We start from the raw sequence: 85,839 nt of genomic DNA, 5'->3' as shown, positions 1-85,839 counted from the left end.
TAATCTAGCTTTAAAACAATGTTTTGTTTCCGTAGAAACAACTACTTACATGGCGTTTCGTTCAGTTTTCAAAGATCAATTCGTTTCTTTCAATGTCGTTTTCAGCGACTTTATTAATGTACCACATTAACTCGGTCGACGTCAACAACTTTTTAAAAGTTTTTTTCGTTGTCGCGTTAATCTCTCGCGGCGACAAGTAATAATATACCACGGAGAAAAAATACGGTCAACCCTTTTCTTGATATTTTTTCTCCGTTTTATAAATCACCTATACAGCGCTATATTCTCGAATGAAAATACCAGAACCTTTAGTTTCGCTTCGGTGAACTTCGATAAGCCCTTTTTCAATCATATATTCTAGAAGCGCACCAAGGTCTATCCCGTATTCCTTTAGCTGTTCTTCTTCCATTAATTCTTGATATGTCCATAAACTTTCACGTTCATTCATGATGTTCCTTATATGAACGGTTGCGTTTTTTGATTTTGAAGATAAAGAAAAGTCATTAGCCAATAGCAATAACTCCAGTCGTTTATCAAGAGGATCTTCTCCAGATAAAAGCTCGGTATACAACTTGAAAATTTCAGGTTCAATATGTTTAACCTGATTCCACACAGTAATTTCAGGATGGAACCCATGCTCAATAACAGATAAGCGAGCAAGATGGTGCAAAGCATGAAGAATAAAGTTATACGCATCCATATATTGCTTAGAAGCGAAAAGTTCTTTCCCATCTGTATATCTTCGAATAAGTCTTGCAAACTCCACTCCAATTTTTTGAGTGCGCTCTTCATATGGAAAATCTCTAATTCTCTCTTTCAATCCCGCTATGTACTCGTTCCGATCAAAAATGATCTTTCCATTAACAAGCCATGCCACAAGACGACGGTGGCTACCAGAGATTAGCCATTCGTTAACCTGCTGCTCTGTTATAACGTGCATAGCAGCTTTCTTTCCTTCAAAATCATAATGTTTGACGAACCATGGTTTCTCGTTATTTTGAACGATGATTAGTAGGACAACATCAAAATTATCAGTAAGCGGGTGAAATGGCTTTGTCTTTTCAATAACTAGTACACCCAGTGTATCAGGATGACTAGCTCTCTCTTGATAAATCGGTCTTAAAAGGTTTTCCATAATTCGATCCTCCAGAAGTACTTATACTTTTGTTTCCTTACGATATTCAATTTCCCTTTTCCTACGTTAACTTAAGTATTCAACAGTCCATATTATAAATCCTGTAATGAAATAAGCAATCCCTGAATTTGAAGTTTCCACTATCTACTTGAAAATATCCAACTATATGAAATGCAGATAACGTTATTCACCTTATAAGGAAAGTGCTTACACCTCATGGTTATGCTATAATTGTGTGCAGGAGGGACTTGCAATGCAACTAAAGTATACTAATAAGATTAATAAAATTCGTACGTTCGCACTGAGTCTAGTGTTTATTGGAATCGCGATTATGTATATAGGAATATTCTTCAAGACATCTGTCTTGCTTATGACCATCTTTATGCTGATTGGATTTCTTGCAACGATCGCAAGTGCGGTTGTGTACTTCTGGATCGGAATGCTCTCCACAAGAGCAATCCAGGTAGTTTGTCCAAACTGTGAAAAGCCAACGAAAGTTCTTGGACGTGTAGATGCTTGTATGCATTGCAAACAACCACTAACGATGGACCCTAATTTGGACGGCAAAGAATTTGATGAGAAATACAATGTGAAAAGAGCCCAAAAAAGAACGCAGTAAAAGATAAGAAGGCTTCCGCCATTAATATGGCGGAAGCCTTCTTTAAATTAGTGTTTGCTTTGCTGGCAATCTGGACATTTTCCGTAAATCTCCATTCTGTGATCACCGACTCGGAAGCCTGTTACCTGTTCCGCAAGCGTTTCTACTTCGTCCAATCCCGGATAATGAAAGTCTACAATCTTACCACAATCATCACAGATAATATGATAATGATCTGTTGTGACACAATCAAATCGGCTGGAAGCATCTCCGTACGTTAATTCTTTTACCAATCCAATTTCCTTAAATACTCTCAAGTTATTATAAACTGTAGCTACACTCATATTAGGAAATTTTCCTTCAAGAGACTTATAGATCTCATCTGCTGTAGGATGTGACATGGACTGGATTAAATGCTCCAGAATGGCATGACGCTGCGGGGTAATACGCACTCCTGAATTTTTCATAGCATCAATTGCTTCATGCAGTTTTTCTTCAGCCATTCGTCATGCACCTCGCTTTCAACAAGCATTCTTACTTTGTAATGTTTATAATTAGTGTACATGGAGAAAGAGGGTTTTGTCAATAATGACAAGCTTATAGGCCTCTTTCTTATTTGTGCTCTTGATGAAGGATCGACTCATTCTCCCCCATATGGTAGTTAATGAAACGAGCTGCTACAAATAAAAAGTCAGAGAGACGGTTTAAGAAAGAAAGGACAAGAGGATTTGCGTCTTCTACCATTGTCGTAAGACGCTCCGCGCGACGGACAATCGTACGCGCCACATGTAAGCAAGCTCCTGCTGAGTGTCCACCTGGCAATACAAAGTTCCTTAGAGGTTCAAGCTGCTGCTCCCAGCTGTCGATTTGGTTTTCCATTTCATTAATATGCGATTCTTCAATAGTCCATCCTACTTTTTTCCCTTTAGGTGTAGCAAGCTCTGCTCCCACATGGAAAAGCCACGTTTGTATTTTATGAAAAATGGACCCCCATTCTTCTTTACCATCGAAGTTCGTAGCCCCAATATAACTTAGAGCAAGCCCGATCTGGGAATTGGCTTCATCACAAGTTCCGTATGCCTCGACTCGAATATCGTTTTTAGACACCCGTTGCCCATAAACGAGAGAGGTCTCTCCTTTATCGCCTGTCTTCGTATAAATTTTCACTATTAATACCCCCTATCCGGATCAATGACATTCTTAAAGTCATTCGTTCCTCTTTGATATTGAACTAAGTTATGCTCAAATATTTCAATCGCTCTAGGTTGATAATTGTCAGAGATAGCTGAATGGTGCGGCGTAACCGTTACATTTTCCATCTCCCAAAATGGGTGTGACGAATCAAGTGGTTCATCTTTAAACACATCCAATACAGCATGGGCAATTTGATGTTCATTTAGTGCGTCAATCAAACATTGCTCATCTACAGTATCTCCTCTGCCAATATTAATAAATACCCCAGATTCTTTCATGGCTGCAAATTGTTCTTTCGTAAAATAATTGGCCGTTTCACTCGTACTAGGCAGGACACTTACCACGTAGTCACATTTCGGGAGCATAGATAAAAGTTCTTCACTATTATAAATCACATCAAAATGGTCTACTTCATGCCCAGATCGATTAACTCCTAGCGTTTTCATTCGAAATGCTTTCGCTACTCTTGCAATCTCACTGCCAATAGCACCAGTACCAACAACCCCTATCGAGCTACCAGTAATTTCTCGTATAGGCGTTTTTTTCTTCCAGATCTTTGAGGATTCATTTGCTAGCACTTGTTTTGTATCCCTCGCTACTTGAAGCATAACAGATAATGTATATTCAGCCATCGGAATGCTATGGATGCCCCGTGCATTTGTTACGAGAATACCTCTTTCTTTAATAGCCTGAAATGGCATTCTTTCAAGTCCAGCCGATAGGACCATTATCCACTTAAGGTGAGAAGCTTTCTGAATTAACTCCGCGTTCAGGTCCTCTCCATATGTAAGAAGAATTTCTGCATCAGCAAGTTTAGGCTCCCCTTCTTGCATTGATGGATAAAAATGAAACGTTACGTCTGGATACGTTTCTCTAAGGCTCTCTTTAATATTTGTTTTCAGTTTCCCCGTTGATAGTACCTGCATTATTTCACCACTCTCCATTTATTTAACCTTTCTCCATGTATTAAGTATAGCTGAATGACCAATATGACTTAAACAAAATAACCTCTTCGAAACATCGCTAACAAAAAAAGAGCGCTTAATGCGCTCTCAACTGAAGATATGATCTACTATACTCTATGTTGCAAACATCTAAAGGTATAGTCTTTTGTCCCGCAAACAAAGGGTTATGATAAGTTTTCTTTAATGTAACCTAGTGCAGATTCCACATGCTCTTTAACGCGAACTTTCCGCCACTCTTTTACAAGGGTTCCTTCTTTGTCTATAACAAAGGTAGAACGAACAATCCCCATGTATTCTTTGCCGAAGTTTTTCTTTAACTGCCATACATCATATGCTTCTGCAGCAGAATGATCTTCATCTGCTAAGAGAAGGAACGGAAGGTCATACTTATCAATAAATTTTTTGTGTTTCTCGACTGGGTCTGGACTTACTCCCAAGATAACCGTATCCAGTTCTTCGAATCCTTCAATATGATCTCGAAAATCACATGCCTCTGTCGTACAGCCAGGCGTCATATCTTTTGGATAAAAATAAAGCACAACATTCTTTCCTTTATAGTCGGAAAGAGACACAATCTCACCAGTGCTTGCTTCTAACTTAAAATCAGGAGCTTTTTGACCAATTTCAACACCCATTTTTTACGCCTCCTTAAATCTTCTTAAGATAAGCGTAACGAAATTCATTCGAACTTACAACTTCGGGCTTTCACGATAGTCAACGATGGTCGTGACAAAAAATGCGGCTGGCATTAAGTAACCGATTAACGCCTCAAAAATCGCAATCCATCTTCCAACTCCAATTGGAGTAAGATCTCCATAGCCAACCGATAGAAGCGTAACCGCACTAAAATAAAGGACAGATTGAACTCTTGTAAGCGGCGTTAATGTCATATCCGCAAGATCCATTTGACCTTCTTGAAGTACAGGAATATCAAGGATAATGAGGCTTAAATACATACTCCCAAAAGCGATAATCATCGTTAAATAAACAAGAAATAGCAGAAACATCTTATAAACAGACAGAAGACTTCCAGGTACTCTCGTTCTTTTCATAAGTGCTACCATACTTCTCCCCACACTAATAAAGGCAAGAACAATTGCACAAATAATTAATAAGAGCATTAGAAAACACCTCACTATAGGTTTATGAGGTGTTTGTTTAATTTAAGACAAACTATTTTGATAGAAGTGTCGTGTAGACGACCAGACGTTCTTCGTGTGTTCCCGCATCACGATCGAAGGTCCCTGTACAAGTAATTAGATTAAGACCTGACTTAGAATTTGTTCCAAAAACTTTTTCGAGTGGCGCTTGATTCCTAGGATAAGATTCTACATTCTGTACTTCAAAATCATATGCACTTCCATTTACATCAGTAACCGTGACAATATCTCCTGGTACTAAATCATCAAGATGATAGAACACTGATGGTCCTGTTTTGTTATCTACGTGACCCGCAAGAACAGCATTTCCTATTTCACCAGGTTTTGCTCCAGGCTTATACCATCCAACGTTACGTTCATCTTTGGGCACATCCATTTGCCCATCTGGTAATTGGCCCACATGCTCCACTTTTGCGTCTACATTAATAGCTGGAATGGATAAATGGGCTGGAATGATCCCTACTAAAGCAGGTTCAACAGATTCGTTACTCTTAGATGAAGAAGATGCTGTTAAATCTGGAGCAGAGATCAGATGTGTTTCTTCATTATTAGGTAAAACTTCTTTCATTTCATCTGATTGATTAGAAGAAGAGGAGCAGCCTGCCGCTGCTCCTAAAAGTAACATACTTAATAAAAGCTTTTTAAACGGCATATGCGCTCCTCCTTCTACCTTGATTTAAGCTGTTTGCTTCTTACGAAGATAAAATCCAGTTCCTACTACTAGAATACCTCCTCCAAGAAGTGCCCATGCAACGGTATTAGACTGATCAGCTGTACCACCCATACCTGTTTGAGGCATGTCTGAAGGCATATTTGTCGCATCCACCATCGGCCATGCTTCAAGAGTTGGTTCACCTTCTACAAGACCTACCGCATAAACAGAGTAAACATAGCCTTCTTTTAATTCAACACCAGGAATTTCAAGAACAACGTCTTCAGAACCTGCTGGTCGAACTTCAAGATCAACAGTCATAGGATCAACTTCAGCGTAGTCTGACGTTGATTTAAATGCAACATCTGAGAATAGAACGTCTCCGTCTTTAACAGCTACATCTACATTAGGTGCATCTGGAGACGCATGTACAACCCTTACTTTTGCTTTTCCTTCAGAAGCTTCCATATCATCGCTTAGCGCCCAAAGCGAGATGCTATCTAGCGTACCTACTGCAGCAGCAGAATACTTCATGCCTTCTTCAAGCGTCACTGACTGACTGATAACCGGCTCGCCTTCTCCATTCTCACCAGCTGGGAATACTTCAATTTCGTGATCTCCTGCAGGAAGAGCCATGTATTCTGTCGCCTGTTTATATTCAGCACCTTCTACAACTGCCTCACCATCTACGTAAACATCAACTGCAGGTGCATCTGGGGATGCATGAATCACTCGTACCATTGCTTCATGATTATCTGCGAATGCCGTACCTCCAATAATCCCGAACATCATCACCATCGCAACTGCGGCTGTCATAAACTTCCTAAGCATTCAATCCACTCCCTTTATTTAGTTTTTGTTATACTTTTGTATAACCTTTGTTCATTTATTAATACGACAAAATATTTGTAACCGGATCACTTTTCTTACACTTTTATTGTTTTTATTTCGAATTCAAGGGAATAGAGCTACTAGAAAAGCTCGGAGGAGGAACTTATTAATGAGTAAAGGCAATTATGCGATTGCTTACTGGGATAGTGAAAACGAGGAGCCTTTTAAAGTCTTTTGTATTGAAAACCATCAAACGCTTTTACGCATCGCCCGTCGCATTGTAAATGACCAGCAAATTGCCGAAGAGATCGTTCAGGATGTTTATTTAGAAGTTTGGAATAAGCGAAGTCAATTCGAGCCTGATAAAGGAAAACTCTCCTCATGGGTTAATCAAATCACACGAAACCGAGCTATTGATCGGATTAAGAAAGAGCAGCGTAATTTTAAAGAAACAGTTGTTGAAGATCACCAATTGGTCGATAAAGAACTTTATTTTCAAGATGACTCCGGAAACAGAGATATGATTAATGGAGCCTTAAATTCTTTGAATACGGAACAAAAGGAAATTCTTAAACTCATCTACTTAGAGGGTTATAGTCAAGCTGAAGTAGCTTCCAAAAAGAAGATCCCCCTTGGAACAGTGAAAAGTCGCGTTAGGCTTGGCATGAAAAGATTAAAAGAAACGATCGATTTATCATTATTAGAACCTGTCTAATCATAATCAAAAAGTCCAGAGGGAGATCCCTCTGGACTTTTTAGTTACCTGCGCCCCTGTATTTCGTGACGCCAATATTCCACATAAAGATGGCGAATCCAAAAAACGCCATTCCCATAACAGGTGTAAGAAAAGCATAACCATACCATTCTTCACGACCTAAGAAATAAGCTGATGGATACACTCCTACAAAAGCAAATGGTAAGATCCACGTTAATACAAAGCGAATCACTTTATTATAAATATCCACTGGGTATCTCCCATAGTTCCCGATATTGTACATCATTGGCATAATACTTGTTCTGCTATCAGACCAAAAACTAATGCTTGCTAGTAGAATAAAAATACCTGCATATACAAATGCACCACCTAAAACCATAAAGAAAAATACAATAGGATCGTACCAGGACATACTTAGATCAAGTCGACTCCCCGCATACACCATCACGGCGATACCTGTGATAACCCCAAATAAAGATTCAAGCTCCATTCGTTCTAAAATAATCTGAAATAAACTATGAACGGGTCTTGTTAGAATCCGATCCATTTCACCTTTAACAATATACCGCTCGTTAAAGTCCCAAATGTTAAAAAATGCTCCGAAGATAGCAAAAGGAACGAGGAAAAATCCATAGATAAAGATGATTTCATCCTTTGACCAACCGCTAAGCATATTTGTATGCCCAAAAACAACAAGTATAAAGATCAGATTAACCGCCTGAAACAGTAAGTCAGACATAATTTCCATTAGCATATCTATACGATAAGTTAATCTCGTTTTCATATATTGCGAGACATATAGAAAGAAAATACTAGCATGCTTCATTTGTCACCCTCCCTGCACAATCAAGCGTTTTTTGGCAATTACCCATAGCGCTTGAATTGGAAGAATCAAAATAACCGCCCAGACAAGCTGGAAAAGAATCGCTTCCCATACCGCACTTCCAGTAAAACCTTCTGTGAAAATCATACTTGGAATATAGCTAATGGCTTGGAACGGTAGAAAGTCCATGACATTCTGTGCCCAACCTGGATAGAAACTAATTGGAAGTAATAACCCTGAGAACAAATCAATCACAACGCGCTTTGCTCGAATCAGTCCATCGTTGTTAAAGAAGAAAAAGGTCATAACGCCTGTCAGCAGATTAATTTGAGTATTAACAATAAAACTTAGAATAATTGCTACCATAAAAAACAACCATGTCGACAGTGCAGCCGAAAATTCAATCGGGAAAATGAGGCTAACAATAATCATCCCTGGAATTGAGAAGAAGCTTAATCTAAAAATCCCTTCTCCAAGCCCCTGCATCGTCTTCATTATTAAATAATGATAGGGGCGTATAAATTCAACTGCCACCTTACCCTCTTTAATCTCCTGAGCGATTTCTCGATCAATATTATTAAAATAGAAAGCTCTTGCCATCCATGCAACAGCAACATATGTTGTCATTTGAATAACAGATAATCCTTCAATTTCCCCTTTTCCACCGTAAATCGCATTCCATAGAAAGTAGTAAGCACCAATGTTAATGCTGTAAATTAAAATTCCGCTATAATAGTTCGTCCGATAGGCAAGCATCATTAAGAAGCGAACGCGAATCATCTCAATGTACTTACCCATTACGCATGCCCTCTTCATAGATATTTCGAATAATCTCTTCAGTCGAAATTTCATGAATCTTAATATCCGTAATCCTGTTTGATGCTACGACTCTCCCAATTACTTCGGAAATGACATGCTCTTCATTCACTACATTCGCGATCCACACATTCTCGCGATCACCTTTTGTCCATTCTGCTTCAAGTTCCTTCAATAAAGGTTGAAGTTGTTCACCACTAACCTGTTCACCAAATTGAAATTCAATTTGCTTCCCTTCTCCCCAATTAGAACGAAGCTTTGCAAGCTTGCCATCATATATAATCTGGCCTTCATCTAACATAACAACCCGATCACATAACGCTTCAATATCCGTAAGATCATGAGTCGTAAGTAAAATCGTTGTCTTGTACTTCTCATTAATTTCTTTTAAGAAGTTACGGATCTTTAATTTAACTAGCACATCAAGTCCAATTGTCGGTTCATCTAGAAATAGAAGCTTAGGGTTATGAAGAAGAGCTGCGGCTAACTCACACCTCATACGCTGGCCAAGCGATAATTTCCGAACCGGTTTATCAAGTAAAGGACCAATATCTAGAGACTCAATTACATGATTCATATGCTCGTTATAAACATCATCCGGTACGTTATAGACTTTTTTAAGCAAACGAAATGATTCTTGTACGGCAATGTCCCACCACAATTGAGATCGTTGCCCAAATACAACTCCAATGGATCGAACAAATTTCTCTCGTTCCTTATGAGGATCCATTCCATTTACACGAACAGTTCCAGAAGTGGGCGTTAGAATACCCGTTAGCATTTTGATACTCGTCGACTTCCCGGCTCCATTTTCTCCTATATAACCTACCATTTCACCTTCATTAATGGTAAAAGAAATATCTTTAACAGCCGAAATAACCTTATAATTACGCGTAAAAAGATCTCGAAACGCTCCTTTTAAACCAGAACGACTCGAGTGAGATTTAAAATCTTTACGCAGTTCTTGTACGTCAATCACTTTTTCCATACGTCTTCCTCCTTTTAACACACCAACTTAGTTTACAAGAGCAGCATGTAATAAACAATATTTGAGCTTTCACTTAAGCGGCAAGAGTGTTTCGTTACACTCTAGTCATGCTACAATGGAGTTTGATGAACAAGCATTACAAGGAGGTCAACATGAATTTCACGAAATCAGAACAACATCATAAAGAATCACTCGATATTATGCTAGGTGGAGTCAACAGTCCATCTCGCTCATACAAAGGCGTTGGAGGAGGCACTCCTGTCTTTATGGAAACAGCTAAAGGTCCTTATTTCTGGGATGTCGATGGTAACAAATACATAGACTACCTTGCAGCATACGGCCCTATCATCACTGGTCATGCGCATCCACATATTACTAAGGCCATCACAACAGCAGCTGAGAACGGTGTGTTATACGGTACACCCACCGTGTTAGAAAATCGGTTCGGTTCAATGCTTCAAGAAGCCATCCCTTCTCTAGAGCGCGTTCGATTTGTGAACTCTGGTACGGAAGCAGTAATGACAACGATACGCGTAGCTAGAGCCTACACAGGTCGCAACAAGATTGTGAAATTTGCTGGCTGCTATCATGGACACTCTGATCTTGTACTAGTTGCCGCCGGTTCTGGTCCCGCTACCCTTGGAAGTCCTGACTCAGCGGGTGTCCCAAAAAGCATCGCTAGAGAAGTTATCACCGTACCATTTAATGACATTGAAGCTTATAAAGAAGCAATGGAGAAATGGGGAGATGAAGTAGCCGGAGTTCTCGTTGAACCGATTGTTGGGAATTTCGGAATTGTTGAGCCAGAGGATGGTTTCCTTGAAAAAGTGAATGAGATCACACATCAATATGGCGCGCTCGTTATCTATGATGAAGTTATCACTGCATTCCGCTTTATGTATGGTGGTGCCCAAAACTTACTTAATGTTGAACCGGATATGACAGCGCTTGGAAAAATCATTGGCGGTGGCCTTCCAATCGGCGCATATGGTGGGAAACGCGAGATTATGGAACACGTTGCACCACTTGGTCCAGCTTATCAAGCTGGGACAATGGCAGGTAATCCAGCCTCTATCTCAGCCGGTATTGCGTGTCTTGAAGTTCTTCAAGAAGAGGGCGTCTATGATCATTTAGACAAACTAGGAGAACGTCTTGAGAAGGGAATCCTCCTTCATGCACAGGAAGCTGGTATCCAAATTACAATCAATCGTCTCCGAGGAGCTTTAACTGTCTACTTTAATAACGAGAAAGTTATTAATTACAAACAAGCTGAAGACTCCGATGGAGAGAAATTCGCCCGCTTCTTTAAACTAATGCTCAATGAAGGTATCAACCTTGCCCCTTCTAAATATGAAGCATGGTTCTTAACAACAGAGCACACAGAAAAAGATATCGATGATACGCTTGAAGCAGTAAAGCGCGTCTTTCATCAAATGGGTTAGCGAAAAGACAGAATGAAGTTCCTTCATTCTGTCTTTTCTACTATCTTTGTTATTATTGAAAATAGGGCTTGCTATCCTGACCATTCCGATGTATAACTAGAACGTCTCATATGTTTAAAAGAGGAAATAGAGGATACTCTCTATACTAAAAGTACTCGACGAAAGGACTTACAATAGAATGAAGTTTGGTGCCCGTATTTTTAAAACAGGGCTAGCGATTACTCTCGCACTTTATATTGCAACATGGCTTGGACTCGAGCCGCCGACCTTTGCTGGCGTAGCTGCATTATTTGCCATTCAGCCGTCAATTTATAGGTCTTATCAAACCGTTATCGATCAATTTCAATCCAATATTATTGGAGCCGTGCTTGCAGTTATACTCGTTCTGCTCTTTGGAAATCAGCCAATCGTAATTGGTCTAGGTGCGATCATCATTATCGCCATTAATATTAAATTAAAAATCGAAAGTACGATTCCACTCGCAATCGTAACTGTTATTTTAATCATGAATGCTCCTCAGGAGGAATTCATCACTTTTGCGACAAACCGATTCTTAGTCATTATGGTCGGTGTGATCAGTTCTTTCTTTGTGAACTTAGTTTTCGTACCACCGAGATATGAAACAAAATTATTCCACAAAATTGTAAGTAATACAGAATATATTTCACAGTGGATCAGGCTTGCTACTAGAAACGATGCCGAACATAAAGTATTGAAAGAGAACTTAATTAAGTTGAAAGAAGATACAGTTAAAAGTGATCAGTATTTTCTTCTATACAAAGAAGAGCGTACGTACTTCAAACGCAGAGATTTTGTAAAAGCACGTAAGCTCGTCCTATTTAGACAGATGATTGCTACAACAGAAAAGTCACTTGCTATACTAAAAATGCTTGATCAACTTGATGTGAAGATTTTGATCATGCCTGACGAGGTCAGAAAGATGATTCAGACTCACCTCGATGAGCTAACAAATTATCACGAACGCATCCATTTAAAATATATCGGAAAAGTGAGGAACCAGTCTCCTGAGGAAATGTTAAACAATGTTGGATCTGGGGAGTCTACCTTAACCGAACGCTATGTTGACTTATACGAAAATGGCGAATGTAATCGCGAGCTTTGGATGACAATCTTCCCCTTAATCGGAATGATTATCGATTACCACGATCACCTTGAACACCTTGATTTACTTGTCGATAGCTTTCATTCCTATCACCAGGAAGAAAATGAAGTTGATATTCAGGAGCTTCATGCCAAATAAAAAAATCAGCCGTATCGGCTGATTTTTTTATTTCTTCATTTTTGGATCAAGCGCATCTCGAAGACCATCACCAAGTAAGTTAAACCCAAGAACCGTTAGCATAATCGCAAGTCCCGGAAAGAATACAGTCCATGGTGCCTGAATAATATACGAACGCGAATCTGCAAGCATTTTCCCCCACTCAGGCTGTGGTGCCTGTGCACCAAGACCGAGAAAACTAAGGGCAGCTGCCTCTAGAATAGCCGTTGCAATTGCAAGTGTTCCTTGCACAATTATAGGTGCAAGTGAATTTGGCAATACATGATGAAAAATGATTCTTGAATCTTTCATCCCAACAGCTCTAGCCGCCATAACATACTCTTCCTGCTTCACACTTAACACCCTTGATCGAACTAGCCTTCCAAAGTTCGGAATATTAATAATCGCAATCGCGATAAGTGCATTTCTTAGCGATGGTCCTAGTACAGCAACAACAGCAATAGCAAGAAGAATACTTGGAAACGCAAGCATAATATCAAATATACGTGAAATAATCGTATCCACTAGCTTACCGTAATAACCTGCTACCATACCTAGTAAACTCCCTACCGCCGCTGAACCTAGTACAGCAAAAAAACCAACCCATAAAGAAATTCTTGCCCCATAAATTATACGTGATAAAATATCGCGACCGAAATCATCGGTTCCAAACCAATGACTGGCGGATGGAGATTGAAGTCGTTCACCTAATTTTTGTTCGTTAATCCCTTCAGGAGCGATGACCCCTGCAAAGATCGCTAGAAGAATGAAAAAAAGTACAATCCCCATGCCGACCATCGCTAGCTTATTTCTCCTGAATCCTTTCCAGGCTTCACGCCATGGCGATAATACTTCTTCATCTGGTTGCTTTTGAACATTCACTTTTTTTTGCGGAGCAATTTCAGCCATCTTAGAAGCCCCCTTTAGTTGTATTTAATTCGAGGATCAATTGCAGCGTATAACAGATCGACAATGAGATTAATAAAAACAAAGATGACAGCAACGATGAGAATACCAGATTGAATCACTGGGTAGTCTCTGAAATTAATGGCGTCGTAAATATAACGACCGATTCCTGGCCAACCAAATATAGTTTCAGTAAGAATAGCTCCACCTAGTAAGAGACCCATTTGAAGTCCAATAACAGTAAGTACAGGAATAAATGCATTTTTTAAAGAATGCTTGTACACAACCCAAAACATCTTTGTACCTTTTGCTCGAGCTGTTCGAACAAAATCAGAGCGCATAACCTCAAGCATACTTGAGCGTGTCATTCGAGCAATGATAGCCATCGGTATTGTTCCAAGAGCAATACCAGGTAGAATTAAATGCTTAACCACTTCTACAAATTGATCCATTCTTCCCTGAAGTAAGGTATCAATAAGATAAAGATGTGTGATAGCATCAACAGGGTTTCTCACATTTTCGCGACCTGTGGATGGTAGCCACCCAAGTTCAAGCGAGAATGCCCATTGTTCCATCAAACCAAGCCAGAAAACAGGCATCGACACACCGACTAGCGCAAGTACCATAGCCGTGTAATCGAACCAAGAGTTTTGAAACCATGCACTAATAATCCCTGCATTGACGCCAATAAAAATAGCTATAACCATCGCCACAAGCGACAGTTCAAGAGTAGCAGCAAGATATGGCCAAATTTCTCCACTAATATCTGAACTTGTTCGAAGAGATGTGCCTAAATCACCTGTAAACAAGTTTTTAATATAGTCGATATATTGTAGATACCACGGCTGATCGAGGCCAAGCTGTTTGGTTAAACTTTTTATCGCTTCCTCTGTTGCCTGTTGACCTAAAATGACCTGGGCAGGATCTCCAGGAATAGCTCGAATCATAAAGAACACAATAAGTGTCATTCCAAATAAAACCGGGATAAGCATTAGCAATCGTCTAACTGTATAAGCAAGCATCTACTCACCTCTTCTTCCATCTGTAAAATCACATGCCGTTCTATATGTATAAAACTAATTTATTTTGAAGAATAAAAGGGGAGTTTATCACTCCCCTTCTTTATTTCCTATTGAAGCGTTACTTTCGTTAGCTTGTCAGAACCAGTTGGATGCGGTGAGAATCCTTTAATTGTACTAGAGCCACCTAGTGCAGGCTTAGAGTGTACAAGAGGAATCCACGGTGCATCTTCATGGATGATTTCTTGAGCTTCTGCATAAATCTTATTACGCTCTTCTTCATCTGGAGTTGACTGTGCTTCGATTAGAAGATCATGAAGCTCCTGGTTTTCATAGTACGTATAGTTGTTGCTTCCAATGTTATCCTGATCAAGGAGTACATATAGGAAGTTATCAGCGTCACCATTATCCCCTGTCCAACCTAGCAAGAAGCTATCAGCTTCACCATTACGAGCTTTTTCAAGATAAGTTGCCCACTCGTACGATTTGATTTCAGCATCTACGCCAATTTCTGCGAAGCTTTTCTGAAGAACTTCTGCTACTTTTTGACCATCTGGCATATATGGACGTGGAACAGGCATTGCCCAAAGCTCCATTTCAAAACCATCTTCATAGCCAGCTTCTTTTAGAAGTTCCTTCGCTTTATCAAGATCATATTCATAACCTTCAATATCATCGTTATATCCACCAATTACCGGAGGCATTGGGTTTTTCGCTGGTTCAGCTTGTCCAGCATAGAAAGAATCGATAAGCGCTTGCTTGTCCACAGCGTGGTTTAGCGCCTGACGTACAAGCTTATCTTTTAATGGTCCGCGATTTGTCGTTAATCCAACGTATCCAACGTTCATTGAAGGACGGAAGAAAGTTTGAAGATCGCCATTGTCTTCTACCTGCTGAACATCAGAAGGGTTAAGACCATCCATCAAATCGATTTCTCCAGCCATTAAAGCATTTAGACGGGCTGAATTATCAGGAATCGCTCTAAAAATAACACTATCTAATTTTGGATAGCCATCCATCCAGAACTCTTCATTTTTATTCAGAACGATTTTGTCATTTCTGTTCCACTGATCAAATACAAACGGACCAGTACCTACAGGATTTTCACCAAACTTATCGCCCTGCTTTTCAAGTGCATCTGGACTAGCAATCGCAAATGGAGACATCGCAATATTTTTTAAGAATGGCGCTTGTGGACGCTTCAATTTAAATTCAACTGTGTAATCGTCTTTCGCCGTTACGCTTTCAATAACGTGCCCTTCATCACCTTTAAATCCACCAAACATGGATTTATAGTAATAGAAAGCTTCTTCATTCCCATTCATCCAACGTTCGAAGTTGTAAACAACGGCATCTGCATTAAAGTCTGTACCGTCATGGAACTTCACACCTTCACGAAGTGTGAACGTATACGTCTTGCCATCGTCAGAAACTTCCCACTCTGTTGCAAGTGCTTCCTGTACATCTGTGTTATCATCACCGTAATCAAGGAGCGTATCAAAAATGTTCTTTGTTACTTTAAATGATTCCCCGTCTGTAACAGATGCTGGATCAAGTGATACGGAGTCACCACCGCGACCAAAGATCAACGTTCCACCTGCTTCTTCTCCTCCGTCTCCGGAGTCTCCCCCACCATTGCCATTCGTTTCGTTAGATCCACCGCAACCGGCTAGACCAATCGAAAGAAGCAATACAAACAGTAATGAAAAAATGGTCTTCTTCATGTTCTTCCCCCTTAGTTATGTGTGTGATTTATACATGGTCTTCTTCATACAGATGACACGCTGTATGGTGACCGGGCTCTACCTCCCTGAATTCAGGAACAACGGAGCTGCACACGTCCATCGCCTTAGGACATCTTGTGTGAAAAGGACACCCTGATGGCGGATTAGAAGGACTTGGTACATCTCCAGTAAGAATGATTCTGTCTTTCCCATATTCAGGATCTGGAACCGGCACCGCTGAAAGAAGAGCCTGTGTATACGGATGTTTTGAATCCAAATAGAGCTTTTCACTATCTGCCATTTCAACAATGCGCCCAAGGTACATCACTCCGACACGATCGCTAATATGACGAACAACTCCTAAATCATGAGCTATAAACAAATATGTTAGCCCAAGCTCTTTCTGAAGATCTTCTAAAAGATTTAATACTTGAGCTTGGATCGAAACATCAAGTGCTGAAACAGGTTCATCCGCGATAATTAATTTCGGATTAACTGCAAGTGCCCGTGCTATACCTATTCTTTGACGCTGTCCACCACTGAATTGGTGAGGATAACGTTTGGCATGGTATGCACTAAGACCAACAATTTCAAGAAGTTCTCTTACCCTTTTTTTACGCTCTGCTTTATTACCAAGCTGATGAACGATAAGAGGTTCTTCGATAATTTTTTCAACTGTATGTCTCGGATTAAGCGATGCAAATGGATCCTGAAAGACCATCTGAATATCTTTTCTAAGGTGACGAAGATCCTTTTTGTTTAAACTGGTCATTTCTTTTCCATCAAAGAGAACTTCCCCTTCACTAGGCTCAAGAAGTCTCATCAACATACGACCAGTTGTAGACTTCCCACATCCACTTTCCCCAACTAACCCAAATGTTTCTCCTTTATGTAAGGTAAAGGTTACACCGTCTACAGCCTTCACTGTTCCTATCTGCTGTTTAAGTACGCCTCCCTGAATTGGGAAATGCTTCTTAAGCTGTTTTACTTCAAGTAATGCTTCTTGCAAAATAGGCGCCCCCTTTAGCTTTTCACATTCTCTAATATAGCTGCTTTTTTCTCGTCTTCATGAAGCCAGCACCTAGCCTGTTGTCCTGGTCCTGCATCTAACAACGTTGGATTCTCTTCAAAGCATTTATCGAAAGCAAAACTACAACGTGGAGCAAAATGACATCCTTTATGAATCGAACCTGGTTTTGGCACATTTCCAGGGATAGAATACAGTCTGTCTTTTCGAACTCTCACATCAGGTACTGATTCGATTAAACCAATCGTATACGGATGCTTTGGATGCTGAAAAATATCACTTGTTTTCCCTTGCTCAACGATTTTGCCAGAGTACATAACAACAATACGATCACAAATTTCTGCGACTACACCCAGATCGTGTGTAATCATAATAATCGATGTATTAGTTTCTTGGTTCAATTTCTTCATGAGCTCTAGAATCTGAGCTTGAATCGTCACATCAAGAGCTGTTGTTGGCTCATCCGCAATGAGTACTTCTGGTTCACATGCCATCGCCATCGCAATCATAACGCGCTGCCGCATCCCCCCAGATAATTGATGAGGGTAATCATTCATAAGTTCTTCAGCCCTAGGAAGCCCAACTAGTTTAAGAATTGATATAGCATGCTCCCAGGATTTTTTCTTGTTCCATTTTTTATGTATTCGAATTCCTTCAACGAGCTGGTTGCCAATTCTAAATACAGGATTAAGGGATGTCATCGGTTCCTGAAAGATCATTCCGATTTCATTTCCCCTTATTTTTCTCATCTCTTTCTCTGATTTCGTAAGAAGGTTTTCCCCTTTGTATGTAATTTCTCCTCCTACAACTTTTCCTGGGGCCTGAATAAGTTGCATAATGGATAATGAAGTCACACTCTTTCCAGAGCCAGACTCCCCAACAATCCCAAGTACTTCACCTTTATTTACATGGAAGTCAACGGAGTCTACTGCTGGAATCTCTCCATCATCAGTAAAAAAGTGCGTTTCTAATCCACTAACATTTAAGACTGGATGTTCCATACACTCACCCCTTTCCGTAAATTCTGAATTTTTTAATTAAACTAAAATCTGTTTATCATTATTACATTATTTTTGTTAGTTGGCAACGCTTATTGAGGTAATTTTCTGTCTTTTTTTGACGCTTTTACGCGATAATATGCATATTTAAACAAAAAAAGCACCTCAAAGAGATGCTTTTTGATGAATAACTATAAATTTTGTACTTGAAACAAATTATGGTAGGACCCTTTCCGTTTCATGAGCTCTTGGTGATTCCCGCTCTCTGAAATTTGGCCGTTTTCTACCACCACGATACGGTCAGCATGCGTCACTGTCGCTAGACGGTGTGCGACAATAAAGGTTGTGCGATCTTTCGCAAGTACTTCAAGCGCTTCTTGAATGAGATGTTCACTTTCAAGGTCAAGTGCTGACGTTGCTTCATCAAGAATTAAAATAGGCGGATTTTTAAGGAATACTCTTGCGATTGCAATCCGTTGTTTTTGTCCACCAGACAGCTTCACCCCTCGTTCACCAACGGGCGTATCATATCCGTCTTGAAGGTTCATGATGAATTCATGAGCGTTGGCAGCCTTTGCAGCTTGTATAACTTCTTCTTCAGAGGCATTTGGATTCCCCATCATGATATTCATTCGAACGGATTCACTAAATAGGATGTTATCCTGAAGAACCATTCCAATGTTATCTCTCAAGCTTCTTGCTTCATAATCCCGTATGTCTGTACCGTCAATTAGAATACTCCCACCCGTCACATCATAGAAACGTGGAATTAAGCTGACAAGTGAGGATTTACCCCCACCACTCATTCCTACAAGCGCAATGGTTTCTCCAGCACGTACATTAAGATCAATTCCTTTTAGAACAGGTAGATCCTCTTCATTATATTTAAATGAAACATGTTCAAATTGGATATTTCCACGAACTTCGTTTAACTTTTTTGCATCTTTTCTATCTACAATATCGTATTTTTCATCGACAAATTCAAATACACGATCCATTGATGCAATAGCTTGGGTTAATGTGGTAGACGAATTCACCAATCTTCTTAAAGGACTATAAAGCCGGTCCATATAAGTCACAAACGCAACCATTTCACCGATTTGAAGTCCACCCGAAATCACAAGATACGCAGAAAACGCGATAACAATAAGAGGAGCTACATCCGTAATCGTATTAACGACAGCAAACGTTTTGGCATTCCACCTTGTATGATCAAGTGCTCGTTCTAAAAAATTCGTATTTCTTTTGTTAAATTGCTCTTGTTCATAATCTTCTAAGGCAAAACTTCGAATCACCGACATCCCTTGTACTCGTTCATGAAGATGACCTTGAACTTCTGCAAGTGCTTGTGAGCGATCCTTTGTTAAATCACGAAGACGCTTATAGAAAAACTTAACTGACAGTCCATACAGAGGAAGAAGAACAATTGCTGCAAGTGTTAGCCAAACATTCATAAATGATAATATACCGATAATGATGACGATGGTAATGAGATCAAGCCAAACATTCATCATCCCAGTAATTACAAATGTTTTTGTTTGCTCCACATCATTTATTACTCTTGAGATGATTTCCCCTGCTTTGTTATTAGAGTAAAACTTCAAACTTAATTGTTGGATATGAGAAAATAATTTATCTCGTATATCATACAGAATCTTACTTCCAATCCACTGAGCATAATACTGACGGAAGTATTCTACCGGTGGTCTGACAACGACGAATAGAAAGAAAGCTCCTCCCATCAACCAAAGAAGCTGCTCATACTTATCCCCAGCTGGCATTTCTGCATTGATAATGTCATCAATGACGTACTTTAAAATCAATGGAAGGAGAAGAGGAATACCAAACTTTAATATTCCAATTCCAATCGTTATCCCAATTTGTTTTTTATACGGTCTTACAAAGGTCATATACCTTTTTATACTACCCAGATGGCATCATCCTTTAGTTAATCACATGCTGTTTTTATATCATGCAAAAACCTGTTGAAAAACATTCAACAGGTTTTTCTTACCTATATTGAAGGAACTGTTCATACCACTGATCTACAAATCCAGGGGCAAACGGTCCTTTTCTTTGATGAATCCAGTTCATCAGTTCTTTTACATTTTGTTGTATAATACGATCGATTGCTTCGGGATAATTCATTTCTTCGCGGTGTGCTTCATACTCATCTTCATCTAGTAACTTAAAAGTCATATCAGGATAGATCTTAATATCAAGATCATAATCAATATACTTCAACGCTTCTTCATCGTAAGTAAATGGAGTACCTAAATTACAATAATAATATAGCCCATCCGTTCTGATCATTCCAATGACATTGAACCAGTGGTTTGCACTAAAGTAGCAAATCGCAGGTTCACGCGTTCTCCATTGTCTTCCATCAGCTTCAGTCACAAGAATGCGATCGTTTCCACCGATTATTTCTTTGGAAGTGCCTTTAAGTACGATGCTTTCTTCCCAAGTACGATGTAGCGTACCGCGATGTTTATAGCTTTGAATTTGAATTCTCGTCCCGGTCGTTGGGAAACTCATCTTCTTCTCCTTTCCTAAGAAATTCCGGAAAACGATGAATGCCTTTTGCATACAGGCAGACTCACAGCATCCTTTCTTTCTTACCGTTCAATACATGACTATTATCAAAAATCTTACATCTCATCTATATTCTTCTCTATTATAACGCTTAACAAAATAAAATTAAAATAAAAGCGCCACTCAAAAAGAATGGCACCCAATTCCAGCTTAATAAATAGGGGTTTTTTCAAAGGTAGAGATGACATCCGAAATAAGTCGTTCAAACTCATCCTCCATAAGTGATAGCATCTCTTTTCTTTCTACAATTATGGCATTTCTGCTCTTTTCTTCATCCAGAATATTCTCTAAGCTTAGAATTTCTTCCTTCGTACGAATCATTTGATCGGCAAGCTTGAGCTGCTGTTGAATGAGCTCATCAAACTCCTTCATCTAACCTCTCCTTCCAAATTGTGATTCTTGACATTCCAATGGAGCAAGCTAATACCATTAGCGATTTCTAGCAAGCCTTCATCAAAAAAGAAATTCCATAAACTCATGTGAAATCCTTTGGGAACTTCTGTAGAGAAGTCAGGAGTTTTGTCATAAACTCCCTACAGGAGCAATACATTCTGGTTGTTCATTTCTAGGAGAATTCACAAGCGTCGAAACTTCATACGCATTCATTTCCTTAGAGGATATGGGCTTCATACAACTGCTTAATATTTCACTATCACTTACTGTATCATCCAGCCAAATCCTCTCATCATCTCTTGTTAAAATAACGGGCATGCGACTATGTATCTCTTTCATAAATTCATTTGCTTCTGTGGTAAGTATCGTACATGTATAATGATTTTTGTCGCCATCATTCCATTTTTCCCACAACCCCGCCATTGCAAACGGCTCACCCTTCCTTACTTGGATCCGCATCGGAATTTTCTGATCCTTCGTCTGCTTCCATTCATAAAAACCATCCGATAATATTAAACACCTTCGCTGCTTAAGAGCATGCTTAAAGCTCGCTTTCTCCTGAGCTGTTTCACTTCGCGCATTGATTAATTTATTTGAGATAGACGCATCCTTTGCCCAGAATGGAATTAGCCCCCAACGCAAGGTTCCCATTCGATTCATTTGATTTGTTCTAATCAAAGCCGGGATTTGTTGAGATGGTGCTATATTAAATCTTGGTATATATTCATCCATGCTCGTTTGATCAATTTGAAACCTTTCAAGTAACACGTCGAGTTCTGTCGTTAACGAGAATCGTCCGCACATAACCAACACCCCTTCCTATATTAGATTGTTTCTCCACTTGTCTTATAATCCCTACCAGCATTTAACTAACGAAAAACAGGGCTGACTAAGTCAGCCCTGTCCGGGAAGTTCGATTATTGTTGCTGCTGGTTCTTAGCAGATGCTTGCTGCTTATTTTGAGCAGACTTCGCGTTGCGAGCTTTCACTTGTTGTGCATCCGTTTCGCTTGCAAATTCAGCACCGTATTGTTGCTGAGCTGCTTGTCCTGCAGATGCTTGCTGCTTATTTTGAGCAGACTTCGCGTTGCGAGCTTTTACTTCTTGTGCATCTGTTTCATTTGCAAATTCAGCACCGTATTGTTGCTGACCAGCTTTACCAGCAGAAGCTTGTTGGTTCTGCTGTTTCGCTTGTTGAATGTTTGCACCAGCTTGTGTTTGTCCTGGTTTCTTTGCCATGGCTTATCACCTCCCACAAACAATAGAATATCCAGATACATGATTCTTATGTATTGTTTTTAGAAAAACTTGTTTCGGGTGCAAATAAACAAAAATATTCCTTATAGGACTGTTACTTGATAGCTTATCAGGAATGAACATTTCATCATGCTTTCCATCTCTTCCCCTTCATACTGTTCAAATCAATGATACAAACTAAGAAGAAGAAGGAGGTTAAATGATGAATAATCGAGATATGACAGAGCTTTCTATGATGTCTAAAAAGGAGTGGGTGGACGAAGAACTATCTTTTTTTCACTATAGCCTTCAACAGGTTACTCCTTACTTAAATAGCGAAGGTGTAGCTATCCATCGAGAAATAATGAAAGAAATTGAACAGCGTGGTGGGCTCTCAGCATTTATGCCCGAATAAAATCCAGTTCTTCGTCAAAAAAACAACCTTCTGAAACTCTTCAGAAGGTTGTTTAAGTAAATGTTAGAAATTTGATTTCGATTGTCCGCCATCGACGTTGATTGTCGCACCAACAATCCATGAAGCTTTTTCAGAGGCAAGGAAAACAACGGCATTCGCCACTTCGTCAGTTGTCCCAAATCTTCCTCCTGGTATTTCTTTATCTACAAATTCAGCTATTTTCTCAGGATTATCATCAAGTCGTTTCTGCCAGTTCCCTGATGGGTGCAGAATGGCTCCTGGAGCAACCCCATTCACGCGGACACCGTCTTTAATTAGCTCATCACCCATAGCTTTAGTAAAACTAATCATAGCCGATTTTGAATTATTATAAGTTGGTTTCCCACCAGATTCACGACCGAAGATAGAAGAAATATTGATGATTGCGCCACTTCCCTGTTGCTTCATGATTTCGGCAGAAAGCTGACTAAGGTGTACCGCTGAGTAGTAATTAAGCTCCATTGCTTTATGGAATTGAGATATATCCGTCTCCATAATTGTCGAACCACTGCTTCCCCCAGCGTTGTTTACTAAGATATCAAGTGAACCAAATTGCATGATGAAAGAATCAATGAGCTGGACGCGCTTCCGCTCATCCGTCACATCCGCTTCAAAAATGGCTAAGTCCTGACCAATTTCCTTCCTAGCCAATTCGAGATCATCACGATTTCTACCGCAAATCCCCACTTTCGCACCTTCTTCATAGAATACCTTCGCAATCGACTTTCCAATTCCCTTAGAGCCTCCTGTAATAAGAACGCGCTTGTTTTCAAGATTCAAATTCACTCTGTTTCATCTCCTTCTAGAATCAAATTGACAATTTTTTGGTGAGCGACAGGAAAGGCATAATCTCGCAACTCATTCTTACTAACCATTTTCGCCTTTTCATGATCGATATGGCCAATAAATGATCCTTTATAAACTGTTAATTGCCATTTTAAATGGCTAAAAATATGATTAAACGAGGATAATTCTTTCTCAATCTTAGGGTTAATTTCATAAGTATCTTGTAAATGGTGTTTGAGCTGATTTTCTTTCAAGCCACCTTCTGTTAATTCAACGTTTGGAAATTCCCACAAGCTTGCCAGAAGTCCTTTCTCCGGACGCTGTCGAATAAGAAATTTGCCTTCATTATTCTCAAGAGCTATAGCTGCAATCGGTACGGGTCTGGGGGCTTTTTTCTTTGATTTAATTGGCAGCTCTTCCTGCGACCCTTCAGCAAAGGCTCTACAATGCTCTTGTACAGGGCAAAGAAGACACGAAGGGGATCTTGGTGTACATACAATCGCACCAAGCTCCATCATCCCCTGATTGAATGAGGATGGATCCTCATCGGAAATAATTCGTCGAGTTACTTCTTCAAACGTCTTTCTTGCTGATGGTTTAGCAATATCCTCCCAAATCCCAATAATTCGCGAAAGAACACGCATCACGTTTCCATCAACAGCTGGCTGTGGTATGTCATAAGCAATGCTCAAAATTGCCCCAGCAGTGTACGGCCCTACTCCCTTAAGTTCAGATATTTGCTTGGGATCATTCGGCACTATACCGTTATAAGTCTCTGCTACTTCTCGAACAGCACTTTGAAGATTTCTCGCCCTTGAGTAATAACCAAGCCCTTCCCAGGCTTTTAATACATCTGCCTCTTCAGCATTGGCAAGTGCCTCCACAGTAGGAAAAAGGCTCATAAACCGCTCAAAATATGGGATTACAGTGTCTACTCTCGTTTGCTGTAGCATAATTTCAGATACCCATACACGATAAGGATCCTGATTCTCACGCCAAGGTAGTGTACGCTGCTCTTTTTTAAACCAGGCAATAAGGTCCTGTTGGAACTGCTTTTCCTCGAAATAATGTAAAAGGTCTGTCACTTTCTCTGTCATGGATCAACTCTCCGATATGGTATATTAAATGGTGTTAAAAGATTTATTTAAATTTACTAACAAACTTCCTCAACCTTCGTCTATCACATATAATAACGCATCATACCTTTTCATTCACCTTTTAACTTTTCACATTCGTTCAAATTGGGTATAACTAAATAAAGAATGCAAATTAGACATAAATTCATTTGGTCTATTTACGATCGTTAGCGAAACGATCGATACGTTTCATAAGGAGGATTCTTAGCCTATGGATACTGGGACACATGTGGTCATGGGACTGGGGATTGGAGCTCTTGCAACGTTAGATCCAGCTATTGCACAGGACCCCATTACCGCTCAAAGCGTTCTAATTGGAGCGCTAATAGGATCGCAGGCCCCGGACTTTGATACTGTGCTTAAACTTAAAAATAACGCTGTCTATATCCGACACCATCGTGGAATTACTCATTCCATTCCTGCAGTTCTTCTCTGGCCAATCATCATTAGCAGCGGAATAATGGTGTTTTTTCCTGAAACAAATTGGCTCCACCTTTGGTTATGGACATTTCTTGCTGTCTTCATTCACGTATTTGTCGATATTTTTAACGCATATGGAACGCAAGCCATTAGGCCATTTTCTAACAGATGGGTAGCTCTTGGCGTCATTAATATTTTTGATCCATTTATTTTTCTCAGTCATATTGGTGGATTAATTCTCTGGTATTTGGGAGTCAATCCTGGGTACACTTTCCTCACGATCTACGGCATTCTTATTCTCTATTATGTTTGGAGAATAATTGAACAGAAGAAAGTGATTCATGCTGTGAGAGAGCGAATTCCAGATGCAGTCGAAGTGATTGTCTCACCAACAATTCGTTGGAGCAGGTGGCATATCGCAGTTAAATCTGAGACACAGTTTTATGTAGCTCGCGCTGAAGGAACTACGATCCATATTCAAGACGTATTTGATCGCGTTCCTGTTCCTAAAACACCAGTACTGGAATCTGCGAAGGAAGACCCTAACTTAAGTGCATTTCTTTCATTCTCACCAGTTTATAGATGGGAGATTGAAGAAAAAGAAATTGGATATGAAGTTCGCTTTATCGATCTTCGCTATCGAAATAAAGGGCATTATCCATTTGTCGCCGTGGTACAAATGGAAGATCAGCTCGAAATAACGAGTTCTTATACTGGATGGGTTTACAGCGAAGATACGTTACGAAAGAAATTAGACCCCGCTCTTGATTAGTCGTTAACTTAATTTATAACACAGAAAACCGGCTGGGCACATAACGTGCCCAGCCGGTTTTTGTTTAATGTTTTATGCTTCTGTCATCTCCAAAATACCCTTTATATTTTGGATTATTCATCATGAAATCGTGTAAAACAGGACCATAGTAGTCAATCCATTGCTTAACAATTTTTTCAGTTACATCCTGACCTTTATACTCTCTGCCAGCCTTGGCTCTTGACGATTCAAAATCCTCCCAAAGCAACTCTACCATTGTTCTCGCTTGACCATAAGAGAGGTGATCATTTTTCTCAAGAAGGTTATGAGTAAGCCTTTGAAATAAGTCTTCCATGAGGCATTCTCCTTTCGTGGTGTAATTCAAATTCTGTCTAATAAATAACTTTGTTTGGCACATAACATTCCGACCGAATTCGCATACTAATGGTGTGCCTGATTCACAACACGATATTGGAAAGGGGCGCACGCTGATGAGAAATAAAAAAACCGGATTTCCAGATGCTAAATTTTCTGGTGAACCCCGCGCAAAAGAAGAATTCGCATCAAAACGTGCTGACGGGTCGATTAACACTCATCCACAAGAGCGGATGAATGCTTCAAATCGGACAGACCACCGTCAGGGATAATTCTCTTATACAGGAGGTAGCATCTATGGGAAAAAATAACCGAGATAGACTTCATCCGAAATATGAGGATCCATTCCAATCTCCGCGTGCAAATCCAAAACACGCTCATAATCAGGTGAATGGAGAAACGCAGCAAACTTATAACGATATCGTTCTACAGGTACAAACACGTAAACGATCGTAAAATGATGAAATAAGAGAGCAGCGTTACTGCTGCTCTTTTTGAATTAACATCGAAATAGGAAATGCTTCAATCTCATCGCTACCGTCACGGTTTCCCCATGCAAACGTTCCATTCATATAATCGATAATAAACGTAGAACCTGGATCACCGTCAATTTCATATTTATGGCCGGGTATAAAGTCATCCGGGTTTAATAAATACGATTTAGCAAGTGCAATCCTTCGTTCATGAACGGCGAATTCATTGACCATGCCCATTTGCTCCGCTCTACGTGCTTTTTCGCTTAAGAGGGCAATTTCATTTCTTAGTTCCTGCTCACTCATATCACTGAAACGCTTTTCCATCCTTGACCTCCATCATCATCAATTCTTCCCCAAGTATAGTTCATTTTCTACTTCCTGACAAAAATATGCTACGCTTACCGAAAGGAGTGATTTTATATGAAAACCATTTTAATTACGGGTGCCGGTTCTGGTCTCGGAGCTGAGCTTGCAAAACAGTGGGCAACTAAAGGACACCATGTCGTACTTGTTGGTCGAACCAAACAAAAACTTGAATCCATTGACCAGGAAATCAAAGATAATAAAGGTGTTTGTTCCATTTATGAATGCGATATAACTGATCCTGAAGAACTTAAAAAACTGAAACAAGCAATGGATCGGGATAATCTACAAATTCACATGCTTGTAAACAATGCTGGTACAGGAACGTTCGGGGCTTTAGAAGACATTACTATTTCTGATATACATAAGGTTATTGATACAAATGTGAAAGGCACCATTTTTGCAACACAAACGTTCCTCCCTACATTAAAAAGCACGGAAGGTCGCATCATGAATATTATTTCTACCGCTGGTTTAAAAGGGAAAAATCACGAAACTGTATACGTCGCTTCTAAATATGCGATAAGAGGGTTTACTGAGAGCTTATGGAAAGAACTAGAGAGCACCGGTGCCAGTGCAACTGCTGTTTATATGGGAGGGATGAATACTCCATTTTGGGCAAAATCCGATCATATTAATGATTTATCAAAACTTAAATCCCCATTTGAGAAAGCCCTCCAAATTATCGAGGAAGATGAAGGACAGAATGAGATATTTATTGATCGTTAAGTTCTTCTAGATATTTATTAATAAGCGGAAAAGGAAAACCTTTACGATATAAAAATTGTTTCATTTTATGATCGAATTCACGGCGCTCGAGTTTGCTATAGCGTCGTTCCGCTTTTTGGGCCTGAAGCACGAGCGCTTCCCATTCCTCGTCTTCTCCTTTTTCTAGATCGATTTGCTGCATCACTTCCTGAATGATGTCACGATCGAAGCCTTTGGCTCTTAGTTCCTGATTTACTTTTTGTCTTTGTTCCGTTGCTGAGGAAGTCTTTAGCTTTGATGCTTTTTTCTCAGCTAACTTAATTGCAATCTCAAGCTGTTGCTCATATGAGTATTCTTCGAGTGCTTTATCGGTCATCTTTTTATTAACTCCTTTTTGGTTGAGCTCTTGCGCGATGACAAATGGACCTTTTCCGCCTCCATTTACTTTTGTTCTTACAAAAGCAATAGCGAATTCAAGATCATTCACGTATCCATAGCGATGAAGCTTTTTGAAAATAGCTTCGAATGCCTCTTCAGGTATTTCCTTTTTAGTAAGGTATTCTTTCACCTCTTTTTCAGAGCGCATCCGGTAAGATAAATAATTTAACGCGTAATTCATGCCTTTTTTCACCTGGTCTTCAAAATGAATTCCTTCAAGCATCTCGTCGCTTAATTCGACACCTTTTCGAAGACCAAAGCTGATCAGAACATCTTGGTCAACACCGAAACCAAATTCTTCACCTGAACCTTTATCTATAAATATCGAAAATCGTTCGTTATTGTTTTTTTGCGTTGTTATACGCGTAACCTTGACCAATGCACTCACCTCCACTCACATTGTAGCACTTTCTGAATAAACGAATGAAGTTAAAGCATTTGATTAGAGGAATATGAATATGGGTAAAGAACTAGTAGAAGTATATCGCGTACGCTTAGGAGGAAGATGATATGAACATTGCGATTACCGGAGGAACTGGTTTTGTTGGAAGTGAACTAACAGACTCTTTTGTTAATGACGGGCATTCGGTATTTATTCTCACACGGAACCCTGCAAACAAACCTATAAAAAAAGGGGTTACTTATGTAAAGTGGCTTCAGGATGATGCTGAGCCAGAGAAGGACCTCCCAAAGATTCACGCCATCGTGAACCTTGCAGGCGAATCAATTAACAGCGGTCGGTGGACAGAAGAGCGTAAACAGCGTATTCTAGACAGCCGCATTTCGTCAACGAGAGAGATCATTTCCATCATTCAAAAACTTGATCATAAACCACGCGTTCTTGTAAACGCTTCTGCTATTGGATTTTATGGTTCATCACTTGATAAATCATTTACCGAAAATGATACAGAACCTGGTTCTGACTTCCTAGCAGATGTTACACGCAAATGGGAAGATGAAGCAATGAAAGCACAGAATCATGGAGTTCGTACCGTTCTTGCGCGATTTGGTGTTGTCCTTGGCGAAGAAGGAGCCCTTCCTTTGATGACCTTGCCATATAAATTATTTATGGGTGGTAAACTTGGTGATGGACGACAATGGTATTCCTGGGTACATATTATGGATGTAGTTGGGATGATTCGATTTGCTGTTGATCACGACTCTGTCCAGGGGCCATTAAACGTAACCGCACCTGAACCAAAGAGAATGAATGATTTTGGTAAAACAATTGGGGAAGTAATGAATCGACCTCACTGGATGCCTGTTCCTGAAGCACCTGTTCAAGCAGCTCTAGGAGAAAAAAGTGGGATTGTATTAAAAGGACAGTGCGTTCTTCCCCAGAAAGCTAAAGAATTAGGCTACCCTTTCCGCTACCTTAAATTAAAAGACGCATTAGAGAACCTGCTGGTCTAAACCAGCAGGTTTTTTCAAACCCTCCCTTCATTTGAATAGAAGCATTACCTATTTTCTAAGAAAAGTGAAATCGTTATGTTTATGAAAAGTTTGTATCTCAATTAAAATATCCTTCGACATCTACACATTCGATGATGTAGTACCGATGATGGATAATGGATATAATGGATTAACTAGCTGTTTTCGACGATGTGTCGTTATAAAACTAAAAGATGATAGGTGAATAATGTGACGATATTATTTAAGCAAGCTCGAGTTTATCCAGTTTCATCACCATTACTCCCATGTGCTGATGTTCTTGTAAAGGACGGCCTTATTCATGAAGTCTCCCCCTCTATATCTGAAGAAGCTGATATGACCGTAATTGATGGCAAAGGTTATCACCTTTTACCCGGTTTCATTGATGCCCATACACATGTAGGCCTTTATGACGAAGGCACTGGCTGGGCTGGCAATGATGCAAACGAAACCGTTGAAGCTCTAACTCCCCATGTAAGAGCACTTGACGGTGTAAATCCACTCGATGTTGGTTTTAAAGATGCGATTGCATTTGGCGTAACTTCTGTTCAAGTTATGCCTGGAAGTGCGAATATTATTGGCGGTATAACAACTGTTCTGAAAACGCATGGAAAGAACGTAGAGAAAATGATTGTCAGAGAAACCGCCGGTCTAAAAATTGCATTAGGTGAAAACCCGAAACGGGTTCATAGTCACTCCAATAATGATTCTATTACCCGCATGGGAATTATGGGCCTTCTTCGAGAAGCGTTCTATGATGCTGGGAGATCTAATCAGATAGAGCACCCACGAATTTCACCCATTATTGCAGCACTAAATCGTGAAATTCCTGTCAGAATTCACGCTCACCGTGCAGACGATATATTAACAGCTGTTCGATTTGCTAGGGAGTTTAATCTTGATCTCAGAATTGAGCATTGTACAGAAGGCCATCTTATTGCAGATGAACTTAGTGGACAGAACCTTAAAGTAACTGTAGGACCTTCTATGACGAGACGTTCGAAGATAGAATTAAAGAACAAAACTTGGGCGACTTATGGCATTCTGAATAGCCACGGGATTGAAGTGTCAATCACAACAGATCATCCATACGTTCCTATTCAGTACTTAAATATTTGTGCAGCGCTTGCTGTTAGAGAAGGGTTAAGCGAAGAAAAAGCGATTGAAGGAATTACACTAAATCCCGCTAAAAGTCTTGGAGTCGAACACCGTATTGGAAGTATAGAAGTTGGAAAAGATGCCGATTTAGTGCTCTGGTCTAATCATCCATTCCAGTACGATGCCCGTCCAATATTGACGATGATTAACGGAGAAATTATTCGTTAAAATGGCTTAAATTTCTTGTCACATAGACACTTACAAAAGCTTTACATTTAGAAGTGAAAAATACGCAAAAAACTAGTATCTTTTTTTAAATAAATCGAGTATGATACTTTTGTAATTACAATAAAATGAACTAACAACTTCATATCTGAATATGGGAAGGCAATTGGTGCGCCACCAGCAGTGACTGGTCCTAGTGGGTTCGATTCCCACCCCGAATAATAATTCAACATACTATTATTCGAGGGTGGGGATAAGTCTGCCCTCGACAGGAGGGAAACTCATGATTAAACATCGTGACCTGTCGGAATGTCATGTGCTATTTGACTTGATGGTTGACCCAGCTGTCTTCCCATTCGTGCGTCATAAAGCAAGCTCTTACGAAGAATATCTATTCTTAACAAAACAACTTATTGAAGCTGAGGAACAGGGAGAATTAATTTCAAGGACCATTCTTGATGAATGGGGTGCACCTATTGGTACAATTAATTTGTTTGATATTGAACATCAAACTGGCTTTCTTGGAACGTGGATTGGTACCCCTTACCACGGCAAAGGTTATAATCAAATCGCGAAAGAAGCTTTCTTCAATGAACTGTTTTTTGATAAGCAAATTAATACAATTTTCATGAGAATTAACAAGGATAACATTCGCTCTCAAAAAGCGGCAGAAAAAATCCCTTATGTTGAGAAAGCTAATGAGAAATGGCCTGAAGTTTATAAGCAAATTAATACTGGAGAGAAATCATATCATTTATATGAAATTGAACGCGATAACTATCACCTTCACGTCATGCGCGAAGGTACAGAAACAGTTGAAGTTCAATTAGAAGCATAAGTTCCTCTTAAAGGAACTTTTTTTATTGCCTTATTTCTTTTGACTTTTTGTTGTAGAGTGTCATAATCCACAGCGTTACTATCAGCCCCTGGTCATTGCTTTTATCCACATGTGCATAGAACTTTATGTGATGGCAATGCTAGTAGCATCTTAAGGAAAAGAGGGGTTATTATGGATAAACGTAAAGGCAGAGAAAATAAGGAAGCAAAAATGACGCTAACGAAGACCCAAGATGTTCTTTTTGGAAGAGAATTCAAACGTGCTGACCGAGCTGGGCATAAATAAAGACGAATAATTAAACAAAAACGAGCCATTCTAATGAGTGGAGAGATCTTCTCCAAACACATTTACAGGAGCTGATTAAGATGGCAAAACGTCCAAATTTTTCAGAAGGTAAACAAAAGCGTCAAGCTAAAAATCCAATTCCATCAGCACAAAACGAGGATGTAGAATTCGCAAATGAATTCGACACCGCTGATGCGAAAGCAGCTGAAAGATCAAGGGCAGCAAACCAGCGCGCGAAGAAAAACAAATAATCAAAAAGGGGACCATATCGGTCCCTTTTTGATTTCAGAAAAAAATAGCGATTCAGAAGTTAACAAGAAAGTTACGCACAAGCTGTTAACAATGTGGATAACAGTTACCTTTCCTTTTTTAGAGCACACTTATTATAAACAACTCTTTCTGTTGATAACCTCTTATCAACCTGTGGATATTGTTGATAAACTTGTTAGTAACGCTATAAACACCTATTCATCTTGTGTATAAGTCTGTGGAAAGTGTTAATGACTGTATTTAGCTTCCAGTCGGAAAGGTTTAACTACTGATTTTATCCATAAATAAGTTTGTAACTATTCCTTATTTCCTGTGTTTCTTTTAAAAACAGATACTACTTCGATATGAGCTGTTTGTGGGAACATATCGACTGGCTGTAAATGCTGAAGCTCATATCCCTTTTTTATTAAATAAGAAGAATCCTTTGCAAGCGTTGAAGGATTACAGGATACATAAACAATTCGATCTGGCTTTGCTTTTACCATCGTAGCTAATAACGTCTCATCACAGCCAGTTCTCGGTGGATCTACCACAATTACGTTTGGTTTGAACCCTTCTTTTATCCACTTAGGAACGACCTCTTCTGCTTTACCTACATCGTAAGTCATCTTCTCCTGATAACCGTGACTTTTAGCATTCTTTCTTGCATCATCAATCGATTCTTTAATGACATCCATCCCTCTGACTTCTCGCGCATTATCGGCAAGCCATAATCCAATCGTACCTACTCCACAATAAGCATCTATAATGTTTTCTTTACCAGTAAGCGCAGCAGCTTTTTTCACTTCATCATAGAGGTGAACAGTTTGCGTGGGATTTAGCTGGAAAAAGGCACGAGCAGATAATTCGAAATTTAGATCTCCTAATGATTCCTCTATTACTTCTTCCCCATCTAATACGAAGGTTTTATCACCGAATATTAGAGATGTTCTCTGCCCATTTACATTTTGAATAACCGACTTCACATCAGGAAGCCTTTTCTTCACTTCTTTAATAAGTAATTCTTTCCGAGGAATGTTCTCTTCTGAAGTGACAAGCACTAATTGGATTTGTCCCGTCTCAAATCCAACTCTCGTTACGATTGTACGAACGAGCCCCTTCCTCTTCTTTTCATGATATATCGAAATATTTAAATCCTCGAGGATCTTCACAACTTGACGAGTGACTCGATTTGTTTCCGGATGTTGTACTAAACAGTTTGTCAGTTCCACAAGCTCGTGTGACCCTGCTCCGTATAATCCTGCAATGACTTTTCCCTTTTGCTTTCTTACCTGAAGCTGACTTTTATTTCGATAGTTCCAGGGATCTTTCATTCCAATTACGGGCTTTATCGTTATGTCCTTTTCACCCAATTTTGCATGCCGTTCAAACGACTGAATCACAATATCTCGTTTTTCACGAAGTTGTGCCTTATAGCTTAAATGTTGGAGCTGACATCCTCCGCATTCTTCATATACCGGACATGGTGGAGTGGTTCTGTCATTCGATTTTTTTCGAAGCCTTTTTATTTTTGCTTCAGCACGATTTGAAAAAACCTTTGTGACTTCAGCTGTAATTTCTTCCCCAGGTAGTGCCCCAGGAACAAATACCACTGTCCTCTTAAAAAAACCGACCCCTTCTCCATTTATCCCCAATCGTTTAATTGTTAAAGGAATTGTTTGACCGTTCGTAAGCCCTGTCCCTTTCACATTTTTGTTATCCAAAAATATCTCTCCTTCTACTTAGCCGCTTAAGCTTTCCCATAAATACATGGACACATAGCTTGAATACGGAGACCATTTCTCTTTATACTTACCGACTTCTTCTTTTGTAGGTTTTGTTGATAATTGAAACCATTTCATAATGGCATTTTGAATCCCAACATCACCTACGGGTAATATATCTTTCCGTCTTAGTCCAAAAAGCAGTACACATTCAACTGTCCATGGACCAACACCTCTTATTGGAAGCAGTTCATCATATACTTCCTTAGTTGTTAAATTGTTGAGGTTCTCTAAATCAAGCTCTCCTGATACAATCTTTTCAGCAATTCCAATCACATATTCTGCTTTTCTTTTGCTAAATTGTAAATCGCGTAATTCTTGAACAGTTAAACGACTAACCACCTCTGGTTCAGGATAGAACCACACGCCATCCATTTCAGTTCCATAGCTTGTCACAAAACGATAGGTCAGCGTATACGCAAACTTCATATTAAGCTGCTGATGAACAATATTCTTCAGTAATGCACAATAAGCGTCAGGCTCACAAATAATTGGCATACCGAGGTAATTATTCATCAATGATCGAATATTTGTTTCTTTTAGTACTGACGAAATCCCTTCAATGTCCATATGAAAGTCAAACATTTGACTAATCTGAGTAATCGCTTGTTCCTTATTACTTACATCATTTCCGTATATCTCAAAGCAAGGGTATTTACGATTTCCAGTTGATTGAACTGTATATACGGCTTTTTCATTATTAATAATAAGAGGAATCTTAAATTGTTGATTGTGACCATCGACGTACTGAAGAGGATCCATTCTCATTCTTTGGAAAAGTCGATCTACGTCATATGGCGCTTTAAGATATAACTTCTCAATCCACATCATACCGCCTCCATTCGATAGGTCGTCTATATTATCGCAAATCCAAAACAGGATTACTAGGTACAGAAGAGCAAGTCATCCTTTCTTCTTTCTTCTTAAATCATGCAAAAGACTGCCATTTCTGGCAGCCTAGAATATTTATTAAGGAATAAGCGGTTCAGGAATTGTTTCAGTTAGGACAAGATCATCCAGACTTTTAAAGGTATACCCGTCTTCTTTTAAATCCTTAATAACTTTCTGAAGAGCTTCAGCGTTATCTTTTGAGACTGTATGAAGAAGCAGTATCGCTCCCGGGTGAACTTGTTTCATAATCGAATCATAAGCATACTGACTCCCCTTTTGCTTATCCGTTTCCCAATCTTTATAGGCAAGTGACCAGAAGATGTTACGATACCCCTCTTCGTAAGTAATAGCGAGTGACCTTTCGCTAAAAACGCCGCGAGGTGGTCGAACATACTGCATCGTTTCATCTCCGGTTAATCGGGTGTACTCTTCCTTCACTTTTTTTAATTCAATTCTTATTTTTTCATCAGAAATGGCCGTCATATCAGGGTGACTCCAGGAATGATTCCCAACGATATGTCCCTCTTTTACCATTCTCTTAACGAGATCTGGCTGGTCCTTTAAGTAATGACCGGTAACGAAAAAGGTGGCAGGTACACCTTCTTTCTTTAGAACATCCAAAATATCGTCAGTGAATCCATTCTCATACCCATTATCAAATGTCATATACAATTCCTTCTGATCCGTTCGACCAATGAAGTAGCTGTCATAGGGCTTTAGTAATTCCTGAAATTCAGGCTCTGTTGTGGCAGGTGCATGATTTTTGCTTCGTTTAAAATACCAATCATGAGACGTGTTATCTATCGCATAGGTTCCCGTCACTGTTCCAATAAATATAACGATCGTCATTACGAGTATCCTCATTTAATCCCTCCTTTGTCTGTCCCCTTATTTAGTGTGTGAAGTTTGCACTGTTTTCTATCCTAATTCCATCTCTTTGGCTAAGGAAATTACTTCCTCAAACCGAATACTTTGTTATCCCCATAAGAAAACCAGCATTTCTGCTGGTTATTGTCGCGTGTTAAATTCAAAACTAAGGTAGTCTTGAACCGGGATCCAAGCACCAATTCCTTGCTGAGTTACGTTACGAACCTCAAGTTTCATTTTGCTTCCTTTTAAAACAAGATAAACTTCTCCATATGTTACTGTTCCTTTTTCATTTACAGCAGGAACATAGCTCGTTAAAGTACCATAGTTCTTAGCTCCCACATTATACACATTACCTTTTTTAGTATCTTTCCCAATCATTGTTTGAAAAGATAAAGAGAGCTTCGTTTTTTCAGATGCCTTCATCATCATCATCTTCTTCACGTCTTCACTATCAGGAATCGAGGCCGTTAGACCACCATTCACCTTCTTCTCTTCCTCTTGGCGATACGTCATCTGAATTGGACCACTTCCACCTCGATTATCTACCCGATTTATATTCGCCTGCTTGTATTGCCAGTTAATATTTGTTTCAGCAGAATCATAATTTAACGCCCACTTACCTAGATAAATACTCGCACGATAACCGATCGCTAGCTTAGACGGTGAAATCGAAGAATCATTTAAAATCTGAATCAATTCAGGATTAGCAATGGGGACATCTGCAGATCCTGTTAACTCCTTCGTCAACTCACTCGGCTGCAAAGTAGGTAAATCCTGTGCGGGATTTGGATAAGTGTTTTCTTTCGAAATATTAACCGTAGAGTCAGGAACTTTTAGCGATTGATCTTTCTGCGCTTTCTGACCTTCTGCGGCTAGTGTGTTTAGAGGTAGAATAACAGCTAGAATAACGAGCATTAACACGATTTTCTTCATACAAACTTCTCCTTTGTTAGCATTCATTTAACCGAATGGCTTCAAACTCTTATCAGTATTTTTTTCTAGAACCATCCCTTTTATCCAACAAATTTAGATATTAAAAGCGGAAGCGAACATTTAGAGTCGATAAGCGCTAGACATTTCCCCAAAAAAAAATGAACGCTTAAGCGTTCATTTTCTCAAAAGTAGGATAGAAAAATTGGACAAGAGGCCCGATGCCAAACGTAATGGCAATCGTGCCCACACCAATCGGCCCTCCTAAAAGCAATGCAGCAAGTAGCGCAATAAGTTCACCAGCCGTTTTCGAAGTTCGAATGCTTAAACCAGTTCTATGATGAATGGCAAGCATTAAACCATCGATTGGGATCACCGCAAATTTGGCTTGAAGGTATATCGCAATACCTAGGCCGATGAATATCATTCCTACTATAAAAACCGCGTAAGCAAGGAATACGTCAGTAATCGTCCAATTTGAAAACAATGTAATTAACCAAAAATCAATAAACAAACCTGTTACGATAATCGTGATAAGAGCAAAAAAATCTGGCCAGGCTTTCATCAGAAGCGCATTGACTATAATCAAGATGACTCCAACGAGGATTACCCAGGTCCCAACCGTAAAACCGATCTTCTCAGATAATCCTACGTTAAGCGCATCCCAAGCTCCTGCTCCGATATCAGATTTAATTGTTAATGTTATTCCAGCAGTTAATACGAAGAGCCCTATTACATAAAATAAGAATCGTTTTATTTTCACTGACTGCATCCTCTCTTTTACTATATCCTTTTCATTGTAACGTACGATGTAGTAAAAAGACGACACTTTCTAAGCTATTCCTTTTAAGCCTTACTTTGACTTGAGTCTTCTTCCTTTTGCTGTTCGAATAATTCTATATCACGCCATTTTCCATAACGGTAATATCCAATAGCAAATACGCTCGAGATAATAAAGCTCACTCCTATACCGTACGCAATCCCTTCTGCTCCTAACCATTTTGAAAAAACGTAAGTGAGGGGAACGCGAAGGACCCAGAATGAAATAATATTAAGTATAAGCACTTGAACCATAGCACCGGCAGCTTTAACCACTCCATTTAAAACAAAATTAATACCAAGAAACGGATAGAAAAAAGCAACGGTTTTTAAGTAGTTCTCACCGAAAGCAATTGTCTTAGGGTCATCAATAAAGAGACGGATCATTGATTCAGCTGATAAAAAGATAATAGCACTAATTGTAAAAGAAACGGCAAGGATTAAAACAATCCCATTCTTAGATATCGCTGAAACTCTTTGCCACTTTCCAGAGCCAATGTTCTGTCCAGCCATGCTATTTACAGCGGCCCCAAGCGTAAACGCCGGTAACATGATAATACGATCAAGCCTTTGCGCAGCTCCAAAACCAGCAACCACTTGTGTACCAAAACTTGCAACAATCCCCATAATCGCCGTCACTCCCGCTGAAACGGTCATCATTTGTAAGCCAGCAGGAATTCCAAGCTTTGAAATACGTTTAAGCTCTTTCATGTCTGGAAGATGGGGAACAGTAAACGGGATTTTAGACTTCCAGATAGAATAAACCACACCATATAGAAAGGCTGACCCTTGAGAAATAATCGTTGCATATGCAGCACCTTCAATTCCCCAGTTGAAATAAGCAATAAACAACGGATCCAGTGCAGTATTTAAAATTACAGCAAAAAGGACAAATCGAATCGGAGTTTTACTATCCCCTAGAGCTCGCAATACTGTGCCAATAAAGTTATACCCAAATAAAAAGAGAATGCCTAAAAAGTTAATTCGCAAGTATACTTTCGTACTTTCAAATATCTCATCTGGCGTTCCAAGGAATTTAAGAATGGGGTCAGTAAAGAGGAAGCCAATAATTCCAAACGCAACCGATAAGATCGTTAACGCAACAACAAAAGCATTTAGCGACTCGACTAACCCTTCTTTATCAGATGCCCCTTTCCGCTGAGACAGTACTGTTAACGTTGCACTATTCACTCCGATGATGAAGGAGAGAACAGTGAAAATGACGGGAGCTGCAATTGAAATCGCGCCAAGTGCATTTGAACCGAGTAAGTTACCAACCCAAATGCTATCTATAAATTGATAAGACGTTTGCAGTAAATTAGTTAAAAAAATAGGCAATGAAAAATAAACCATTTGCTTCGTAATGTTACCTTGAGTAAAATCATAGCTCTTGTTCATCTGATTACCTTCTTATGTTGAAATTAGAATCTACATATGGCTATACCCCTAGTATCTGATTGAAAAACGAATGAATGCGCTAAAAGCTCCCGTAGTAAATAATGGCATATTATCGCGTTTTAGAATTCGAGATTAGAGGAAGATTAAGATTAGAGTTAAATTCGAAAGGAGAATTTGTAATGGCAATGTCTCAATCAGAAATTAAAAACAAGGTACTGAGCATTTTTGATTCTCACTATGTAGGAACACTTAGCACAGTGAAGGAAAATAAGCCTCATTCAAGATTTATGACGTTCTTCCACGATGAACTTACACTAATGACTCCAACTAGTAAGGAAACTCATAAAGTAGAAGACATCGAGCAAAATAATAACGTGCACGTTTTGCTTGGATACGACGGCGAAGGTTGGCATGACCGTTACGTAGAAGTACAAGGTCACGTCACGATAGATGACTCAAAAGAAACGAAAGAAAAACTATGGGGTGACCAGCTGAAACGATGGTTCGATTCACCAGAAGATCCAAACTATGTCGTTCTCAAAATCACTCCGGACACAATTCGTTTAATGAATGAGGGTGAAAACACACCAGAAACACTTGAGTTATAAAATAACCTCCCATTCGAAGAGTTTTTCTACGCATAGATAGGTAAAATAAAGAAACGAAAAAAAGGGCCACTGTGGTGACCCTTTTTTTCGTTTCTTTATTTTGATACAATCTCGAAAGTTTCCTTCAATTCAATACTCCCTACAACAGACTGTGCCATTGAACAATGCTTTTTCGTTAATTCAAGCGCTCTTTCTACTTTCTGCTCGTTCAGCTCTCCAACTAGTGTGAAATGAAGATGAATTTCTTCAACACGATTTGCTTCCTTTTCATTACGAGTGACATCCGCTTTTATTTGAATATCTTCATAGTCCATTCGCTTTTTATCAAGAATTTGGCGTAACACACCACCACTACAAACTGCTATTGATGAAACAAGTAGTTGATATGGACGAAAACCAAACTGCTCGTCCCCTGAAATATGAAGCGTTCCATATTCAAAATCAGCTGTAAAACCAGTTTCTTCTTTCTTCATGTTAAATTCCAACATGACCACTCCTTTACTAGACGTTGTCCTTATTTTAGATCAGCTTTTAAAAAAATGCGAACGGTGGCTCTTTTCACCCCATTCCATTATAATAAGCACTGATAAGAATTTCCTTTTTTGGCTAATTGGAGTGTGAACAAATTGTTTGAATCAAACCGTTACCGATTTCTGATTCTTATTTCAATCGTTTTTATTTCCGGGTATTCTCAAGGGATGCTGCTTCCTTTATTATCTATTCTTCTAGAGGAGGCAGGCGTATCGTCTAGCATGAATGGCCTTAATGCTTCGGCTCTTTACATAGGGATCCTTTTTGCCTCACCCTTTATTGAGAAACCCGTTCGAAAATATGGTTATAAACCAGCTATAGCCGTTGGACTTCTGCTTGTTATTGTTTCAATTACGCTAATACCTATATGGCAGGCTTTTTGGTTTTGGTTCATTTTAAGAATCATTGTCGGAATAGGAGATAACCTTCTTCATTTCGCAACACAACTTTGGATTACAACAACGACCCCAAAAGAAAAAAGGGGGAGAAACATCGCCATTTATGGATCTGCATTCGGACTCGGTTTCGCTGCCGGTCCCCTCTCGACTATTCTAGTTGAGTATTCTATGTACCTCCCATTTTTACTGGCATCAGGCATTGCTATGGTGACATGGTTGATGCTGACAAAAATCAAAAATGATTTCCCTGATCCATTGACGCAAGGTTCTGAACGAGTTCTATCTAAATATGCGCGCGTCCTGAAAGTTGGCTGGGTAGCCCTCTTACCTTCTTTCGGATACGGATTTCTTGAAGCATCTCTTCACGGTAATTTCCCTGTGTATGCACTTCGGAACGGAATTGATATTAAATCGGTTTCGATACTACTTCCAGCCTTTGTAATCGGAAGTCTTGTGTTTCAAATGCCTCTTGGCGTTATCAGTGATAAATTTGGTCGAAAAAATATCTTGCTCGTTAGTATTTTTATTGGCTGGGTTAGTTTTTCGTGTGCGATCTTCACCACATCAGTACCAATACTTTTTATCTTATTTTTCCTTGCAGGCATGATGGTTGGATCTTTATTTTCACTAAGTATTACCTACTTGGCCGATCTGCTACCAAATAGTCTTCTCCCAACCGGGAACATTCTAGCTGGCATATTTTTTGGCATTGGTAGTATACTCGGACCCTATCTTGGTGGAGTTTTCATTGATTGGTTTACAGAAGGAAGCATTTTCTATGCGATTAGCGGGATGCTACTCTTCTTATTTACAGCAACGTCCGTTCATAAGAAACCCGAACCACATGCTCAGTATTCTACATCGTGAGTAAAGAAACCTTTTTATAGCCATCTTAATAATATAATACATGAATCCTTTTCATTGACTTATGATTTATATGTACTATAATAAGAATTGTGATTATCTGATAATGATTATAATTAATTCCGAACAAAGGAGTCGATACAGAATGAAACTACGCGAAGAAATGCCTGAACTAGAAGGCGCTAAAGAATGGTTTAACGGAGAAGTTAAGAAGAGTGACCTCGTAGGTAATAAACCACTTACTCTTATTCACTTCTGGTCCATTAGCTGTGGTCTATGTAAAGAAGCTATGCCAATGGTTAACGAATTCCGTGATGAGTATAGCGAAGATATGAATGTTATTGCTGTTCATATGCCACGCTCTGAAAAAGACCTTGACCTTGAAGAAATTAAACAAGTAGCTGATCAACACGATATTAGCCAACCAATCTTCGTTGATAGTGATCACAAATTGACAGACGCATTCGAAAACCAATATGTACCTGCCTATTACGTGTTTGATTCAGAAGGTAAACTTCGTCATTTCCAAGCAGGCGGAGAAGGTCGTAAAATGCTTACAAAACGTATTACTAAACTTCTTGATAAAGCGAAAAAAGAAGACTAAATAACGAAATGATAAAGAGGCAGCGCAAGCTGCCTCTTTATTTTTTCTTTTTCATTTTCCTATATAATGAAAGCACTATGCGATAGGCACCGTAGCCCACGATAGCTCCAAGAGCATTTAAGAGAATATCATCAATATCAAATATACGGTGAGCGACAAAGTACTGCAATAATTCAATAACAGTACTCGTTGAAAAACCGATCAGACCAATAATAAGCACAGACTTTCCTTTTTTATAAACTAGCGGTATTAAAAATCCTAGCGGCATAAACAACATAATATTTCCAATAATATTTTTTAAGATGAGCCAGTAGCTTCCGCTTTCCCACATTAACTTTATACTATCGAACAAGACAAGGTTAACTGATTTACCATATGGATAATAATTATAAATAAACAATGTCGCATAGAAAAGCGCAAGTAAGTAGATACCTAAAGCGAAGGATCCACCCCTCTTCACCCATTTCTGTGTTGACATACCTTCATTCTGAGTCTGCATATCCTATGTCTCTCCCTATTCTTCAGATGCCTTATGGGCTGTCTATATGCTATAGTATTCTATACAAAATATATTCATGTAACAAAATTGAGGTGGAAAAATGCCAGAACTCCAAGAAAATGTCTTAAAGAACCTTTCTTCAAACCTAAACAACTATAACATTCCTTTTTTCTTTATAAATGAAACAGCTCTTTGGCTTCAAGGAGCAGTCGATGCCCCTCATTCTATAGCCGTTTCGATTCAATGGGATGCTTTTGAGTCCGTCGTAGGTGATTTCAATCTTAAATATGGAGTAGCAAAACCAGAATACACTTCTGAAACTTCTTACGCTCTTTATGTGATCGATGAGTGTCCGGTACGTATTGAGTGCACATACAACACCGTTATCCGCACGAACCCTTATCTCATTGAAGTCTCACTAGGAGAACAATCGGTCCAATGCCTTTCACTCTATTACTATCAAAAGCTTCCGGAATGGCGGAATATAATTGATGCTCACCTAAAAAAAATACAAGAGAATGTGACAGCCCAGAATGAAAAATCTTGGAATCAACAAACTTACGAAGCGTTGCTTAATCGATTTGGAAAACCTGAGGAAGCCGCAACAAAATTAAAAGAAAATCCAAAATCACGTCTTAAATCACTTCTACCGTATCTTCCTTCATTACAAGGAAAGAAAGTAGCCAACTTAATGGGATCACATGGTATGAAAGCGACTGCAATGAGTTTACTTGGTGCAAATGCAACAGTCATCGATTTTTCCTATGAAAACGAGCGATTCGCCAAAGAAATTGCAGAAGAGTGTAACGTGGACCTCTCCTATTATGTCACTGACATTTTAAAAATGAACCATGACCTCGATGGAAGTTTTGATATTATTGTTATGGAACTGGGGATTTTACATTACTTCCTTGATCTGCACCCTCTCTTCAAGGTTGTTTCACGTCTCTTGAAACCAGAAGGCACCTTTGTTATCCAAGATTTCCATCCTATATCAACAAAGCTTATTTCGTCTAAAGGAAAGAAGCATAAAGTTGATGGTAACTATTTCGATCCGACAATTTACAGAACTAAAGTTGCTTTTGAGAAGCATTTAACGAACGAAACAGCAGAAAGCCTGGTGCTTCAGCGTAAATGGACACTTGGTGAAATTCTTACAAGCATTGCTGATGAGAACCTTATTATTAAACAGGTAACAGAGGAACCTAATATTAAGCTCCACGACAGAGGCATTCCGAAAATTTTCACTGTTAAAGCTGTCAAATAGCCCTAATAAAATAAGGTAATGCTTATTAACATTCTAGATTTTTTGCTCGCCCTGTAATGACCAATTGAATGAGTCAAAAATCGAGAAGCAACAGTGGAAGCTAACGTCGCTCATAATAATAAAAGCACCCTCAAGGGTGCTTTTATTATTATGAGACTAGCGATTCGATCACTTCATCATCTCTCTTATCAGAATAATTCTTACCAACTACTGTCGCTTCCTTATTCATTAACTCATTTAATTCGTTTGCTTCTTCTTTTTCACCAGCCACGTAGATTTTTTCCCACTGCTGAGTTTTTGCTTTTTTATCAAGCTTTGCAGCCATCGATTTGTACCATCTCTCACGATTGGCCTTTACTCGATCTTCATATAGCTCTCGCTGTGCTGTACTTCCATTTCCAGAGATATTCTCATTTCCCGTTGTTCCTTCGTAAATTCTCCAGTTATCCTCGTCCGGATCCCAGGCATATTCTTCACTTTTGGTTAGAAAACCAAGTTCAGTTTCAATAATCCGAACATAATCATGATGGACAAGCACAATACCAGTATTGGGATAGTTGTTTTCAAGTTCTTCTACTACTTCTAGTTGAGGTTCTTCTTCCCAATAAAGGTTCGTTTCGACTGGAACTTGCGTACGCTCTACGAACCAAATCTGATCATCTGAAGAAGCAATAATAATAAGTCCGCGTTTTAAATCATTTTCTATACGATTAAGCTCATCTTGAATTTTCTCTTTTACTTTTTCATATTTTTCAAGATCTTCTTTATTACCACTTTGCTTTAAGTATTCCTCGAAATTTCGAAATCCGTTTTTTAATTGAATTTTCCATTCACCATTTTGTCGGTCCGCATCACGACGATCCGTATTTAAATACAAAGTAAACACTTTATCAGGCTTTTGGACACGAGCATGTTTCAGTTGTTCTAGCTTTTCTTTTAATAGCATTGTACTCCTCCTCATCTTTTCTTTGTTACAAATTCAATTCCCTGTTCATTCCCATTTTTAAACATAAAATCATTCCATCCAATTGTTCTTTTTCTTATAGTCAAGATGAGAAGCATGTGATAGAATAAAATTATTAAAACATGATAATCATTCTAATCTACATGAAAAACATTCTCAATGCGATTTAGATAACTCCGTTTTATCAGCTTTCTAATGCTGTGACTACTTTAAGTGGTCACAGCATTGCACGTTTAGCAAGGGAATGAAGATGACTATTATTCTCAATTAGAAAAAGGAGGAATGATAATGGAACAGGCAAATATTCAATCAAGTACTTACACCTCACATACTTCTTTCTGGTGGAATACTTTAAAACGTCACGGGGAGCTTACTGCTGCCCTAATAAGTGGATTAATCATTGCCTTTGCTTGGATCATGGAGGGTGCATTTTCACCTTCCGTTGAAGCCAGTCTCTATATCACGGCATTTGTAATTGGCGGTTTCGCTAAAGCAAAAGAAGGAATAGAAGACTCGTTTGCTGAGAAAGACGTGAATGTTGAGCTTCTTATGATCATCGCAGCGATCGGTGCTGGTAGTATTGGGTACTGGACTGAGGGAGCCATACTTATATTTATTTTTGCATTAAGTGGTGCCCTTGAAACTTATACATTGAACAAGAGTGAACGAGAGCTTCAATCTCTGATGGAAATTCAACCAGAAACCGCAACCGTTATTTCAAACGGTTCTGAAATGGTTGTACCTGCTAGTTCACTATCTGTAGATGACGTTATTCTTATTAAACCAGGAGAGAGAGTCCCTGCAGACGGATTAATTATGAAAGGGCAAACTTCTCTGGATCAATCTGCAATTACCGGCGAGTCTATTCCAGTCATTAAACGAATCGATGAGGAAGTATTTGCTGGAACATTAAATATATCAGGACATTTAACCATAAAAATGACTAAAAGTAGTAAGGACACCGTCTTCCAAAAAATCATTGCTCTTGTTCAAGAAGCCCAAGATCAAAAAGCACCCTCACAGCTGTTTATCGAAAAACTTGAAGGCTGGTATGTCAAAATCGTATTACTAATGGGCTCTTTACTTATGATCCTCCCTCACTTTCTTTTTGGATGGACGTGGGATGAAACGATCTATCGTGCTATGGTTTTTCTTGTTGTTGCTTCCCCATGCGCCCTAGTTGCTTCCATTATGCCAGCTACACTATCAGCTATATCAGCAGGTGCACGAAATGGCATTCTATTTAAAGGAGGGGTTCATCTCGAACAACTCGCCTCCATGAAAGCTGTTGCACTTGATAAAACGGGAACATTAACGGAAGGTTCTCCAGTAGTTACAGATGTTTTCACTCGTTCAGATATTGATGAGAATACATTCATGAACATCGTAGCCTCTATCGAACGGCAGTCGACACATCCACTTGCTAAAGCCATTGTTAATCATTCAAAATCACATAACTGGCTAGAACCTGAGGAAATGATGGATCATTCTGGATGGGGTGTTGAAGCGAAAATTAACGGAATCAGCTGGAAGGTAGGGAAGTTAGATTTCTTTAGTGATAAGGATGGATTTGATTCTTTTCAAGAAAAGTACGCCCAGTTGCAATCAAGTGGGAACACCATTGTATTTGCTGCGGATCAACATGGTTTTGCTGGTATGATAGCTTTAAAAGATAAAGTACGAAGTGAATCCGCAACAATGGTTAAAGCGTTGAAAAAACGTGGGATTGAGCCTATTATGCTCACAGGTGACAGTGAACAAACAGCAAAAGCGATAGCAGAAGAAGTTGGCATAGAAACCTATTTCGCCAATTGTCTTCCAGAAGATAAAGTAACCCACATGAAAGAATTAAAGAAAAAATATGCAACGGTTGGCATGATTGGAGACGGCATTAATGATGCACCGGCTCTAGCGGTTTCTGATGTTGGAATTGCTATGGGTCAGGGAACAGATGTAGCGCTCGAAACGGCAGACGTTGTTCTAATGAAAAATGATCTTGGAAAACTTACTCGAGCCGTAAATCTTTCTAACCGATTAAATCAAATTGTTAAACAAAACGTGATCTTTTCCATTGCTGTCATCTTCATCCTTATTGCATCTAATTTCTTTCAATTCCTCACCCTTCCATTGGGAGTTCTCGGTCATGAAGGCAGTACCATTCTTGTTATATTAAACGGATTACGCCTACTAAAATAACAAAAGCCCAATAGTTATAGCAGCATATCGCCGCTAGCTCTATTGGGCTTTTTTCCTGAAATAATTTGAAGTCGCGTTCACTTCGCCCCCTATGATAATCACAAGGCCAGTGAGATAGAACCAGAGCATAAGGGCAATAACCCCTCCAAGACTGCCGTATGTAGCAGAATAGTTGCTAAAGTTGTTGATGTAGTAGGAAAAGGCTAATGATAAGAGCTGCCAAAATACCGAAGCAAATACAGACCCTAGCAACACATCTTTATAATTCAGCCGTTTATTTGGAGCATAGTAGTAGATAAACATAAAAACCACAATCATAATGGATAGGCTTAAAGTCCACCGGATGATCGCAAACATAAAACTTAATGATTCAGGTAATTCAAAGAACGATACAAAAAAACGCCATAGTGTTTCTCCAAATACGGGTAAAACGAGTGCCACAACGATTACAAAGATCATCGCTAACGACAATAGAATCGATAATCCTCTCGCTAATAAAAAATGTCGACTTTCCTGAACGTTATATGCTCGGTTAAGTGACTTAATGATCGCATTGATGGCATTAGATGCTGACCAAATGGTTGCGATAATCCCAAATGATAAAAGACCTTTGCGTGCTCCATCTTCGAGAATAAGATTTTCTTGAATGGTCACAAATGATTCAGAAGGTGCGTATTGCGCAATTAAATCAAGAATTTGATCCTGAGAGAAATCAAAATGAGTGAGGAGGGTAATCGCAAAGATCAGAAACGGAAACAGCGATAATAAAAAATAGTAAGCAAGCTGTGCTGATAAGTCGGTTACTTGGTGTTCTTTTATTCTTGAAAATAGCTGTTTCGAAAATTGCCCTAATGATGCATCCACCATATACCCTCCTGCTGCTCAATTAATGTGTCAATTTATCGTTAGTGTTGCCAGTTAATTCTTCACCAGCTTCCACAACTCTCGAGCCTATTTCTTTAAGATCGTCCTGTGTTTCTTTGACAAGATTAAACGCTTCAACCGAACTTTCTTTCAATCCATTGAATTTCTGAGACAGGGTTGAAATGTCATCTTGTACTTCCTTCATTAGCCCGCTTGCATCATCTACGGTTTGCTTCCATTTATCCGTATAGTATGATGGATTATTCTTAATATCACGCAAAATAGTGCCTGCTTTTTTTGATCCGTTTTGAATGGATTCTCTCGTTCCTCGATCGAACAGTGAAATAAGTGCGCCTGCTAATCCACCAATAAGGACTGCCTTAAACAGTTTATTTTGACTACCGCCTGAATATGTCTGACTCATTTGATTTCCTCCTTGTTATATAAAGATGCGATTTAATTCCCTTTATTTACGCTTATGAAACGCCTTCATAACATTCAGAGTGTGTACTTTTGCAGTATTCGATCTACCGCACTTCCATAGCTTTCCCCAAATAAGATCAAATGAACAAGAAGATAATATAACTGATAGATCGGAATTCGATCCTCAAATTCTTTCTCTAACGGATAATCAGCTCCATATTGCTCGTAGAACGCTTTTGAATAACCACCAAATAAATATGTAAATGCGATATCTACTTCTCGGTCACCAAAATAAACAGCAGGATCAATTAAATAAGGTTGCCCATTCTCACCATACAACCAATTACCACCCCAAAGATCACCATGTAAAAGTGAAAAAGATGGTTTATGCCCTATGATTGAATCAAGCCTCTGGCGGAGTTGGGTTAAGCGGCGGTCACGCTCCCTTGAGATTCTCCCCTTTTCAATTGCTAGCTCCTGCATGACCCCAAGACGCAAATCTCTGTAGAACGTAACCCAATTGGAAGAAGCGCTGTTTAATTGAGTTAGCTCTCCTATAAAATTGGGCTCATTCAGACCAACCTGATTGGAATGCTGTTGATGCATTTTTGCAACAAGACTACCTAGTCTCCGATCGCCTGTTTCATCAGATGGTTTGGAACGAATCCATTCCATCAGAAAAACCATTTCTGTTTCATCACGCGCCTTAAGTAGAAGGGGATTTGGTACCATCAATCCATTATTCCGTAATCGTTCAAGGCCTTTTTTTTCAGCTAGAAAAAATTGTTCAGAAGCTGTTTTATTTATTTTCGCAAAGTATTCCCGCTCTTTCGTTCGAACGTAAAATGCCTGATTTATCGAGCCTCCTAAAACAGGCTGCATATCGACAATTGAAGTTCGATCACCTGTTTCTACAATCGCTTTTTTTATATCAAGCTTCATATGCCCTCTTCATCTCTAATATGTTCAAGTAATTTTGAACAGCCCTCTTCAACCATTTGGTAAACTTCTTCAAAATTCCCTTCAAAATAAGGATCCGGCACATCTTCAATCTCACTTTCGCTTACGTAGTCCATCAATCGTGAAATTGAGCTCGAGGAGTTCATTCCCGCCATTTCATGAAGTTCTCCAAGATTACTTGCGTCCATTGCAATCACATAGTGAAATTGAGAAAGATCGGCTTCCTTCACTTGTCTTGCTTTCATTCCATCCACTGAAATTTGTTGCTTTAAAAGAATTTCCCGAGTTCCCTCATGAGGAGGTTCTCCTACATGCCAATCACCTATACCAGCTGAATCAATTTCAATCTGATCCGATAATCCAGCTTGAGCTACTTTCGACCTTAGGACTGCTTCCGCCATTGGTGAACGACAGATGTTTCCTAGACAAACGAATAAGACTCGGATCATCGTTATCCCTCCATTGTTTTGATATAAACGGTACGGTTACGTGGGCCATCGAACTCACAGAAATAAATGCCTTGCCACGTGCCAAGAATAAGACTACCCTCTTCTACAATGATCGTTTGCGATGCACCTACTGTACTTGTTTTAAGATGAGAAGCAGAGTTTCCCTCAGCATGTTGGTATTTTTCGTGCTCCCATGGATACACTTCATCTAATCGCATAAGCATATCGTGCTTTACATCTGGATCAGCATTCTCATTAATCGTAATACCAGCCGTTGTATGAGCCGAATAGACGAGAACAGTTCCCTGTTTAAGATTCTCATCACGGATAACCTTTTTAACCTCTGAGGTAATATCAATCATTTCATCTCGACGATTTGTTTTAACAGATATTTTTTTAAGCATCTGATCCCTCCTATAGCTACTATCTTACTACTACCCTTAAAAGCCTCTTTTCACTCTAGTCTTGCCACAAACTTTCTATATGACGCAAACCACGTGGAACAATGACTTTCTACGGAGCTTATGTTTACCACTCTCTAGTAGTCATCTCGTTCATAAAGATAGAGGTATGGTATATCTAGAAACAAGTAATAAGATTCATTTATAGGATAAGAGTAAGTCCGGATGAGCTCATTTGTTTCAATATCACTATATAGGTCAGACAATATCCCAACCTTTTCATGCTTCATCCTCACGATATTTTCAAGAAAATATGGACGCCAGCTCCAATTATCGCCTTCATATTCAGGCTGAAACTCCCACCCTCCTTCTCCATTTCTATAATAGTTAGACGAAACTTGGTGACCGTCTTCATCACAAATGTAGCCTCTAAAACAAGCTTCACCAAGAGAATGGGCAGCTTCAGCTACCATTGTATTCCAATCATTTTGCTTGCTCCTTTTTATGTGCTGCTGCAAATGACGATTAAAGTCCTGAGACAGCTCATAAAGCGAGAGAAGACGCTTTCTCTCATGCATGATAAAATGTTGAAATTCATTTGTTAGCAAAGATTTATATTGGTTAACATCCAAATAATCTGCTCTCGGCTTACCAAGATAGTACCCCTGATAATATCGCCCGCCGTTCTCCCATGCATATTTTAGCTGACCTACTCCTTCAATTCCTTCAAATAGTAGAGTTGAACCAATTTTTCTTCCTAACATAGATAAGGCATACAAAACTTCTCGATATTCTGGAGGCATACCCTTATCTTTCAAATTCAATAAACCAACCTTAATAATATTAGGATTAAGAATAGCGATTTTTTCAATATTACTCATCGTATTACCTGCATGGCTAACAGCTACTTGTACACCAAGACTCTTATAATACGTAAGGATATGCTGAAGAGTCTGTAACGCTTCATCTTCAATATCATAATCAGAAACCTCTATAACAATTTGTTCATAAGTGATCCCCTTATTCGCATACTCTTCAAGATCGTTTGTGAAGGTTTCACCATGGTCATAAAGAAGGTGCCTGGCACTCGAATTAAAAAATAGGCTCTGACCGTTTCCGCGCTCTAAAAGAATATCAATCGCTTGACTTCGAATATGTGAATCAATTTCTAATATGTACTCTTCAGGTATAGACTGATCTTGAAAAAAGAATCCAAGACTTTCTATTCCTTCTTCTGTTCGAATTCTTCCGAGAACTTCATAACCGATAATTTGCTGCTTATCAGCACTAACAATAGGCTGGAAGTATGGGAAGATCTCTTCTTTTTTTCCCATAACATCAAGTGCATCCATTACATAACCCCTCCCGTTCATTCAAAATAAATAATTTTATTATATCATGAATACTAAACATGCTTTATATCTCTATCTTATTTGTCTGATTTCTCCAGTTTATTATCTGAACATTTTTATAAGCTAGTCGAAAAAATGGGTTTTCATTGGTTTTTCTACGATAGCGATTTATACTAGTAGTACCATTCAATGTAAAAGGTGATGATCAAATGAGAAATATGACGTCATGGAGCTGTAAGCTATGAAAGTAAACAAAGAACAGCTTAAGCGTATGAAAAGAAATGAATTCGTTAGAACAGCAATAGAATATGTAGATACAGGAGTCGTCATTACAGATCCTGAGCTTCCCGACAATCCAATTGTTTATACAAATGAAGGTTTCGAGAAATTAAGCGGATATTCAACCGATGAAATTATCGGGAATAATTGTCGTTTTTTACAAGGAGCGGATAGCGATAAAGAAACGGTTGCTCAATTACGTTCCGCTATTCAAAATGAAGAGAAAATCAAAGTTGAAATCAAAAATTACAAAAAAAATGGAGAGTTCTTCTGGAATGAACTCCAAATCTACCCAGTCTACTTCGAAAGTGAACATCAAACATTTTTTGTAGGGGTACAGCAGGATGTTACTAAACGTAAAATGGCTGAAGAACGATCTGAACATTATTTCGAACAGGTGAAACGTTTATCCACTCCAATCGTTCCAATTGACCGTAAAGTCTCGATCGTTCCAATAGTTGGGCACATTGATGACGAACGAATCGATCTCATTCTAAAGAACGTAAGTGCCCATATTCAGAAGAGCGGAGATGAATACTTGATTATCGACCTTTCTGGTGTCAGCCATTTCACCTCTGAACTTCACAAAGGAGTCTATCAACTCCATCAGCTCATTAAACTCATGGGAGCTGAACTAATGCTAACCGGAGCTAGACCTGACTTTGTCTTAGAAGGTGTACAAGCTGACTTCTCCCTGTCTTCCATCAAAAGCTTTCCTTCTGTTCAGCACGCTCTCATTACAATCAATTAAAGGATTGAACTGAGCTAGCCATTTAGTGGTTTTTCTTGATCAAAATACTATGAACAGATTCTTTAACAATCTCAATAAATGAAGCCAAAAGCTTTCGAATAAACGCTTTTGGCTTTTTTATAATAGCTAACTTGATTAGAATAGAGGTTTTTTTAGGAATGGAAACTTTTTTCTCCTGGTCGACAGACAACCGCTTTGCTCTTTTTTCGTTTCCTCACCTATCAGCGTTGTTTACTTTAGGGGTAATGATGTTGCTTATTTTTTGCTTCAGATCAGACTTAAAAGAAAAGCGTGCAAATCTTGCGATGCGACTAATGATTGCCACTGCTTTATTACTGTCAGAGGGTAGTTTTCATCTCTGGTTTATTTACTATAGCGAATGGAGCATTACTACGACCTTACCTCTTCAATTAAGTAGCATTTCACTTCTGTTATCTGTTGCTCTGCTAATAACTAAACAGAGGCGATTGTTTGAAATAACTTATTTCGTAGGTACGTCTAGCGCTCTCCTCGCAATGATCACGCCTGATCTTGGCTTCTATTCTTATCCACACTTTCGATTTTTTCATTTTTTTGTAGCTCACGGCGGGATCGTTCTAACATCATGGTTATTTATTGCCGTTAATAAATATATCCCTTCCTATCGCTCAATTTGGACGGCCTTTACTACTCTGAACTTATATGTAGCTGTGTTATTTGCAATCAATCTTAGCATCGGTTCAAACTACATGTTCTTAATAAATAAGCCACATAGTCATACCATTTTGGACTACTTAGGACCATGGCCATTCTACTTACTTTCACTCGAAGGCATTACCATTATCGCCTTCCATCTTCTTTATCTTCCATTCTATATACTGAAGAGCTACTCGTTTAATAGAACAACAAATAGGAAAAGTACTATATAGGACTACTTTGAAAGGATGAAGCGAGATGAAACGGTATCATTATATTGTTAAAGGAAGAGTTCAGGGTGTAGGGTTCCGAGCATATACACAGCAAAAAGCAGCCCAATATGGCCTTACTGGCTATGTCATGAATCGAATGGATAGCTCGGTCGAAGTGGAAGCACAAGGAGAAGAAGCCGCTATGAGACATTTTCAATCTGCACTAGAATCAGGGAGCCCCTATTCCGTCGTTGATAACGTGATTATGGAAGAAAAAGATGTAAATGAGAATGAACGGTCTTTTACTATTCGTTATTAATAGGCAATTGGTATGCTTTGAATTATAATATGATTAATATGTTAGTTAAATTTGCGGAGGTAATGAGTTGGCAGAAACGACTTTTTTTTCACATAGTGAGACAACAAGAGCGCTTAATAGTTTAGGCGATAATATATTTGTATGCGATTTAGATTTAAGTATTGTGTGGTTTAACCAACGTGCAGAAATGCTACTTAAGTCACTTATACCTTATTTACCTATTAAGCACCCTATAGAACTAATCGGGAAAAGCATTGATGAATTCCATCAAAATCCTTCACACCAAAGAAACATTTTGCTCTATCAGTTGCCATATGAAAGTACCATTACCTTATTTGACCGATTTGCTGCTAGTATCGTTATTTCTGAATACCTTAACGAGTCAGGTGAAAAAACTGGTTATCTACTTGTCTGGCGCGATGTAACAGAAAAGCAAAAGGAGCTTCAGGAAAACAAAAAACTTGTTAGTGAACTATCTTCAGCAATTATTCCAACCATTATTGATAATGCAATTCTTATCCCTCTTATCGGCACCATGAATGAAGAAAGATCAGAAAAGCTTATTAACAACACATTAAATTATTGTGCAGTTAACAATACGGATTATGTTCTACTGGACTTCTCAGGGCTATCTGAATTGAATGCGAGCTCAGCCCAAGCCTTATGTGAGACGATGACAAAGTCACTCTCTTTAATGGGTATCCTTGTCGTTTATGTGGGAATCACGAAGCGGGTTGTGCAATGGTTAATGAATCTTGATCTTGATCCGAAGATTCCTACATTTTCAACGTTTCGCCAGGGTATTAACCATGTTGTTAATCTTGAAGGATATTCACTCATGTTAAAAGAACGTGACTAGAAACACTAACATCACTTATTCTAGTGAAAGAAAAAGGACTTCCCAAACATGATACGTTGGGGAGTCCTTTTTCTTTTGTGCTTCCGTATAGCTTTCATTTTTAGTAAAAGATAAAGATTTTTTCGTTATTCACTCCAAATTCTATATTCCTTTACTAGAAAACTGTTGGAAAACGGTATTTGTATTAACTTTGAATAACGATTTTCCTGCTACGAAGTTCAACACGCGCTTGTTTCGCTCAACAGAAAGGGCAAGGTTTGTTGCGCCAGTTCCGTGAGAATGATCAAGATTCGTTAACGTAAAAATGTGGTTCTTCCTTCCATCTTTAAAAACCAGTTGCTGATCCATTTCTACTTTAAATAGGTTCTCATCTTCCCATTCGATTTCGTCTTCTATCCGTTTAAACCATTCAGGGAAGTGAGGTTTATATCCAGTCGCAAGCACAACTTTATCCGTATTCGCTTGGAATTCATGATTTTCTTGCCACTGTCTACAGGCAAGTTCATAGCGATCATCTATCTTTTCGATACCATTTACCTCTGTTAAAGGTTGAATCATCACATCTAGCGAATCCTCTGAGGATCGATGATAAAGAAGGTGATAAATATTCTTTAATGTAGATGGATCTATGCCTTTTCTTAAAGTTCCAAGTGTTGAAAGAGCATCTTTCCGGTCGTCAAACGAAAGGCCGTGAAAATAGCTAACATAATCAGGTGAGAATACTTCCTGCCCTAGCTTAGCTGATTCTAATTGAAAAAAACCTGCTGAGCGAGTCAACCAGTTCAAATGATAGCCGTACTTCTCCTGGTCATGAAGCAAATCATAAAACACTTCTGCAGCACTTTGCCCTGACCCGATCACTGTTACTGAACGTGATTTTTTCAACTCTTTCTCGTGATAAAGATAATGATTTGTATGAAGAACATCTTCAGGTGGATATGAGTCGAAGCCATCAGGTATATTTGGCACACTCCCTGTTCCTAGGACGACATGCTTTGCTTGTAAGGTCTCTGTTCGACCCGTCTTTACCTCTTCAATCGTAACGTTATAACATGCTTTTTCTTTATCATAAAGAACATCAATTACTTTTTGACCAAAGAAACAATTATTTAATTGTGACGCAACCCATTTAGTATAAGCGTTGTATTCTTTTCTCGGTATATCGAATTTATTAAAAAAATAAAACTGATAAAGTCGATCATGCTCATGTAAGTAATTAATAAAAGTATAAGGGCTTTTTGGATTTGCAATGGTAACCAAATCTGCAAGAAATGGAACCTGAAGATCTGCTCCATCAATCAACATCCCTGGATGCCAATTGTATTCTTCTTTCTGATCAAAATAAATCGCTTCTACCTCTGTCTCATCTGCAAGTGCAGCCATCCCTAAATTAAACGGCCCAATCCCAATTCCTATAAGATCATATAACTTAGCTGTATTCAATGTCTTCACGTCCTTTAATCTCCATTCCAGATTCACTAGGTTTGCAGTATCGATTCAATCGAATGTTCGCATACCTTGGTTTACCCTAATCTCTGTAGTTTTAAATCCTAATTGATTATAATAACTTTTTCTCACTCTCTACATCTTCACTGCTATAATGGTAATTAATAACAGGAGGGGTTATACGTGATAACAGATCAAGCATTTGAATTTCACATTAAAGACATCGAAACACCGTTCTCAGGTTGGGATTTTTCTTATATTACAAATACAGAAAGAATGAACGGCGAACCGCTTCCCTGGTCGTACACTTCTTATGTTCTACACCATTTCCGCTCTAGCTACAGTGTACTTGATATGGGAACTGGCGGCGGAGAATTTCTTGAAGCATTAAAGCCATTTCCAAATAAGTTAGCAGCAACAGAAGGCTATCCCCCTAACCTTCCAATTGCCAAATCAAGACTTGAGCCCCAAGGTGTCATTGTAAAAGGATTCGAGGATGACGATACTCTTCCTTTTTTAGATGCTGAATTTCAATTCGTGATGAACAAGCATGATTCCTACTCTCCAAAAGAAGTCCATCGTATACTATCTGCTAATGGAGCTTTTATTACTCAGCAGGTTGGCGGGGAAGATATGAAAGAACTAAATCGAGTGTTGGATGCTCCAATGAAGTCTGAATACGATCATTGGAACTTGAATTACGCCGTTCAAGAGCTGGAATCTTACGGATTTTCCATTGTAGATGCTAAAGAATCTTTTCCTTCTACACGTTTTTATGACATTGGTGCAGTCATTTATTATTTAAAAGCGATTCCATGGCAGATTCCTAACTTCTCAATCGAAAGCTATCGAAACGCACTTTATCGTTTACATAAAAATATAGAAAATAACGGATTTATTGATATACCTTCACACCGCTTTATTCTACATGCAGCTAAAAAATAGCCTATATTTTAAAAAAGCCCGCAATAAAATGCGAGCTTTTTTCTCTTAATCAGCACTTACAGCTTTGGAGGCACTTACCGCTGAGAAACTAATCGTAATAGCACATAACAAACCAATGACCAAAAATCCTCTAATAAGCGGCCAAGCTTCCCAACCATCAATAAACACGGAGCGCATCGCCTCAAATAAGTATGTAGTCGGATTAATCGTTGCCGCAACTTTTAACCAACCTGCTTCAATCAATTCATAGGGAACAAAAGTTGTGCTAAGAAAAATAAGTGGAAAGAATACAAAAGTCCCTGCTTGTGCAGATTGAGCATTCTTTGTTCGTAACGCTACACCAACTGAATACCCTGCAAAAGCAAGCCCCCACCCAAGCGTTAATAAAAGAATGACGATTACTCCACCAAATCCTGCTGCAACTTCTAGACCAAGAAAATAAGCAACTACTAGAATTAACACCGTTTGAATAAGCAGCTGCAACATTCCCGCAATAATCGGACCAAGTACGATAGCAAGTCTTGAGGAAGGGGTAAGAAGAAGACGTGAAAAGTATCCATTTTCTAAATCCTTAACCAGCGCTTGCCCCGCTCCACCAGCTCCCCCGATCGCAGCTGAAACGATAGAGACAGGTAAAATAAAGGCAAGGTAGTTTGCTCCTTCAAATGCAGGAAGCTGTGAAATCCCGCTTAATCCTCCTTCATAAACAAACAAAAAGAAAAGACTAATGATTAAGTTAGGAATGAAAATCAATGGATTCCGAATGATTGTTATGATACTCCTTTTTGTAAAAACCAGTGTATCTACAAGAAAAGAGCCTTTCTTTTGCTCAGCCATAGCTTTACGCCCTTTCCTTTTGCTCGTTCGTCACATTAATAAATACATCGTCTAAAGATGGTGGCTTTACATTCAATGTTTTTGGTGAAAGGTTGTGTTCATCAAGCTTACGAACAAGTTCTGATAGAAGTTGAGTTCCATTCTTAGTGTACAGTGTAACCTCTTCTTTTGATCGCTCAATATTCTCTGCAAGATCGGCTAGCGTTTTACTTGCTCGCTCCGCTTCTTCAACCTCTTCGAACATAAGTTGAATCGCATCAAATCCGAGCGTCCTTTTTAACTCTTCGGCACTTCCAGATGCGACAATTTTTCCTTGATTGATGATACTGATTCGATCAGCAAGTTGATCAGCTTCTTCAAGATATTGAGTTGTAAGGAATATCGTCGTTCCTTCTTCTTTATTCAACCGCTTAATTTCTTTCCAAATAGCTTTTCGATTCGATGGATCAAGTCCAGTTGTTGGTTCATCAAGAAAAAGAATTTTTGGCTTATGAACTAAGGTGAGCGCAAGATCCAACCTCCGTCTCATTCCCCCAGAATACTTTCCACATGGACGATCAGCTGCATCATTTAAGTCAACCAGGGTAAGTAACTCTACACCTCTTGTTTTGGCTTCTTTCTTACTAAACCCAAATAGTCTTGCCTGCATTTCAATTAACTCTCTCCCCGTTAACACTGGATCGATACCCGTTTCTTGGAGCGCCACACCAATATTCCATCGTACCCGTTCGGGTTCTTCCCCAACATCAACACCACCAATGTGGATGCTTCCTGTCGTTGGTTTCACAAGCGTTGTAAGAATCTGAACAGTCGTAGATTTACCTGCACCATTAGGGCCGAGAAAGGCAAAAAATTCGCCTTCAGCTACTTCAAAACTTACGCCCTGAACAGCTTTCACATCACCTTTATACGTTTTAACTAGCTCATGTACTGATATAGACCCATCCATTCTCTAACCCCCTCTATTGTTGGAAGGCTTTTCTGCAAGAAAACACGCCCGTGCTGTTATACTTACATTCGCCTTAGTTTAAATTTCTCCTTTAATAGAGTGTGTTCGTTCAAAAAAAGAACCCCCCTTAAATTGAATTTAAAGGGGGCGTTTACCATTCGGTTAGTTTCTTCTGCACTTTATGCTGATATTCTTTGGTTAAACGGGAGCGTCTTTCCATATAAAGCTTATTGTAGCGAAGCTGCTTTTCTGAAATTCGCTGCTTTAGCCGCTCTTTCTCCCTATCATCCTCACAATACTCAAGAAGTTTCTCTAGAGACAGTAACTCATTTTTTAAATCCATTTCTTCAGGGAGATAGCCACTATTCTTTAGAACTTTGTAGGCTATTCTAAGATCTTCTGGAATCATCGATAAATCCTCAAGATTCTGTCGTTTTCCTTTACCAGGGAGATCGTCAAAATCACCATGTTTTAATGCTGTTTTAATCTTATCCTCTGCCACAAACCATGCAAAATCCATGCACATCCCTCCTTACTTTCATTATCCTTTTCTGTTAATGAATTGTCATGAACCCTGTAACAAAATTCCTTCAAAAAAATAGACTTTTCCTCTTTTCATAAAGAACAATGGATGATAACATGGTTGACGGTTAAGGTTTATAGAATACTCCTTATAGAATTTTCATTAGAGAAAGGATGGTTCGATGCATTACGCAAGCAAAGGCTGGTACGTTGAACAGCTTAAAAAACATGATGTACGTTACATTGAAGGACGCAAGACAGAGAAATTCAAGAAACACGTACTTGCATCTCTTCTTGAAAAGCAATAAAAACGAAATTCCAAAGGGGGATTACACCCCCCTTTTCTTACATACTCACTATCCAAATAAACATAAGGATTGATACATAGGAACGAACTGGTTTTCTTTCCACTGAAGTGGTGTAGAAAGAAAACCTAGCCCATCCGCGTTATACCTTCCGATTACTCTCTGATAAACCAACAATTCATTAACTCCGTCACGCTGCAAATCAATGGGATATACGCCACTAGGAGGCAAGACACTTCCCTTTATCGGGGCTTTTAATTGCCCATTCTCCTTATAAATTTCCGAAAGATACTCTTCTCCTTTATAAAGAAGACTCACAATATAGTTCTGATTTAACGTTTTATTATCAACCTTCGCTTGATAATAATCAAGGTAGTATACATCATAAGTAAAAGCTTCATAGAAACTCTGTTGATCAAAAAGCAACCTCAGGGTTTGATTTAGATAGGAATACAAAAAGTCATACGTAAGCCCTCCACTCCCTCCAGAATCAGAACGCACTAATATTTCCTTCACTTTGTTCCCGGTAAAATCACCCAAATAAAGGGTCGGGTTATAGCCACTACTACCCGGAAGAGCAAAAGAGACATCGACCGCTGTGGTATCGTTTTTGATCGTTAGAACAACGCTATCGACTAACGGTGAATCGTCCCCAAATGGTTTATTACCAGTAAGGGTCACAAGATCAGGAATGCCGTTCCCTGTTACGTCTCCCACCTTCTGATCTAATAAAATGCGCGCTGCTCTCATTGCTTCCAGCCCCTTTCGCTTTATGTAACAGTCTATGTTCATAGACGAACGCTTTTTCGTTGTAATGATTTGGAAAGGAAGCTAAACTAGTGTGAAGTGATCTTATGGAAACGAGGAAAAACGATGAAATTTTCAGATAATGAACAAATGATTGGGATACTTTCGGGTGCCGGCGCCTATTTCTTATGGGGCATTCTACCGCTATATTGGAAGCTCGTCGGGCAAGTACCATCTGAAGAAGTGTTAGCTCATAGGATCATCTGGTCCTTTGCTTTTATGATTATCATATTAATCGTGCTGAGGAAATTAACTTCATTTAAAATAGAGCTTCTCGGTATTTTCCGTCGTCCGAAGAAGCTAGCAGCGATCGCTTTTGCATCCGTATTTATCACTATAAATTGGTATGCATTCATATGGGCTGTCAATCATGATCACGTCATTCAAACCAGCCTTGGTTACTATATCAACCCATTAATTAGCGTTCTTCTAGGTATTCTATTCTTAAAAGAAAAGCTTTCCTTCTGGCAACTCATTTCATTTGCACTTGCTACAATTGGCGTATTAAATCTCGTCTTTCGATTTGGAGAAATACCATGGGTCTCTCTCATCCTAGCCATGAGCTTCGGAATGTATGGTTTATTGAAGAAAAAAGCAAGGCTTGGTGCTTTAACAGGACTAACAATTGAGACGCTATTCATTACGCCGTTTGCGCTAATTTATTTAATGACCGTTCGCACAAGCGTGGCCGATGCCATGTATTTAGAAGACGCCTCTCTTTTCGGATTGTTACTGGGCGCTGGAATTGTCACTGCTGTACCACTTTTGCTTTTTGCAAGCGGGGCAAACCGTATTTCGCTTTCGATGATTGGTTTTCTTCAATACATCGCACCTACTTTAATGCTCATACAAGGTGTCTTCCTCTATGGAGAGTCGTTTACGACTGTGCACTTAGTCAGTTTTGCTTTAATTTGGGCAGCACTGATCATTTTCACCCTTGCTCGCACCAAATTATTCCGTCGCATAGAACCCCACTCGTTTCAAAGGAAGCATTCACTAGAATCGTAATATTAAAAACCCCTTTACTTAATGTGAAGGGGTTTTTAAGTCTAGGTTACATTCTCAAATGGCCACAAATAAGTTGTCACCTTCTTAGAGAAATGAGTAACAACTTGATCAGAGTAGTGATATGGGTGTGATAGAGTATCACGAAGAACAGCGACATCAACCTTTTGAAGTGCCCATCGATCATGCTTAATTTTCCCTTGAAATACTTTATTTCCTCTTACAATAAAAAGCCGATCTCTTTCTGTAAGCCAAAAATCAAGATCTCCATTTCGCGCTTCATAAGATGTTCCTAGTGGTTCATAAATAATATGGTAATCGGATTTTTCAACACCTTTATGTGTTCTAGAAGACCAAAAGCTAATTTGCTTTCCATCACTTTTTTTACCCATTTTTGCTTGAAGGTAAGGAAGGTGAAAAAGATTTCTCGCCACCATAACACCTGCTTTATGACTAGCATCAAGGCTGAAGAAATACACACCACGTTTTTGGCCATACTTCACATAAGTCCGCACATTAAGTTCAAGTAGTTTTGAAGCAAAGGGAACTGAAGGTAAACCACGAAATCGAATTTGATTCATTTCAAACGGAACGATTCCAATCCAGGCCTTCCCTTCAAACGTATCTACTTCTAGTTGAGGTGGAAGTATGGATTGAAGCCAATCACGATCAACAGACCAGTGTAGAAACAAAAGATCCTCCCACGTTTGTTTCATAATCCATCCGCTAGTTCTGGAACTCAATTGACCTTCCTCCTCTCTTTCGTATCATAACCAATTATGCCCATTCCTTTCAAAAAAAAATAGAATTTGAATGTGTTGAAGAAGATGCTAAGGACTGTTTGAAGATGTGCTTATTTACAATGCGAATACTTTGATAAACTGTAATGTTTTGTGGTACCGTTTAGGTGGAACAGCTTAGATAAGAAATGAATGAGGCATCAATCATATAATGGAGGGATTATGAATGAGTAAACAAAGACAAATTCATCTAGCAAAACGACCAGAAGGTATGCCTTCAATGGAACACTTCGACATTGTTGAAGCGGACATTCCATCACCAAAAGATGGAGAAGTTCTTCTACGTGCACTATACCTTACAGTAGACCCTTACATGAGAGGTCGTATGAGAGATGCAAAATCGTACGTAGCACCATTCCAAATCAACGAACCATTGAACGGTGGTGTCGTGGCAGAAGTTGCCGAATCTAAGTCTTCTCAATTTAATCAAGGTGATGTCGTTATTGGCCACCTAAACTGGGAAGAATACTCAGTTGTGAATGAAAAGCATCTTCGAAAAATCGATCCATCTATTGCTCCAATCACCACACATCTTGGAATCCTTGGTATGCCGGGACAAACAGCTTACTTCGGACTTCTCGATATCGGTCAGCCTAAAGAAGGCGAAACAGTAGTTGTATCAGGCGCAGCTGGAGCAGTAGGCTCTGTTGTTGGTCAAATTGCCAAAATCAAAGGGTGCCGCGTTGTAGGTATCGCTGGTTCAGACGATAAGATCGACTATATCAAAAACGAACTTGGTTTTGATGAAGGAATTAACTACAAAACCCAGGATGTATACAAAGCGCTAAAAGAAGCTTGTCCAGACGGCATTGACGTTTATTATGAAAACGTTGGGGGCGAAATCGGCGATGCTGCCATTAGCCTACTAAATAAATTTGCTCGTATCCCTGTTTGCGGCGCAATATCTTCTTACAATAAGAAAGAAGCGGACCTTGGTCCACGCGTTCAGACAAAACTTATTCAATCAAGTGCTCTCATGAAAGGCTTCGTTGTAGGCGATTATTCAGATCGCTTTAGTGAAGGTGCTGAGCAATTAGGGAAATGGTTACAAGAAGGCAAGTTAAAATATGAAGAAACAATCGTAGAAGGGTTTGAAAACGTTCCTGACGCATTCCTTGGTCTCTTTGAAGGTACTAACCTTGGTAAACAACTTGTAAAAGTAGCAGATCCTGAATATGCTACACTTCCTAATCGCTAATAACACTCACCTGCCCCTTAATTAGGGGCAGGTTTTTCTATGTGCTCATGCACATAAAAAGACGGTTATGTTTAAGATTAAGAAGGAATAGTATGTACTATAGACTTTATATCTAGGAGGTCCTTATGGGTAAATTTCTTCTTAATCTCATTGCGTATATACTCGTCGTAACAGTAAATGGCCTTGCTAATGCACTACCGTTAAATGGTCAAACGACAGGAGAAATATCAAATAGACTGAACGTACTTTTTACACCTGCCGGCTATGTTTTTAGTATATGGGGGCTGATCTATCTTCTTCTAGGGATATGGATTATTCGTCAATTTCCTAAAAGTCGGAGAGATTTGCCAATCTACCAGGAAACAAGTGGATTATTTGTTCTAAGTTCCATTCTTAATAGTCTTTGGATTTTCATGTGGCATTATGAATTCTTCGGCTTATCGGTGATCGTTATGCTTCTTTTACTCTTCACACTCATTAAGCTCTATACTAATTTGAAAGCAGCAGACGCTTCTTTCTTTGATTTGTTACCTTTTTCCGTTTATCTGGGTTGGATTAGCGTTGCGACGATCGCCAACATTAGTTACTACCTAACATACATTGACTGGGATGGATTTGGTATTTCCGATACGATATGGACATTTCTACTATTAATCATCGCGACAATTCTTGCTCTTTATTTCTTGAAAAGCGAGCAAGATTGGATATACCCACTCGTTTTTGTTTGGGCCTTTATTGGGATTGGAGTTAAAAATCAAAATGGAGATGTACCATTAGTCGTTTACTCATCTTATGTACTGGCTGCTCTTATTTTGATCGTTACGCTTCTGTATACTTTTAAAACTAAGAAATAATTTTAAGTAAGAAACCCCTTTTCCGTTTTGGAAAAGGGGTTTTAATCTATTATGCAAGAGATTTGAAGTCTTGACCAAGAATTTCTTTCATACTGTGAACCGTAATAAAGGCTTTCTGATCAACAACACCAACATGCTTTTTCAATTTAAGTAGATCTTTTCTACCAAGGATTGTTGTAATCACTTCTTTTTCATCAGAAGTAAACGCCCCTCTAGCCGTGTGGATTGTTGCGCCTTTTCCAATCTCTTCAACAATAAAGGATCGAATTTCTTCACTTTCTTTACTGATAATCACAATCTCTTTCTTAGCTTCAAAGCTCTGAAGCGTATAATCAATGACTAGGCCATTTAGAATGACACCAAAGATCGCATACATTCCGATTTCAGGTCCAAACAAGACGACTGAGAATAGTGCAATTGAAATATCCGAGATCAGAACGGCTTTTCCAACCTCCATAGAGAAATACTTATTTAGAATCATCGCAATAATATCTGTACCACCAGTAGAAGCTTTCTGATGAAAGACAAGTCCCATACCAGCTGCAGCAATACATTGACCAATAATTAATTGAATTAAGATATCCTGGCTAAATGGCTCAGTTACTGGAATAAAGCGTTCAAATGCCCATACAGCAAGGGATAAAGCGAAACTCGCATAGATCGTTTTAACACCGAATTTAGGACCGAGAAAAAGAATTCCAACTAACAAAAGTACTGCGTTTAAGATGATCATAAACATTCCGACTGACAGGTTCGGGACTAGATGGTTCATCAGAATCGATAAACCACTGACTCCCCCCGTAGCAAGACTATTAGGAGATAGAAAGAAATGAACGTGGGTTGCAACACCGAGCGCACCCAAAGTAATTAGCAGATAAGTTTTGATGTGATGAAGCATCTATTATCCCTCCCGTTGTTTTGTTTTCGTTTCGTAAGCACAATCGGGATTATAATAGGGATTCAGTGCTTTGTAAACAGCCTAAACCTAAGATTTTTAATTGAAGCGGTTACAACTCATAAATAGGTCTTTGTTACTATATTATCTATTGAATTCGACACTAATATACAAGAATTTTCTAAATTTTCGGTTGCTAAATAAGTAGAATCACCTTCTCTTCATTGTATTAAAAAAAGCAAAAACAGCTTCTGTTTTTGCTCATTTTACAAGGTCATGCTTAAACGCATAAATAACCGCCTGGGTTCGATCATGAACTTCAAGTTTTCCAAGAATGTTGCTCACATGAACCTTCACTGTTTTAAGTGCAATAAACAGTTCATTGGCAATCGTCTGGTTGGCCTTTCCCTGAGCCATTAATAAGAGAATTTCCATCTCTCGATCCGTGAGTTCTTCATGTGGCAGCTTTTGAATTCTGCTTCTCATCCGCGACATCATTTTCCCCGTTACTTCAGGTTCAAGAACAGATTCCCCATGGTGTGTTTTTCGAACTGCATTTGCAATTTCAACTGCTTTCGATGTTTTCAGCATGTAGCTTGTAGCTCCAGCTTCAAGTGCTGGATAGACTTTTTCGTCGTCTAAGAAGCTTGTTACGATAATGATTTTTGCATCTGGCCATTGTGTAATAATCTGTTTTGTTGCTTCAATCCCGTCCATTTCTTCCATAACTAGATCCATTAATATGATATCTGGACGAAGGGATAGCGCGAGTTCTACCCCTTTCTTTCCATTATCCGCTTCTCCAATGACGTCAATATCAGCCTGAGCAGATAAATAAGATGAAACACCAATCCGAACCATTTCATGATCGTCAACAAACAAAACTTTAATCATTCTCTACCCCTCCCAACAAGTGGTACGCTTACTTCCAGCCTAGTCCCTTTATGTGGAAGACTGACTAATTTAAGAACTCCTCCGATTTCGAGTGCTCGTTCATGCATGTTTTGTAATCCATATGATGCAGCTTTCTTCTCATCCATCTTAAAACCAACCCCATCATCAACTATTCGTAAGATCGTACGTCCATCTCGATGAATAAGTAGGACATCTAGTGTCGATGCCTTCGCATGCCTTAGTGTATTGGATACACATTCTTGTAGTATACGAAACAGATGGTCTTCAACACCTTTATCGAGCTCAATAGCTTCAAGCTTCCAATTCACTTGGATTGGCACCTTTTGAGACAGTTCGTTCAATAGCTCTTTTATCCCTTCCTCGAGTGAACGATCTTTCAATGCGGCAGGTCTAAGATGAAGTAAGAGAGCGCGCATTTCTAGTTGGGATTGATGTATGGTTTCTTCAATCATCTTAAGGTGTTTTGTTTCTAGATCATCCGCTGCTTCACGACTTTCCGTTATCGTACTCATTAACATGGAAGCAGCGAACAGCTGCTGACTCACGGAATCATGTAGCTCACGAGCAAGACGATTGCGTTCTTCGGATACGACTTGTTGAACTCGCTTCTCATGATCCTCTGCTTTCTCGTTCGCAAGCTTCTGGGCTAGTCTTACTTGATCATTCATTCGGTTTTGCAATTTATCAATTTGTTCAAAAACGACATTTAGACTTGTACCACTATAGTTATGTAAAGCACGTCCCTTATCAAGTTCCTCTAGCGTATCTGCAATGTTTTGAATTTCTTTATTCGCATATAAACCTGATATTCCTCCAACAGCCGCTCCAATCATTACACATATAATTGGAACGATTAACCCGAACGGTAAGTCCATTAAATCTTTCTCAAATAAAAGGGAAAGAGACGCCGGTGGAAAGACAGTCAAATAAGCGGCAGAGAAAAGAAAAAATAGCAAGAGTGACAGTAATGCACCAAATAGTATATGACGCTTCATGACACTCATACTCGCTTCACCTCTAAATCTCCAGCAAACATCGAGGTGACTAGCTTTACCTTCTCAGTAGCATCATCATATCCATTCGTTTTATAAGAGAGGACTTGATTAAACACTCCAGGTTCTTCATGTTGTAACAACGTCGCAGATCCGATCATAGCTGAATGTTGAATATTCACTTCGAGTTCATAGGGAATGAGTATTTGCACTTTTCCTACGAAGTTTCGAATCAAAATAACGGATTCTCCTTTAGGGAGAACCGTGTAACTTAAATCGATAATCGTTTCACCAAAACCAGCTTGAATGTTAATATCATTCCACTCGTACACATGATCATGGGTTTTCTGTCGACCGGACCACTTGTTTTGCAACAATGGCTTTTGATGAACCATTCCTTCTTCATACACTGAAGGCTTTTCAAGTACCGGCCTTATTTTCTTCGGTTTTTGTTTGGACTGATAAAACTGGAAGCCAAGATAGACTAATAGAACAAGAAGAAAAAACTTCACGACTACCATATTCATAACGGTCGTTATAAAGAAAAAGATACCGAGTCCAAGAAAAACTTTTCCTGAAGTTCGTGGAAGACCTTTTCTCCCCATATAAACAAATGCAGCGGAAAGAATTAATAAGAATAGGAGGCCGCCATTTAAAGAAACTTCTAACAAGATAAGAATAACCCCAATAATCAGAAGTCCATTAACAGTGTCATTATGTCTATTTTTCCACACTAGCGACCCTCCATTCATCACTCATTTATCGTTATTCCACCTTTTATACTCATGACTAAAAAAGGCGCACGCGCCTCTTTTAGAATACCACTATTTCTCTAAGAATTTGAATTTGTTTCTTGTTTTTTCGCCTTTTTCTCAAGTAAGTGGAACTTTGTATCAATAGTAGACATATCGTAATCTCTGTTCACTTTCTTCTCAAGTTGCTCAATATAACTCTCCATCTCATCAAAACGATTAAAAGGTTGATCTAGATTCCTTTCTTCCAGAACCAAATCCATCTTATGATGAGCCCTCACACTATTCTCTTTCCCCATTAATTCCATTCGCTTAATCGACATATCTTTAAGTTTATGCTTCATTTTCTCGTACTTTTGTTCGAGACGTTTAAGTTCAAGATCTGCCTCATCCATCAATTGTGATAAGTGGTTAGCTCTTTCTTCATATTGCAACTGCTCTTGTTTGGCGAACTCATACAGCTCAGCCTCGCCTGCTTCATTTGCTAAAACAGCTTGTCCAGCGCGTTTCTCACCATTTCTTCGCGCTTTATCTAATTCTCTTCTGAATTCTAAAAGTAGCGTTGACTGCCGCTCGACAAGTTTCCTCGCCTTTTCCACTTCTCTTTCACACTTTCTTAAATAGTGATTTAAAAGAGAAATTGGATTTTTCTCCTCCTTCTGGTCAAGGATGCTATGAAAATCAGCTTCAATTGAGTTTTTGATGCGATTAAGTAAATTTGGCATGTCCATTCTCTCCTTTGTTTGATTAACTTTTCTTCAGTTCATCCCATTGCTTTTCAAAATTTGTAAATGGGTCATCGTCTTTCTTATCGGAACTTGCTCCATCCCACTTTTTATAAACGACATAAAGAATGTAGATAGCTACGAGACCAAGAATAGCTGGCATATTCGCCACGGCAGTACTTAAACCGATGAATCCTAAGATCCCCCAGATGACTTTACCAGTTGTTGAATCTGCCTGAATAAACTTCTTAAATGCAATATAGAGGATGACTACGCTAACCATCATACCTACTAATGGACCAAGATTCGACAGCAATACAATCGCAGCGATAATCCCAAGTAAAAGCAAACCTGCTTTCTTCATCTTAATCGCCTCCTTTCATACTTTGATTCTACCTGCTTATCAATGCCTTCATAATGAGCTAAAGCTATATATTTATATAGGACCAGCGACTTAGACAGATTAAGCTATATGACACCCCTCATCAGATCATGTTCTATCTTAACCGCGATAATCATGGTAAAGTGAAAGCAGACATCACGGAAAGGAGTTCGGGAATGGTTATTACGATAACAGTCATCGTCGTTGTCATTATGACGATTGTCATTGCCGCTGCTTTTGGAATGGCTGTATCAAAAGGATACAGTGTCAAACATACTGTCGATCCGTTGCCTGAGGAGCAGCATAACGAAACGACAGAGAAAGAGGTTACTGATGAACGGACAGAACAGAAGTAATATAGAACCAGGGAAAACCGTTGATATCGTCTTGAAACAAGATCAGCGTTCAGGGAAAACGACAAGAGGAATCGTGAAAGATATCCTGACGAAGTCTCCGACCCATCCGCATGGTATCAAAGTACGTCTTGAAGATGGACAGGTTGGTCGCGTCAAATCAATTTTATCGTAAGCTGAATTCATAAAAATAACCCCCGGCTGATTTTCAGTCCGGGGGTTCATCTTTATTATTGTTTTAACGCCATCTAACTATCAAGATAATGTATGGAAAAACCTTGTACTGAAGAAGAATGCTCATATGCAGTCTTTACTTTGAGAAGTTCTTCTGTCATGACTGCTTCTCCCTTTGCAAAGAATGAAATGTAGGAAATAGCAGAGGTAACTTTTAAACAAACGTTTGATTATACTGGTAGCAATTGTGAAGGAGTATCTATATAAAAGAGTTTTAATTCATGCAATGCTCTTGTACATCCTACATATAGTAATTTCGCATCTGTTGCATGTGTACTATAATTATCTTCGTTAGCATTTGCCAATATAACTCCATCGAATTCTAATCCCTTAGTAAGATAGATCGGCACAATTGATAGTCCCCCTTCATAAGATCGATCATCCGCAGTAATAAGATGCAACTTCTCATCATACCTACTAAGATTGCCATACAAATCACGACATTCCTCTTCGCTCCTACCAACAATCGCTACTGTATTCATACCTCTCTCTTGCATTTCTTTAGCTGATTTTATCAAGCTACTAACATGCCTCTTCTTATCTATTTTGCTTATTTCGACTTTCTTCCCACTTCGAAAAACAGGCACAGCCGGTTGAACCGGTATATCCGCATGAGCTATCACTTCATTCGCAAATTCAATAATTTCTAAAGTCGATCGATAACTTTGTTCAAGTTCCATATAAATGTCTTTACCGTTAAAAAGCACCCTAAATTCTTCCCAGTTATGAATGCCCTTATATGAATGAATGCCCTGTGCCAAATCCCCTAATATTGTAAAAGATTGACTTCGATTCACATCTTTCAGAAGCGCCAGTTGAAAAGGTGAAAAGTCTTGAGCTTCGTCAATTACAATATGCTGAAACCTATGTTCTTTATCAATACCGTTTAATTGGAATTGAATGTAAAGGAGAGGAGCAAGGTCATCCGGCGATAACTTCTTCTTTTTTAATCGCTTTGCCGTTTCCATCACAAGTTCTTCATTTATAACATCTGCTCTTTCTGACTGTGTTATGTAGCTAGGAACATTCGATTGAAAGAGTGATTGATAGAACGAAAGAGCAGTTTGCTTCGGCCATGTTTTAAAATAATTCTTCAGCTGATCGTTTGCTAGTTTGCGATATTCTTTCTTTAAATGGGCTCCCTCTACCGATTTGATCTCATCTTTTATCCAAATTTTAAATCGATTCATCATCATATCGCGTTTACGTCCAACAGGATATGCAGAAAGGTCTTTTAACCATTGTTTGACCTTCGTTTCTGAAAGCTCTCTTCTTTCAAATGGGTGAAAGGAGCCAACCGGACCGACTGAGTTGCTATAACGATGTATAGCTTGATCAATCCATTCTTTAAATGCCAGTGATCCTTTTACTCTTCCTTCTGCAATTGAAAAATCGAATCGACTCTTCCCAAACCACTTTCTGAGGTCGTGACCAGATGAATCAATCGTAATCTTTTCTTCAATCGTTTTTATTGTCCAATCCGTGAAGGTTGATTGTTGAATTCCCCCTACGCCTAGCTCCGGAAGGACACCTGAAATATAATCAAGAAACATCCTATTCGGTGCAAAGATAATCATTTTACCCGCTTGAATGGTATCTCTGTATTCATATAGTAAGAAAGCTAATCGATGAAGCGCAACCGTTGTCTTACCACTTCCTGCTGCTCCTTGTATGATAAGTGGCGTCGATCGCTCAGCACGAATAATATCATTTTGCTTTGTTTGTATTGTTGATACGATGTCACGGAGACGGTTATCTTTATTTTCACTCAGACGATATAGAAGAAATTCATCTGAGCCACTTAAATCATCGCTACCTTCTACATAGGTGTCTACGACTCGCTGAAGTTCTTTATCTCGAATCACAATATTTCGCTTCAGCTCTATATTCCCTTCGATGACGCCATCAGGCGATACATAATAAACATCCTCTTCTGGCCCTGTAAATGCGTAGAACATACTCGCAACAGGAGCTCTCCAATCTACAACCAGAGAATCCTGTGAATCTCCATGTGCTACGCCAACTTTCCCAATATAATACGAATGTGATTCCTTCTCATTCTCTTGAAAATCCATTCGTGCAAAGTAAGGTTCTTTTGAAGCTATGACAAGAGATTGACGCTTCTCCTCTCGAATGCTCTCAAGAACTTGTTCTGTTACATTATCGCCAGAATACCTGGGGTAGTTCTCCAACACCTGCCGCTGTTTTGTAATCTCTGCAGCGATTTGATCGAGTTGCTGCTTCTCTTTCCGATAGGCACTTTGAGTCTTATTGTCCAAGATCAGTTACCTCCTTATGAGATTTGTCTCTAAATCAGACAGAAGATTAATATTACCACAACTTAGGTAGTTCAACCAATTGTTTTTAGAATATTAAAATTAGTGTTTTTACCATTTTAAAAAACTTTATGAAAAAGTTTATAAATAAATGATCCAACTATTCACTTTGAACGTTAGCTATGTGTAATCAAAATAAACGGTAAAAAAATCGAGGAGAGTGAAAAGTAAAATGAACATGAAAAAAGCATTCAAGAAATTAATGGTTCCCGCGTTAGGCCTAACCTTATTATTTCCAACAGTCGCTGGGGCAGCGACAGCTGAGCCAACAGCCAAAACGCCTGCTTCAGATCTACGCGCAACACTGGATCAGCTCTTATCCGAACATTTTGTACTAGCTGTTTCATCCATGACGAAATCATATGACGGGACAGAGGATGCAGAAGAAGTAACTGAAGCCCTGGATCAAAACGCAGCTGATATGACACCAGCGATTGCATCTGTCTATGGCGATGAAGCCGCTGCACAATTTGAAGATATCTTTCGAGGTCACAATGATTACTCCGCTGATTTCGTAAAAGCAGCAACCGAAGATGATGCAGAACTTCGTAAAGAAGCTGAAGCTGAAGTAGACGAATTTGTTGAAGAATTCTCCACTTTCCTTGATACAGCTACAGAAGGTAATCTTCCTAAGGAAGCCGCTGCAGATGTTCTAGAAGTTCACGAAGATCAAGTCCTAACAACTTTTGATGAGTATACAGAAGGAAATTACGAAGAAGCTTACACATCATTTCGTGAAGGGCATAAGCATATGTTTGCGATCAGCAAAGCACTATCTAGTGCAATTGTAAAGCAGATGCCTGATAAATTTGAAAATACTAAAGCTGATACTCCTGCTGCAGAATTACGCTCAACTCTAAACAGCCTTGCATCTGAGCACTTTGCTCTTTCTTCTCTTGGTCTTGAAAAAGGCTATGACCAATCAGAAGACTATGACTTTGTAAACTGGGCTGAAGACAGAAACACTGCTGACTTTAAAGCAGCTATCGGTTCAATCTACGGAGATGAAGGTGCTGCTCAGTTTGAAAAGATTTGGCAAGAAGATCATATTGCTGCACAAGCTGACCTTGTAGTTGCATCTCTATCTGAAGACGAGGAAGCTATGGAAATGGCGAAAGAACGTATGATGACAACATTCCCTAAGAACTTTGGAGCTTTCCTAGGAACAGCAACAGAAGAAAACCTTCCAACTGACGCTGCTACTGAAGCTCTTATGGCTCATGAAAAACAAGTAATTGGATCATTTGAAGCTTACATGTCTGGTGATTACGAAGGTTCAATTGAACAATTCCGTGCAGGCTATGCATTCATGTTTGGTGTAGGCGAATCTCTTGGAGGCGCTATCGTTAAGCAAATGCCAGACAAATTTGCAGGAGAAGCAATGCCTGGTGATATGCCAAAAACAGGTATGGGTGGTGCGAGTGAGCAGTCATCTGACCTAACAGCACTTTGGATTACTCTAGGTTCTCTAGCAGCTGCTGGTTCAGCATTTGCCATTCGCAAGAAAATTGTTAATCAATAAAACACATGTCTTCCCCCCTTATAATAGATATGGAAAAACAGAGAAGTCTCGAGCTTCTCTGTTTTTTTTGCATAAAAAAAGCCTCTAACTAATAGCTAGGAGCTTTTCTCTATGCATCATACAGTCAATCACAATACATTTAAAACCGAATCGATTTTCGCATGATCTTCTGGCGACTGATCGATATGATGCCAGATTAACTTCCCTCTCTCATCATAAATCCACGTACCACCTTGAATATATACATCTTGCGTTTTCATCGACTTTAATACAAAATCTTTTTTCTTTTGTTCTTTTGGAATAAACCCATTCATTTTACGGGTGACAAATCCAATCGCTGCTTGGCCAAGTAATTTCCACTTCGGCATCGTATGATGTCCCATGCCACGGTATGCTTCTCTCTTCGGATCACCTGCAATGACAAACGGAAATTCTCCAAAAGCCTCTGTAAACTGGCTAATATAAGTAGCATTTGAGGGGGCGACGGCTATAATCTGAAAGCCCTCATTCTCAATTTCATTTACGCGCTTACGCAACTGCGTAAGATAAGCTCGACAAACTGGTCAGCCAAGGTGACGGACAAATACGACCATCGATTTCTTTTGATTAATCAGTTGCTCCAGAGTAACAGTGGTACTTCCTGGAACTTCGAGTTCATAATTTAATTTATCCAATACAATCTCTCCTTACCTGATCAATGCTACGTTTGATCGGTGTTGAACACTTGTTTCTTACTATCGATTTTACACCTTTTATGATAGTAGTGATACCCAATGAATCCAATAACTGCCACTACAACAATTAAAAAGACATATTTCTGTATGCTCCCTAAAATCGCTTGAACTGATTTTATATTCCCATTCCGCCCAATCCACAACATAGCGATTGTCCAAGGAAATATACCGACGAAGGTAAGTGCTCCAAATATCCAGGGCTTGACCTTACTCATACCAGACACATAGGATACATAGTTCCCTATCCCAAGTGGGCGTGTAATCGCAATACTCCATGAACCACATTTTCTAAACCATCTTTGAACGCGTTCAACCTTCTTCTTTTTTAATTTCCTTTCGACTATATCCTTTACTTTCAAACCGATCCCATATGGAATAAAACTAAAAATCGTGTAAATACAGCTCGTTAGAAATGCAAAACCAACCATCTCGATCATTGAAGCATTCAATAAATAACCGTACGTCAAAGTCATCATCCCCCCCGGAAAAGGTAGAGATGATGCTTCAATAGCATTGCTTATTAAAAGACCCCAGATTCCAAGCTCTTTCAGGAAATGAATCAGAAATTCCAGCATAGTGGATCCCCTCTCAATTTAAAACTATGTATTAAGTTCCCTGATCAGTGAGTCTGAAACCAATGTAACACTGTTTTAATACGTAATACTGAATTGATATGTCGTTTTAACCCGCAAACTTTGAAATATTTCCGCGGAAATGAAATGATTTACTCGATTTATTAGTTATATCCACGTAGCTTTCAACAACAAAACCCCCATCACGTCCATAGTGATGGGGGGTTATTAAAACATTATCCTACAGAAACAACGTGTTTCTCTTGTTCAAACTCCGTGACAGCTTCCTCAAAAATACGGAGGCCTTCATCAATTTGTTCTTTCGTAATAATCAATGGAGGAATCATTCGAATCACTTCTTGATGTTTTCCGCACAGATAGAAAAGCACCCCTTTTTCAAGAGACAGATCTAGTATCCGCATCATTCCATTTCCGTCTGGAGCGCCTGTCTCTGGATCAATAATTTCAATTCCAATCATTAGCCCTACACCACGGACATCTCCGATCACATGGTGCTTTTCCTTTATAAAAGCTAATTTTTCTAATGCATAAGCACCCATATCCTTCGAATTGGAAAGTAATCCTTCTTCTTCAATTACGTCGAGAGTAGCTAGCGCCGCTGAACAAGCAATCGGATTACCACCAAATGTTGTACCATGTGTTCCCATTGGCCACTGACTCATTAGTTCTTTGGAAGCTACTGTGGCGCTAAGAGGCATCCCAGAAGCAATTCCTTTTGCTATCGCCATAATATCAGGTGTAACATCAAACGTCTGTGCAGCGAACCAGTCACCAGTCCGTCCGAATCCTGTTTGAACTTCATCAAAGATTAGTAGCATGCCATGGCGATCACAAATCTCTCTTACTTTTTGTAACCATTCTTTCGGTGGAATGATATAGCCACCTTCTCCTAGAACAGGTTCCACGATTACGCAAGCCACTTCTTCAGGAGTTACCTGATGATCAAAAAGCATTTCGAAATCTTTCTCAAGCTCACCAACACAATAATCCTCTACACTTTGCCCTGCTGGACAACTAGCAGCATCCGCATATGGAATTTGATAGGTTAGTCCATTAGGCTGTATAAATTTACGGTATTTGCTTTTTGATGTACTTACACCAAGAGCGCCAAGCGAGCGTCCATGAAAGCAACCCGTAAAGGAAACAACATACGGTCGTTTCGTTACATATTTAGCAAGTTTCATCGCACCTTCAATGGCCTCAGTGCCACTGTTCGCAAAGAAAAAGCAATCTAAATCTTTCGGCATAATGCCTTGAAGACGTTCTGCTAGCTTTAGAATTGAATCATACATAATTACTCCAGAAGGCCCGTGCATAAGGGAGTCCGCACCGTCCTTTATAGCCTGTACAACCTTAGGGTGACGGTGGCCCGTATTCGCTACGGCAATACCTGATGTAAAATCTAGATACGTTTGGCCATCTGTCCCATAGTAATAGCAACCCTCTTCTTTCACGACTGGTAAATTCGGATGATCCTTTGCCATACTTGGTGCAAGATAGTCTGACATGTTGTTATATCTATGTTCAAATGATGTAGCCAATGTGATATCCTCCTTTAAATTCTGCTTTTATACAAAGAAATGGGCCATGACAACAATAATCGGAAGTGTTATAACCGTACGTTGCAAGAAAATAATAGCAAGTTCTAGAACGGAAATTGGGATTTTCGATTTCACTAGCAAAATACCAATCTCTGACATATAAATTAATTGTGTTAATGAAATAGCTGCAATAACAAATCGCGTTAATTCACTTTCAATCCCTGTTCCTATAACTGCAGGTAAAAACATATCTGCAAAACCAACTAACATAGCCGGCGCTGCTTTAGCAGCTTCAGGAATTTGCATAAGTTCAAGGACCGGTACGATCGGCATTGATAAATATGTGAAGAAAGGCGTAAATTCAGCAATAATAAGGGCAATTGTTCCAAGTGCCATCACAAGCGGAATAAGAGCAAAATAAATATCAAGCACGGTGTTAACACCCTGACCAGCTACATGCTTCACTCCTTTTACTTCAGAAGCCTTCTCTAGTGCTTTTTGTATTCCCCATTTGAAGCTAGAGACACCCTCAGGTACATCTTCAGAAATTTGTTTTCCTGTACCCTCATAGTACGTGTCCGCTTTTCGAGATAGCGGTGGTATACGTGGACAAACAAACGCAGCAACTAGCCCTGCTACCACAACCGTAAAATAGAACGGAATAAACATATCTTCTAAACCAATGAAGCTAATAACAACAAGACTGAATGCGATCGAATTGATCGAAAAATTTGTTGCAATAACAGCAGCTTCTCTTTTTGTATAATAGCCTTCTTCATACTGTTTCGTTGTGATCAGTACCCCAACGGTTCCGGCCCCCATCCAGGAAGCAAGTGCATCTATGGATGAGCGACCAGGTAACTTAAACAAAGGACGCATCACATAACGAAGGGCTGTTCCGAAGAAATCCATTAACCCGAACTCTAGTAAGAGAGGCATTAACAGACCAGCAAAGAGAAACCATGCTGCAAGAACGGGAACGAGTGAGTATAGCATTGTACCACCCGAAACATCCGAGATGATAAATTCTGGACCGAATTTAAACAATGTCATTACTGCGAATAATGCACCAATTAACCTCGTACTAATCCAGAACCAATTCACATAAAATAATTGCTTCAGAAACGGACGAAGCATGATGGCTTTTGGTTCAAAAGCTTTTGCAATAATAGGAATAATAGCAGATAAAATAAGAATGGCGGTCATAAATCCAGGCAAGATAGGCGCTAGTTTTATTTGTATAGACTCAGCCAAAATCCCGACCCCAATCGTCATTTTCCCATTAAAAGGAACGGGAACAAGAAATAATAAGATACCGATTAACGATGGAATAAGAAACCATGCATATGCTTTTTTTGTTTGAGATTTCTCTACTGATTGACCCGTACTTTCAAGAGGATAGGATTTTTCCTGTTTAACTTCCATTCTTCACTCTCCTTCGACGTTTTTAATATTAATTCATATTCTTGCATATAAATCAGAAAAGAAGCAAGAGTAATTTTCACTTCTTGCTTCTTTTAATATGCAAGTATTATGCCAAAAACTATTGAATTCTGTATTTTTTAAGTTTTCTAACTACTGTAGGTTGACTTATCCCTAACGCATCAGCAATCTTTGTCGTTGTTCGAAACTGACGCCTAGCCTGCTCAAGTCGTTCTTTCTCAACTCTTTCAACCGTTTCTTGTAAAGTTTCATTAAAATTATTCATTTCTGAATAGTCTTCACTCGAATTTTTATATGTTTGAGGGAGATCTTCCTCGTGTATAACGAATGCATCTGAAGTAACAATAAGACGCTCTATTAAATTCATCAGCTCTCTAACGTTTCCCCTCCACACATGCTGAGTTAACTCATGCATCACTATCTTATTTAGCATCCGCTTTCGTTTATATTGTCTAGAAAAATGATCGACAAACGATTGAATGAGTGGAAGGATATCTTCTTTTCTATCTCTTAGTGGAGGGATCATCAATGGGACGACATTCAACCGAAAAAATAAATCTTCTCGAAATTTCTTCTCTCGCACAGCTTGTTCCAAATCCTTATTCGTTGCACTGATTAACCGAAAATCAGAATGAATTTCTTTTGTTCCACCAAGTCGATAGAAGCGTTTTTCTTGAATTAACTTTAACACTTTCACTTGGTTTTGCAGTGAAAGTTCACCGACTTCATCTAAGAAAAGTGTTCCTGTCGACGCCATTTCTGCTAACCCCATACGTCCACCTTTTCTAGCTCCCGTGAATGCGCCATCTTCATAACCAAACAATTCTGCTTCGAAAAGCGCTTCAGGAATTGCTCCACAGTTCACCTCAATAAACGGTCCATTTCTACGATCACTTTTATGGTGAATGTATCTTCCCATTTCCGTCTTTCCTACTCCGGACTCTCCTAGAAGGAGAACATTAACATCCACACCTGCAACTTGTTTCCCTGTTGCCATCACTTTTCTCATTTCATGACTTCTAGCGATAAGCCCTTCATCATCCTGCCTTTGCTTAAGTTGCTCAAGCTCATTTTTAACACGCTCCATCTCGGAAGACATTTCTTCCATCCCGGCCTTTATTTCCATTAGTTCAGTAATATCATGAGAATAACTTACAATCCTTACTAGCTCTTTAGCATCATCAAACACTGGCAAACCTGTTACAAGCAGCTTTTTGCCATCAGAACCCGTTTGCACAAACGTAACACGCTTCTTATCCTTTACCACCAGTGGCGTTGCAAGTGGTGTGAATAAACCTTCTCGTTCCAGTTCATATACTGATTTCCCCATTAAGTCATTTGCGTTAACACCATAAACCATCCCTGTTCCTTCACTGACTTTCACAATGATTCCATTAGGATCTGTGACAAGTATATCCTCTTGTAAAGAATGAAAGATTGCCTCATATTCATTCCATTTCGCCATACGACCACCTCATCTATTCATTAATGAATACTTTTGCAATGTGTTATTAAATCCCTTATCTATTAAGTTATTCACTATTCATTTTTGAATAATCTCATTTTTATATTTTATCACACTATTATAGTCGCAAAGCAAAATTCTTTCCTGCTTAAAGCTAACCCTATAGAATAAACGTTGGAACTTAAAGTTAACGAGGGAGGAAACAACATGGTAGCTCTTAAAGGAAAAACAGCATTAATTACAGGGGCAGCTCGAGGAATTGGTCGAGCATCGGCAATTGCCCTTGCAAAAGAAGGCGTAAATATCGCAATGATTGCCCGTACAGAAGAGACACTTCAGAATGTAGCGAAAGAAATCGAAGCAGAAGGTGTAAAAACTTCCTTCGCTATTGCAGACGTTTCATCTAATGAGGAAGTAACAACAGCTGTAGCTAAACTGAAAGAAGACCTTGGGGAAGTAGACATTCTTATTAATAATGCAGGTATCGCTAAAATGGGTGGCTTCATGGATCTCGAAGTTACAGAGTGGGAAAAGATCATTCAAGTGAACTTACTAGGTGCTTACTATGTAACACGTGCTGTACTGCCAGATATGATTGAGCGTAAATCAGGAGATATTATTAACATTTCTTCTACAGCAGGACAAAAAGGTGCACCAGTTACTAGTGCCTATAGTGCTTCTAAGTTCGGACTTATGGGTCTAACGGAATCACTAGCTCAAGAAGTTCGCAAGCATGACATCCGTGTTAGTGCGCTAACACCAAGTACCGTTTCTACGGATCTCGCAGTAGAAAATAACCTAACAGATGGAAATCAAGAGAATATGCTTCAACCAGAAGATATGGCTGAGTTTATCGTTGCTCAACTAAAAATGAACAAACGTGTATTCATTAAAACAGCAGGTTTATGGACAACTAACCCATAAGGTAAACTCTCACAAAAGTTACTCTTATTCTCACGATTAATTTAAATGAAAGAAGCAGCCAGCCTACTTATGCTGGCTGTTTCTATATTCTCTAAGTGATCCATAGTACTCATAAGCTTCCAATTGGGCTTCATTTGAATCAAAGTAAACCCAAATAGGTAAATTATCTAGTTCTGGATATGCTTGATATAAGTGTTCATCTCCTATTCTTATAGCCGATAAAGCTCCAGGTAACTCTTTTCGAAATATCCGATTTCTTATAATCGACTTCCCCTCTTCTGTAGGATCGTCAATTAAGACATATACGTAGAAATAGAGTCCACAATCATTTCGAAAGCTTCCAAGCACCTCATCTCTTATGGAAGAAATACGATCAAAGGCATATTCTTTTCCAATCGTTAAAAACAATTCTCCAGTTATATCGGAATGTGTTAATGTATATTTCCTTCCTAATATACAGTTCTTCTCTCTCATTCCATCACGATACGTAACCATCAGATTCTGCTTCACTTATCTTTTCCCCCTCCTTTTTACAGACTATGGGTCATCACTCATATGGGTTCATTCCATTCTTATCGACTATGACAACCTATACAGTGCGTAAATTAATATAGCTTAAGGACACTTTTGAGAGGATGAGAGAATTTGAGTCAACACCCCCAATTAGTCAGTTCTGTAGATCCCTCTATCAAACACTGATATCAATTGAAGGGAGATTGATATCAGTTCAAACAACAAATGGCTCACTCCAAGGAATGCTCGAATCCGTGATGCCAGATCATATTGTTTTATAAGTGAACGAAACCCCTTTTTTTGTTCCCATTCAACAAATTGCCTGGGTATTTCCTAATTAAAGGGGGGATTGCATGTTTTAGCGAATCAATAAGCAGTTAATTGAGCTTCCGATACTAGATCATAGGGATGCAAACGCAGCTGCTGTACAGGATTTACTTGGAGGACGCTTTGGAGAATTGTCTACACTAAATAAGTACATGTTCCAGTCGTTTAGCCTTCGTGAGAAAAAAAGCTGAAGCCTTTTTTATAACCTTGTTGCCAGTATTACTGCAGAAGAATTTGGACATGTGGAATTAGTCACAACCTCGATCAACTTGTTGACCACTGGAAGTTCTTTTCAAGCGCCACCTGATTTAACTCCATTACAAAATAGTAAAGACGTGCGAAATACAGCTCATGCTGCAGATGAAATGGGCAACTGTCCCGGAGATTATGTCTTCAGTAGCGGCAATCTAGTGCTTGACCTCCTCCATAATTTTTCTTAAGGTTGATGCAAGAACGCATAAGATGCGCGTCTATGAAATGACCGATCATCCTACAGCCCTAGAAATGATTGGCACTTACTCGTAAGTGGTGGAACTCATGTACTTGCATACGCAAAAGCGATAGAGATCGCGACAGGTACAGACTTAACAAAAATGCTTCCGATTCCGAGCCTTGATAACTCCAAATTTGACTATGCTCGAAAATTTGAAAAACAAGGATTGAACAATGTTCTTTATACTTGGAGTGTTAGCGATTACTTAGGTATTAAACAAATATGGAAAAGGACTAACCCGGAAAATGGTGAAAAACTAATGGTGATTGAGGGGCACCAGAAGGGACTCCTCTTCCTAATCTAGATGATCTTCCAGAAGAATTTGCGCCAGGGATTACTAAGGATCATTATGAACAGATCGCAAAACGTTTAATGCGAAATTTATAGAAAAAAGCACCTACCTAAGGGCAGGTGCTCTTTTCTTGCTACCAAATCGCTTCCACCCATTCTGGATGATCAATAAACGGATTGCGATTATGTTGGTATTGATCATAAATAACATTGTTTCGATTTTCTTCAAAAGAATCCACGGGGTCCATTTCATTCCATGCTTTTAACACAGAGACTTTCCCAATAAATGGTGAAGAGCCATTATTCACAAGATTATTTACTTCAAGGTCCACTTCACCACTGTCCCCTTCGTAACGAACAGCCATGTAGAAAATCATCCGTGCTACATCACCTTTCACACTGTCACGAGGCTCCCAAGAATCACTATCATAATAGTTATCGGGTGCTTCAGATTGAGGCGATCCCCCGTTATCAAAATCAAGATTACCACGTGAGCTATTGACTGTTACATCAGTTGGACGTAAATGATGAATATCTGTTCCTGGCCCCATAGATGTCCCAAAATCCCCGTGAGACTTCGCCCAAACGTGTTCACGATTCCAGTCGTCAACGTTACCACCATTCTCATATTTGCTTTGAGATCTGCCACTATAAAGAAGAAGTACGTTGTTCGGGTTCGCTGGGTCTTCATCCGTCACGCGTAGGGCATCCCAAACTTCACTGTAAGTTAGCTCATTGTGATCATCGATGATAAGATGCAGCTCAGATTTTAAGGCACTACCAGTTTTACCAACAGCCGAGCTATAGTATGTATCATCGTAAGGGGATGGTTCTCCATCACCTGGGTCGTTAGGATCCCCACTTCCTCCACCATCACTTAATTCCATATCGGAAACACTCTTCACTCCAGTATGAGCGAAATAATCTGTTAGACTTCCACTGACCACAACAGCTTCACCTAGTAAACTAGGATTACTTTGCAACCCAAATTCACTTCTGAAAGGTGATGGAATCTGGACGAAAAGCATTTCATTTACATTTGTTTCATTCACTTGATCGGCAATCGCGATCGCATAGTCATCTGAGAAGTCAGACGTAGTTACGGAGGAAGTTGAGACTGGCTTTCCAACAATATACCCTTCAACTGACCCTGTACTACCTTGATTTGCTATTCCCTGATTAACTGAAAAAGGTGATGATGAAGTTCCAGATCCATCAGCAAAAGATGGTGTAATCGTGAAATACATCATAATCAACGACACAACTAACATAAAAGCAACCGTTCCATAAACCCTACGACGTGTGGTATTCATTCATTTTCCCTCCCCTTTAAAATAAAAGCTCCGTTTTATGAAGCCCCTCTAGTGTAAACGTACACTATTAAGCTAAATGAAACACGATGTAAATGTTCCTTTATTTTTCATAGGTCAAATGCCTCATCACGCCTTATGTTGTGTCTTTCTTACTATACGGCTGCTTTTTACGAAAATTCCCATCGTTTTCTCATCTTCCTTACTTTCATCCCAGCCCATAGTCCGATATAATCAATGAGGATTGTTAAACCATAAATAAAGGGTGTTTTCCTATGAGTATATTAACCGTGAAAAACCTAACACACGGATTCGGTGACCGTGCTATTTTTGATGATGTATCATTTCGTCTTCTAAAAGGCGAACATATTGGACTTGTTGGGGCTAACGGCGAAGGTAAGTCGACATTTATGAATATTATTACTGGAAAGTTAGAACCAGATGAAGGAACAGTTGAATGGTCGAAAAATGTAAGAGTCGGCTATCTCGATCAGCACACTGTTCTTGAACGAGGCATGACGATTCGTGACGCCCTTAAAGGCGCTTTTCAGTATTTGTTTGATTACGAAGCAGAAATGAACGAGCTATTTGCGAAAATGGGGGAAGCTTCTCCAGAAGAGCTAGAAAAATTGTTAGAAGAAACAGGAACAATGCAAGATATGCTCGCTAACAATGATTTCTACGTAATTGATGCAAAGGTAGAAGAAATTGCACGTGGGCTTGGACTAGATGAAATCGGCCTTGAAAAAGATGTACAAGATTTAAGTGGTGGTCAAAGAACAAAGGTCCTTCTTGCTAAACTTCTTCTCGAGAAGCCTGATATTCTCCTTCTCGATGAACCGACAAACTTTCTTGATGAGCAGCACATTGTATGGCTCAGGCGTTACTTACAAGAATATGAGAACGCGTTTATACTCATTTCTCACGATATTCCTTTCTTAAATAGCGTAATCAACTTGATTTATCACATGGAAAATCAAGAGCTAACAAGATACGTAGGTGACTATGATAACTTCTTATCTGTATACGAAGTGAAAAAACAACAGGTTGAAGCAGCGTTTAAAAAGCAGCAGCAGGAGATCTCTCAATTGAAGGATTTTGTTGCGAGAAACAAAGCAAGAGTTGCAACGCGTAACATGGCGATGTCGAGACAAAAGAAGCTTGATAAGATGGATGTAATTGAGATCGCCAAAGAAAAGCCAAAACCAGAGTTTCATTTTAAGCAAGCTCGGGCTTCTGGCAAGCTCATCTTTGAAACAAAAGATCTTGTTATTGGTTACGATGAACCACTATCCCGTCCATTAAATCTTTCAATGGAAAGAGGGCAAAAAATATCCCTTATGGGTGCAAATGGGATTGGTAAAACGACACTTCTTCGCAGTATACTTGGCGAAATTAAGCCGATTGAAGGTTCAGTTGAGCTTGGTGATTACCTTTATACTGGTTATTTTGAACAAGAAATTAAGACAAGAACATCTAACACTTGTATTGAAGAGATGTGGAGAGAGTTTCCCCACTACAGCCAGGCTCAAATTCGAGCTGCCTTATCCAAGTGCGGCCTAACAACGAAGCATATTGAGAGCAGGGTCGACGTTCTTAGCGGCGGCGAGAAAGCGAAACTTAGACTTTGTAAATTGATGAACACAGAATCCAACTTGCTCGTATTTGATGAGCCAACAAACCACCTTGATGTAGAAGCGAAAGCTGAATTGAAACGTGCTTTAAACGAATACAAGGGTAGCATCATTCTGATCTCCCATGAACCTGAATTCTATCAAGACATTGCAACAGATGTATGGAACTGTGAAGATTGGACAACGAAATTAATTTAGAAAAAAGGCTTATCCGATTATTCGGATAAGCCTTTTTTTATATCTTCAATCGAATAATCCGGAACTAGTATCTTACCGTTATTATTCTTGTTAACGATAGATTTAATCAATGATTTTGTAAGATTTTGAGGGGGATAAGGCTTAATAAGGTAGTCATTTGCACCTAGCTCAAAACCTCGCTGCTTCTCCTCACTTACTGTAGATACAAAGATTGGAATATCCTTCGTACGCTCTGATTGCTTCACGGCTTTCAAAACATCCCATCCGCTCATTCGCCCATCTAACATAATATCTAGCACAATTCCTTTTGGAGTCATTGTCTCAAGCATTTTGATCGCTGCTTCACCACTGCGGCAATGATGGGCCGCAAATCCACTTTCAGTAATTTCCTCCATCAATAAAAGGGCAAGGCTATCATCGTCCTCTACAATCAATACACCTGAATCCTCCAATTCCCCTGATTTCGGTTCTATTGGCAACCTTTCTCTTATCAGAGGAAAAACAAGTGTGAATGTACTTCCTTTCCCAAGCTCAGAAGTAACTTCCACATCACCATCATGCGCTAACAAAATCTCTTTCGATATAGCAAGCCCGAGCCCAGTTCCACCAATTTGACGTCGATCTGAATTATCAACGCGATAAAACTTCGTAAAGAGTTTAGCTAGAGCATCTTGTGGAATTCCAAGACCCTCATCTTTAATATCCACATAAAGCTGACCTTCTCCTACTCTGAATCGCGTTAGTATCGCCCCACCTTCTGGAGAATACTTTACCGCATTGCTAATGAAATTATTGATGACCTGTTTGATCTTATCTGCATCTCCAATAATCTCATGTTCATCTGTTGTGTCTTCAATCATAAAAGAATGAAGATGAGAATGAACGCGATAGTTATCGAGCACTT

At 39.2% G+C, this 85,839-nt stretch carries 95 protein-coding genes and 2 pseudogenes (1 of these 97 running past the window's edge); 35 read left to right on the top strand and 62 right to left on the bottom strand.

Annotated features, from left to right (window positions below; translation table 11 throughout):
- Positions 1 to 268: 268 nt before the first annotated feature.
- The gene (locus Q4550_RS14985; protein ID WP_194220068.1) at positions 269 to 1,135 is read right to left on the bottom strand and encodes a nucleotidyltransferase-like protein; all 867 of its coding nucleotides are present in this window, start codon (positions 1,133 to 1,135) and stop codon (positions 269 to 271) included.
- Between the two features lie 253 nt (positions 1,136 to 1,388).
- On the opposite strand from Q4550_RS14985, the gene Q4550_RS14980 reads away from it, so the two are divergent.
- A complete protein-coding gene (locus Q4550_RS14980) occupies positions 1,389 to 1,754 on the top strand; it encodes a YgzB family protein (RefSeq protein WP_224598799.1) in 366 nt (121 codons plus the stop codon).
- 47 nt (positions 1,755 to 1,801) lie between these two features.
- Here the strand turns inward: Q4550_RS14980 and perR are convergent, their stop codons facing one another.
- From perR to Q4550_RS14945, 7 genes are all read right to left on the bottom strand, one after another.
- Positions 1,802 to 2,236 carry a peroxide-responsive transcriptional repressor PerR gene (gene perR / locus Q4550_RS14975; protein ID WP_194220070.1) on the bottom strand — a complete coding sequence of 145 codons (435 nt, stop codon included), beginning with the start codon at positions 2,234 to 2,236 and terminating at the stop codon, positions 1,802 to 1,804.
- Positions 2,237 to 2,345: 109 nt separating this feature from the next.
- Positions 2,346 to 2,900: a cob(I)yrinic acid a,c-diamide adenosyltransferase gene (locus Q4550_RS14970; RefSeq protein ID WP_283153066.1), complete on the bottom strand. Its 555-nt coding sequence runs from the start codon at positions 2,898 to 2,900 to the stop codon at positions 2,346 to 2,348.
- Positions 2,901 to 2,902: 2 nt separating this feature from the next.
- Positions 2,903 to 3,853, bottom strand: a complete 951-nt coding sequence (locus Q4550_RS14965; RefSeq protein WP_303533985.1) for a D-2-hydroxyacid dehydrogenase — start codon at positions 3,851 to 3,853, stop codon at positions 2,903 to 2,905.
- 203 nt (positions 3,854 to 4,056) lie between these two features.
- Positions 4,057 to 4,527, bottom strand: a complete 471-nt coding sequence (bcp, locus tag Q4550_RS14960; RefSeq protein WP_303533984.1) for a thioredoxin-dependent thiol peroxidase — start codon at positions 4,525 to 4,527, stop codon at positions 4,057 to 4,059.
- A gap of 54 nt (positions 4,528 to 4,581) precedes the next feature.
- The gene (locus Q4550_RS14955) at positions 4,582 to 5,013 is read right to left on the bottom strand and encodes an ion channel (RefSeq protein WP_194220074.1); all 432 of its coding nucleotides are present in this window, start codon (positions 5,011 to 5,013) and stop codon (positions 4,582 to 4,584) included.
- 52 nt (positions 5,014 to 5,065) lie between these two features.
- Positions 5,066 to 5,704, bottom strand: a complete 639-nt coding sequence (locus Q4550_RS14950; protein ID WP_303533981.1) for a class F sortase — start codon at positions 5,702 to 5,704, stop codon at positions 5,066 to 5,068.
- A gap of 24 nt (positions 5,705 to 5,728) precedes the next feature.
- Positions 5,729 to 6,535, bottom strand: coding sequence for a DUF4397 domain-containing protein (locus Q4550_RS14945; RefSeq protein WP_303533979.1), 807 nt, complete (start codon positions 6,533 to 6,535; stop codon positions 5,729 to 5,731).
- 169 nt (positions 6,536 to 6,704) lie between these two features.
- On the opposite strand from Q4550_RS14945, the gene Q4550_RS14940 reads away from it, so the two are divergent.
- Positions 6,705 to 7,250 carry an RNA polymerase sigma factor gene (locus tag Q4550_RS14940; protein WP_303533977.1) on the top strand — a complete coding sequence of 182 codons (546 nt, stop codon included), beginning with the start codon at positions 6,705 to 6,707 and terminating at the stop codon, positions 7,248 to 7,250.
- Between the two features lie 40 nt (positions 7,251 to 7,290).
- Here Q4550_RS14940 and Q4550_RS14935 read toward each other — a convergent pair whose 3' ends face one another.
- From Q4550_RS14935 to Q4550_RS14925, 3 genes are read right to left on the bottom strand one after another with little or no spacing between them, the layout of a single operon-like run.
- Entirely contained in the window at positions 7,291 to 8,076 is a 786-nt protein-coding gene (locus Q4550_RS14935; protein ID WP_303533975.1) for an ABC transporter permease, read from the bottom strand.
- A gap of 3 nt (positions 8,077 to 8,079) precedes the next feature.
- Complete coding sequence (locus Q4550_RS14930; RefSeq protein ID WP_194220079.1) at positions 8,080 to 8,871, bottom strand: ABC transporter permease; 792 nt, start codon at positions 8,869 to 8,871, stop codon at positions 8,080 to 8,082.
- Positions 8,864 to 9,877 (bottom strand): ABC transporter ATP-binding protein, encoded by a 1,014-nt coding sequence (locus tag Q4550_RS14925; protein ID WP_303533971.1) that lies wholly within the window; start codon positions 9,875 to 9,877, stop codon positions 8,864 to 8,866. The genes Q4550_RS14930 and Q4550_RS14925 overlap by 8 nt, the downstream gene beginning before the upstream one ends.
- Before the next feature lie 152 nt (positions 9,878 to 10,029).
- Between Q4550_RS14925 and Q4550_RS14920 the strand changes: the two genes are divergently transcribed.
- A complete protein-coding gene (locus tag Q4550_RS14920; RefSeq protein WP_303533968.1) occupies positions 10,030 to 11,319 on the top strand; it encodes a glutamate-1-semialdehyde 2,1-aminomutase in 1,290 nt (429 codons plus the stop codon).
- Between the two features lie 178 nt (positions 11,320 to 11,497).
- Positions 11,498 to 12,580, top strand: a complete 1,083-nt coding sequence (locus tag Q4550_RS14915; protein ID WP_226616546.1) for an FUSC family protein — start codon at positions 11,498 to 11,500, stop codon at positions 12,578 to 12,580.
- 27 nt (positions 12,581 to 12,607) lie between these two features.
- On the opposite strand, the gene nikC is transcribed toward Q4550_RS14915, so the two are convergent.
- The 10 genes from nikC to Q4550_RS14865 all read right to left on the bottom strand — a co-directional run bounded on the left by nikC (position 12,608) and on the right by Q4550_RS14865 (position 22,498).
- Positions 12,608 to 13,507 (bottom strand): nickel transporter permease, encoded by a 900-nt coding sequence (nikC, locus tag Q4550_RS14910; protein ID WP_098446322.1) that lies wholly within the window; start codon positions 13,505 to 13,507, stop codon positions 12,608 to 12,610.
- Between the two features lie 14 nt (positions 13,508 to 13,521).
- On the bottom strand, positions 13,522 to 14,526 hold the full coding sequence (locus Q4550_RS14905; RefSeq protein WP_226616545.1) for an ABC transporter permease: 1,005 nt from the start codon (positions 14,524 to 14,526) through the stop codon (positions 13,522 to 13,524).
- Positions 14,527 to 14,633: 107 nt separating this feature from the next.
- Positions 14,634 to 16,247, bottom strand: coding sequence for an ABC transporter substrate-binding protein (locus Q4550_RS14900; RefSeq protein ID WP_303533961.1), 1,614 nt, complete (start codon positions 16,245 to 16,247; stop codon positions 14,634 to 14,636).
- A 28-nt stretch (positions 16,248 to 16,275) separates the two neighbouring features.
- A complete protein-coding gene (locus Q4550_RS14895) occupies positions 16,276 to 17,256 on the bottom strand; it encodes an ABC transporter ATP-binding protein (RefSeq protein WP_303533958.1) in 981 nt (326 codons plus the stop codon).
- A gap of 14 nt (positions 17,257 to 17,270) precedes the next feature.
- Positions 17,271 to 18,275, bottom strand: coding sequence for an ABC transporter ATP-binding protein (locus Q4550_RS14890; RefSeq protein ID WP_303533955.1), 1,005 nt, complete (start codon positions 18,273 to 18,275; stop codon positions 17,271 to 17,273).
- A 188-nt stretch (positions 18,276 to 18,463) separates the two neighbouring features.
- The gene (locus tag Q4550_RS14885; RefSeq protein WP_303533953.1) at positions 18,464 to 20,182 is read right to left on the bottom strand and encodes an ABC transporter ATP-binding protein; all 1,719 of its coding nucleotides are present in this window, start codon (positions 20,180 to 20,182) and stop codon (positions 18,464 to 18,466) included.
- Positions 20,183 to 20,282: 100 nt separating this feature from the next.
- Positions 20,283 to 20,810 carry a nucleoside tri-diphosphate phosphatase gene (gene ntdP / locus Q4550_RS14880; RefSeq protein WP_048313631.1) on the bottom strand — a complete coding sequence of 176 codons (528 nt, stop codon included), beginning with the start codon at positions 20,808 to 20,810 and terminating at the stop codon, positions 20,283 to 20,285.
- Between the two features lie 207 nt (positions 20,811 to 21,017).
- The gene (locus Q4550_RS14875; RefSeq protein WP_303533944.1) at positions 21,018 to 21,239 is read right to left on the bottom strand and encodes a hypothetical protein; all 222 of its coding nucleotides are present in this window, start codon (positions 21,237 to 21,239) and stop codon (positions 21,018 to 21,020) included.
- Between the two features lie 150 nt (positions 21,240 to 21,389).
- Positions 21,390 to 22,064, bottom strand: coding sequence for an SOS response-associated peptidase (locus tag Q4550_RS14870; RefSeq protein WP_303533940.1), 675 nt, complete (start codon positions 22,062 to 22,064; stop codon positions 21,390 to 21,392).
- Positions 22,065 to 22,177: 113 nt separating this feature from the next.
- Complete coding sequence (locus Q4550_RS14865) at positions 22,178 to 22,498, bottom strand: gamma-type small acid-soluble spore protein (protein ID WP_194220091.1); 321 nt, start codon at positions 22,496 to 22,498, stop codon at positions 22,178 to 22,180.
- A gap of 217 nt (positions 22,499 to 22,715) precedes the next feature.
- Here Q4550_RS14865 and Q4550_RS14860 point away from each other — a divergent pair, with 217 nt between their 5' ends.
- A complete protein-coding gene (locus tag Q4550_RS14860; protein WP_283153072.1) occupies positions 22,716 to 22,910 on the top strand; it encodes a hypothetical protein in 195 nt (64 codons plus the stop codon).
- A 63-nt stretch (positions 22,911 to 22,973) separates the two neighbouring features.
- Here Q4550_RS14860 and Q4550_RS14855 read toward each other — a convergent pair whose 3' ends face one another.
- Positions 22,974 to 23,735: an SDR family NAD(P)-dependent oxidoreductase gene (locus Q4550_RS14855; RefSeq protein ID WP_194220093.1), complete on the bottom strand. Its 762-nt coding sequence runs from the start codon at positions 23,733 to 23,735 to the stop codon at positions 22,974 to 22,976.
- Entirely contained in the window at positions 23,732 to 24,832 is a 1,101-nt protein-coding gene (gene mutY, locus Q4550_RS14850; protein WP_303533936.1) for an A/G-specific adenine glycosylase, read from the bottom strand. The genes Q4550_RS14855 and mutY overlap by 4 nt, the downstream gene beginning before the upstream one ends.
- Before the next feature lie 250 nt (positions 24,833 to 25,082).
- Here mutY and Q4550_RS14845 point away from each other — a divergent pair, with 250 nt between their 5' ends.
- Positions 25,083 to 26,063 (top strand): metal-dependent hydrolase, encoded by a 981-nt coding sequence (locus Q4550_RS14845; RefSeq protein ID WP_303533935.1) that lies wholly within the window; start codon positions 25,083 to 25,085, stop codon positions 26,061 to 26,063.
- A 64-nt stretch (positions 26,064 to 26,127) separates the two neighbouring features.
- On the opposite strand, the gene Q4550_RS14840 is transcribed toward Q4550_RS14845, so the two are convergent.
- A complete protein-coding gene (locus Q4550_RS14840) occupies positions 26,128 to 26,397 on the bottom strand; it encodes a YfhJ family protein (protein WP_159781055.1) in 270 nt (89 codons plus the stop codon).
- 136 nt (positions 26,398 to 26,533) lie between these two features.
- Between Q4550_RS14840 and sspK the strand changes: the two genes are divergently transcribed.
- A complete protein-coding gene (gene sspK / locus Q4550_RS14835) occupies positions 26,534 to 26,689 on the top strand; it encodes a small, acid-soluble spore protein K (RefSeq protein WP_303533930.1) in 156 nt (51 codons plus the stop codon).
- A 25-nt stretch (positions 26,690 to 26,714) separates the two neighbouring features.
- Positions 26,715 to 26,873, top strand: coding sequence for a YpzG family protein (locus tag Q4550_RS14830; RefSeq protein ID WP_194220098.1), 159 nt, complete (start codon positions 26,715 to 26,717; stop codon positions 26,871 to 26,873).
- A gap of 23 nt (positions 26,874 to 26,896) precedes the next feature.
- On the opposite strand, the gene Q4550_RS14825 is transcribed toward Q4550_RS14830, so the two are convergent.
- On the bottom strand, positions 26,897 to 27,217 hold the full coding sequence (locus Q4550_RS14825) for a YfhH family protein (RefSeq protein WP_283153076.1): 321 nt from the start codon (positions 27,215 to 27,217) through the stop codon (positions 26,897 to 26,899).
- Between the two features lie 96 nt (positions 27,218 to 27,313).
- On the opposite strand from Q4550_RS14825, the gene Q4550_RS14820 reads away from it, so the two are divergent.
- Positions 27,314 to 27,985: an SDR family NAD(P)-dependent oxidoreductase gene (locus Q4550_RS14820; RefSeq protein WP_303533929.1), complete on the top strand. Its 672-nt coding sequence runs from the start codon at positions 27,314 to 27,316 to the stop codon at positions 27,983 to 27,985.
- On the opposite strand, the gene recX is transcribed toward Q4550_RS14820, so the two are convergent.
- On the bottom strand, positions 27,972 to 28,781 hold the full coding sequence (recX, locus tag Q4550_RS14815; RefSeq protein ID WP_303533928.1) for a recombination regulator RecX: 810 nt from the start codon (positions 28,779 to 28,781) through the stop codon (positions 27,972 to 27,974). The two genes, Q4550_RS14820 and recX, sit on opposite strands and share 14 nt — an antisense overlap.
- 131 nt (positions 28,782 to 28,912) lie before the next feature.
- Between recX and Q4550_RS14810 the strand changes: the two genes are divergently transcribed.
- The 5 genes from Q4550_RS14810 to Q4550_RS14790 all read left to right on the top strand — a co-directional run bounded on the left by Q4550_RS14810 (position 28,913) and on the right by Q4550_RS14790 (position 32,530).
- Complete coding sequence (locus Q4550_RS14810) at positions 28,913 to 29,815, top strand: TIGR01777 family oxidoreductase (RefSeq protein WP_303533926.1); 903 nt, start codon at positions 28,913 to 28,915, stop codon at positions 29,813 to 29,815.
- 228 nt (positions 29,816 to 30,043) lie between these two features.
- A complete protein-coding gene (locus Q4550_RS14805) occupies positions 30,044 to 31,159 on the top strand; it encodes an amidohydrolase (RefSeq protein WP_303533923.1) in 1,116 nt (371 codons plus the stop codon).
- 280 nt (positions 31,160 to 31,439) lie between these two features.
- Entirely contained in the window at positions 31,440 to 31,994 is a 555-nt protein-coding gene (locus tag Q4550_RS14800) for a GNAT family N-acetyltransferase (RefSeq protein WP_303533921.1), read from the top strand.
- A 171-nt stretch (positions 31,995 to 32,165) separates the two neighbouring features.
- Complete coding sequence (locus Q4550_RS14795; protein ID WP_194220105.1) at positions 32,166 to 32,279, top strand: YfhE family protein; 114 nt, start codon at positions 32,166 to 32,168, stop codon at positions 32,277 to 32,279.
- Between the two features lie 80 nt (positions 32,280 to 32,359).
- Entirely contained in the window at positions 32,360 to 32,530 is a 171-nt protein-coding gene (locus Q4550_RS14790; RefSeq protein WP_303533920.1) for a YfhD family protein, read from the top strand.
- A gap of 315 nt (positions 32,531 to 32,845) precedes the next feature.
- Here Q4550_RS14790 and rlmD read toward each other — a convergent pair whose 3' ends face one another.
- The 6 genes from rlmD to Q4550_RS14760 form a co-directional block, all read right to left on the bottom strand.
- Complete coding sequence (gene rlmD, locus Q4550_RS14785) at positions 32,846 to 34,252, bottom strand: 23S rRNA (uracil(1939)-C(5))-methyltransferase RlmD (RefSeq protein ID WP_303533917.1); 1,407 nt, start codon at positions 34,250 to 34,252, stop codon at positions 32,846 to 32,848.
- A gap of 18 nt (positions 34,253 to 34,270) precedes the next feature.
- A complete protein-coding gene (locus Q4550_RS14780) occupies positions 34,271 to 35,140 on the bottom strand; it encodes a DNA-3-methyladenine glycosylase family protein (RefSeq protein ID WP_303533915.1) in 870 nt (289 codons plus the stop codon).
- A 141-nt stretch (positions 35,141 to 35,281) separates the two neighbouring features.
- The gene (pdaA, locus tag Q4550_RS14775) at positions 35,282 to 36,067 is read right to left on the bottom strand and encodes a delta-lactam-biosynthetic de-N-acetylase (protein WP_303533912.1); all 786 of its coding nucleotides are present in this window, start codon (positions 36,065 to 36,067) and stop codon (positions 35,282 to 35,284) included.
- Between the two features lie 144 nt (positions 36,068 to 36,211).
- Entirely contained in the window at positions 36,212 to 37,006 is a 795-nt protein-coding gene (locus Q4550_RS14770) for a YfkD famly protein (RefSeq protein WP_303533909.1), read from the bottom strand.
- A gap of 166 nt (positions 37,007 to 37,172) precedes the next feature.
- Positions 37,173 to 37,775: a YczE/YyaS/YitT family protein gene (locus tag Q4550_RS14765; protein WP_303534019.1), complete on the bottom strand. Its 603-nt coding sequence runs from the start codon at positions 37,773 to 37,775 to the stop codon at positions 37,173 to 37,175.
- A gap of 74 nt (positions 37,776 to 37,849) precedes the next feature.
- Positions 37,850 to 39,220: an MATE family efflux transporter gene (locus Q4550_RS14760; protein ID WP_303533907.1), complete on the bottom strand. Its 1,371-nt coding sequence runs from the start codon at positions 39,218 to 39,220 to the stop codon at positions 37,850 to 37,852.
- 185 nt (positions 39,221 to 39,405) lie between these two features.
- Between Q4550_RS14760 and Q4550_RS14755 the strand changes: the two genes are divergently transcribed.
- Positions 39,406 to 39,828: a pyridoxamine 5'-phosphate oxidase family protein gene (locus tag Q4550_RS14755; protein WP_303534016.1), complete on the top strand. Its 423-nt coding sequence runs from the start codon at positions 39,406 to 39,408 to the stop codon at positions 39,826 to 39,828.
- 95 nt (positions 39,829 to 39,923) lie between these two features.
- Here the strand turns inward: Q4550_RS14755 and Q4550_RS14750 are convergent, their stop codons facing one another.
- Positions 39,924 to 40,313, bottom strand: coding sequence for an OsmC family protein (locus tag Q4550_RS14750; RefSeq protein WP_371018520.1), 390 nt, complete (start codon positions 40,311 to 40,313; stop codon positions 39,924 to 39,926).
- Positions 40,314 to 40,454: 141 nt separating this feature from the next.
- On the opposite strand from Q4550_RS14750, the gene Q4550_RS14745 reads away from it, so the two are divergent.
- Positions 40,455 to 41,624, top strand: coding sequence for an MFS transporter (locus Q4550_RS14745; protein WP_303533903.1), 1,170 nt, complete (start codon positions 40,455 to 40,457; stop codon positions 41,622 to 41,624).
- A gap of 142 nt (positions 41,625 to 41,766) precedes the next feature.
- A complete protein-coding gene (locus tag Q4550_RS14740; RefSeq protein WP_194220113.1) occupies positions 41,767 to 42,225 on the top strand; it encodes a TlpA disulfide reductase family protein in 459 nt (152 codons plus the stop codon).
- Between the two features lie 37 nt (positions 42,226 to 42,262).
- Here the strand turns inward: Q4550_RS14740 and Q4550_RS14735 are convergent, their stop codons facing one another.
- A complete protein-coding gene (locus Q4550_RS14735; protein ID WP_303533902.1) occupies positions 42,263 to 42,724 on the bottom strand; it encodes a VanZ family protein in 462 nt (153 codons plus the stop codon).
- A gap of 100 nt (positions 42,725 to 42,824) precedes the next feature.
- Here Q4550_RS14735 and Q4550_RS14730 point away from each other — a divergent pair, with 100 nt between their 5' ends.
- Positions 42,825 to 43,991: a class I SAM-dependent methyltransferase gene (locus tag Q4550_RS14730; protein WP_303533900.1), complete on the top strand. Its 1,167-nt coding sequence runs from the start codon at positions 42,825 to 42,827 to the stop codon at positions 43,989 to 43,991.
- A 148-nt stretch (positions 43,992 to 44,139) separates the two neighbouring features.
- On the opposite strand, the gene Q4550_RS14725 is transcribed toward Q4550_RS14730, so the two are convergent.
- A complete protein-coding gene (locus Q4550_RS14725; protein ID WP_303533899.1) occupies positions 44,140 to 44,937 on the bottom strand; it encodes a VLRF1 family aeRF1-type release factor in 798 nt (265 codons plus the stop codon).
- 300 nt (positions 44,938 to 45,237) lie between these two features.
- Here Q4550_RS14725 and Q4550_RS14720 point away from each other — a divergent pair, with 300 nt between their 5' ends.
- A complete protein-coding gene (locus Q4550_RS14720) occupies positions 45,238 to 47,151 on the top strand; it encodes a heavy metal translocating P-type ATPase (RefSeq protein ID WP_371018523.1) in 1,914 nt (637 codons plus the stop codon).
- 39 nt (positions 47,152 to 47,190) lie between these two features.
- Here the strand turns inward: Q4550_RS14720 and Q4550_RS14715 are convergent, their stop codons facing one another.
- The 6 genes from Q4550_RS14715 to Q4550_RS14690 all read right to left on the bottom strand — a co-directional run bounded on the left by Q4550_RS14715 (position 47,191) and on the right by Q4550_RS14690 (position 51,600).
- The gene (locus tag Q4550_RS14715) at positions 47,191 to 48,015 is read right to left on the bottom strand and encodes a YihY/virulence factor BrkB family protein (protein WP_483298563.1); all 825 of its coding nucleotides are present in this window, start codon (positions 48,013 to 48,015) and stop codon (positions 47,191 to 47,193) included.
- A 22-nt stretch (positions 48,016 to 48,037) separates the two neighbouring features.
- Positions 48,038 to 48,439: a YtxH domain-containing protein gene (locus tag Q4550_RS14710; RefSeq protein ID WP_303533894.1), complete on the bottom strand. Its 402-nt coding sequence runs from the start codon at positions 48,437 to 48,439 to the stop codon at positions 48,038 to 48,040.
- A 74-nt stretch (positions 48,440 to 48,513) separates the two neighbouring features.
- A complete protein-coding gene (locus Q4550_RS14705) occupies positions 48,514 to 49,380 on the bottom strand; it encodes a fructosamine kinase family protein (RefSeq protein ID WP_303533892.1) in 867 nt (288 codons plus the stop codon).
- The gene (locus Q4550_RS14700) at positions 49,377 to 49,847 is read right to left on the bottom strand and encodes a low molecular weight protein-tyrosine-phosphatase (protein ID WP_303533889.1); all 471 of its coding nucleotides are present in this window, start codon (positions 49,845 to 49,847) and stop codon (positions 49,377 to 49,379) included. The genes Q4550_RS14705 and Q4550_RS14700 overlap by 4 nt, the downstream gene beginning before the upstream one ends.
- Positions 49,848 to 49,849: 2 nt before the next feature.
- Positions 49,850 to 50,251 (bottom strand): secondary thiamine-phosphate synthase enzyme YjbQ, encoded by a 402-nt coding sequence (locus Q4550_RS14695; RefSeq protein WP_194220122.1) that lies wholly within the window; start codon positions 50,249 to 50,251, stop codon positions 49,850 to 49,852.
- A 134-nt stretch (positions 50,252 to 50,385) separates the two neighbouring features.
- Entirely contained in the window at positions 50,386 to 51,600 is a 1,215-nt protein-coding gene (locus tag Q4550_RS14690) for an EAL domain-containing protein (protein ID WP_303533885.1), read from the bottom strand.
- A 241-nt stretch (positions 51,601 to 51,841) separates the two neighbouring features.
- Here Q4550_RS14690 and ytvA point away from each other — a divergent pair, with 241 nt between their 5' ends.
- The 4 genes from ytvA (at position 51,842) to Q4550_RS14670 (ending at position 54,695) form a co-directional block, all read left to right on the top strand.
- Complete coding sequence (ytvA, locus tag Q4550_RS14685) at positions 51,842 to 52,630, top strand: YtvA family blue-light photoreceptor (RefSeq protein WP_303533883.1); 789 nt, start codon at positions 51,842 to 51,844, stop codon at positions 52,628 to 52,630.
- A gap of 158 nt (positions 52,631 to 52,788) precedes the next feature.
- Positions 52,789 to 53,538, top strand: a complete 750-nt coding sequence (locus Q4550_RS14680) for a YwaF family protein (protein ID WP_303533882.1) — start codon at positions 52,789 to 52,791, stop codon at positions 53,536 to 53,538.
- A gap of 25 nt (positions 53,539 to 53,563) precedes the next feature.
- Positions 53,564 to 53,836 carry an acylphosphatase gene (locus Q4550_RS14675; RefSeq protein ID WP_303533881.1) on the top strand — a complete coding sequence of 91 codons (273 nt, stop codon included), beginning with the start codon at positions 53,564 to 53,566 and terminating at the stop codon, positions 53,834 to 53,836.
- A gap of 67 nt (positions 53,837 to 53,903) precedes the next feature.
- Positions 53,904 to 54,695: an STAS domain-containing protein gene (locus Q4550_RS14670; protein WP_303533880.1), complete on the top strand. Its 792-nt coding sequence runs from the start codon at positions 53,904 to 53,906 to the stop codon at positions 54,693 to 54,695.
- A 141-nt stretch (positions 54,696 to 54,836) separates the two neighbouring features.
- Here the strand turns inward: Q4550_RS14670 and Q4550_RS14665 are convergent, their stop codons facing one another.
- Positions 54,837 to 56,147, bottom strand: a complete 1,311-nt coding sequence (locus Q4550_RS14665) for a lysine N(6)-hydroxylase/L-ornithine N(5)-oxygenase family protein (RefSeq protein ID WP_303533878.1) — start codon at positions 56,145 to 56,147, stop codon at positions 54,837 to 54,839.
- A gap of 177 nt (positions 56,148 to 56,324) precedes the next feature.
- On the opposite strand from Q4550_RS14665, the gene Q4550_RS14660 reads away from it, so the two are divergent.
- Positions 56,325 to 57,086 carry a methyltransferase domain-containing protein gene (locus Q4550_RS14660; protein WP_303533876.1) on the top strand — a complete coding sequence of 254 codons (762 nt, stop codon included), beginning with the start codon at positions 56,325 to 56,327 and terminating at the stop codon, positions 57,084 to 57,086.
- A 45-nt stretch (positions 57,087 to 57,131) separates the two neighbouring features.
- Here Q4550_RS14660 and Q4550_RS14655 read toward each other — a convergent pair whose 3' ends face one another.
- From Q4550_RS14655 to Q4550_RS14645, 3 genes are all read right to left on the bottom strand, one after another.
- Positions 57,132 to 57,923, bottom strand: coding sequence for an ABC transporter permease (locus Q4550_RS14655; protein ID WP_303533873.1), 792 nt, complete (start codon positions 57,921 to 57,923; stop codon positions 57,132 to 57,134).
- A 4-nt stretch (positions 57,924 to 57,927) separates the two neighbouring features.
- Positions 57,928 to 58,872: an ATP-binding cassette domain-containing protein gene (locus Q4550_RS14650; RefSeq protein ID WP_303533870.1), complete on the bottom strand. Its 945-nt coding sequence runs from the start codon at positions 58,870 to 58,872 to the stop codon at positions 57,928 to 57,930.
- Positions 58,873 to 59,023: 151 nt separating this feature from the next.
- Positions 59,024 to 59,392, bottom strand: a complete 369-nt coding sequence (locus Q4550_RS14645; RefSeq protein ID WP_303533867.1) for a DnaJ family domain-containing protein — start codon at positions 59,390 to 59,392, stop codon at positions 59,024 to 59,026.
- Between the two features lie 184 nt (positions 59,393 to 59,576).
- Here Q4550_RS14645 and Q4550_RS14640 point away from each other — a divergent pair, with 184 nt between their 5' ends.
- On the top strand, positions 59,577 to 59,702 hold the full coding sequence (locus Q4550_RS14640) for a DUF2639 domain-containing protein (protein ID WP_194220132.1): 126 nt from the start codon (positions 59,577 to 59,579) through the stop codon (positions 59,700 to 59,702).
- Between the two features lie 48 nt (positions 59,703 to 59,750).
- Here the strand turns inward: Q4550_RS14640 and Q4550_RS14635 are convergent, their stop codons facing one another.
- On the bottom strand, positions 59,751 to 60,449 hold the full coding sequence (locus Q4550_RS14635) for a VCBS repeat-containing protein (protein WP_303533864.1): 699 nt from the start codon (positions 60,447 to 60,449) through the stop codon (positions 59,751 to 59,753).
- Positions 60,450 to 60,572: 123 nt separating this feature from the next.
- Between Q4550_RS14635 and rarD the strand changes: the two genes are divergently transcribed.
- Positions 60,573 to 61,514 (top strand): EamA family transporter RarD, encoded by a 942-nt coding sequence (rarD, locus tag Q4550_RS14630; protein ID WP_303533862.1) that lies wholly within the window; start codon positions 60,573 to 60,575, stop codon positions 61,512 to 61,514.
- A 41-nt stretch (positions 61,515 to 61,555) separates the two neighbouring features.
- Here rarD and Q4550_RS14625 read toward each other — a convergent pair whose 3' ends face one another.
- Complete coding sequence (locus Q4550_RS14625) at positions 61,556 to 62,254, bottom strand: YqjF family protein (RefSeq protein ID WP_303533860.1); 699 nt, start codon at positions 62,252 to 62,254, stop codon at positions 61,556 to 61,558.
- 223 nt (positions 62,255 to 62,477) lie between these two features.
- Here Q4550_RS14625 and Q4550_RS14620 point away from each other — a divergent pair, with 223 nt between their 5' ends.
- Positions 62,478 to 63,509 (top strand): NADP-dependent oxidoreductase, encoded by a 1,032-nt coding sequence (locus tag Q4550_RS14620; protein ID WP_303533859.1) that lies wholly within the window; start codon positions 62,478 to 62,480, stop codon positions 63,507 to 63,509.
- A 125-nt stretch (positions 63,510 to 63,634) separates the two neighbouring features.
- Positions 63,635 to 64,363 (top strand): TspO/MBR family protein, encoded by a 729-nt coding sequence (locus tag Q4550_RS14615; protein WP_303533856.1) that lies wholly within the window; start codon positions 63,635 to 63,637, stop codon positions 64,361 to 64,363.
- 49 nt (positions 64,364 to 64,412) lie between these two features.
- Here Q4550_RS14615 and Q4550_RS14610 read toward each other — a convergent pair whose 3' ends face one another.
- From Q4550_RS14610 to Q4550_RS14585, 6 genes are all read right to left on the bottom strand, one after another.
- Positions 64,413 to 65,261 carry a YitT family protein gene (locus tag Q4550_RS14610; protein ID WP_194220137.1) on the bottom strand — a complete coding sequence of 283 codons (849 nt, stop codon included), beginning with the start codon at positions 65,259 to 65,261 and terminating at the stop codon, positions 64,413 to 64,415.
- Between the two features lie 258 nt (positions 65,262 to 65,519).
- On the bottom strand, positions 65,520 to 66,152 hold the full coding sequence (locus Q4550_RS14605) for a response regulator (protein WP_303533854.1): 633 nt from the start codon (positions 66,150 to 66,152) through the stop codon (positions 65,520 to 65,522).
- Positions 66,149 to 67,177, bottom strand: coding sequence for a sensor histidine kinase (locus tag Q4550_RS14600; RefSeq protein ID WP_303533852.1), 1,029 nt, complete (start codon positions 67,175 to 67,177; stop codon positions 66,149 to 66,151). Before Q4550_RS14600 ends, Q4550_RS14605 begins: the two co-directional genes overlap by 4 nt.
- Positions 67,174 to 67,899, bottom strand: a complete 726-nt coding sequence (liaF, locus tag Q4550_RS14595; RefSeq protein ID WP_303533849.1) for a cell wall-active antibiotics response protein LiaF — start codon at positions 67,897 to 67,899, stop codon at positions 67,174 to 67,176. Before liaF ends, Q4550_RS14600 begins: the two co-directional genes overlap by 4 nt.
- A gap of 98 nt (positions 67,900 to 67,997) precedes the next feature.
- Positions 67,998 to 68,642 (bottom strand): PspA/IM30 family protein, encoded by a 645-nt coding sequence (locus Q4550_RS14590; RefSeq protein ID WP_303533846.1) that lies wholly within the window; start codon positions 68,640 to 68,642, stop codon positions 67,998 to 68,000.
- 22 nt (positions 68,643 to 68,664) lie between these two features.
- A complete protein-coding gene (locus tag Q4550_RS14585; RefSeq protein WP_303533844.1) occupies positions 68,665 to 69,006 on the bottom strand; it encodes a lmo0954 family membrane protein in 342 nt (113 codons plus the stop codon).
- Between the two features lie 194 nt (positions 69,007 to 69,200).
- Between Q4550_RS14585 and ytzI the strand changes: the two genes are divergently transcribed.
- Together ytzI and Q4550_RS14575 are read left to right on the top strand one after the other, a co-directional pair.
- Positions 69,201 to 69,380, top strand: coding sequence for a YtzI protein (gene ytzI / locus Q4550_RS14580; protein ID WP_194220143.1), 180 nt, complete (start codon positions 69,201 to 69,203; stop codon positions 69,378 to 69,380).
- Positions 69,358 to 69,552: a YwbE family protein gene (locus Q4550_RS14575; protein ID WP_226616492.1), complete on the top strand. Its 195-nt coding sequence runs from the start codon at positions 69,358 to 69,360 to the stop codon at positions 69,550 to 69,552. The genes ytzI and Q4550_RS14575 overlap by 23 nt, the downstream gene beginning before the upstream one ends.
- Positions 69,553 to 69,781: 229 nt before the next feature.
- Here Q4550_RS14575 and Q4550_RS14570 read toward each other — a convergent pair whose 3' ends face one another.
- Entirely contained in the window at positions 69,782 to 71,890 is a 2,109-nt protein-coding gene (locus Q4550_RS14570) for a HelD family protein (protein WP_303533839.1), read from the bottom strand.
- A 235-nt stretch (positions 71,891 to 72,125) separates the two neighbouring features.
- Between Q4550_RS14570 and Q4550_RS14565 the strand changes: the two genes are divergently transcribed.
- Complete coding sequence (locus Q4550_RS14565) at positions 72,126 to 73,469, top strand: globin family protein (protein WP_303534013.1); 1,344 nt, start codon at positions 72,126 to 72,128, stop codon at positions 73,467 to 73,469.
- 128 nt (positions 73,470 to 73,597) lie between these two features.
- On the opposite strand, the pseudogene Q4550_RS14560 reads toward Q4550_RS14565, so the two are convergent.
- The 5 genes and pseudogenes from Q4550_RS14560 to Q4550_RS14540 form a co-directional block, all read right to left on the bottom strand.
- Positions 73,598 to 74,020, bottom strand: a pseudogene (locus Q4550_RS14560) (AhpC/TSA family protein); the annotation flags it as partial.
- 149 nt (positions 74,021 to 74,169) lie between these two features.
- Positions 74,170 to 74,778 (bottom strand): DedA family protein, encoded by a 609-nt coding sequence (locus Q4550_RS14555; protein WP_303533837.1) that lies wholly within the window; start codon positions 74,776 to 74,778, stop codon positions 74,170 to 74,172.
- Positions 74,779 to 75,011: 233 nt separating this feature from the next.
- Positions 75,012 to 76,337: an aspartate aminotransferase family protein gene (locus tag Q4550_RS14550; protein ID WP_303533835.1), complete on the bottom strand. Its 1,326-nt coding sequence runs from the start codon at positions 76,335 to 76,337 to the stop codon at positions 75,012 to 75,014.
- Positions 76,338 to 76,364: 27 nt separating this feature from the next.
- Positions 76,365 to 77,762, bottom strand: coding sequence for a YjiH family protein (locus Q4550_RS14545; protein ID WP_194220150.1), 1,398 nt, complete (start codon positions 77,760 to 77,762; stop codon positions 76,365 to 76,367).
- A gap of 118 nt (positions 77,763 to 77,880) precedes the next feature.
- Positions 77,881 to 79,245 (bottom strand): sigma-54 interaction domain-containing protein, encoded by a 1,365-nt coding sequence (locus Q4550_RS14540; protein WP_303533833.1) that lies wholly within the window; start codon positions 79,243 to 79,245, stop codon positions 77,881 to 77,883.
- Positions 79,246 to 79,452: 207 nt separating this feature from the next.
- Here Q4550_RS14540 and Q4550_RS14535 point away from each other — a divergent pair, with 207 nt between their 5' ends.
- Positions 79,453 to 80,169 carry a 3-ketoacyl-ACP reductase gene (locus Q4550_RS14535; protein ID WP_303533831.1) on the top strand — a complete coding sequence of 239 codons (717 nt, stop codon included), beginning with the start codon at positions 79,453 to 79,455 and terminating at the stop codon, positions 80,167 to 80,169.
- A gap of 63 nt (positions 80,170 to 80,232) precedes the next feature.
- On the opposite strand, the gene Q4550_RS14530 is transcribed toward Q4550_RS14535, so the two are convergent.
- On the bottom strand, positions 80,233 to 80,679 hold the full coding sequence (locus tag Q4550_RS14530) for a staygreen family protein (protein WP_303533829.1): 447 nt from the start codon (positions 80,677 to 80,679) through the stop codon (positions 80,233 to 80,235).
- 125 nt (positions 80,680 to 80,804) lie between these two features.
- On the opposite strand from Q4550_RS14530, the gene Q4550_RS14525 reads away from it, so the two are divergent.
- Together Q4550_RS14525 and Q4550_RS14520 are read left to right on the top strand one after the other, a co-directional pair.
- Entirely contained in the window at positions 80,805 to 80,963 is a 159-nt protein-coding gene (locus Q4550_RS14525) for a DUF2642 domain-containing protein (RefSeq protein ID WP_303533826.1), read from the top strand.
- Positions 80,964 to 81,047: 84 nt separating this feature from the next.
- Positions 81,048 to 81,806, top strand: a pseudogene (locus Q4550_RS14520) (manganese catalase family protein).
- A 121-nt stretch (positions 81,807 to 81,927) separates the two neighbouring features.
- On the opposite strand, the gene Q4550_RS14515 reads toward Q4550_RS14520, so the two are convergent.
- The gene (locus tag Q4550_RS14515) at positions 81,928 to 83,040 is read right to left on the bottom strand and encodes an endonuclease (RefSeq protein WP_483298565.1); all 1,113 of its coding nucleotides are present in this window, start codon (positions 83,038 to 83,040) and stop codon (positions 81,928 to 81,930) included.
- Between the two features lie 338 nt (positions 83,041 to 83,378).
- Here Q4550_RS14515 and Q4550_RS14510 point away from each other — a divergent pair, with 338 nt between their 5' ends.
- Positions 83,379 to 84,935 (top strand): ABC-F family ATP-binding cassette domain-containing protein, encoded by a 1,557-nt coding sequence (locus Q4550_RS14510; RefSeq protein WP_303533822.1) that lies wholly within the window; start codon positions 83,379 to 83,381, stop codon positions 84,933 to 84,935.
- 17 nt (positions 84,936 to 84,952) lie between these two features.
- Here Q4550_RS14510 and Q4550_RS14505 read toward each other — a convergent pair whose 3' ends face one another.
- Positions 84,953 to 85,839 carry the 3' portion of an ATP-binding protein gene (locus tag Q4550_RS14505; RefSeq protein WP_303533819.1) on the bottom strand. 2,002 nt of this gene lie beyond the right edge of the window, so 887 of the gene's 2,889 nt are visible here — the last part of the coding sequence; its start codon lies off the right edge, out of view — the gene reads right to left on this strand; its stop codon occupies positions 84,953 to 84,955.

The organism is Anaerobacillus sp. 1_MG-2023 (assembly GCF_030547345.1).
In the GTDB taxonomy this organism is placed as follows: Bacteria; Bacillota; Bacilli; order Bacillales; family Guptibacillaceae; genus Guptibacillus; species Guptibacillus hwajinpoensis_B.
The sequence above is the reverse complement of the archived record's forward strand: the minus strand, read 5'-3'. Positions and strand labels throughout refer to the sequence as shown.

Coding starts and splice junctions, on each gene's coding strand:
- Q4550_RS14865 (WP_194220091.1), bottom strand. CDS start 22,498: ATGGCAAAGAAACCAGGACAAACACAAGCTGGTGCAAACATTCAACAA.
- Q4550_RS14545 (WP_194220150.1), bottom strand. CDS start 77,762: ATGGAAGTTAAACAGGAAAAATCCTATCCTCTTGAAAGTACGGGTCAA.
- Q4550_RS14695 (WP_194220122.1), bottom strand. CDS start 50,251: ATGCTTAAAAAAATATCTGTTAAAACAAATCGTCGAGATGAAATGATT.
- nikC (WP_098446322.1), bottom strand. CDS start 13,507: ATGGCTGAAATTGCTCCGCAAAAAAAAGTGAATGTTCAAAAGCAACCA.
- Q4550_RS14600 (WP_303533852.1), bottom strand. CDS start 67,177: ATGAGTGTCATGAAGCGTCATATACTATTTGGTGCATTACTGTCACTC.
- Q4550_RS14940 (WP_303533977.1), top strand. CDS start 6,705: ATGAGTAAAGGCAATTATGCGATTGCTTACTGGGATAGTGAAAACGAG.
- Q4550_RS14760 (WP_303533907.1), bottom strand. CDS start 39,220: ATGAACAAGAGCTATGATTTTACTCAAGGTAACATTACGAAGCAAATG.
- Q4550_RS14825 (WP_283153076.1), bottom strand. CDS start 27,217: ATGGAAAAGCGTTTCAGTGATATGAGTGAGCAGGAACTAAGAAATGAA.
- Q4550_RS14985 (WP_194220068.1), bottom strand. CDS start 1,135: ATGGAAAACCTTTTAAGACCGATTTATCAAGAGAGAGCTAGTCATCCT.
- perR (WP_194220070.1), bottom strand. CDS start 2,236: ATGGCTGAAGAAAAACTGCATGAAGCAATTGATGCTATGAAAAATTCA.
- Q4550_RS14780 (WP_303533915.1), bottom strand. CDS start 35,140: ATGTGGATTGAGAAGTTATATCTTAAAGCGCCATATGACGTAGATCGA.
- Q4550_RS14615 (WP_303533856.1), top strand. CDS start 63,635: ATGGGTAAATTTCTTCTTAATCTCATTGCGTATATACTCGTCGTAACA.
- bcp (WP_303533984.1), bottom strand. CDS start 4,527: ATGGGTGTTGAAATTGGTCAAAAAGCTCCTGATTTTAAGTTAGAAGCA.
- Q4550_RS14510 (WP_303533822.1), top strand. CDS start 83,379: ATGAGTATATTAACCGTGAAAAACCTAACACACGGATTCGGTGACCGT.
- Q4550_RS14710 (WP_303533894.1), bottom strand. CDS start 48,439: ATGAGTCAGACATATTCAGGCGGTAGTCAAAATAAACTGTTTAAGGCA.
- Q4550_RS14925 (WP_303533971.1), bottom strand. CDS start 9,877: ATGGAAAAAGTGATTGACGTACAAGAACTGCGTAAAGATTTTAAATCT.
- Q4550_RS14950 (WP_303533981.1), bottom strand. CDS start 5,704: ATGCCGTTTAAAAAGCTTTTATTAAGTATGTTACTTTTAGGAGCAGCG.
- Q4550_RS14965 (WP_303533985.1), bottom strand. CDS start 3,853: ATGCAGGTACTATCAACGGGGAAACTGAAAACAAATATTAAAGAGAGC.
- Q4550_RS14700 (WP_303533889.1), bottom strand. CDS start 49,847: ATGATCCGAGTCTTATTCGTTTGTCTAGGAAACATCTGTCGTTCACCA.
- Q4550_RS14765 (WP_303534019.1), bottom strand. CDS start 37,775: ATGCAGTCAGTGAAAATAAAACGATTCTTATTTTATGTAATAGGGCTC.
- Q4550_RS14885 (WP_303533953.1), bottom strand. CDS start 20,182: ATGACCTTTGTAAGACCGTATAAAAAACAAATTGGGATAACGATTGGA.
- Q4550_RS14800 (WP_303533921.1), top strand. CDS start 31,440: ATGATTAAACATCGTGACCTGTCGGAATGTCATGTGCTATTTGACTTG.
- Q4550_RS14770 (WP_303533909.1), bottom strand. CDS start 37,006: ATGAAGAAAATCGTGTTAATGCTCGTTATTCTAGCTGTTATTCTACCT.
- Q4550_RS14905 (WP_226616545.1), bottom strand. CDS start 14,526: ATGCTTGCTTATACAGTTAGACGATTGCTAATGCTTATCCCGGTTTTA.
- Q4550_RS14610 (WP_194220137.1), bottom strand. CDS start 65,261: ATGCTTCATCACATCAAAACTTATCTGCTAATTACTTTGGGTGCGCTC.
- Q4550_RS14590 (WP_303533846.1), bottom strand. CDS start 68,642: ATGCCAAATTTACTTAATCGCATCAAAAACTCAATTGAAGCTGATTTT.
- Q4550_RS14725 (WP_303533899.1), bottom strand. CDS start 44,937: ATGCTATTAAAAGAAAAGCTAGAACAACTGAAACATGCTCGTGTCCAA.
- Q4550_RS14945 (WP_303533979.1), bottom strand. CDS start 6,535: ATGCTTAGGAAGTTTATGACAGCCGCAGTTGCGATGGTGATGATGTTC.
- mutY (WP_303533936.1), bottom strand. CDS start 24,832: ATGACAGAGAAAGTGACAGACCTTTTACATTATTTCGAGGAAAAGCAG.
- Q4550_RS14830 (WP_194220098.1), top strand. CDS start 26,715: ATGGGAAAAAATAACCGAGATAGACTTCATCCGAAATATGAGGATCCA.
- sspK (WP_303533930.1), top strand. CDS start 26,534: ATGAGAAATAAAAAAACCGGATTTCCAGATGCTAAATTTTCTGGTGAA.
- Q4550_RS14585 (WP_303533844.1), bottom strand. CDS start 69,006: ATGAAGAAAGCAGGTTTGCTTTTACTTGGGATTATCGCTGCGATTGTA.
- ntdP (WP_048313631.1), bottom strand. CDS start 20,810: ATGAGTTTCCCAACGACCGGGACGAGAATTCAAATTCAAAGCTATAAA.
- Q4550_RS14705 (WP_303533892.1), bottom strand. CDS start 49,380: ATGAAGCTTGATATAAAAAAAGCGATTGTAGAAACAGGTGATCGAACT.
- Q4550_RS14795 (WP_194220105.1), top strand. CDS start 32,166: ATGGATAAACGTAAAGGCAGAGAAAATAAGGAAGCAAAAATGACGCTA.
- Q4550_RS14675 (WP_303533881.1), top strand. CDS start 53,564: ATGAAACGGTATCATTATATTGTTAAAGGAAGAGTTCAGGGTGTAGGG.
- Q4550_RS14735 (WP_303533902.1), bottom strand. CDS start 42,724: ATGCAGACTCAGAATGAAGGTATGTCAACACAGAAATGGGTGAAGAGG.
- Q4550_RS14720 (WP_371018523.1), top strand. CDS start 45,238: ATGATAATGGAACAGGCAAATATTCAATCAAGTACTTACACCTCACAT.
- Q4550_RS14840 (WP_159781055.1), bottom strand. CDS start 26,397: ATGGAAGACTTATTTCAAAGGCTTACTCATAACCTTCTTGAGAAAAAT.
- Q4550_RS14935 (WP_303533975.1), bottom strand. CDS start 8,076: ATGAAGCATGCTAGTATTTTCTTTCTATATGTCTCGCAATATATGAAA.
- Q4550_RS14535 (WP_303533831.1), top strand. CDS start 79,453: ATGGTAGCTCTTAAAGGAAAAACAGCATTAATTACAGGGGCAGCTCGA.
- Q4550_RS14690 (WP_303533885.1), bottom strand. CDS start 51,600: ATGGATGCACTTGATGTTATGGGAAAAAAAGAAGAGATCTTCCCATAC.
- Q4550_RS14890 (WP_303533955.1), bottom strand. CDS start 18,275: ATGGAACATCCAGTCTTAAATGTTAGTGGATTAGAAACGCACTTTTTT.
- Q4550_RS14810 (WP_303533926.1), top strand. CDS start 28,913: ATGAACATTGCGATTACCGGAGGAACTGGTTTTGTTGGAAGTGAACTA.
- Q4550_RS14640 (WP_194220132.1), top strand. CDS start 59,577: ATGCATTACGCAAGCAAAGGCTGGTACGTTGAACAGCTTAAAAAACAT.
- Q4550_RS14930 (WP_194220079.1), bottom strand. CDS start 8,871: ATGGGTAAGTACATTGAGATGATTCGCGTTCGCTTCTTAATGATGCTT.
- Q4550_RS14740 (WP_194220113.1), top strand. CDS start 41,767: ATGAAACTACGCGAAGAAATGCCTGAACTAGAAGGCGCTAAAGAATGG.
- Q4550_RS14900 (WP_303533961.1), bottom strand. CDS start 16,247: ATGAAGAAGACCATTTTTTCATTACTGTTTGTATTGCTTCTTTCGATT.
- ytvA (WP_303533883.1), top strand. CDS start 51,842: ATGAAAGTAAACAAAGAACAGCTTAAGCGTATGAAAAGAAATGAATTC.
- Q4550_RS14555 (WP_303533837.1), bottom strand. CDS start 74,778: ATGCTGGAATTTCTGATTCATTTCCTGAAAGAGCTTGGAATCTGGGGT.
- Q4550_RS14755 (WP_303534016.1), top strand. CDS start 39,406: ATGTCTCAATCAGAAATTAAAAACAAGGTACTGAGCATTTTTGATTCT.
- Q4550_RS14655 (WP_303533873.1), bottom strand. CDS start 57,923: ATGGCTGAGCAAAAGAAAGGCTCTTTTCTTGTAGATACACTGGTTTTT.
- Q4550_RS14575 (WP_226616492.1), top strand. CDS start 69,358: ATGAACGGACAGAACAGAAGTAATATAGAACCAGGGAAAACCGTTGAT.
- Q4550_RS14820 (WP_303533929.1), top strand. CDS start 27,314: ATGAAAACCATTTTAATTACGGGTGCCGGTTCTGGTCTCGGAGCTGAG.
- pdaA (WP_303533912.1), bottom strand. CDS start 36,067: ATGAGGATACTCGTAATGACGATCGTTATATTTATTGGAACAGTGACG.
- Q4550_RS14920 (WP_303533968.1), top strand. CDS start 10,030: ATGAATTTCACGAAATCAGAACAACATCATAAAGAATCACTCGATATT.
- Q4550_RS14635 (WP_303533864.1), bottom strand. CDS start 60,449: ATGAGAGCAGCGCGCATTTTATTAGATCAGAAGGTGGGAGACGTAACA.
- Q4550_RS14790 (WP_303533920.1), top strand. CDS start 32,360: ATGGCAAAACGTCCAAATTTTTCAGAAGGTAAACAAAAGCGTCAAGCT.
- ytzI (WP_194220143.1), top strand. CDS start 69,201: ATGGTTATTACGATAACAGTCATCGTCGTTGTCATTATGACGATTGTC.
- Q4550_RS14525 (WP_303533826.1), top strand. CDS start 80,805: ATGAGAGAATTTGAGTCAACACCCCCAATTAGTCAGTTCTGTAGATCC.
- Q4550_RS14565 (WP_303534013.1), top strand. CDS start 72,126: ATGAAAAAAGCATTCAAGAAATTAATGGTTCCCGCGTTAGGCCTAACC.
- Q4550_RS14860 (WP_283153072.1), top strand. CDS start 22,716: ATGATGAATAATCGAGATATGACAGAGCTTTCTATGATGTCTAAAAAG.
- Q4550_RS14980 (WP_224598799.1), top strand. CDS start 1,389: ATGCAACTAAAGTATACTAATAAGATTAATAAAATTCGTACGTTCGCA.
- Q4550_RS14955 (WP_194220074.1), bottom strand. CDS start 5,013: ATGCTCTTATTAATTATTTGTGCAATTGTTCTTGCCTTTATTAGTGTG.
- Q4550_RS14605 (WP_303533854.1), bottom strand. CDS start 66,152: ATGATTAAAGTTTTGTTTGTTGACGATCATGAAATGGTTCGGATTGGT.
- Q4550_RS14515 (WP_483298565.1), bottom strand. CDS start 83,040: ATGTATTTCACGATTACACCATCTTTTGCTGATGGATCTGGAACTTCA.
- Q4550_RS14875 (WP_303533944.1), bottom strand. CDS start 21,239: ATGAAGGAGTTTGATGAGCTCATTCAACAGCAGCTCAAGCTTGCCGAT.
- Q4550_RS14645 (WP_303533867.1), bottom strand. CDS start 59,392: ATGGATTTTGCATGGTTTGTGGCAGAGGATAAGATTAAAACAGCATTA.
- Q4550_RS14870 (WP_303533940.1), bottom strand. CDS start 22,064: ATGTGCGGACGATTCTCGTTAACGACAGAACTCGACGTGTTACTTGAA.
- rarD (WP_303533862.1), top strand. CDS start 60,573: ATGAAATTTTCAGATAATGAACAAATGATTGGGATACTTTCGGGTGCC.
- Q4550_RS14680 (WP_303533882.1), top strand. CDS start 52,789: ATGGAAACTTTTTTCTCCTGGTCGACAGACAACCGCTTTGCTCTTTTT.
- Q4550_RS14845 (WP_303533935.1), top strand. CDS start 25,083: ATGGATACTGGGACACATGTGGTCATGGGACTGGGGATTGGAGCTCTT.
- Q4550_RS14620 (WP_303533859.1), top strand. CDS start 62,478: ATGAGTAAACAAAGACAAATTCATCTAGCAAAACGACCAGAAGGTATG.
- Q4550_RS14650 (WP_303533870.1), bottom strand. CDS start 58,872: ATGGATGGGTCTATATCAGTACATGAGCTAGTTAAAACGTATAAAGGT.
- Q4550_RS14730 (WP_303533900.1), top strand. CDS start 42,825: ATGCCAGAACTCCAAGAAAATGTCTTAAAGAACCTTTCTTCAAACCTA.
- Q4550_RS14915 (WP_226616546.1), top strand. CDS start 11,498: ATGAAGTTTGGTGCCCGTATTTTTAAAACAGGGCTAGCGATTACTCTC.
- Q4550_RS14540 (WP_303533833.1), bottom strand. CDS start 79,245: ATGGCGAAATGGAATGAATATGAGGCAATCTTTCATTCTTTACAAGAG.